Origin of the sequence: Loktanella fryxellensis, from assembly GCF_900110065.1 — a bacterium.
GTDB lineage: Bacteria > Pseudomonadota > Alphaproteobacteria > Rhodobacterales > Rhodobacteraceae > Loktanella > Loktanella fryxellensis.
In genome coordinates this window covers 57,672-171,139 of the sequence record NZ_FOCI01000002.1, presented here as the reverse complement: position 1 = coordinate 171,139, position 113,468 = coordinate 57,672, and the positions used below count along the sequence as shown (strand labels likewise).

The 113,468-nt window shown below is 65.7% G+C and carries 112 protein-coding genes and 1 tRNA gene (1 of these 113 only partly in view); 49 read left to right on the top strand and 64 right to left on the bottom strand.

All coding sequences use genetic code 11. The annotated features are described in order from the left end of the window. The 5 genes from BMX16_RS03205 to BMX16_RS03185 all read right to left on the bottom strand — a co-directional run. Positions 1 to 157 carry the 5' end (the start) of an ATP-binding cassette domain-containing protein gene (locus BMX16_RS03205; RefSeq protein WP_089898637.1) on the bottom strand. Its footprint begins 479 nt before the window's first position, so the window shows 157 of its 636 coding nt (coding positions 1-157); it begins with the start codon at positions 155 to 157; its stop codon lies off the left edge, out of view. Next, complete coding sequence (locus BMX16_RS03200) at positions 150 to 1,835, bottom strand: ABC transporter permease (protein ID WP_089898635.1); 1,686 nt, start codon at positions 1,833 to 1,835, stop codon at positions 150 to 152. Before BMX16_RS03200 ends, BMX16_RS03205 begins: the two co-directional genes overlap by 8 nt. Positions 1,836 to 1,954: 119 nt before the next feature. Next, on the bottom strand, positions 1,955 to 3,151 hold the full coding sequence (locus tag BMX16_RS03195) for an ABC transporter substrate-binding protein (protein ID WP_089898634.1): 1,197 nt from the start codon (positions 3,149 to 3,151) through the stop codon (positions 1,955 to 1,957). Between the two features lie 11 nt (positions 3,152 to 3,162). Continuing rightward, entirely contained in the window at positions 3,163 to 3,765 is a 603-nt protein-coding gene (locus BMX16_RS03190; RefSeq protein ID WP_089898632.1) for a CDP-alcohol phosphatidyltransferase family protein, read from the bottom strand. 246 nt (positions 3,766 to 4,011) lie between these two features. Beyond that, positions 4,012 to 4,470, bottom strand: coding sequence for an NUDIX domain-containing protein (locus BMX16_RS03185; RefSeq protein WP_089898630.1), 459 nt, complete (start codon positions 4,468 to 4,470; stop codon positions 4,012 to 4,014). A 22-nt stretch (positions 4,471 to 4,492) separates the two neighbouring features. On the opposite strand from BMX16_RS03185, the gene BMX16_RS03180 reads away from it, so the two are divergent. Continuing rightward, positions 4,493 to 5,746, top strand: coding sequence for a DNA polymerase IV (locus BMX16_RS03180; protein WP_089898628.1), 1,254 nt, complete (start codon positions 4,493 to 4,495; stop codon positions 5,744 to 5,746). A gap of 98 nt (positions 5,747 to 5,844) precedes the next feature. Here the strand turns inward: BMX16_RS03180 and BMX16_RS03175 are convergent, their stop codons facing one another. Beyond that, a complete protein-coding gene (locus tag BMX16_RS03175) occupies positions 5,845 to 7,638 on the bottom strand; it encodes an SLC13 family permease (RefSeq protein WP_089898626.1) in 1,794 nt (597 codons plus the stop codon). Positions 7,639 to 7,656: 18 nt separating this feature from the next. Then, positions 7,657 to 8,511 (bottom strand): N-formylglutamate amidohydrolase, encoded by an 855-nt coding sequence (locus BMX16_RS03170; RefSeq protein ID WP_089898624.1) that lies wholly within the window; start codon positions 8,509 to 8,511, stop codon positions 7,657 to 7,659. Between the two features lie 154 nt (positions 8,512 to 8,665). Between BMX16_RS03170 and BMX16_RS03165 the strand changes: the two genes are divergently transcribed. The 3 genes from BMX16_RS03165 (at position 8,666) to BMX16_RS03155 (ending at position 10,327) form a co-directional block, all read left to right on the top strand. Beyond that, positions 8,666 to 8,740: transfer RNA gene (locus BMX16_RS03165), tRNA-Val, on the top strand. Between the two features lie 82 nt (positions 8,741 to 8,822). After that, positions 8,823 to 8,948, top strand: a complete 126-nt coding sequence (gene ykgO, locus BMX16_RS03160; RefSeq protein WP_072857948.1) for a type B 50S ribosomal protein L36 — start codon at positions 8,823 to 8,825, stop codon at positions 8,946 to 8,948. 119 nt (positions 8,949 to 9,067) lie between these two features. Next, entirely contained in the window at positions 9,068 to 10,327 is a 1,260-nt protein-coding gene (locus tag BMX16_RS03155; protein ID WP_089898622.1) for a DVUA0089 family protein, read from the top strand. 60 nt (positions 10,328 to 10,387) lie between these two features. Here BMX16_RS03155 and BMX16_RS03150 read toward each other — a convergent pair whose 3' ends face one another. From BMX16_RS03150 to recQ, 12 genes are all read right to left on the bottom strand, one after another. Further along, on the bottom strand, positions 10,388 to 12,055 hold the full coding sequence (locus BMX16_RS03150; protein WP_089898620.1) for a peptidoglycan-binding domain-containing protein: 1,668 nt from the start codon (positions 12,053 to 12,055) through the stop codon (positions 10,388 to 10,390). 18 nt (positions 12,056 to 12,073) lie between these two features. After that, positions 12,074 to 13,270, bottom strand: a complete 1,197-nt coding sequence (locus tag BMX16_RS03145; RefSeq protein ID WP_089898618.1) for a phenylacetate--CoA ligase family protein — start codon at positions 13,268 to 13,270, stop codon at positions 12,074 to 12,076. Positions 13,271 to 13,381: 111 nt separating this feature from the next. Further along, positions 13,382 to 13,780: a hypothetical protein gene (locus BMX16_RS03140; RefSeq protein WP_143057987.1), complete on the bottom strand. Its 399-nt coding sequence runs from the start codon at positions 13,778 to 13,780 to the stop codon at positions 13,382 to 13,384. Positions 13,781 to 13,887: 107 nt separating this feature from the next. Further along, entirely contained in the window at positions 13,888 to 14,709 is an 822-nt protein-coding gene (locus BMX16_RS03135) for an ABC transporter ATP-binding protein (protein WP_089898615.1), read from the bottom strand. Positions 14,710 to 14,783: 74 nt separating this feature from the next. Further along, the gene (locus BMX16_RS03130; protein WP_089898613.1) at positions 14,784 to 16,067 is read right to left on the bottom strand and encodes an ABC transporter substrate-binding protein; all 1,284 of its coding nucleotides are present in this window, start codon (positions 16,065 to 16,067) and stop codon (positions 14,784 to 14,786) included. An 87-nt stretch (positions 16,068 to 16,154) separates the two neighbouring features. After that, positions 16,155 to 17,231 carry a branched-chain amino acid ABC transporter permease gene (locus BMX16_RS03125; RefSeq protein ID WP_089898612.1) on the bottom strand — a complete coding sequence of 359 codons (1,077 nt, stop codon included), beginning with the start codon at positions 17,229 to 17,231 and terminating at the stop codon, positions 16,155 to 16,157. 89 nt (positions 17,232 to 17,320) lie between these two features. Then, a complete protein-coding gene (locus tag BMX16_RS03120) occupies positions 17,321 to 18,316 on the bottom strand; it encodes a branched-chain amino acid ABC transporter permease (protein WP_089898610.1) in 996 nt (331 codons plus the stop codon). Between the two features lie 23 nt (positions 18,317 to 18,339). Further along, entirely contained in the window at positions 18,340 to 19,158 is an 819-nt protein-coding gene (locus BMX16_RS03115) for an ABC transporter ATP-binding protein (RefSeq protein ID WP_089898609.1), read from the bottom strand. A gap of 64 nt (positions 19,159 to 19,222) precedes the next feature. Beyond that, entirely contained in the window at positions 19,223 to 21,181 is a 1,959-nt protein-coding gene (locus BMX16_RS03110; RefSeq protein WP_089898607.1) for an AMP-binding protein, read from the bottom strand. 232 nt (positions 21,182 to 21,413) lie between these two features. Further along, complete coding sequence (locus BMX16_RS03105; RefSeq protein ID WP_177174556.1) at positions 21,414 to 22,292, bottom strand: DUF481 domain-containing protein; 879 nt, start codon at positions 22,290 to 22,292, stop codon at positions 21,414 to 21,416. 352 nt (positions 22,293 to 22,644) lie between these two features. After that, complete coding sequence (gene yaaA / locus BMX16_RS03100) at positions 22,645 to 23,412, bottom strand: peroxide stress protein YaaA (RefSeq protein ID WP_089898604.1); 768 nt, start codon at positions 23,410 to 23,412, stop codon at positions 22,645 to 22,647. A gap of 85 nt (positions 23,413 to 23,497) precedes the next feature. After that, positions 23,498 to 25,531, bottom strand: a complete 2,034-nt coding sequence (gene recQ, locus BMX16_RS03095; protein ID WP_089898602.1) for a DNA helicase RecQ — start codon at positions 25,529 to 25,531, stop codon at positions 23,498 to 23,500. Between the two features lie 205 nt (positions 25,532 to 25,736). On the opposite strand from recQ, the gene BMX16_RS03090 reads away from it, so the two are divergent. The 3 genes from BMX16_RS03090 to BMX16_RS03080 are packed head-to-tail and all read left to right on the top strand — an operon-like array spanning position 25,737 to position 28,060. After that, positions 25,737 to 26,381: a histidine phosphatase family protein gene (locus BMX16_RS03090; protein WP_089898600.1), complete on the top strand. Its 645-nt coding sequence runs from the start codon at positions 25,737 to 25,739 to the stop codon at positions 26,379 to 26,381. A 9-nt stretch (positions 26,382 to 26,390) separates the two neighbouring features. Continuing rightward, positions 26,391 to 27,008 carry a glutathione S-transferase family protein gene (locus BMX16_RS03085; protein WP_245731247.1) on the top strand — a complete coding sequence of 206 codons (618 nt, stop codon included), beginning with the start codon at positions 26,391 to 26,393 and terminating at the stop codon, positions 27,006 to 27,008. After that, positions 27,005 to 28,060 (top strand): saccharopine dehydrogenase, encoded by a 1,056-nt coding sequence (locus BMX16_RS03080; RefSeq protein ID WP_089898599.1) that lies wholly within the window; start codon positions 27,005 to 27,007, stop codon positions 28,058 to 28,060. Before BMX16_RS03085 ends, BMX16_RS03080 begins: the two co-directional genes overlap by 4 nt. Here the strand turns inward: BMX16_RS03080 and BMX16_RS03075 are convergent. The 14 genes from BMX16_RS03075 to BMX16_RS03010 form a co-directional block, all read right to left on the bottom strand. Next, on the bottom strand, positions 28,057 to 28,797 hold the full coding sequence (locus tag BMX16_RS03075) for an SDR family NAD(P)-dependent oxidoreductase (RefSeq protein WP_245731240.1): 741 nt from the start codon (positions 28,795 to 28,797) through the stop codon (positions 28,057 to 28,059). The two genes, BMX16_RS03080 and BMX16_RS03075, sit on opposite strands and share 4 nt — an antisense overlap. A 28-nt stretch (positions 28,798 to 28,825) precedes the next feature. After that, the gene (locus BMX16_RS03070) at positions 28,826 to 30,055 is read right to left on the bottom strand and encodes an MFS transporter (protein WP_089898595.1); all 1,230 of its coding nucleotides are present in this window, start codon (positions 30,053 to 30,055) and stop codon (positions 28,826 to 28,828) included. Beyond that, the gene (locus tag BMX16_RS03065) at positions 30,052 to 30,804 is read right to left on the bottom strand and encodes a DUF1365 domain-containing protein (protein ID WP_089898593.1); all 753 of its coding nucleotides are present in this window, start codon (positions 30,802 to 30,804) and stop codon (positions 30,052 to 30,054) included. Before BMX16_RS03065 ends, BMX16_RS03070 begins: the two co-directional genes overlap by 4 nt. Then, on the bottom strand, positions 30,801 to 32,099 hold the full coding sequence (locus BMX16_RS03060; RefSeq protein ID WP_089898591.1) for an NAD(P)/FAD-dependent oxidoreductase: 1,299 nt from the start codon (positions 32,097 to 32,099) through the stop codon (positions 30,801 to 30,803). The genes BMX16_RS03065 and BMX16_RS03060 overlap by 4 nt, the downstream gene beginning before the upstream one ends. 95 nt (positions 32,100 to 32,194) lie before the next feature. Next, positions 32,195 to 32,584 (bottom strand): hypothetical protein, encoded by a 390-nt coding sequence (locus tag BMX16_RS03055; RefSeq protein ID WP_089898589.1) that lies wholly within the window; start codon positions 32,582 to 32,584, stop codon positions 32,195 to 32,197. A 24-nt stretch (positions 32,585 to 32,608) separates the two neighbouring features. Then, positions 32,609 to 33,760, bottom strand: a complete 1,152-nt coding sequence (locus tag BMX16_RS03050) for a DNA recombination protein RmuC (protein WP_089898587.1) — start codon at positions 33,758 to 33,760, stop codon at positions 32,609 to 32,611. After that, positions 33,757 to 35,580 carry a DNA mismatch repair endonuclease MutL gene (mutL, locus tag BMX16_RS03045; protein WP_425433995.1) on the bottom strand — a complete coding sequence of 608 codons (1,824 nt, stop codon included), beginning with the start codon at positions 35,578 to 35,580 and terminating at the stop codon, positions 33,757 to 33,759. Before mutL ends, BMX16_RS03050 begins: the two co-directional genes overlap by 4 nt. 51 nt (positions 35,581 to 35,631) lie before the next feature. Then, on the bottom strand, positions 35,632 to 37,032 hold the full coding sequence (locus BMX16_RS03040; protein ID WP_089898583.1) for a M16 family metallopeptidase: 1,401 nt from the start codon (positions 37,030 to 37,032) through the stop codon (positions 35,632 to 35,634). Next, positions 37,029 to 38,432, bottom strand: a complete 1,404-nt coding sequence (locus BMX16_RS03035; RefSeq protein WP_089898580.1) for a M16 family metallopeptidase — start codon at positions 38,430 to 38,432, stop codon at positions 37,029 to 37,031. The genes BMX16_RS03040 and BMX16_RS03035 overlap by 4 nt, the downstream gene beginning before the upstream one ends. A gap of 89 nt (positions 38,433 to 38,521) precedes the next feature. After that, positions 38,522 to 38,746, bottom strand: a complete 225-nt coding sequence (locus BMX16_RS03030; RefSeq protein WP_177174554.1) for a DUF3035 domain-containing protein — start codon at positions 38,744 to 38,746, stop codon at positions 38,522 to 38,524. 55 nt (positions 38,747 to 38,801) lie between these two features. After that, entirely contained in the window at positions 38,802 to 39,284 is a 483-nt protein-coding gene (lspA, locus tag BMX16_RS03025; protein ID WP_089898576.1) for a signal peptidase II, read from the bottom strand. A gap of 11 nt (positions 39,285 to 39,295) precedes the next feature. Continuing rightward, on the bottom strand, positions 39,296 to 40,885 hold the full coding sequence (gene purH / locus BMX16_RS03020) for a bifunctional phosphoribosylaminoimidazolecarboxamide formyltransferase/IMP cyclohydrolase (protein ID WP_089898574.1): 1,590 nt from the start codon (positions 40,883 to 40,885) through the stop codon (positions 39,296 to 39,298). After that, positions 40,882 to 42,618, bottom strand: a complete 1,737-nt coding sequence (locus BMX16_RS03015) for a heparinase II/III family protein (protein ID WP_089898715.1) — start codon at positions 42,616 to 42,618, stop codon at positions 40,882 to 40,884. The genes purH and BMX16_RS03015 overlap by 4 nt, the downstream gene beginning before the upstream one ends. Before the next feature lie 110 nt (positions 42,619 to 42,728). Continuing rightward, the gene (locus BMX16_RS03010) at positions 42,729 to 44,027 is read right to left on the bottom strand and encodes an RsmB/NOP family class I SAM-dependent RNA methyltransferase (protein WP_089898573.1); all 1,299 of its coding nucleotides are present in this window, start codon (positions 44,025 to 44,027) and stop codon (positions 42,729 to 42,731) included. 87 nt (positions 44,028 to 44,114) lie between these two features. Between BMX16_RS03010 and BMX16_RS03005 the strand changes: the two genes are divergently transcribed. Continuing rightward, positions 44,115 to 44,303, top strand: a complete 189-nt coding sequence (locus tag BMX16_RS03005; RefSeq protein ID WP_089898571.1) for a DUF1674 domain-containing protein — start codon at positions 44,115 to 44,117, stop codon at positions 44,301 to 44,303. Between the two features lie 18 nt (positions 44,304 to 44,321). Here the strand turns inward: BMX16_RS03005 and BMX16_RS03000 are convergent, their stop codons facing one another. Together BMX16_RS03000 and dapB are read right to left on the bottom strand one after the other, a co-directional pair. Next, positions 44,322 to 44,681: a dihydrodipicolinate reductase gene (locus BMX16_RS03000; protein ID WP_089898569.1), complete on the bottom strand. Its 360-nt coding sequence runs from the start codon at positions 44,679 to 44,681 to the stop codon at positions 44,322 to 44,324. A 64-nt stretch (positions 44,682 to 44,745) separates the two neighbouring features. Then, positions 44,746 to 45,555, bottom strand: coding sequence for a 4-hydroxy-tetrahydrodipicolinate reductase (gene dapB / locus BMX16_RS02995; protein WP_089898567.1), 810 nt, complete (start codon positions 45,553 to 45,555; stop codon positions 44,746 to 44,748). A gap of 101 nt (positions 45,556 to 45,656) precedes the next feature. Between dapB and rbfA the strand changes: the two genes are divergently transcribed. The 6 genes from rbfA to rpsO all read left to right on the top strand — a co-directional run bounded on the left by rbfA (position 45,657) and on the right by rpsO (position 50,275). Continuing rightward, on the top strand, positions 45,657 to 46,097 hold the full coding sequence (gene rbfA, locus BMX16_RS02990) for a 30S ribosome-binding factor RbfA (protein ID WP_089898565.1): 441 nt from the start codon (positions 45,657 to 45,659) through the stop codon (positions 46,095 to 46,097). Further along, on the top strand, positions 46,094 to 46,831 hold the full coding sequence (locus tag BMX16_RS02985) for a phosphodiester glycosidase family protein (protein WP_089898563.1): 738 nt from the start codon (positions 46,094 to 46,096) through the stop codon (positions 46,829 to 46,831). Before rbfA ends, BMX16_RS02985 begins: the two co-directional genes overlap by 4 nt. A gap of 58 nt (positions 46,832 to 46,889) precedes the next feature. Continuing rightward, entirely contained in the window at positions 46,890 to 47,795 is a 906-nt protein-coding gene (gene truB, locus BMX16_RS02980; protein ID WP_089898561.1) for a tRNA pseudouridine(55) synthase TruB, read from the top strand. Positions 47,796 to 47,858: 63 nt separating this feature from the next. Then, on the top strand, positions 47,859 to 48,740 hold the full coding sequence (locus tag BMX16_RS02975) for an alpha/beta hydrolase (RefSeq protein ID WP_089898560.1): 882 nt from the start codon (positions 47,859 to 47,861) through the stop codon (positions 48,738 to 48,740). A gap of 89 nt (positions 48,741 to 48,829) precedes the next feature. Then, the gene (locus BMX16_RS18175) at positions 48,830 to 49,879 is read left to right on the top strand and encodes a calcium-binding protein (RefSeq protein WP_143057985.1); all 1,050 of its coding nucleotides are present in this window, start codon (positions 48,830 to 48,832) and stop codon (positions 49,877 to 49,879) included. Positions 49,880 to 50,005: 126 nt separating this feature from the next. Then, positions 50,006 to 50,275, top strand: a complete 270-nt coding sequence (rpsO, locus tag BMX16_RS02965; RefSeq protein ID WP_089898558.1) for a 30S ribosomal protein S15 — start codon at positions 50,006 to 50,008, stop codon at positions 50,273 to 50,275. Between the two features lie 74 nt (positions 50,276 to 50,349). On the opposite strand, the gene BMX16_RS02960 is transcribed toward rpsO, so the two are convergent. Then, positions 50,350 to 50,844, bottom strand: coding sequence for a GreA/GreB family elongation factor (locus BMX16_RS02960; protein WP_089898557.1), 495 nt, complete (start codon positions 50,842 to 50,844; stop codon positions 50,350 to 50,352). After that, complete coding sequence (locus BMX16_RS17525) at positions 50,841 to 50,999, bottom strand: hypothetical protein (RefSeq protein WP_177174553.1); 159 nt, start codon at positions 50,997 to 50,999, stop codon at positions 50,841 to 50,843. Before BMX16_RS17525 ends, BMX16_RS02960 begins: the two co-directional genes overlap by 4 nt. Before the next feature lie 489 nt (positions 51,000 to 51,488). On the opposite strand from BMX16_RS17525, the gene pnp reads away from it, so the two are divergent. From pnp to BMX16_RS18170, 3 genes are all read left to right on the top strand, one after another. Then, entirely contained in the window at positions 51,489 to 53,621 is a 2,133-nt protein-coding gene (gene pnp / locus BMX16_RS02955) for a polyribonucleotide nucleotidyltransferase (RefSeq protein WP_089898555.1), read from the top strand. 184 nt (positions 53,622 to 53,805) lie between these two features. Beyond that, on the top strand, positions 53,806 to 54,990 hold the full coding sequence (locus tag BMX16_RS02950) for a metallophosphoesterase family protein (protein ID WP_089898553.1): 1,185 nt from the start codon (positions 53,806 to 53,808) through the stop codon (positions 54,988 to 54,990). Next, on the top strand, positions 54,987 to 58,391 hold the full coding sequence (locus BMX16_RS18170) for an AAA family ATPase (RefSeq protein ID WP_089898551.1): 3,405 nt from the start codon (positions 54,987 to 54,989) through the stop codon (positions 58,389 to 58,391). The genes BMX16_RS02950 and BMX16_RS18170 overlap by 4 nt, the downstream gene beginning before the upstream one ends. A gap of 3 nt (positions 58,392 to 58,394) precedes the next feature. On the opposite strand, the gene BMX16_RS02940 is transcribed toward BMX16_RS18170, so the two are convergent. The 10 genes from BMX16_RS02940 to mutM all read right to left on the bottom strand — a co-directional run bounded on the left by BMX16_RS02940 (position 58,395) and on the right by mutM (position 69,459). Next, on the bottom strand, positions 58,395 to 59,264 hold the full coding sequence (locus tag BMX16_RS02940) for a hypothetical protein (protein WP_089898549.1): 870 nt from the start codon (positions 59,262 to 59,264) through the stop codon (positions 58,395 to 58,397). Between the two features lie 3 nt (positions 59,265 to 59,267). Continuing rightward, positions 59,268 to 61,685: a DNA topoisomerase (ATP-hydrolyzing) subunit B gene (gyrB, locus tag BMX16_RS02935; RefSeq protein ID WP_089898547.1), complete on the bottom strand. Its 2,418-nt coding sequence runs from the start codon at positions 61,683 to 61,685 to the stop codon at positions 59,268 to 59,270. A gap of 79 nt (positions 61,686 to 61,764) precedes the next feature. After that, entirely contained in the window at positions 61,765 to 62,385 is a 621-nt protein-coding gene (locus BMX16_RS02930) for a LysE family translocator (protein WP_089898545.1), read from the bottom strand. Then, the gene (locus tag BMX16_RS02925) at positions 62,385 to 62,921 is read right to left on the bottom strand and encodes a GNAT family N-acetyltransferase (RefSeq protein WP_089898543.1); all 537 of its coding nucleotides are present in this window, start codon (positions 62,919 to 62,921) and stop codon (positions 62,385 to 62,387) included. Before BMX16_RS02925 ends, BMX16_RS02930 begins: the two co-directional genes overlap by 1 nt. Continuing rightward, complete coding sequence (gene recF, locus BMX16_RS02920) at positions 62,918 to 64,024, bottom strand: DNA replication/repair protein RecF (RefSeq protein WP_089898541.1); 1,107 nt, start codon at positions 64,022 to 64,024, stop codon at positions 62,918 to 62,920. The genes BMX16_RS02925 and recF overlap by 4 nt, the downstream gene beginning before the upstream one ends. A gap of 71 nt (positions 64,025 to 64,095) precedes the next feature. Continuing rightward, on the bottom strand, positions 64,096 to 65,214 hold the full coding sequence (dnaN, locus tag BMX16_RS02915; RefSeq protein ID WP_089898538.1) for a DNA polymerase III subunit beta: 1,119 nt from the start codon (positions 65,212 to 65,214) through the stop codon (positions 64,096 to 64,098). 128 nt (positions 65,215 to 65,342) lie between these two features. After that, the gene (gene dnaA, locus BMX16_RS02910; protein WP_089898536.1) at positions 65,343 to 66,707 is read right to left on the bottom strand and encodes a chromosomal replication initiator protein DnaA; all 1,365 of its coding nucleotides are present in this window, start codon (positions 66,705 to 66,707) and stop codon (positions 65,343 to 65,345) included. A 628-nt stretch (positions 66,708 to 67,335) separates the two neighbouring features. Continuing rightward, positions 67,336 to 67,614: a 30S ribosomal protein S20 gene (gene rpsT, locus BMX16_RS02905; protein ID WP_089898534.1), complete on the bottom strand. Its 279-nt coding sequence runs from the start codon at positions 67,612 to 67,614 to the stop codon at positions 67,336 to 67,338. A 146-nt stretch (positions 67,615 to 67,760) separates the two neighbouring features. Continuing rightward, positions 67,761 to 68,537, bottom strand: a complete 777-nt coding sequence (locus tag BMX16_RS02900) for an enoyl-CoA hydratase (protein ID WP_089898711.1) — start codon at positions 68,535 to 68,537, stop codon at positions 67,761 to 67,763. A gap of 70 nt (positions 68,538 to 68,607) precedes the next feature. Beyond that, on the bottom strand, positions 68,608 to 69,459 hold the full coding sequence (gene mutM / locus BMX16_RS02895) for a bifunctional DNA-formamidopyrimidine glycosylase/DNA-(apurinic or apyrimidinic site) lyase (protein ID WP_089898531.1): 852 nt from the start codon (positions 69,457 to 69,459) through the stop codon (positions 68,608 to 68,610). A gap of 82 nt (positions 69,460 to 69,541) precedes the next feature. On the opposite strand from mutM, the gene ubiE reads away from it, so the two are divergent. Both ubiE and ubiB read left to right on the top strand, forming a co-directional pair. Further along, positions 69,542 to 70,294, top strand: a complete 753-nt coding sequence (ubiE, locus tag BMX16_RS02890; RefSeq protein WP_089898529.1) for a bifunctional demethylmenaquinone methyltransferase/2-methoxy-6-polyprenyl-1,4-benzoquinol methylase UbiE — start codon at positions 69,542 to 69,544, stop codon at positions 70,292 to 70,294. Beyond that, positions 70,295 to 71,824: a 2-polyprenylphenol 6-hydroxylase gene (ubiB, locus tag BMX16_RS02885; protein WP_089898527.1), complete on the top strand. Its 1,530-nt coding sequence runs from the start codon at positions 70,295 to 70,297 to the stop codon at positions 71,822 to 71,824. Positions 71,825 to 71,850: 26 nt separating this feature from the next. Here ubiB and BMX16_RS02880 read toward each other — a convergent pair whose 3' ends face one another. Further along, entirely contained in the window at positions 71,851 to 72,528 is a 678-nt protein-coding gene (locus tag BMX16_RS02880; RefSeq protein WP_245731238.1) for a flagellar hook capping FlgD N-terminal domain-containing protein, read from the bottom strand. 16 nt (positions 72,529 to 72,544) lie between these two features. Beyond that, positions 72,545 to 73,966 carry a flagellar hook-length control protein FliK gene (gene fliK, locus BMX16_RS17520; RefSeq protein ID WP_177174552.1) on the bottom strand — a complete coding sequence of 474 codons (1,422 nt, stop codon included), beginning with the start codon at positions 73,964 to 73,966 and terminating at the stop codon, positions 72,545 to 72,547. 93 nt (positions 73,967 to 74,059) lie between these two features. Here fliK and BMX16_RS02870 point away from each other — a divergent pair, with 93 nt between their 5' ends. From BMX16_RS02870 to BMX16_RS02845, 6 genes are all read left to right on the top strand, one after another. Beyond that, positions 74,060 to 74,470 carry a chemotaxis protein chel gene (locus BMX16_RS02870; RefSeq protein WP_342707798.1) on the top strand — a complete coding sequence of 137 codons (411 nt, stop codon included), beginning with the start codon at positions 74,060 to 74,062 and terminating at the stop codon, positions 74,468 to 74,470. Positions 74,471 to 74,489: 19 nt separating this feature from the next. Beyond that, the gene (locus BMX16_RS02865) at positions 74,490 to 74,804 is read left to right on the top strand and encodes a hypothetical protein (protein ID WP_089898517.1); all 315 of its coding nucleotides are present in this window, start codon (positions 74,490 to 74,492) and stop codon (positions 74,802 to 74,804) included. A 212-nt stretch (positions 74,805 to 75,016) separates the two neighbouring features. Beyond that, positions 75,017 to 76,282: a flagellin gene (locus tag BMX16_RS02860; RefSeq protein WP_089898515.1), complete on the top strand. Its 1,266-nt coding sequence runs from the start codon at positions 75,017 to 75,019 to the stop codon at positions 76,280 to 76,282. 110 nt (positions 76,283 to 76,392) lie between these two features. Then, complete coding sequence (flaF, locus tag BMX16_RS02855; RefSeq protein ID WP_245731236.1) at positions 76,393 to 76,755, top strand: flagellar biosynthesis regulator FlaF; 363 nt, start codon at positions 76,393 to 76,395, stop codon at positions 76,753 to 76,755. Further along, on the top strand, positions 76,755 to 77,162 hold the full coding sequence (flbT, locus tag BMX16_RS02850; RefSeq protein WP_089898513.1) for a flagellar biosynthesis repressor FlbT: 408 nt from the start codon (positions 76,755 to 76,757) through the stop codon (positions 77,160 to 77,162). Before flaF ends, flbT begins: the two co-directional genes overlap by 1 nt. After that, complete coding sequence (locus BMX16_RS02845) at positions 77,159 to 77,962, top strand: DUF1217 domain-containing protein (RefSeq protein WP_089898511.1); 804 nt, start codon at positions 77,159 to 77,161, stop codon at positions 77,960 to 77,962. Before flbT ends, BMX16_RS02845 begins: the two co-directional genes overlap by 4 nt. Positions 77,963 to 77,986: 24 nt before the next feature. Here the strand turns inward: BMX16_RS02845 and BMX16_RS02840 are convergent, their stop codons facing one another. Further along, positions 77,987 to 79,315 (bottom strand): FliI/YscN family ATPase, encoded by a 1,329-nt coding sequence (locus BMX16_RS02840; protein ID WP_425433997.1) that lies wholly within the window; start codon positions 79,313 to 79,315, stop codon positions 77,987 to 77,989. A gap of 81 nt (positions 79,316 to 79,396) precedes the next feature. On the opposite strand from BMX16_RS02840, the gene BMX16_RS02835 reads away from it, so the two are divergent. The 9 genes from BMX16_RS02835 to BMX16_RS02795 are packed head-to-tail and all read left to right on the top strand — an operon-like array spanning position 79,397 to position 83,978. Continuing rightward, positions 79,397 to 79,777 carry a FlgB family protein gene (locus BMX16_RS02835; protein WP_089898509.1) on the top strand — a complete coding sequence of 127 codons (381 nt, stop codon included), beginning with the start codon at positions 79,397 to 79,399 and terminating at the stop codon, positions 79,775 to 79,777. Positions 79,778 to 79,789: 12 nt separating this feature from the next. After that, positions 79,790 to 80,194, top strand: coding sequence for a flagellar basal body rod protein FlgC (flgC, locus tag BMX16_RS02830; protein WP_089898507.1), 405 nt, complete (start codon positions 79,790 to 79,792; stop codon positions 80,192 to 80,194). An 18-nt stretch (positions 80,195 to 80,212) separates the two neighbouring features. Beyond that, on the top strand, positions 80,213 to 80,494 hold the full coding sequence (gene fliE / locus BMX16_RS02825) for a flagellar hook-basal body complex protein FliE (RefSeq protein WP_089898505.1): 282 nt from the start codon (positions 80,213 to 80,215) through the stop codon (positions 80,492 to 80,494). Between the two features lie 4 nt (positions 80,495 to 80,498). After that, positions 80,499 to 80,765: a flagellar biosynthetic protein FliQ gene (locus tag BMX16_RS02820; RefSeq protein ID WP_089898503.1), complete on the top strand. Its 267-nt coding sequence runs from the start codon at positions 80,499 to 80,501 to the stop codon at positions 80,763 to 80,765. A 3-nt stretch (positions 80,766 to 80,768) separates the two neighbouring features. Next, positions 80,769 to 81,485, top strand: a complete 717-nt coding sequence (locus BMX16_RS02815; RefSeq protein ID WP_089898501.1) for a flagellar hook-basal body complex protein — start codon at positions 80,769 to 80,771, stop codon at positions 81,483 to 81,485. Positions 81,486 to 81,506: 21 nt separating this feature from the next. Continuing rightward, positions 81,507 to 82,292: a flagellar basal-body rod protein FlgG gene (flgG, locus tag BMX16_RS02810; protein WP_089898499.1), complete on the top strand. Its 786-nt coding sequence runs from the start codon at positions 81,507 to 81,509 to the stop codon at positions 82,290 to 82,292. Beyond that, on the top strand, positions 82,289 to 82,705 hold the full coding sequence (flgA, locus tag BMX16_RS02805; protein WP_089898497.1) for a flagellar basal body P-ring formation chaperone FlgA: 417 nt from the start codon (positions 82,289 to 82,291) through the stop codon (positions 82,703 to 82,705). Before flgG ends, flgA begins: the two co-directional genes overlap by 4 nt. A 1-nt stretch (position 82,706) precedes the next feature. Next, positions 82,707 to 83,435: a flagellar basal body L-ring protein FlgH gene (flgH, locus tag BMX16_RS02800; protein ID WP_089898494.1), complete on the top strand. Its 729-nt coding sequence runs from the start codon at positions 82,707 to 82,709 to the stop codon at positions 83,433 to 83,435. An 18-nt stretch (positions 83,436 to 83,453) separates the two neighbouring features. Beyond that, a complete protein-coding gene (locus tag BMX16_RS02795) occupies positions 83,454 to 83,978 on the top strand; it encodes a hypothetical protein (RefSeq protein ID WP_089898493.1) in 525 nt (174 codons plus the stop codon). Between the two features lie 4 nt (positions 83,979 to 83,982). On the opposite strand, the gene BMX16_RS02790 is transcribed toward BMX16_RS02795, so the two are convergent. The 9 genes from BMX16_RS02790 to BMX16_RS02750 all read right to left on the bottom strand — a co-directional run bounded on the left by BMX16_RS02790 (position 83,983) and on the right by BMX16_RS02750 (position 93,135). Then, positions 83,983 to 84,375 carry a hypothetical protein gene (locus BMX16_RS02790; RefSeq protein ID WP_089898491.1) on the bottom strand — a complete coding sequence of 131 codons (393 nt, stop codon included), beginning with the start codon at positions 84,373 to 84,375 and terminating at the stop codon, positions 83,983 to 83,985. Continuing rightward, positions 84,372 to 85,457 carry an EscU/YscU/HrcU family type III secretion system export apparatus switch protein gene (locus BMX16_RS02785; protein ID WP_089898489.1) on the bottom strand — a complete coding sequence of 362 codons (1,086 nt, stop codon included), beginning with the start codon at positions 85,455 to 85,457 and terminating at the stop codon, positions 84,372 to 84,374. The genes BMX16_RS02790 and BMX16_RS02785 overlap by 4 nt, the downstream gene beginning before the upstream one ends. Then, entirely contained in the window at positions 85,454 to 86,236 is a 783-nt protein-coding gene (locus BMX16_RS02780) for a flagellar biosynthetic protein FliR (protein ID WP_089898487.1), read from the bottom strand. The genes BMX16_RS02785 and BMX16_RS02780 overlap by 4 nt, the downstream gene beginning before the upstream one ends. Then, entirely contained in the window at positions 86,233 to 88,317 is a 2,085-nt protein-coding gene (gene flhA, locus BMX16_RS02775; protein WP_089898485.1) for a flagellar biosynthesis protein FlhA, read from the bottom strand. The genes BMX16_RS02780 and flhA overlap by 4 nt, the downstream gene beginning before the upstream one ends. Before the next feature lie 193 nt (positions 88,318 to 88,510). Continuing rightward, the gene (locus tag BMX16_RS02770; RefSeq protein ID WP_089898484.1) at positions 88,511 to 90,739 is read right to left on the bottom strand and encodes a hypothetical protein; all 2,229 of its coding nucleotides are present in this window, start codon (positions 90,737 to 90,739) and stop codon (positions 88,511 to 88,513) included. Beyond that, positions 90,736 to 91,605: a flagellar motor stator protein MotA gene (gene motA / locus BMX16_RS02765; RefSeq protein WP_089898482.1), complete on the bottom strand. Its 870-nt coding sequence runs from the start codon at positions 91,603 to 91,605 to the stop codon at positions 90,736 to 90,738. Before motA ends, BMX16_RS02770 begins: the two co-directional genes overlap by 4 nt. A gap of 81 nt (positions 91,606 to 91,686) precedes the next feature. Continuing rightward, positions 91,687 to 92,262, bottom strand: a complete 576-nt coding sequence (locus BMX16_RS02760) for a MotE family protein (protein WP_342707797.1) — start codon at positions 92,260 to 92,262, stop codon at positions 91,687 to 91,689. Further along, complete coding sequence (locus tag BMX16_RS02755; protein ID WP_089898481.1) at positions 92,259 to 92,615, bottom strand: hypothetical protein; 357 nt, start codon at positions 92,613 to 92,615, stop codon at positions 92,259 to 92,261. The genes BMX16_RS02760 and BMX16_RS02755 overlap by 4 nt, the downstream gene beginning before the upstream one ends. Positions 92,616 to 92,625: 10 nt before the next feature. Then, positions 92,626 to 93,135, bottom strand: a complete 510-nt coding sequence (locus BMX16_RS02750) for a flagellar basal body-associated FliL family protein (protein ID WP_089898478.1) — start codon at positions 93,133 to 93,135, stop codon at positions 92,626 to 92,628. A gap of 86 nt (positions 93,136 to 93,221) precedes the next feature. Between BMX16_RS02750 and fliF the strand changes: the two genes are divergently transcribed. The 4 genes from fliF to fliP all read left to right on the top strand — a co-directional run bounded on the left by fliF (position 93,222) and on the right by fliP (position 96,485). Continuing rightward, entirely contained in the window at positions 93,222 to 94,853 is a 1,632-nt protein-coding gene (fliF, locus tag BMX16_RS02745) for a flagellar basal-body MS-ring/collar protein FliF (protein ID WP_089898476.1), read from the top strand. Position 94,854: 1 nt separating this feature from the next. Beyond that, positions 94,855 to 95,421, top strand: a complete 567-nt coding sequence (locus BMX16_RS02740) for a hypothetical protein (RefSeq protein ID WP_089898474.1) — start codon at positions 94,855 to 94,857, stop codon at positions 95,419 to 95,421. Further along, complete coding sequence (locus tag BMX16_RS02735; RefSeq protein WP_089898473.1) at positions 95,414 to 95,725, top strand: FliM/FliN family flagellar motor switch protein; 312 nt, start codon at positions 95,414 to 95,416, stop codon at positions 95,723 to 95,725. Before BMX16_RS02740 ends, BMX16_RS02735 begins: the two co-directional genes overlap by 8 nt. 61 nt (positions 95,726 to 95,786) lie before the next feature. Further along, positions 95,787 to 96,485: a flagellar type III secretion system pore protein FliP gene (gene fliP, locus BMX16_RS02730; RefSeq protein WP_089898703.1), complete on the top strand. Its 699-nt coding sequence runs from the start codon at positions 95,787 to 95,789 to the stop codon at positions 96,483 to 96,485. A gap of 7 nt (positions 96,486 to 96,492) precedes the next feature. On the opposite strand, the gene BMX16_RS02725 is transcribed toward fliP, so the two are convergent. From BMX16_RS02725 to chlG, 5 genes are all read right to left on the bottom strand, one after another. Further along, entirely contained in the window at positions 96,493 to 97,494 is a 1,002-nt protein-coding gene (locus BMX16_RS02725; RefSeq protein ID WP_281242558.1) for a sensor histidine kinase, read from the bottom strand. A gap of 162 nt (positions 97,495 to 97,656) precedes the next feature. Continuing rightward, the gene (gene idi, locus BMX16_RS02720; RefSeq protein WP_089898468.1) at positions 97,657 to 98,187 is read right to left on the bottom strand and encodes an isopentenyl-diphosphate Delta-isomerase; all 531 of its coding nucleotides are present in this window, start codon (positions 98,185 to 98,187) and stop codon (positions 97,657 to 97,659) included. Next, the gene (locus BMX16_RS02715; protein WP_089898466.1) at positions 98,184 to 99,365 is read right to left on the bottom strand and encodes a geranylgeranyl diphosphate reductase; all 1,182 of its coding nucleotides are present in this window, start codon (positions 99,363 to 99,365) and stop codon (positions 98,184 to 98,186) included. The genes idi and BMX16_RS02715 overlap by 4 nt, the downstream gene beginning before the upstream one ends. Before the next feature lie 2 nt (positions 99,366 to 99,367). Continuing rightward, positions 99,368 to 100,654 carry a BCD family MFS transporter gene (locus tag BMX16_RS02710; protein WP_089898464.1) on the bottom strand — a complete coding sequence of 429 codons (1,287 nt, stop codon included), beginning with the start codon at positions 100,652 to 100,654 and terminating at the stop codon, positions 99,368 to 99,370. Between the two features lies 1 nt (position 100,655). Next, a complete protein-coding gene (chlG, locus tag BMX16_RS02705) occupies positions 100,656 to 101,555 on the bottom strand; it encodes a chlorophyll synthase ChlG (RefSeq protein ID WP_089898462.1) in 900 nt (299 codons plus the stop codon). Positions 101,556 to 101,697: 142 nt separating this feature from the next. Between chlG and BMX16_RS02700 the strand changes: the two genes are divergently transcribed. The 11 genes from BMX16_RS02700 to BMX16_RS02650 all read left to right on the top strand — a co-directional run bounded on the left by BMX16_RS02700 (position 101,698) and on the right by BMX16_RS02650 (position 112,884). Continuing rightward, on the top strand, positions 101,698 to 102,483 hold the full coding sequence (locus BMX16_RS02700; RefSeq protein ID WP_089898701.1) for a ThuA domain-containing protein: 786 nt from the start codon (positions 101,698 to 101,700) through the stop codon (positions 102,481 to 102,483). Further along, positions 102,480 to 103,547 (top strand): Gfo/Idh/MocA family protein, encoded by a 1,068-nt coding sequence (locus BMX16_RS02695; RefSeq protein WP_245731230.1) that lies wholly within the window; start codon positions 102,480 to 102,482, stop codon positions 103,545 to 103,547. The genes BMX16_RS02700 and BMX16_RS02695 overlap by 4 nt, the downstream gene beginning before the upstream one ends. A gap of 178 nt (positions 103,548 to 103,725) precedes the next feature. After that, positions 103,726 to 104,520 (top strand): hypothetical protein, encoded by a 795-nt coding sequence (locus BMX16_RS02690; RefSeq protein ID WP_089898460.1) that lies wholly within the window; start codon positions 103,726 to 103,728, stop codon positions 104,518 to 104,520. Next, complete coding sequence (locus BMX16_RS02685) at positions 104,517 to 105,869, top strand: tetratricopeptide repeat-containing glycosyltransferase family protein (RefSeq protein WP_089898458.1); 1,353 nt, start codon at positions 104,517 to 104,519, stop codon at positions 105,867 to 105,869. Before BMX16_RS02690 ends, BMX16_RS02685 begins: the two co-directional genes overlap by 4 nt. Further along, the gene (locus tag BMX16_RS02680; protein ID WP_089898456.1) at positions 105,866 to 106,267 is read left to right on the top strand and encodes a DUF6165 family protein; all 402 of its coding nucleotides are present in this window, start codon (positions 105,866 to 105,868) and stop codon (positions 106,265 to 106,267) included. The genes BMX16_RS02685 and BMX16_RS02680 overlap by 4 nt, the downstream gene beginning before the upstream one ends. Beyond that, complete coding sequence (locus BMX16_RS02675) at positions 106,264 to 107,040, top strand: FkbM family methyltransferase (RefSeq protein WP_089898454.1); 777 nt, start codon at positions 106,264 to 106,266, stop codon at positions 107,038 to 107,040. The genes BMX16_RS02680 and BMX16_RS02675 overlap by 4 nt, the downstream gene beginning before the upstream one ends. An 86-nt stretch (positions 107,041 to 107,126) precedes the next feature. Then, positions 107,127 to 107,921: a flagellar motor protein MotB gene (locus tag BMX16_RS02670; RefSeq protein WP_089898452.1), complete on the top strand. Its 795-nt coding sequence runs from the start codon at positions 107,127 to 107,129 to the stop codon at positions 107,919 to 107,921. A gap of 77 nt (positions 107,922 to 107,998) precedes the next feature. Beyond that, positions 107,999 to 109,300 carry a flagellar hook protein FlgE gene (locus tag BMX16_RS02665; RefSeq protein ID WP_089898450.1) on the top strand — a complete coding sequence of 434 codons (1,302 nt, stop codon included), beginning with the start codon at positions 107,999 to 108,001 and terminating at the stop codon, positions 109,298 to 109,300. 24 nt (positions 109,301 to 109,324) lie between these two features. Beyond that, the gene (gene flgK / locus BMX16_RS02660; RefSeq protein WP_089898448.1) at positions 109,325 to 110,770 is read left to right on the top strand and encodes a flagellar hook-associated protein FlgK; all 1,446 of its coding nucleotides are present in this window, start codon (positions 109,325 to 109,327) and stop codon (positions 110,768 to 110,770) included. A 3-nt stretch (positions 110,771 to 110,773) separates the two neighbouring features. Further along, on the top strand, positions 110,774 to 111,781 hold the full coding sequence (locus BMX16_RS02655) for a flagellin (protein WP_089898446.1): 1,008 nt from the start codon (positions 110,774 to 110,776) through the stop codon (positions 111,779 to 111,781). Continuing rightward, positions 111,781 to 112,884: a flagellar basal body P-ring protein FlgI gene (locus BMX16_RS02650; protein ID WP_089898444.1), complete on the top strand. Its 1,104-nt coding sequence runs from the start codon at positions 111,781 to 111,783 to the stop codon at positions 112,882 to 112,884. Before BMX16_RS02655 ends, BMX16_RS02650 begins: the two co-directional genes overlap by 1 nt. Positions 112,885 to 113,468 lie beyond the last annotated feature (584 nt).

The window sequence follows — 113,468 nt, the reverse complement described above, 5'->3', positions numbered from 1 at the left end:
GCGTGCCCGTCACGACCGACAGCAGCGTCGATTTGCCGACGCCGGACGGACCCATCACGGTCAGCACCTGTCCCGGCGCGATATGGCGGTCGAGTGCCACCAGCGGGACGCCGCCCTTTGTGATCGCGATGCGGTCCAGCGTCAGACCCTTAACCATGTTGCAGCCCCCTGCGGTTGCGCCAGACCAGCGCGGGTATCATCAGGGCCAGCGCAAAAGGGATCAACGCGGCCCCCGTCTGCATCAGGCCGAAGACAGCGATCGCCTTGCGGTCGCCGCCGGACGACAGGGCCACAGCCTCGGTCGTCAAGGTGGCGACGTGACCGCCACCGATCAGCAGCGTGGCGAGGTATTGCCCGACGCTGACCGAAAGACCGACCGCCGCTGCCGTCAGGACAGGTCGCAGCAGCATCGGCAGCCGCACCCGCCACAGCACGCCGTCGGGGCCGGCCCCCAGTGCCGCCGCCACCGCGCCGTTGCGCGCATCCCATGCCCGGAACGGGTCGGCCAGCGACAGGAACACATAGGGCAGCACGAACACCAGATGCGCCAGCATCACCGGCGCGCGCCCCACATCGGCACCGACGCCCAACAACAGCCCTTGCAATCCCGGCAAGAACGCCGTCTGCGGCACCAGCAGCGGCAGATAAAGCAGCCATAGCCCCCGCTGCGTCAGCCGCCGCCCATGCCTCACCTCGGCCTCCAGACAGCCGATGGTCAGCACCAGCGCTGCGGCGGTGACGACGCCTGCGATCAGCGCCGTCTCTCCGACGGCGGCCAGCACGTCGTCACCCTGCCGCATCCATGTCCGCAGGGTGAACCCCTCGGGCAGCGCATCCGGGAATCCCCAGAAACCGGCCACGCTCCACACCGCGAGCACCGCCAGCCCCAGCAGGATCGACAAGGCGGCCACGCCGGCCCCCGCCAGCGCTGCGCCGCGCACCGCAGCGTCGCGCACGCCCCGGTGGCCGCTGGCGATCCAGCGCAGGCCAAGGTGCGCCACCGCGATTTCGCCCAGCCGCCAAGCCACCAGCGCCCCCACCACCAGCCCCAGCTGCAGCAGGGCCGCCGCCGAAGCGAGCAGGCGCGCCGAAAAATCCGGCTCGCCCATCCAGCGCACGATCTGCACCGACAGCGGCGGCGGCGTTCCGGGGCCGAGGATCAGCGCCACGTCCACCACGCTCATGCCATAGGCGAGCACCACATAGACCGGCAGGCGGATCTGCGCATAGACGCGCGGGAACACGGTCTTGAGCCAGCCGGTCGTGCGCCCATAGCCCAGCGCCGCGGCGACGGCCCCCGCGCGCCGGGTGTCGGCCTGCGCCAGCGCCGCCAGCGTCATGAGCAACAGGAACGGCACCTCCTTGGCTACCAGGCCCGCCATCAGCGCCAACCCGAGGGGATCGTTCACGATCAGCCAATCCGGTGGCTGGTCCCATCCGGTCAACCCCGGCGAGATCAGCCGCGCGATCCAGCCCGACGGCGCGATCAGGAACGCCAGCCCGAACGCCGCCGCCGCATGCGGCACGCTCAGCAGCGGCGACAGCAGGCGTTCCAGCGCGGCGAAGGCGCGCGTGCCGGACCAGCCCGCGACCAGCAGCACGACCAGCGCGAGCGCGATCAGCGTCGTGCCGAAGCCCGTGGTGACCGACAGCATCACGGCGCGCGGCAGGCCCGGCCAGTCGCCCAGCGCCCGGAACGCGTCGAGGTTCGGCCCCGTCAGCCCCGCGCCTGGCAGGTGGCCGAAGGCCGCGCGCACGGTGCCCCACAGTCCTGCGACGACGGGACCGAGCATGACCAGCAGGGTCAGCGCCGGAACGATCGGCAGCAGCCTCATGTCAGGAAGGCCACGTCATGGCACGATGCAGGGATCAAGCTGACACGGTAAATCAGGGTAATCGGCTTCTTTATGGCAAGGCAGGACGCCATATCCGACAGACCGCCTTGCCAAACGGCTTACTGGGCTACACCGTAGCGGGTGTCCCAGTCCGCCGCGATGCGGGTCATCCAGCTGGGGTGTGGTTCGTCCTGCACGGTGCCGAGTTCCTCCGGCGACAGGGTGGCGATGCCCAGATCCAGCGCGTCGAACAGGGCACGCTGGTCGGCATCCAGCGTGTCCAGCGCCAATACCGTGCTATAACCCAGCAGGTTCGGATCCTGCGCGCGGGCCTGCGCCTCTGGCGACAGCAGGGCGTTGGCTATGACCATCGCCCCTTCAACGCTGCCGGAGTTGTAGGGGATCGCCACGAAGCTCGCGTTGCCGATCGTGCCCTTGTCCAGCACGAAGGTGCGCACCGTGTCAGGCAGTTCGTCGTTGGCGATCGCCGCCGTCGCCGCACCGGGGCTGAACGAGATCGACAGGTCGATCTCTCCGTCCGCGATCAGCGGGAACATGGCGGTGCCGGTGGCCGGATAGGCGCGCCCCTCGCGCCACAGGGTCGGCGACAGCGCGTCGAGATAGTCCCACAGCGGGGCGGTGACCTCGGCGTAGGTTTCATCGGTGGCGGGTTCCTGCAGGACGGAAGGGTCGTCCAGCAGATCGACCAGCACCTGTTTCAGGAACGTGGTGCCCAGAAAGTCCGGCGGCTGCGGATACGTGAACCGTCCGGGATTGGCGGTGGACCATTCAAGGATCGCCTGCATCGACCCGAGCGGTTCCAGATCGGCACTGTCGTAGTCGAAAACGACCTGCGCCATGGCCCAGGGACTCTCGTAGCCCACGGTGGGGATGGTGAAGTCGGTCTGCACGGTCTTGCCGGCGGTATCGACGTATTGCCAGTTCGGCAGCGCCTCGGCGAAGGGGCCGAACAGCAGGCCCGCCTCCTTCATCGCGGCAAAGTTCGGGCCGTTGATCCAGATCATGTCGATGGCGCCGTCGGTGTCGGTGCCCGCCTGCTTTTCGGCAACCACGCGGGTGACCGCGTCGGCGGTGTCGGTCAGCTTGACGTGTTCCAGCGTGACGCCGTTCTCTTCGGCCACCTTGTCGGCGATCCATGCGATGAAATCGTTGGTCTGTGTGGACCCGCCCCAGGCGTTCCAATAGACGGTCTGGCCGCGGGCAGCCGCCGTGACGGCATCCCAATCGGTGGGATCGGTCTGGGCCAGCGTGGCGGTGGGCAGCGCGAGCGCTGCGAGCAGGGCGAAGGACCGCATGGGTATACCTTTCATGTGAACAACTTGGACGCACCATAGAGGCGCAGGGTGGCGGTAAGGTAGCAGAGCGCGCCGAAGACCCAGGCCAACGGGGCGAAGGCGGCGGGAAACAGGCAGAGGGCCACGAAGAGGAGGATCGTCTCGGTCCCCTCCAACAGGCCGTTGGAGTAGTAGAGCGATTTGATCCCCTGCGCCTGCGTGGTGATCCCCCGCTTTTCCGCGAGGATTGCATAGCCGAGGAAGGACGTGCCGTTGAAGTAGAACGCGGCCAGCAGAAAGGCGGCTGGCAGGGCGTTGACGGGATCGAGCACGGCAAAGGCCAGCGGCACCGCACCGTAGAAGGCGAAGTCGCACGCGATGTCGAGATAGCCGCCGAAGTCGGTGCCATGGCTCGCGCGCGCCACCGCCCCGTCAAGGCCGTCCGCCAGACGGCTCGCCAGCAGCGGGAGCAGCGCCAGCAGCGGTTGGCCCAGCGCGATGGTCAGTGCGGCGATAAGGCCGAGGGCGAGGCCCAGCAGGGTCACGCCGTTCGCGGTCCAGCCACGCGCCGCGAGGACCGCACCGAGGCGGTTCAACGGCGGGTCGATCAGGCGGCGGGCGGAACGGTCGAGCATGTGGCGATCCTAGCGATGACGTCGTTGTGACCGAGCGGGAGGCACAGCGCAATCCGGGCCACGGCAACGTGAGGCGGTTGCAATGGCCGGCAGTTATCGCATCGAGGGTGCTGGGGGGCCAGCCCCCCCCCCGGCGCAGCACGCGCCGCCCCCCGGAGTATTTGCGGCAAGATGAGGGGCGGGATGGGACGCCCCACGGCGGCGATGGCAGTCCGGGTGCGGCAGGCGGTGCGGTGCAAGGCCGTGTCAGTTGGACAGTCCGGCATACGCGGGGTCGCACGCGGCCTGCCCCGCGATCCACAGGGCGAGGCGCTGTTGCAAAGTGCCGATCAGGTCCGTCATGTGCAGGGCCGTGGTCGTGTCGGTCAGCTGCCAGCCCTGTCCCTCGTCACCGAAGGTCACGCAGGACCCGGCGGGCAGGCGTGCAACGAAGAACCAGACGATCGCACCATCGCCGCGCAGGCTGCGGTGCTGCCAGATCACGTCGGCGGGGGTCAGGGTCAGCCCCACCTCCTCGCGTGTTTCGCGCTGGACGGTCTGGAACGGCGTCTCGGCCCCTTCGCGCCTGCCGCCGGGAAAATCCCACTGGCCGGGCCACGGGATATCGGGGCGATCGTTGCGCTGGATCAGCAACAGCCGCCGACCAAGAAACAGCGCGACCTTGGCCCCGTCGAAACCCGACGGGTCCTGCGTTGCCGTCGTCATGCGCACCCCCTAGATTGATCCCATGCCCAGCCTTTGCCGCGATTGCCTGACAACACACGACACAGGTCGGCGCTGCCCGGCCTGCGGCAGTCCCCGCATGACCAGCCACCCAGAGCTCTTCGATCTGACCATCGCGCACATGGACTGCGACGCATTCTATGCGAGCGTGGAAAAGCGCGACAACCCGGAACTGGCCGACAAGCCAGTCATCATCGGCGGCGGACGGCGCGGGGTCGTATCGACCGCCTGCTACGTCGCCCGCATCCGCGGCGTGAAATCGGCCATGCCGATGTTCCAGGCGCTGAAGCTGTGCCCCGATGCGGTCATCGTGAAGCCGCGGTTCGACGCCTATGTGGCCGCGTCCCGCGCGATCCGGGCGATGATGGACGACCTGACGCCGGTGGTCGAGCCGCTCAGCCTCGACGAGGCGTTCCTCGACATGACCGGCACCGCGCGACTGCACGGCGCGCCGCCCGCCGTCATGCTGGCGCGGCTGGTCAAGCGGATGAAGGACGAGTTGGGGCTGACAGGCTCCATCGGATTGTCCCACAACAAGTTTCTGGCCAAGGTCGCATCCGATCTGGACAAGCCGCGCGGCTTTTCCATCATCGGGCAGGCCGAAACGACGGAATTCCTGCGGCCCCGCTCCGTCCGGTTGATCTGGGGCATCGGCGAAGTCGGTCAGGACAGTCTGGCGCAGGCGGGCATCCGCACCTTCGACGATCTGCTGCGCTGGGACCGGCGCGATCTGAACGACCGTTTCGGCGGCATGGGCGACCGGCTGTGGCAGTTGGCGCGCGGACAGGACGGGCGGCGCATCAGCGCCCACGTGCCTGTGCGCGGATTGTCGAACGAGACGACGTTCCATGCGGACACGGGCGATGTCGACATCCTCGACGGGCATATCTGGCGCATGGCGGAAAAGGTCAGCGCGCGGGCCAAGGCCAAGGATCTGGCGGGGCGCGTCGTGACGCTGAAGCTGAAGCGCAGTGATCACGGGCTGATCACGCGCAGGCACGCCCTGCGGCATCCCACGCAGATCGCCGACACCATCTATCGCACGGCACGCGCCCTGTTCGATGCGGCCGCCCCGCACCCCACCTATCGGTTGCTGGGCGTCGGCATCTCGGAGTTGACGGGTGCGCATCTGGCGGACCCCAGCGGCGACCTCTTGGATCCGCAGGCGGACCGGCGGGTGGCGGCAGAGCGCGCTGCGGACGCGATCCGGCAGCGGTTCGGTGCCGACGCGATCATCAAGGGGCGCGCGCTGCGCTAGGCATCAAGGGGCGCGCGCTGCGCTAGGCATCAAGGGGCGCGCGCTGCGCTAGGCATCAAGGGGCGCGCGCTGCGCTGAGCCGCGCGCCCCAAGTCAGCTTAGAACGGAAAGAACAGCGGGATGGCAAGGACGCTTGCGGCCCCCACGATCACGTTCATCGGGATCCCGATCTTGAGGAAATCGCTGAACCGATAGTCGCCGGCACCGTAGACCAGCGTGTTGGTCTGATAGCCGATCGGCGTCGCAAAGCTGGCGGATGCCCCGAACATCACGGCCACGACGAACGGCCGCGGGTCGAAGCCCGCCTGCGTCGCCAACCCCACCGCGATCGGCGTCAGGATCACCGCCACGGCAGAGTTCGTCACCATCTCGGTCAGGATCGAGGTCACCGCATAGAGCGCCGCCAGCAGCAGGATCGGCGGCAGACCGTCGAGGAACGGTGCAAGCGTTTCCACGATCAGTTGCACCGCGCCGGTTTGTTGCAGACCGATGCCCACGATCAGCATGGCAAAGATCAGCACGATGATCTGCGCGTCGATGGCACCCCACGCCTCGTCGCTGTCGATGCAACGCATCAGCAGGATGAAGGCGACGGCGACCAGAGCCAACACGGCGATGGGGGCCACATTGAAGGCGGCCAGCCCGATGACCGCCAGCAACGACACCAGCGCCAGTGGCGCACGCGCCCGTCGGTAGGCGCGGCCCTGCGACAGGCTGACCGTCATCAGGTCGCCCGCACTCGACAGTTGCTGGAACGCGCTCGGCGTCCCTTCCAGCAGCAGCGAATCGGCGGCGCGCAGAGTCACGGTCCGCAGGTCGGGGCCGATCTGGTGGCCGTGGCGATGCGCGCCAAGGACACGCATCCCGTGGCGCGTGCCCAGCGACATCTGGTCCAGCGTCTGACTGCCGCCGCGCCGCCCGGCGGTCACGACCGCCTCGGCGACCATCAGATCGCCGTCGGACACGCCGGTGGGCGCGGCACCGCGGCGATAGCCCACGACCAGACCCGTCGCCGCATGGAGCGTCAGCAACTCGGACATGGTGGCGCGCAGGATCACCTCGTCGCCCACCTTCAGCACGTGATCGGCCAGGTTGTCGCGGCGCAGGGTGCCGCCCTGCCGGATGCCCGTGACCTGCACGCCCGCATGGCCGAATGTGCCGATCTCGGGCACTGGCTTGTCGATGCCGGTGAACTTGTCCGTCACGCGCACCTCGGTCAGATAGGTGGTGTTGCGTTCATCCTCGCCATCGGTGTCGCCACCGCGCGCGGGCAGCAGCAGCGGCCCCAGCACGAGCAGGGCGACAAGGCCCGTGCCCACGACGACCGCACCGACCGGCGCGATCTCGAAGATCCCGAACGGCTCCAACCCCTGTTGCGTCGCCACGCCCGAAATCAGGATGTTCGTGGACGTGCCGATCAGCGTCAGCGTGCCGCCCATGATCGCCACATAGGACAGCGGAATAAGCAGGCGCGTGGGCGCCATGTCCAGCGACTGCGCCAGCCGGATCACGACGGGAATCAGCACCAGCACCACCGGCGTGTTGTTCACGAAGGCCGACCCGACCACCGTGGCGGTGACGAAGGCTGCGGCGGCCATCATGGGGCGTTTCTCGGCCAGACCCACGATGCCGTTCGACAACGCCTCCAGCAGGCCGGTCCGCACCAGCGCCCCGGACAGCACGAACATCGCGGCGATGGTGATCGGTGCTTCGTTCGAGAACGCGCCCAGCACCTGATCCGTGGGGGTCAGGCCCAGCACGATGAACACACCGGCAGCGACGGCGGCCGTCACCTCCGGCGGGTATTTTTCCCAGATGAAGGCGGCCAGCATCACAACGAGCAGCCCGAGGGCCACGAGCGGGGCCATGTCGGCGGAAATGAAATCGGTCATAGGATCCAGGATAAAGCTTTATTCGGCGGCGTGGGCCATGGCATCGGCACGGCCAGCAGCGGCGATGGTGGCGATCGCGCCATCCAGCACCCGCTGCAGGTCGTCGAAATCGTGTCGCTTGTCCAGCGTCGCCTCGTCCATGTAGAGGCTGCGGTCGATCTCGATCTGGACGGCATGTTGGCGGCGGGCAGGTCGGCCATAGGCCTGCGTGACGTAGGCGCCGGCGAACGGCATGTTGCGCACCACACGCAACCCGGCATCGGTCAGCGCCGCTTCGATCATGGCCACGACGGCGGCGCTGGCGGACGCGCCGAAGCGGTCGCCGATCACCACGTCGGGCCGCCGTCCGCCGACCTGCGACAGCGCCTCGCGCGGCATGGAGTGGCAGTCGATCAGAATCGCCTGACCATGATCCCGCCGCGCGGCGTCCATCAGCGCCTGCAACCGGTCGTGCCACGGCCGCCAGTGCGTCGTCAGGCGGCCATGTGCCTGTGCAAGGGATATCTTGCCACTGTAGATCGCCCGCCCGCCCGCCACGACGCGCGGAATGACGCCAAGGCCGCTGGCGACGCGCGGATTGTGCGGCAGGCGCGCGGCCCCTTCGATCAGGGCGGGGTCCAGCTCGTCCGGGGCGCGGTTGAAATCGACGAAGGCGCGCGGCGTGCGCGCGCTCAGCAAAGGTGCGCCGTGGTCGGGGGCCGTGCGGAACAGCTGGTCCACATACGCATCCTCGGACGACCGGATCGCATGGGGGTCCAGCCGCGCCTGCGCCAGAAACGCCTGCCCGTAATCGCTGCCGCTGTGGGGCGAGGCAAAGACGACACCCGTCGTGACGACGTGAGGCAGCCAGAGATCATAGGCGATATGGGTCATGCACGCTCCTGTCCTCGGTCATAGATAGCGCCTTTGCATTAAACTCCAAAAGCCCTTGATCCCCCCCGGTGATCCTTTTATAGACCGCCTACCCGACGCGGTTCTGCCCGCGCGACCGGCCTTTCCGGGGACGATGGCAGACAGCAAACGGCATGGATGATTAGCTCAGCGGTAGAGCACTTCGTTGACATCGAAGGGGTCACTGGTTCGATCCCAGTATCGTCCACCAGAATTCGCGGGGGCCCAAGGCGGCCCCCATATCGTTAACCCAAGGCGCAACCGCCGCGCCGCGACAAGAGGAGCCTTTCGACATGAAAGTGCGTAACTCCCTCCGCTCGCTCAAGCAGCGCCACCGCGATTGCCGCGTCGTGCGCCGCAAGGGCCGTGTCTATGTGATCAACAAGACGCAACCCCGGTTCAAGGCCCGTCAGGGCTGACACCCGGACTGGTTTCCAGATCAGGGCCGCGTTCCGCAAGGAACGCGGCCTTTTTCGTAGCGTAATGTCGACTGGCCGGGTTAATCTGGATCACATCGGTCACAGAAGGTTCCCCGATCATGCCAGCCTTGCGTCTGAAATCCATTTTCGTCGCCACCACCGCACTGACCCTGTCGGGACTGGCGGCGACCCCGTCGTTTGCGCAGGACATGGACTGCGGCGAAGCTGCATTGGGCGGTCAGTGGATTGGCGGCGATGCCGACGGGTCGGACGTGTCGGCACTGGACACCCATGCGGAACAGATGGCGCTGGTTCTGAACGGCAATGCCTATGTCGGCCTGTTCAGCATCGGTGAAGCCACGGATGTGCGCATCGAAGCCGCAGGGCGCGGTGCGGGCGATCCCACGATGACGCTGCTGGACAGCACCGGCGCGGAAGTGGCCAGCGACGACGATTCGGGCGGCAACGGGGCATCGCGCATCGAAACGGCGCTGGAACCCGGCACCTATTGCGCGGTCGTGCGCAGCTACGACGATTCGCCGATGACCGCCTTCGTCCGTGTCGGTCGCCCAGAGATGGAGGCGCTGACCACCGGCATGAACGACGCCGACGACGGCATGATCGACGATGGTGGGTCCGATGCGTCGCCAGAGGACATCGTCGCAGGCTGCGCCTCAGGCCGCGACCTTGGCGTGTTCACGACCGACGCCCTGACCTATACGGACAGCGCGGACGCGGCCCCCTATGCCCGGTTCAGCGTGACCGAACCGCGCGCGGTGTCGCTGACGGCGACCAATTCCAACGCCGACCCGGTCCTGACCCTGCGCGACATGAACGGGAACGAGATTGCCGCGAACGACGATTTCGACGGTCTCGATTCGCGCATCGATCAGACCATGCCGCTGGAGACGGGCGAATACTGCATCGGTCTGGATGCGATCAGCGACACGACGCTGCCGATCGACGTGGCCGTTCTGGCCTATGATCCGGCGGCGGCGCTCGCTGCACTCTATGACCGCGGCGAGGCGTCGCCGCCGCTGGACGGGTCGGTGGACATCACCGATCTGGGCGATCTGTCAGGTCGGCTGCGGCAGGATGTCGAGGCGACCGGCACGGCCAAGTGGTTCAGCGTGACGCTTGATACCCCCGGCCTGCTGCTGGTCGAGGCGATCGCCATCGGCACCGACGACGACCCCTGGCTGGCGATGTACGACGATCTGGGTCGCGAAGTGGCGTTCAACGACGACACCCCGCCGGGCACGAACGCGCAGATTGCCGAACGGACTCAGCCCGGCACATACCTGATTGCGCTGAAGCAGGTCGGCGACCGGGCCGGCATCGTGCGGCTGGTGATGGAACGCTTCGCCCCGGTCCCGTAACCTGCGCGTGTCACCAGTGCGAGCGTCCCCGCCCGGTCAGTCATCCGGACGGGGACGCCATTACCGGAAGGCGTCCGTCAGCATCCGCGACACGACCGACTGATCGAGATAGCCCGTGTCAGTCAGCCCGTTGTCGCGCTGATACCGGCTGATCGCCCGCCGCGTATCGCGGGTGATGCGCCCGTCGATGGTGCCCGGATCAAGGCCGATCTGCGCAAGGCGCGCCTCGACCAGCCGCATCGCGATCGGATCGAGTCCGAGGGCATTCTCGCGCGCCACGGCTGCGGCGGTGGCATCGTCGACCTCCGCATCCTGTTCCAGACGGCGCAGCCGCTCTTCGGCGTCCGCCCGGAACCGTCCATCCGGTTGCTGGGCCAGATAGTCGCGGTATGCCGATCCGTCATTGGCCTCCTGAACGCGGTCCCACAGCGCACGGTCCGCCTCCTCGGCGTTCCGGCGCGCAACCCGCGCGCTCCTGTCCAAGGCCTCCCGCGCGCGATCGGCATTCTCGCCATCGGGATACCGGTCCAGATAGGCCTGCAGACCCGCCGCAGTGCCCAGATCGCTCATCTCGGCCCAGTATGCGCGGTCGGCCTGCAGTTGCGTGGCGCGCTGCGCCTCTTGCTCGGCAGCCAGTTGCGCAGACCGGGTGGCGGTCTGCTGGCCGATCAGCGCGATCTGCGACGCATCGACATAGCCGTTCTGCGCCACACCGTTGGCGGCCTGCCAACGCCGGATCGCGTCGCGCGTGCCTGACCCCCAGATCCCGTCCACACCCCGCGTGTCATATCCCAGCACCTGCAAATTGCGCTGCACGGCGCGGCGCGCCTCCAGCGACAGGTTCAGCGCCTGTTCGATGCCGGACACGGCGCGGTTCGGATCGCGCAATTCACGCAACCGGGTGACGGCACCGTCCGCCTGCGCACCCTGCGGAAACCGGTCAAGGTAGCGGGTATAGGCCGCTTCGGTATCGGCAGCCCGCGCTTCGGTCCAGGCCGTCGAATCTGCATCGGCGACCGCGACGGGCGGGACGACCACGGGTGGCGCGACGACGGGCGGCGTCGCGGTGGCCGGCTGCGTGTCCGCTGCCACGAGGACGAGAGATGCGGGCAAGAACCCGGCCCCGGTGAGGTCGTCGATATCGTCGAGGCCCGCGATGACATCGCCGCCCGGCACCGCGATCACGCGGCGCAACAGGGTCGCCGCCGCGTCGACCGGCCCTTCGATCACGGTCACGCCACTGGGTATGTCCAGCGCCCCGATGCCGCTGCGCAATCCGGCCCCCAGATCGCCGTCGTCGCGCCCATCGCGCCCCAGCACGAGGATTGCAGCCCCCGGAGCGGCAGCGAGCGTCTGCAACGCTGTCTCGACCGAAATGGCACCATCCGCCACGCTGAACGGCGCAGGCGTCCGGGCATCCGCGGGCATCAGCCATGTGCGCGCGCCGTCCGTGACGAACCGCCCCGCCAGCACGACCACCAGACGCTCCGCCCCGGCTGCGGTCTCGGCGAAGCGGTTGGCCTCGCTCTGAAGGTCGGGCGCCGCCGCCGTGCCGTGCAGCACGAATCCCAGATCGCGCAGGGTCCGGCCTGCATCGACCACGTCACCCACGCCGCGCAGCGTGCGCAGTGTCTGGTAATCCGGGACGCCCACCACCAGCGCCGCATCCTCGGCACGTGGCAGGGTGGCCGCACAGATCAGTGCGGTGGTCATCAAAAGGTGTCTCATCGGTCGTTGTCCCTTACGTCAGGTCGCATAGGTGCGCCGGTCCTCGATCACGAGGCCGTCGCGCGGCAGCGTGCCGGGCGCCACGAACATGACCGCGCCGCGCAGTTTCAGGATCTCGCTCGCGGCAGTCATCACCGCCTCTTGGTCGAGGGCGGTGCCCTCGCACATCACCGTCATCACATCGGCGTCGCCGGCACGGTCCGCCACGATACGGATCCGATCCGCCCCGGTCCGCGCCACGAGGGCCGCGACCTGTTCGGGGCGCACGAACATGCCCTTGATCTTGGTGGTCTGGTCGGCGCGCCCCATCCAGCCCTTGATCCGCATGTTGGTGCGTCCGCAGGGCGACTGTCCCGGCAGGACCGCGCTCAGATCGCCCGTGGCGAAGCGGACCAACGGATAATCGGGGTTCAGCGTGGTGACGACGATCTCGCCCACCTCACCCTCCGCCACGGGATCGCCCGTGCCCGGTGTGCAGATCTCGACGATCACGCCCTCGTCCACGATCAACCCGCTGTCTGGCGCACTTTCATACGCGATGAGGCCCAGATCAGCGGTGGCATAGCATTGCAGACACGCGATGCCACGATCGGCGTAATACTGGCGAAGTTGCGGGAACAGCGCGCCGCCCGACACGGCGGCCTTGGTGATCTTCAGAGCGACACCCATCTCGTCCGCCTTCTGAAGGATCACCTTCAGGTAATCCGGCGTGCCCGCATAGGCCGTGACGCCGGCCGCTGCGGCGGCCTGCACCTGCAATTCGGTCTGACCGGTACCGGCGGGCAGAACGACGGCCCCCACGGCGCGGGCGCCGTTTTCGAACATCGTGCCTGCAGGCGTCAGGTGATAGCCAAAGCAATTCTGCACCACGTCGCCCGCACCGATGCCGCAGGCATGCAGGAACCGACCGAACCGCCACCAGTCGTGGCCGCTGCCACCGGGTTCATAGATCGGGCCGGGCGACTGGAAGATATGGCTGATGTTGGCGACAGGAATGCCACCGAATGGCGGGTCCGCCTTTTGCCGTGCAGCAAGGTCGGCCTTGCGCAGAACCGGCAGACGGCTCAGGTCGGACCACCGCGCGATAGGCCCGCCCACAGTCGACACGCCGTCGGAACCGCCCACCTGCGCGACCTGTGATTGAAGGGCCGCAAGCTGCGCCGCAACGCGCGTCGCGGCAGCGCGTCTCTCCAGATCGTCGTATCGGGTGGTCATGGCGGTCATCCTTGCATCCGGGCACATGGCGGCACTGTGCCGCCCCGGATGGGCACAAGCTAGGGGTGCGACCGCCCGCTATCCAATAGCGGCGGTCGCACGGCGACGTTCTCAGGACGGCTCAATCGAATTGTTGCAGATGTTCGTGACCAGCCGCACCATGTCCTCCGACACATCGCCCGCCACGCCGGCATTGTCGGCCCCGGTGTCGGCATTGTCGCGTGCCGTCGCCGCGCCATCCGCCGCGGCCGCGGCGTCAGAGGACGTCATGCTGCCCACGTCGCCGCTGTCCATGCCCGCGTCCGCTGGCGGAAGCTCGGACGATCCGACGGTCAGCAGGGTCGCCAGCGCGTCGAACCGTGCATCCTCCTCCAGATCAAGGAACTGCGTGCAGGACAGCATCGGGTTGCCCGCGCCGGTTTCCAACCCGGTCGTCGTGTCTTGTGCCAGCACAGGGCTGGCGGCGAGGATCGCAAACGTGCCGCACAGGGCCGTCATTCGAAGGGTCATTGGTATCACTCCCGTAAGATGCGCCGCACGATGCCTGCGCCTGGGGATGAACGCCGCGAACGGGTGGGCCGGGTCATATGCGCGACACAATGTCGCACGTCCGGCTGTCAGGCCAGCCAGCGTTTGCGCCTGCGGTAACTGCGCACGTCACGGAACGACTTACGGCCCGCGTCCGACACGCCAAGGTAGAATTCCTTCACGTCCGGGTTCTCGCGCAATTCGGCGGCGGGCCCCTCCATCACCACGCGCCCGCTTTCAAGGATGTAGCCGTGGTGGGCGAACCGCAGGGCGACGTTGGTGTTCTGTTCGGCCAGCAGGAAACTGACACCCTCGCGCTCGTTCAGATCCTTGACGATGCCAAAGATCTCCTCGACCAGCTGCGGGGCCAGACCCATCGACGGCTCGTCCAGCAGGATCGTCTCGGGCTTGCTCATCAGCGCCCGCCCGATGGCACACATCTGCTGCTCACCACCCGAGGTATAGCCCGCCTGCGATTTCCGCCGCTCGCGCAGACGCGGGAAATAGGTATAGACCATCTCCAGATCCGCCGCGACCGCAGCTTTGCCGGCGCTGCGGGTATAGGCGCCGGTCATCAGGTTCTCCTCGATGGTCAGATGCTCGAAGCAATGCCGCCCCTCCATCACCTGAATGACGCCGCGCCTGACCAGCGCTTCCGGCGACAGCTCCTGCACCCGCTCGCCGCGATAGATGATGCTGCCCTTGGTCACGGCACCCCGCTCGGAATGCAGCAGGTTGGAAATCGCCTTCAGCGTGGTGGTCTTGCCGGCGCCGTTGCCGCCCAGCAGGGCGGTGATGCCGCCTTTGGGCACCTTCAGGCTGACCCCCTTCAGCACGAGGATCACGTGGTTGTAGATCACCTCGATGTTGCTGACCTCCAGCAAGGTCTCGGTCTGTGCCTCGTCCAGCATGATGCGGCCCTGCCCTCGCTTTTTCATAAATACTCGAAAAAATCGGGTGGCCCCATGGGGCCACCCGACGCGCCTTACAGGCAGCCCGGCGTGATGCCGTTCTCGGCCGCATAGGCCGCCGCATCCTCGGCGATCAGCGGATCGATGACGCTCTTGTCGGGCGCGATGAAGTCGGTCAGCGGCACCCAGACCTGCTCGGCCGCATTCCACTGCTGCACCAGACCCTCGCCGGACCCGGAGTGGTTCTCGCAGCTCACGGTGAACTCCGGCCCGATCCCTTCCATGCCCAGTTCGGCCATGCGGGCGTTGGTGATCTCCAGCGCCTCCATCCCGTCGCGCATCTGCGCGGCGGTGATCTGCGGGCTGCCGGCCAGTTCCTGCGCCTTGGCGATGGCCTCGGCGGCCAGCATGGCGGTGTACATGCCACGAATGTACAGCACCGTGCCCACGTTGGACCCGTCGCCCGCGCCGTTGCCTGCGTCGATGACCTGCGCGCGAATCTCGTCCAGCACCGGATAGTTCTGGATGCGGTTCATGTTCAGCGACTTGTAACCGTCGGCGGCCATGCCTGCGGCCATCACGTCAGGCTCGGCACCCGCCCACCAGTTGCCGATGAACTGGTCCATCGGATAGCCGACGTTCGCCGCCTCCTGAATGGCGACCTGGTTCTGCACGCCCCAGCCCCACATGATGACATAGTCGGGACGGTCCCGGCGGATTTGCAGCCACTGGGATTTCTGCTCCTGCCCCGGCGGATCGACGGGCAGCTGCGTCAGCGTGAACCCGTGCTTCTCGGACAGCTCCTCCAGCGTGCGGATCGGCTCCTTGCCGTAGGCCGAGTTGTGGTAGATCAGCGCGATGGTCTTGCCGGACAGATCGTCGCCGTTCTCGCTCAGCAGATAGTTCACCGCGACGGATGCTGCGTCCCAGTAGGTCGCAGGATAGTTGAACACCCAGGGGAACGTCTCGCCCGCTGCAGCGGACGTGCGGCCATACCCCAGCGTGTGCATCGGGATCTGGTCCGCCGCAACCTTGGGGATCAACTGATAGGTGATGCCGGTGGACAGCGGCTGATAGACCAGCGGCGCATCGCCCTTGGTCGCCTCGTAGCACTCGACGCCCTTTTCAGTGTTGTAGGCCGTCTCGCATTCGTTGATGCGGATCGTCTCGCCGCCGATGCCGCCGTCGCGGGCGTTCAGCAGGGCGAAGTAATCCTGATAGCCGTCCGAAAACGGCGTGCCGTTGGCCCCGTAGGGCCCCGTGCGATAGCTCAGATCGGGGATCACCAGTTCCGCCAGCGCAGGCCCGCTGGCCAGCAGGCCCGCCAAGGCTGCGGTGGCAAGGGTCTTCATCGTCATCTCAACTCTCCTCCCAAAGATTGAACCGTGAACCGGGGCGTGCCGCCCCGTCGTGTGCCCCGCGGCGCCTCCTCGCGCCGCGGGTATTCAGTAGGGGAACGGCCACAGGCGCAGCTTTTCCTTGGTCACGCGCCACAGTTGCGCCAGACCGTGTGGTTCCTTGATCAGAAAGAACATGATCAGCGCACCCACGGCGACCAATTGCAGATGCGCCACCGTCGAACTGGGCCAGCCCAGCAGATCGACGCCCAGCACCTTCAGCGCCACAGGCAACAGCACCAGGAACGCGGCCCCCGCGAAACTGCCGAAGATGCTGCCAAGTCCGCCGATGATGCACATGAACAGCACAAGGAAAGACTTCTGGATGCCGAACGCCTCGCCGACTTCGACCGCGCCGAGATAGACTGCAAAGAACAGCGCCCCCGATATCCCGATGAAGAAGCTGCTGACCGCGAAGGCCGACAGTTTCGCCGTCAGGGGGTTCACGCCGATGATCTCTGCGGCGATGTCCATATCGCGGATCGCCATCCATTTGCGCCCCACGCTGCCCCGCGTCAGGTTGCGCGCCACGATGGCGCAGACCGTGACGAAAGCGAGGCAGATCAGATACTGCGCCCAAGGGGCCGTGTTGGCCCCGGTCACGGCGACCCCCGCCACGAACCGCTCCGGCGCCGAAATCTGGCCGGAGGCGGAGTAGTTGTAGAACCACCCCACCTTGTTGAAGAGCCACACGAGGAAGAACTGCGCCGCCAGCGTCGCCACCGCCAGATAGAACCCCTTGATCCGCAAGGACGGAAGGCCGAACGCCGTGCCGACCAGCGCGGTGATCCCGCCGGCCAGGATCACATGCACGACGATGCTGACCTCGGGGAACATCGTCATCAGCTTGTAGACGCTGTAGGCCCCCACGGCCATGAACCCGCCGGTGCCAAGGCTGACCTGCCCGCAATAGCCCGTCAGGATATTCAGCCCGATCGCCGCGATGCTGTAGATCAGGAACGGCACGAGGATCGCATTTGCCCAGTAGTCGTCGATGACGAAAGGGATCACGCCCCACGCGATGGCCAGCACCGCGAAATAGCGCCAGCGATCCGACCGGATCGGAAAGGTCTGGCTGTCCGCCGCATAGGTCGTCTTGAAATCGCCCGCCTCACGATAGAGCATGGTGCGTCCCCTTCATGATGTTGGACAAGCCCCGCGTGGCCGGGCGGGCGGGCGTCATGAGGCGCAGCCTCATGCGGGCGCACGACAGGTCACACACGCTCGATGATCCTCTCGCCGAACAGCCCCTGCGGGCGGAACACCAGAAACAGCAGCGCCAGCACATAGGCGAACCAGTTTTCGGTCGCACCGCCGATCATCGGGCCGATGGTGTATTCGAACAGCTTTTCGCCCACGCCGATGATCAGCCCGCCGACGATGGCACCGGGGATGGATGTGAAGCCGCCCAGCATCAGCACCGGCAGCGCCTTCAGCGCGATCAGCGACAGCGAGAATTGCACGCCGGACTTCGCCCCCCACATGATGCCCGCGACCAGCGCCACCATGCCCGCCAGCGACCACACCAGTACCCAGATGAAGTTCAAGGAGATGCCGACCGACAGCGCCGCCTGATGGTCGTCCGCCACGGCGCGCATGGCGCGGCCCTGCTTGGTGTATTGCGCAAAGGCGATCAGCCCCGCCACCAGCAGGATCGCCACGACGCTGGCGGTGATGTCCAGCTTGTCGATGAAGAAGCCGTAGAAATCCTCGCCGCCCAGACCCGACGACAGGTTTTCCACCCACAGCGACCCGCCCTGCGGGATGCCCACGTCCAGGGTCTTGATGTCGGACCCCCACATCAGGTCGCCGATCCCTTCCAGGAAATAGGCCAGACCGATGGTCGCCATGAACAGGATGATCGGCTCCTGCCCCACCAGATGCCGAAAGACGAAGGTGTGCACCATCCACGCCAACAGGATCATCACCCCGACGGTCAGCAAGATCGCGAGCAGCGCTGGCACGGTCCAGCCGAATTGGTGCAGGTCGGTCCCGAAGGTCGCGTTGATGATATGGGCGAAGGGCACCTGCCCCTCCATGATCCCCACCAGCGTCAGCGCCCCGAACAGCGCCATGACCCCCTGGGCATAGTTGAAGATGCCGCTGGCCTTGTAGATCAGCACGAACCCGAGGGCGACGAGCGCATAGAGCACCCCCGCCATCAGCCCGTTGATGACCACCTCGATCATGTAGAGGAAATCAGCGGACATGGTGGCCTCCCGTCGCGTTGCGCTCAGTCATGGGCGACCCCCAGATAGGCGTCGATCACCTCTTGGTTGGCGCGGATCTCGGCGGGTGTGCCGTCGCCGATCTTGCGGCCGTAATCCATCACCACCACCCGGTCGGACAGGTCCATCACCACGCCCATGTCATGCTCGATCAGCGCGATGGTCGTCCCGAATTCGTCGTTCACATCAAGGATGAAGCGGCTCATGTCCTCCTTCTCCTCGACGTTCATGCCCGCCATCGGCTCGTCCAGCAGCAGCAGCTTCGGTTCCGCCGCCAGCGCGCGCGCCAGTTCCACCCGCTTCTTCAACCCGTAGGGCAACCGCCCCACCGGCGTCTTGCGGATCGCCTGAATTTCCAGAAAGTCGATGATGCGTTCCACCACGGCGCGGTTCTCGGCCTCTTCGCGCGCAGCGGGTCCGGCCCAGACCATCTGCGACAGCAGACCCGTCTTCATGTGGGTCAGGCGGCCCGTCATGATGTTGTCCAGCACGCTCATGCCGTCGAAAAGCGCGATGTTCTGGAACGTCCGCGCGATCCCCAGCCGCGCCACCTGAAAGGGCTTCATCGCCGGCCGCTTCGCGCCGCGGAACCAGACCTCGCCGTCCTGCGGGTGGTAGAAGCCGGAAATCACATTCAGCATCGACGACTTGCCAGCCCCGTTCGGGCCGATGATCGCACGGATCTCGCCTTCTCGGATGTCGAAGCTGATGTTCTTGATCGCCTCGACCCCGCCGAACCGCAGCGTGATCCCGCGCAGGTCCATAAGCACGCCGCCGATCCTGCGGCCATCCGCCGTGACATGAGGTTCCACCTGATCCTTCATGCGCGGTCCCCCCGTTCATCCGACCGAAAAAACTCTCGCCGAAGGCTGATGGGCGGCACGCCCGTCATTCCGCAGCCATCCGCGCAGGCGTCACGACCACCGCGTCGCGGATCGCCAATGTGGCCTTGATCGCGCCCTTGCGGCCATCCTCATAGGTCACTTCCGTCTCGGTATAGACCTGATCCGCACCGCCGTAGAGGGCGGCGATCAGGTCGGCGAACTTGTCGCCCACCACGGCGCGGCGGACCTTGCGCGACCGCGTCATCTCTCCGTCGTCGGCGTCGAGCTCCTTGTGCAGCACGAGGAAGCGGTGGATCTGGCAGCCCGCCAGCATCGGGTCGGTCGCCACGCTGGCATTGACCGCATTCACGTGCCCCGCCACCAGATCCAGCACGCGGGGGTGCTGCGACAGTTCCTGATAGCTGGAATAGGCGATGTTGTTGCGCTCGGCCCAGTTGCCGACCGCCGTCAGGTCGATGTTGATGAACGCGACACAGGACGCCCGGCCTGCGCCGAACACCACCGCCTCGAGGATGTCGGGATAGAACTTCAGCTTGTTCTCGACATACTTGGGCGCGAACATCGCGCCGTCAGCCATGCGGCCCACGTCCTTGGCCCGGTCGATGATCCGCAGATGGCCCGACCCTTCCTCGATGAAACCGGCGTCGCCCGTCGCCACCCAGCCGTCCGCGTCCTTGGTCGATGCGGTGCTGTCGGGGTTCTTGTAGTATTCGACGAAGGTCCCGGCAGAGCGGTAGAACACCTCGCCATTCTCTGCGATCCGCAATTCCACCCCCGGCGACGGCACGCCCACCGTGTCGGACCGGACCTGCCCGTCGGGCTGCTGCGTGATGAACACCGTCGCCTCGGTCTGACCGTAAAGCTGTTTCAGGTTGATCCCGAGGCTGCGGTAGAAATCGAAGATCTCCGGCCCGATCGCCTCGCCCGCCGTGTAGCCGACGCGCACGCGCGACAGGCCCAGCGTATTCTTCAGCGGGCCATAGACCAGCAGGTCGCCGATCCGGTAGCGCAGCCGGTCCAGCAGGCCCACGGGCCGCCCGTCCAGCAGCGCGGGCCCGACCCGGCGGGCGACGGCCATGTAGTGATCGAAGAGCCATTTCTTGACCCGTCCCGCATCCTCCATCCGGATCATCACAGTGGTCAACTGCCCCTCGAACACGCGGGGCGGGGCAAAGAAATAGGTGGGCCCGATCTCCCTCAGGTCGGTCAGCATGGTGTCGGGGCTTTCGGGGCAGTTCACGCAGAACCCCGTCCACATCGCCTGCCCCACGGAAAAGATGAAATCCCCCACCCACGCCATCGGGAGGTAGGCCAGCACCTCGTCGCCCGCGCGCAGACTGTCGAAGATGGCAGAGTTCTTCGATGTCTCGATCACGTTGCGGTTCGACAGCACCACGCCCTTGGGCCGCCCCGTGGTGCCAGAGGTGTAGAGCATCACACAGGTGTCGTCATAGGTGCGCGCATCGGTGCGGGCCTGCATCTCGGCCCGCCGGCCGGACGCGCGGCCCATCGCCTGCACGTCGGCATAGGACGTCAGCGTCGCATGGTCGTAACGGCGCAACCCGCGCCCGTCGAGGTAGATGATCCGCTCCAACCCCGGCAGGCTGGCTCGCGCCTCAGTCAGCTTGTCGACCTGTTCCTGATCGCCGGCGATGGCGAACCGCGCCCCGCTGTGTTCCAGCGCATAGGCGATCTCTTCGACCGCAGCTTCTTGGTACAGGGGCACCGGGACACACCCCAGCTTCTGCGCCGCTACCATCGCCCAGTACAGGGCGGGACGATTGCGTCCCGAAATGGCGATGTGATCGCCGGGGGCAGCCCCCATTTCCAGCAGGCCAAGTGCCAGGGCGTCGATCTGCTCTGCCGCCTGCGCCCAGGTCCAGCTTTGCCAGATCCCGAATTCCTTTTCGCGGTAGGCCGCCTTGCTGCCATGACGGGCCACGTTATGGGCCAGCAGATGTGGAACACTGACGGGCGCGGCGCCCGGCGCAGCTGATGACATGCAGACCCCCCCTACGCACCACGGGACCGGACCGGCCGGACCCGCCACGACCACGCCTCCTCGCGCGTTCGCTTGGGTCGAGTGTGGAACGACTGGACCGCTTGCGTCAAATATTTTTATGAACGACCGTTCAATTAATTTCGCCCCACTGCGCGAGGCCTTTAATTGCAATCGGGCGGTGGCTTTCGCCACCGCCCGTCTTCAGCGATATCCGGGAATGCAATCCGAAGTATCAGTTGAAGTTGTACACGACTGCCACGCCAAGGGTGTTGGACGCGTCGCCGAAATCGCTATCCAGATCGTCGTTGAACGCGGTCGTCAGCGACGTGCGCAGCGACAGGGCGTTCGACACGGAAACGTTCAGCGCCAGGTCGTTGTTCACCAGGGTCGACGCGTCAGAGAAGATCACGTCGGTATCGTTGGTGATGTAGGACGTCGCGCTGAGCGAGCGGTAGTAGTTGGACGACACCGAACCGGCGACTTCCGAGGTTTCGCCGTTGGTCACGGACTCTGTGTAGCGATAGCCCGGACCAGCCTGAACCGACCACTGGCTGATCTCGTCGTTCAGGATACGGTAACCGACACCGGCACCCACGAATGCGTCGGTGAAGTTCTCGGAGTTGTCGGCGACGTCGTCGAACTTGGCGTCCAGCTTGCCGTAGCCGAAGTAGCGCGGGCCGAAGTCACGACGGTAATCCGCACCCAGGAACAGTTCCTTCGTGTCGACGTTGCCGTTCACTTCGCTGTAGTTGTAGGTCGCGGTGGTGTCGATGCCGTTCACGCCGTCGAACGAACCGTAACGCAGGCCGACACCGACGTCATAGGACTCGTCGCTGATCAGCGCATCGGGGTCGGTCGGGTCGGTGCGGCCATTGTCGTCGCTGACGGACGATGCGCGCAACGCAACCGAACCATACGTGCCAACGGTGCGGCCTTCGTTGCCGAAACGGTTCACGTCACGCTCTGCATCGTCCGAGATCTGCTCTTGCAGGTCATCGAACTGGTCAGCGGCGGCGGATTCGGTGCGGAACGTGGTTTCCTGTGCGGACACGGCACCGGCGATGGTTGCGGCGGCGGCGGCGGCCACGAAGACGTTGACGATCTTGGTCATGGTGAAATCCTTTTCGACTGCCCGCAGCAGTGCGGGTTCTGGCTGGTAAATGCGCGTCACCGCCCAAAAGTTCGAGACTCTCCGGCGTCTTTCGGCGCCCGTTGCAGCAACTGTATACTTTTTGCGACATGGGCTAAGATCGGCTTGCCCCAAACCTTTGATATATATGTAATTTACCATTATCACGGCGGCGTGTGCAGAATAATGCACACTTGGCCTTGAATGTGATGGAACTTTTCAGGGGCGTTTACGTGTCATCCGCCATCGCAGGATGCCACTACTCAACCATGTGAATATAGACATATTTTTGAGCATTTCGTGACTGCGGACGGCCTTGGATCCGATGTGCAGGCTATGCCGCCGTGCGGGTAAAGGCCCATGTGGCATCATCCGACAAATCCGGGTCGTAGGCATACCCACCCGCCGTGAACCCGCGGATCGCGTCGGGATCGGTCAGTCGTTCCGTCACGATATAGCGCGCCATCGCGCCGCGGGCCCGTTTGGCAAAGAACGACACGATCTTGGGACGGCCGTCCTTCACCTCCAGGAACTGGGGTGTGATGACCCGCAATTTCAAGGCCGACCGGTTGGCGGCCGCGAAGTATTCCTGACTGGCGCAGTTGATCAGCGTCTGTGTGCCGGTCACGGCAGCCTGCGCATTCAGCGCCTGTGCAATCGCATCGCCCCAATAGGCATAGAGCGTGCTACCCCGCCGCGTCTTCAACCGGCTGCCCATCTCCAACCGGTAGGGCTGGATCGCATCGAGGGGGCGCAGCAGACCGTATAGACCCGACAGGATGCACAGGTGGTCCTGCGCAAAGGCGATGTCGTCGGGCTGCAGCGACCGCGCATCGAGTCCGGTATAGGTGTCGCCGTCGAACATCCATGCGGCGGGCTTCACCGCCTCCGCCTCGGGCATGTCGGAGAAGGCCCGGAACCGGTCGCGGTTCAGCCGCGCCAGGTCGTCCGAAATCGCCATCAGGCTGCGCAGTTGTGTCAGGGTCTGGCCCCGCATCGTACGGGCCAGCCGCGCCGCATCCTGCGCGAACTGCGGCTGCGTCGGCGTCAGGTCCACGGGCGACAGGTCCAACGATTTTGCGGGCGACAGGGTGACGAGCATCGGCTTCTCCTTGTGACGTGACAGCCTTCTAGCAGCCCGCCCCCCGGATTCCAGCCGCGTGACTGTCGCAGGATCAGTCGCCCGATCAGCCGTCGGTCAGAACCGCCAGGAACGCATCGCCGAACCGTTCCGCGTGCCGCTCTCCGATCACGCGCGCCACCGCATCCGCATCCGCCTGACGCAGTTGCGCGACCTTGGCCAGTTGCGCCGCGGAACAGCTCATCGGTTTGTCATGGCCGTCCGGCCCTCGCGCCAGATCCGCCTGTGCGGCCAGCAGCCGGTCATAGACGGCCCCTTCGGTGCGCCCCGCCAGCTTCATCCGGGCGGGGTGCACCTGATCCACGGCACCCGCGATCACCTCAAGGAACGCGCGACCATAACTCTCCAGCTTCTTGGCCCCCACGCCGCCGATCCGCGCCATCTGGTCGAGCGTGGCGGGCTTGGCCTCCGCCATCTCGATCAGCGTCTTGTCGTTGAAGATGATATAGGCGGGCCCACCCGCAGCCTCGGCCAGCGCGCGACGCTTGGCCTTCAATGCGGACAGCAGCGGCGCATCCTCCTCGCTGACCATGGCGCGGACGGCGGGGCTGAACTTGGCGTTCGTCACCGTGTCGCGGCGCAGGATCACCACAGCCTCGCCGCGCAGGATGGGGCGCGCCGCCTCTGTCATCCGCAGGGCACCGTGGCGTTCGGGATCGGGGCGGAACAGGTCGCGCCCCATCATCTGACGAAAGATCGCCTGCCACTGGCGCTTGTTCCATTCGCGCCCCACGCCATAGGTGGGCAGGGCGTCGTGGCCGCGCTCGCGGATCTTGGGCGTGTCGGCCCCCATCACGATGTCGATCAGATGCCCCGCCCCGAACCATTCGTCGGTGCGCAGCGCCGCCGACAGCGCCATGCGCACAGCCTGCGTCGCGTCGAAGGTTTCGGCAGGGGTATCGCACAGGTCGCAGTTGCCGCAGGGCTGCGGGTCCTCTCCGAAGTATCGCAGCAGGTTCACACGCCTGCAGGTCAACGCCTCGGCCAGCCCCAGCAGCGCATTCAGCCGCCCGTGATCCGCGTCGCGCCGCTCCGGCGGGGCCAGCCCCTCGTCGATCTGGGTCCGGCGATAGCGGATGTCATCGGGCCCATAGAGTGTCATCGTCTCCGCCGGTTCGCCGTCGCGGCCCGCGCGGCCGATCTCCTGATAATAGCCCTCGATCGACTTGGGCAGATCCGCATGGGCGACCCAGCGGATGTCGGGCTTGTCGATCCCCATGCCAAAGGCGACGGTCGCCGTCACGATCAACCCGTCCTCCTGCTGGAACCGCCGTTCCACGTCGCGTCGCGCCTGCGCGTCCATGCCGCCGTGGTAATGACAGGCGCTGTGTCCAGCCTGCCCCAGTGCCGCGCTCAGCGTCTCGGTCTTAGCGCGCGTGCCGCAATAGACGATGCCGGACTGCCCCTTGCGGGCGGCGGCGAACCCGAGGATCTGGGTGCGCGGATTGTCCTTCACCGCAAAGGCGAGGTGGATGTTCGGCCGGTCGAAGCCGCGCAGGAACGTCGCGGGAGAGACCCCGCCGAACAGCTTTTCCACGATTTCGACCTGCGTTTCCGCGTCCGCCGTCGCGGTAAAGGCCGCCAGCGGCACGTCCAGCATCCCCCGCAATTCGCCGATGCGCAGGTAATCGGGGCGGAAATCATGGCCCCACTGGCTGACGCAATGCGCCTCGTCCACCGCGATCAGCGTCACGTTCGCCTCGCGCAGCATCCGCTGCGTGCCGAACGACGCCAGCCGTTCCGGCGCCATGTAGAGCAGCTTCAGCGTGCCAGCCGCCAGTTGCGCCCAGACCGCCTCCGTCTCCTCCTCGGTGTTGCCGGATGTCAGCGCGCCCGCAGCGACCCCTGCCGCCTGCAATCCCCGCACTTGATCGCGCATCAGCGCGATGAGCGGCGAAATCACGACCGTTACCCCCGGCCGCACCAGTGCCGGCAACTGGAAGCACAGCGATTTGCCGCCGCCCGTCGGCATGATCGCCAGCGTGTTGCGCCCCGCCACGACGGCATCGACGATCTCTTCCTGACCGGGGCGGAACCCGTCGAATCCAAAGATGTCGCGCAGCAGCGTCGCAGCCTGCATCGTCCGTCCGTCCCTTGCCTGTGGGGGCTACAATTTCATGCCCCGAATCGGTAAACAAGGGCTGAACGCCCACCTGTACCGCTGACGCCGTGTCCTCGCTTTTTGCCAAGTACTCCCCCCGGAGGGTTCGACCCCACCCCCATCCGCGCCGTTGCCATCGGACACCCGACGCCTTACCCAGACCGCAGACAAGGGGAGACGCCGCATGGGTGAAATCACGCTGGTCCGCCACGGGCAGGCCAATTCCGCCGCCACGACAGAGGCAGACTATGACCGCCTGTCGGACCTCGGTCACGCACAGGCAACCCTGCTGGGTGAGTGGATGCGCGACCATGACCGGCCCTTCGACCTCGTGCTGTCCGGCACCCTGCGGCGGCAGCGTGAAACGGTGTCGCGCATGGGATACGCCGACGCGGCCACCGACGCCCGCCTGAACGAGATCGCCTACTACGACCTCACACACGAGATGACGGCGCTGAACGGCACGGAACGCACCAGCCCGGAAGATTTCGTCACCCACTTTCCCGCCACCCTGACCGCGTGGCGGCAGGGTCAGATCGGCAGCGCGGAAACCTACGATACGTTCCGCAGCCGCGTGGCGGAGGTCATGGCGATGGCGGCCCAGCCGGGGCGGCGCGTGCTGTGCGTCACCTCTGGCGGGATCATCGCGCAGGCGATCTCGGACGTGCTCGGCCTCGATATCCCGCAGATGGCGCGGATCGCGCTGCCGATCATGAACACCTCCGTGCATCGCATCCAGATCGCCGATCACGGCCCGCTGCTGACGTGCTACAACGGCGCCCCGCACCTCGACACCGCCGCGCGCGCCGACCAGCGCACCTATTACTGAAGGCCACTCATGCTGACGCTGCATTACAACCCGCTGACCGTCGCCCCCACCATCGCCATCGTGCTGGAGGAGCTGGGGCTGGACTACACCGCCGTCCTCGTCGATTTCGTAACCAAGGCGCAGGCCGCCCCGGCGCATCTGGCGCTGAACCCGAAGGGGCGCGTGCCGGTGCTGGTGACGGACGCGGGCGTGCTGACGGAAACGGGAGCGATCCTCTACTGGCTGGCGGCGGTTCATGGGCCGCATCTGGTGCCAGCCGATGCGTTCCAGGCCGCACGGATGCGCGAGACGATGTATTATCTGGCCGCCACCCTGCACGTAAACTTTGCCCACGCCCTGCGCGGCGCGCGCTGGGCCGACAGACAGGCATCGTGGGACGACATGACCGCGAAGGCGCCGGAAACCTTCGCCGCCTCGCTCGCATATCTCGAAGGCCACCTCGACCTCGCCCCCTTCGTGGTGGGCGACGGCTATACCCTGGCCGATCCGTGGCTGTTCGTGCTGACCGCCTTTGCGTCGCGGCTGAAGATCGACGTGGCGGATTACCCGAAACTCGCCGCCCATCAGGCGATGATGAACGACCGCGCGTCCGTGCAGGCGGCGCGCGCAAAAGGGGTGCTGGCATGACGCATCTGTGGGTCCGCGCTGAATCCCGCGATCACGAGGCACGTGTGGGGATCATGCCGGAAGGCGTGGCCGCGCTCGTCAAGGCGGGGCTGACCGTGACGGTCGAGGACAGCCGCCAGCGTTGCGTGCCCATCGCGGACTACGCCGCCGCCGGCGCGACGGTCGCGGCCGAGGGCGCGTGGGTCGATGCGCCGCTGGACGCGCTAATCTTCGGGTTGAAGGAATTGCCGGCCGACGGCACGCCGCTGCGCCACACCCACATCATGTTCGGTCACGCCTACAAGGGGCAGCCCGACGGGCGCGTGCTGCTGGACCGCTTCCGCGCGGGCGGCGGGCGGTTGCTGGACCTCGAGTATCTTGTCGACGACAGCGGTCGCCGCGTCGCCGCCTTCGGCTATTGGGCCGGCTATGCGGGGGCGGCGGTCAGCCTGATGGCGTGGATGGCGCAGCAGCGCGGCAGCCCGATGGGGCCGGTGCGCGCGGTCGCCAGTCAGACGCATCTGCTGGCGGACCTGCAGGGCGATCTGGTGCAACTGGGCACCGAGCGGCCCACCGCGCTGATCATCGGGGCGCTGGGCCGGGTCGGCACGGGTGCCGCCGACCTGTGCCGCGACATGGGCGTCGCCACGACCCTGTGGGACATGGCCGACACCGCCAGCGGCGGGCCGTTCCCGCAGATCCTGACCCACGAGCTGTTTCTGAACTGCATCCTCGCACGGCCCGGCACGCCGGTCTTCGTGCCTGCCAGCGCCAAGGTCGCCCCCCGCCGCCTGAGCGTGATCGGAGATATCGCCTGCGATCCCGACAGCGACTTTTCACCGATCAAGGTCTATGACCGCGTGACGACATGGGACGCCCCTGCGCTGCGGGTGCACGATGCACCGGTGCTGGACGTGACGGCGATCGACAACCTGCCCTCGCTCATGCCGCGCGAATCCTCGCAGGATTTCGCGGACCAGCTGTTGCCGCATCTGGCGACACCCGCGTCCGACGTCTGGGCGCGGGCCAGCCACCTGTTCGACCGTGCCATGAGGCCCGGCGACCTGACTTAGGTCTTGGGGCGGAAGATGCCGTAATAGGCCCAGTCGGGCAGGAACTGCGACAGGCGGAACACCCACGAAAACAGCGTGGGAAAGCTCTTCTTGAACCGCGTGGGGTCGTTCATGTGGTCGAACACCGCCGTCGCCGCCTCTTCAGGCTCCATGATGAATGGCATGTCGAAATCGTTCTTGGCGGTCAGCTGCGTCTTGATGAAGCCGGGGTTGACCACCTGCACGTGCACGCCCGTCTTGCGCAGGTCGGCATACATGCACTCGGCCAAGGACATGATTGCGGCCTTGGATGCGGTATAACCGATGGTCCCCGGCAGGCCACGGAACGCAGTGAGGCTGGAGGTGACGACGATGTGGCCCCGGTCACGCGACGTGAAATCCTTCATCACGCTGCCGATGACGCGACTGGCGCCCAGATAGTTGATGTTGGCCATCGCCTCGGCCTGACCGTTGTCCCATGCGGACGACAGCATCGGCCAGTAGACACCCGCCAGATAGACGACGCCGTCGATCTCGCCCACCTCGGCGCGGGCCTTTTCGACGGAGTCCAGATCCGACACGTCGACGGTCACATAGCGCCCCTTGCCCGGCAACTCATCGACCAGCGATTTCAGGCGATCCTCCGACCGGGCGGAGACGATCACCTCGACACCCACGCGGCTGAGTTTCAGCGCCAGTGCGCGACCCAACCCTTCGCTTGCGCCGACGATCCAGTATCTCTTGCCTTGCCAATCCACGGTGTCTTCTCCTGTCAAGCTGTCGCTCTCAGGTAGGGCGGGACACGTCATCCTCAAGCGATGTGGCGGTCAAGAGGGCGATGGCGATCAGCTTCAGCCCGATGGGCACCCCGGCATAGAGCCATGTCAGCAGCGTCAGCGCCTGCGGTGGGTTGTCGCCGCCCGACACGAACCCCGCGCGTTCCAGCAGCGGCAGCAGAAGGGCGGCGGCAAAGGCCAGCGTCAGCTTGTTGACGAGGCTCCATACCCCGAACCCCATGCCCCCGTTGGGCGACACCTTTGCCATGCGGCGGGCGAACATGGCGGGCAGCAGCGTCAGGTCCGCGCCGATGCTGGCCCCCGACAGCACGCAGACCACGGCGAAGGCCACCTGATCCCCCGCCCCCAGCCGCAAGGTGTAGCCGAAGGACGCGACGGCCAGCACCATGGCGCACAGTAGCACCGGTTTCGCCCCGAACCGCTGGGCCAGCGCGGACCAGACCGGCGACGACACCGCGGCGGAGAGGAAGAACAAGACCAGAAGCGGCCCCTCCCATCCCGGTGCGGCCAGACGGCTGTCGACGTAGAAGAGGAACAGGGTGGACGACACAGCCAGCGGAATGGCGTTGACCAGCGCCAGCAGCAGCAGGCGGCGGGTCAGGCGGTCAGACAGGATGGTGCGGATGGGCGTGGCTTCGGCCACCGTGCGGCCCTGCCACTCGGGCCACATCACCACGGCGGCGACTAGTGCCAGCACGGCAAAACCCCACGCGAAGACGGCAAAGGGGGACGCCACCATGCCCATCAGCAGCGTGGGTGCAATGGCCGCGGCACAGATGCCCAGCAGTGATCCGGTTTCGCGCCACGCGGCCAGACGCACGTGGCCATCGTCGCCCGCACCCGCCTTGGCGATGCCTTGGGCATAGAAGTTGATGGTCAGAAAGGAGAACGCACTGAAGAGGGCCGTGATCGTCAGGCCGAACCACCAGATCGGGGCAATCGGTGGCGGCAAGGCGAACAGGCCGATCATGGACAGAGCCAGCGCCACGGTCCCGAGGGTCACAGCCAGCGCCTTGCGCCGGTCCAGCCGTTCGCTGATCCAGCCCAGAACCGGGTCCTGCACCACGTCGACCAGCCGCAGCAGCGCCAGCAACCCGCCCAGCGCCGTCAGGCTGACGCCATAGGTGTCGGCGTAATACTTTGGCGCATAGATGTAGATCGGCAGCCCCGCCGCGTTGATGATCGCCGCGAACAGCGCAAAGGCGGGCAGACGGGTCAACTGACCTCGTCCCGTGGCGGCTTCGACCAGGGGCGGAACGTGGCGCCTTTCCACCACAGGCGGACCGCCTGCCAGTGGATCAGCGCCAGCACCCGGCGCGACCCGAAGGGGCGGCGCAGCAACGCGCCGACGATGCCCGTATTGGTCAACGGGCGGCGCGGGCCGGTCAGGGTGGCGATCAGACCGCCCTCGCCCCGGGTATAGTCGATGCGGATGTCGATGGCGTCGGCCGCGATGTCGAAGTGGAACACGTAGCCGCCCGCGATCGGCTGAAACGGCGAGACGTGAAAGATCTTGTCTGCCGCAAGCGGCGTGTCACGGGTGATCGGCGCAAGATCCGGCAGGCGGCACAGATAGGAATGACGGTCGCCAAAGGTGTTGCCCACCTCGGCGATCACGCAGCGCATCACGCCCGCCTCATCGTGGATCAACCAGAAGCTGACGGGGTTGAACACATGTCCCAGCACGCGCGGTTGCGCCAGCAGGTCGATACGGCCCGAAAGCCGGATGTCATGCGCGGCCAGCACGGCACGCACCCACGCGGCCCCCTGCCCGCCCCTGATCGCGCCACCGTGGTCGCTGTCGTGCAGCGACATCAGCCCCCGCCGGTTGCGCCCGAAAAGAGCGGGGCCGCTTTCGTCAGCCTCTGCGTTGCACAGCACATAGTCGATGCCATAGCGGAACGCGTTCTTCACGGCGCCCTTGCGCCCGTGGAACGTCTGCCCCGCGATGTGCTCGATCCCGCTCATGCGGCGCAGGCATCCCGCCGCTCGGCGGCGTTCAGCGCCGTCACCACGTCATAGGCCGACGACAGGCCATCCTCGTGGAAGCCGTTCTTCATCCATGCGCCGCAGAACCATGTCCGGTTTTGCCCGTTCATCGCCCGCGCCTGCGTCTGTGCCGCCAGCGCCGCCGTATCATAGACCGGATGGCGCAGGTTCGTCTCGTCCCAGATCAACTCCTCGCGGATGGTGCGCGTCGTGTTCAGCGTCACCATGTAGTCGGGCCCGGTCAGCCACGGCTGCAGCGAGTTCATCCAATAGGTCAGGTCGATCTGTTCCGTCGCCTTGGCCGCCGCCTCGGTATAGATCCAGCTGGCCCAGACCTTGCGCCGCAGCGGCATGATCGACGTGTCGGAATGCAGCACGACGCGGTTGGGCTGGTAACGAACGGCGCCCAGAACCGCTCGCTCCTCTGGCGTGGCGTCGGCCAGCAGGGCCAGCGTGTCGTCGGAATGGCTGGCGAAGACGACCTCGTCGAAATCCTCCCACTCCGCCCCGGTGGCACGCACCTGCACGCCCGTCGTGGTGCGGCGCACGCCGGCCACGGGCGCGTTCAGGCGCACATCGACGCCGCGCGCATCAAGGTCCGCGCCCAGCCGACGCACATACTGAATGCTCCCGCCGTCGACCGTCCACCACTGGTGCTGCCCCGTCGCCCCCAGCAGCGCGTGGTTGTCGAAGAACGACAGCAGCGCGTGGGCCGGAAAATCGAGGATCCGTTCCTTGGGCGTGGACCAGATCGCGCCCGAGAATGGCAGCAGGTAGTGATCGCGGAAATAGTCCGACAGACCGAGTTGCTGCAACAGACCGCCTATCGTCAGGCTGGTATCGCGGCTGGCAGCCAGACCGTGCTTGTTGAAATGCAGGATGTCGCGGACCATCCGCAGGAACCGCGGGTTCACCGCATTGCGCCGCTGCGCGAACAGCGCGTCGAGCGATGTCAGCGCGTATTCCAGCCGCCCGCCGTCGAAGGACGCCCCGAAGCTCATGTTGCTTTTGACGACCGGCACCGACAGGTGGTCGAACAGCGCCGTCAGGTGCGGATAGTTGGCATAGTTGAACACGATGAAGCCGGTATCGACCGCCGTGTCGCCCTGCGGACCTGCCATCCGGGTGCGGGCATGGCCGCCCAGCCGACCGCATGCCTCGAACAGCACGACGCGGTGATCGCGGGCCAGCGCATGGGCGGCCCCCATGCCGGAAATGCCGGCACCGATCACCGCCACCTTGCGGGGCAGGTTGGTCGAGGTTTCAAATGGCATGGGAAGTCTCCGTCACGGGCACTGCATCAACCTAAAGCCACGCGGGCGCGGGGGAAATGGTTGCAGACAGCCTGCGTGCGGATCTGTCGCAGAGATCAGTTCCACGCCAGCGGCGTCAGCACCTGTTGTGCGCCGGTCTGCACGCCCATGAACCCGTCGCCGTTCCTGTCCAGATAGAAGACGCGCCCCGGATAGCTCTCGCGCACCACGTACTGCCCGTTTTCCAGCGTCAGCGTTCCGGCAAAGCGCGGATCGCCCGCCGCACAGACCGCCCGTCCATCCTGACACGGGACAAGGCGATAGGTCTGGATCACGCGCAGGGGATCGGGGTCCTTCACCAGCACCGCCACGGACTGACCATCGGCGAAGGGCGTGTCGAAGAACGCATCCGCGATCGCCCGCCCGGTCACGGGCACGCCCGGCGCGATATCCGCGGCACAGGCCGACAGGGCGATCAGGGCGGCTGCGATCAGGGGCTTGTGCATGGGTCGGTCCTTCGGCTGATGGCGTCAGTCTTGGCCGCTGGCCCGCTGCGGCGCAAGGGGCAATGGCGCGGCAGGATCGGGCGCCACATCGGCGAAGTCGAAGTTGTCGAGCCGGTCCGCCCGCTTGCCCGCACGGCTCGCCGCCGTCAGTACGCCTGCCACATCCTCGCCCGCCTGCCGCAGGTGGGTCTCCAGCTTGCCCGCCTTTTCGGTGATGATCTCCACGTCGCGGTGCAACTGGCGCAGGGCGGTGCGGATCGCGCCCGCCTGTTCGCGCATTCGCGCATCTTTCAGGATCGCACGCATGGTGTTCAGCGTCGCCATGCAGGTCGTGGGCGACACGATCCACACACGGGCGTCGAAACCTGCGCGCACCACCTCCGGCAGGCGGGCGTGGAGTTCGGCATAGACCGCCTCCGACGGCAGGAACATGATCGCGCCGTCAGCCGTCTCGCCCTCGATGATATACCGCTCCGAGATGTCGCGGATGTGCTTGCGCACGGCATAGGCCAAGGCCCGCAGCGCCTGTGTCTGCGCCTCCCGCGTCTCGGCGGCGGCGAGGGCTTCGTAGGCCTCCAGCGGGAACTTGGCGTCGATGACGATGGGGCCCGGCGGGTTCGGCAGATGCACGAGGCAGTCGGCGCGTTTGCCGTTCGACAGGGTATGCTGCAGGGTGAAGCTGTCGGCGGGCAGCGCCTTGGCCACGATGTCGGTCAGCTGGATCTCACCGAACAGACCGCGGCGCTGCTTGTTCGACAGGATGTCCTGCAGGGACAGCACGTCGCCGGACAGCTTCTCGATATTGGTCTGTGCCCGGTCGATGGTGGCCAGGCGTTCCTGTAACTGGATCAGTTGTTTGGACGCCTTCTCGGCGGTCCCCGTGAGAGTTTCGGTCATGCCGGCCTGCACTTCGGCCAGACGGCGTTCCATCGTCGCCAGCACCTGCACCTGCGCGGTCGTCTGCGCATCGGCCACTGTGCGGATGTTGGCGGCCAGCTGCGTCTGCCCCGCGCCCAATGCCTGCATGTAATCGGCCAGTTGCGCCATCTGCGGGGTCAGGTCCGGCTGTCCGCGACCGGCTCGCCACAGCAGGACCAGCATCAGCAGGACAAACGCCGCCACACCCAACACCAGCGGATCGGTCAGCGACAGGGTCACGTCGCCCAACCGGATCATGTGCGGCCGAACAGCCGGTCGATGTCGGCCAGCGACAGCGTGACCGATGTGGGTCGCCCGTGGTTGCACTGGCCGGACAGGGGCGTGGCCTCCATCCGGCGCAGCAGCGCGTTCATTTCCGGCCCCGACATGCGGCGGCCCGTGCGGACCGACCCGTGGCAGGCGACCCGGCTGAGCACTGCGTCGATGCGGGCGCGCAAGGGTGCCGTGTCGCCGCCATCCGTCAGCGCGTCCAGCACGTCCAGGATCAGCCGCCGCGCATCCACGGTGCCGAGGATCGCCGGCGTCTCGCGCACCGCGATGGCCCCGCCGCCGAATGGTTCGATGGTCAGCCCAAGCAGCGCCAGATCGTCCGCCACGCCCAGCAGCAGGTCGGCGTCGGTGGGCGACAGGGTGACGATCTCGGGGATCAGCAGCGCCTGCCCCGCGATGCGGCCAGCAGCCATCTGGTCTTTCAATGCCTCGTAGACCAGCCGTTCGTGGGCCGCGTGGGCGTCCACGATCACCAGACCCGTAGCGGTCTGCGACAGGATGTAGTTCTCGTGAAGTTGCGCGCGGGCCGCACCGAGGGGGAGCGCCTCATCCTCTGGTGCCGCAGGCGCCTCGATCCGGGCCGCGTGGGTTTCGGCAAAGCCGGACTGGAACGTCATCGACGCGGCTGTGAACCGCTGCGGTCGCGCCGTGTGGTCCATCTGATAGACGCGCGGTGCGTCGGCCGGGACCATGGCCGCAAGCGTGGCGTGACCCACGGTCGTGGCGCTGCGGTGCCCCGCACCCGCCAGCGCGTGACGGATGCCGGACACGATCAGGCCGCGCACACAGGCAGGATCGCGAAAGCGCACCTCGGACTTCGCCGGATGCACGTTCACGTCCACCAGCGTGGGGTCGCAATCGACGAACAGGCAGGCGACCGGGTGGCGGTCGCGCGACATCACGTCCATATAGGCGGCCCGCAGCGCGCCCAGCAGCATCCGGTCGCGCACGGGCCGCCCGTTGACGTTCAGGTATTGCGCGACGGCGGCCCCCTTGGAAAAGGTCGGCAGGGCGGCAAAGCCCGTCAGGTGGAACCCGTCCCGTTCAGCGTCCAGCGCCAGCGCGTTGTCGGCGAAATCGCGGCCCAGCACCGTGCGCAACCGGCCGCCCAGCGCGTCGAACATGTGGCCGGTTTCCGCATCGGCGCGGAACAGGGTCCGTTCATCCCCGCCCGTCGTGTCGCGCAGGATCATGGTGACGAAGGGTTCGGCCATCGCCAGCCTGCGGACCACATCGACGACCGCCTGCGTCTCTGCCCGGTCGGTGCGCAGGAATTTCAGCCGTGCGGGCGTGGCATAGAACAGGTCCGCAAGATCGACCTGCGTGCCCCGCGCAAGGGCTGCGGGTTTCACCGGCCCCATCGTGCCGCCCGTCACCTGAATGGTCTCAGCCGTATCGCCCGCCGCCCGGCTGGTGATCGTCAGACGACCGACAGCACCAAGCGACGGCAACGCTTCGCCCCGGAAGCCGAAGGAGTGGATGTTCAGCAGATCGGTGCCGTCGATCTTGGACGTGGCGTGCCGCGACAGGGCCAGCGGCAGGTCGGTGGCGGCGATGCCGCAGCCGTCGTCCACCACGCGGATCAGGGTCTTGCCGCCGTCGGCGATGGTCACCTCGATCCGGGTCGCCCCGGCGTCGATGCTGTTTTCCACCAGCTCTTTCACCGCGGATGCGGGGCGTTCGACCACCTCGCCCGCCGCGATGCGGTTGATCGCCGCCTCGTCCAGCTGGCGGATCACCGGGCGCTGCGTCGAATCGCGGCCTATCTGGGGAGCGGTCATCGTCATGCCACTAGGGATAGCATATCCACCCGCCGCGATACGAGGGGATATGCGGAGTCAGTCGGCGGCAGGTGCCGCCTCGGTCGGCGCCGCATCCGCAGGTGCGGTTTCGGGCGCTGGCGCAGCGTCCTGTGGCAGCACGCCCCCCGGCGCGGGATCGCCGGTCAGCCCCTCGGGCTGGCCCACTACCACGAACCGCAGATCGTCGGGACGCAGCAACTCACGGGCGACGCGGTTCACGTCGTCCAGCGTCACGGCGTTCAGCTGCGCATTGCGGTCCACGACATAGCTGGGCGGCAGGTCGATCACCTGCATCCCCACGAGGATCGTGGCGATGGACGCATTCCCGTCGAAGCGCAGCGGATAGGCCCCGGTGAGGTAGGTCTTCACCCGGTCCAGCTCCTCCTGCGTCATGCCGTCGGTCGCCATGCGGGCCCATTCGGCGCGGATCACGTCGATCGCCTCGGCCATCGTGGAATTGCTCGACCCCAGCTGCCCCAGAATCAGCTCTCCATAGAACTGCGGGACGAGGAACGTGCTGATGCCATAGGTCAGACCGCGTTCCTCGCGCACCTCCTGCATCAGGCGCGATTCGAACCCGCCTGCGCCCAGCGCTTCGTTCAGGATATAGGCGGCCATGTAGTCGGGGTCGTCGCGGGTGATGCCGCGATGCCCGAACAACGCCACCGACTGCGGCGTGTCATAGGGGATCACCGTGACACCCCCCGTCAGGGCGTAATCCGCATCATCCGGCAGCGGCACGGTCGCGGCGGGCAGGTCGCCCAGCAGATCGTCCAGCAGCGCGCCCAGATCCTCGGGCGTGATGTCGCCCACAGCACCCACGTAAACGCGGTCGCGGGTCAGCGTCGCCCGATGCGCCACAACGATGTCGTCGCGGGTCAGGGCGGTCACACTCTCGACCGTGCCCGACAGCGACGCGCCATAGGGATGATCGCCGAAGGCCGCAGCATCCAGCGCGCGGCTGGCAATATCGCCGGGGGATTTTTCGTCGCTGGCGATATTGGCCAGCACCTGCGCACGCACCCGGTCGACGGCGTCCTGATCAAACCGGGGTGCCACCAGCGCGGAGCGCAGCAGCGCCACCGCCTCGTCACGGTTCTCGGTCAGCATCTGGGCGCTGATCGCCACCATGTCGTCGTCGGCATCGAACCCGTAACTCGCCGCCAACTCCTCGCGCCGCGTCTGAAAGGCCTGTGCCGTCAGGTCGTCGGCGCCTTCCTCCAGCAGAGCCATCATCAGGTTGGTGGCCCCGCGCTTGCCCGGCGCATCCAGTGCCGCGCCACCGACGATGCGGATTTCCAGCGCGGTGAAGGGGATGTTGTGATCCTCCACCAGCCACGCCTCGATCCCGCCGGGCGAGGTGACTTCCTCGATTTCGACGGCGGCATGGGCGGTGCCTGCGACCAGTGTCAGGCAAAGGGTGAGGATACGGATCATTGCGCTTGCTCCGGGTTGGCCACGACCCAGCCGGTCACGGATTGGTTCAGGTCGAACACCAGTTCGGCCGCCGCTTTCACGTCCTCGGCTGTCACCTCCTGCAGGACCTGCGGCCATGCCTCCACGTCCGCGATGGTCAGACCTTGGGTCAGGGCCGCGCCATAGCGTTGCGCACGGCCCTGCACGTCGTCGAGGGCGTAGATTTCCTGCGCGTTCAACTGCGTGCGAATCCGCTCCATCGCGGCGGGGTCGATGTCGGCGGCCATGAAATCGGCGATCACCTTGTCCATCGCGGCCTCCCCCTCGGACAGGGTGACACCGGCAGCAGGCACGATCGACACGCCAAAGGTCGTGGAATCAAGGCTGTCGCCACTGTAACCCGCACTGGTGTAAACCGCGGTCTGCGTGTCGAACTGCAATGCCTGCCCGAGGGCGGAGGTGAAGGACGACCCGCCCAGCAGTTCCGCCAGATAGACCAGCGCCGCCGCCGTATCCTGATCGCCCGCATCGCGTTCGGGCGCGAGGTAGCTGCGCACCACATACGGCTGGCTGACGCGCGGGTCGGTATAGGTAATGCGGCGCGGCGCGATCTGCGGCGGCTCTGCCGGGCGCAGGCGTTCGGGCAGATCCTCCTCGCGCGGGATCGTGCCATAGTATTCGGCAGCCAGCGCCATCACGGCATCGGGCTGCACGTCGCCCGCCACGATCAGGACGGCGTTGTTCGGAGAGTAATGGATGTCGTAGAACGACAGCGCATCCTGCAGGCTAAGCTCCTCCATCTCGTGCTTCCAGCCGATGATCGGCACGCCGTAACGGTGGTTCTGGTATTGCGCGGCCATGAACTGTTCGCGGGCCAACGCGCCGGGATTGTTCTCGGTCCGCTGGTTGCGTTCTTCGAGGATCACGTTGCGCTCGGTCGCGATGTCGCCTTCGCCGATCGCGAGGTTTTCCATCCGGTCGCTTTCCATCTGCATCATCAGCGGCAGACGGTCGGCGGCGACGCGCTGGAAATAGGCGGTGTAGTCATAGCTGGTAAAGGCGTTGTCGGACCCGCCGTTGGCCGCCACGGTGGAAGAGAACTCTCCCGGTGCCAGCGTGTCGGTGCCCTTGAACAGCAGGTGTTCGAGGAAGTGCGCCACGCCCGACTGTCCCACGGGTTCGTCGGCGGACCCGGCGCGATACCAGACCATCTGCACGGCGACGGCGGCGCGATGATCCTCGATCACCACGACCTCCATCCCGTTGTCGAGGGTGAAGGTCGTCACATCCTCGCCGATGGTCTGCGGGGCCGACACGGTGACGGTGGTGTCGTCAAAGATGAAGGTCTGTTCACCCGACGATTGCGCGGACAGGGGGTGGGCGGCCAGCAGCAGGGCTGGGACGGCGAGGATGCGTATCATGGAAACCCTGTAGCTGGTGCGCGTTGCCGGAAACCTAGAGGTTCACCGCACGACTGCAATCGGCCATACGGGCTTGTGACCGCGACGGATCAGCCGCCCGTGCCGTTCAGGGCGGCGATGGCCTGTGCGCGGGGATTGGGGTCGGCCGGGTTGGTGCCGCCGGGCGTCGGCACCGGCAGCGCATTGGTGGCCGGATAGATCAGGGGCCGGGCGGTCTGCACCGCGAATTCGTCGGGTCCGCTGTCGCCGGCGGACCGGTTGCCACACCCTGCAAGGGCCGCACAGGCCGCAAGGCCGATCATAATCCGCTGCATCGTAGCCCCTTTTCGCATCATGTTCGCGCCGTTCTAGCGCAGGTGGCGCACCGCGTCACGCCCGCTTGGGTTTCGATGCCGGCGGGCGGCCGTCTGGCAGGAACGCAAGGCCCAGGGCGCCGGCAAAGATCGCCACGTCGGCCACGTTGAACGCATAGGGATTGTCGAACCCGTACCACGACATGTTGATGAAGTCCGCGACCGCACCATACAGCACCCGGTCCACCACATTGCCCAGCGCCCCGCCGATCAGCAACCCCGCCGCGATGTGGATCTTGGGTGTGCCGCCCGTCCGCTGCAGCCAGACCAGCACGGCGACCGAAATCGCGAGTGCGATGCCGATCAGGACCCAGCGCATGTCGAACCCAGCACCGAGGCCGAAGTTCACACCCCGGTTCCATGCCATCTGGAACGTCAGGAACGGCGGCACCACGTCGATCTGCTGGCGCGTGATCAGGTCCAACTGATGAACGACGATGTATTTCGTCGCCTGATCCAGCAGGAACGTCCAGAATCCCGCCCAGAAGATCAACCGCATCCCCGTTCCCCTCAATGCCGAAAGTGGCGCATGCCGGTAAAGACCATCGCGATGCCCGCGTCATCGGCTGCGGCGATCACTTCGGCGTCACGCATCGACCCACCGGGCTGGATGACACAGGTGGCCCCTGCGGCCGCCGCCTCCATCAAGCCGTCGGCAAAGGGAAAGAACGCATCCGACGCGACCGCCGAACCGATGGTCAGCGGCTGCGGCAATCCCGTGGCATCGGCCATGCGCTCGGCCTTCTTCGCGGCGATCAGGGCGCTGTCGAGGCGGCTCATCTGGCCCGCGCCGACGCCCACGGTGGCCCCGTCGCGGACATAGACGATGGCGTTCGATTTCACGTGCTTGGCCACGGTCCATGCGAACCGCAGATCGGCCATCTGCGCGTCCGTGGGCTGCACCTTCGTCACCACGCGCAGGTCGGCGGCGGGGACGTGGCCGGTGTCCTTGTCCTGCACCAGCATGCCCCCTGCGACCTGACGGTAGGTCAGTTGGGCAGCTTGCGGATCGGGCAGGCCGTCGGTGGTCAGCAGGCGCAGGTTCTTCTTGGCCGCGAACACCGCGCGGGCGGCGTCGGAGGCACCGGGCGCGATTACGACCTCGGTAAAGATCTCGGCGATGGCCTGCGCGGTTTCCTCGTCCAACGCGACATTCATCGCCACGATTCCGCCGAAGGCCGACGTGCGGTCGCAGTCGAAGGCTTTGCGGTAAGCCTCCAGCAGGGTGGCGCCACGGGCCACGCCGCAGGGGTTGGCGTGCTTGATGATCGCCACGGCGGGGCCGTCGGCGGGATCGAACTCGGCCACCAGCTCGAACGCGGCGTCAGTGTCGTTGATGTTGTTGTAGGACAATTCCTTGCCCTGATGCTGCACGGCGGTTGCCACGCCGGGCCGCCCGCTGCCGTCCGCATAGAAGCTGGCGGTCTGATGCGGGTTTTCGCCATAGCGCATGGTCTGCCGCAGCTCTCCGGCAAAGGCGCGGCGGCGTGGCGTCGCCTGACCGATGGCCTGCGCCATCCACGTGCTGACGGCAGCGTCGTAGGCGGCGGTGCGCCCGTAGGCCGCCTGCGCCAGCCGCTGCCGGAAGGCGAGCGTGGTCTGGCCGTCGTGGGCGTCGAGTTCTGCCAGCAGGGCGTCGTAATCCCCCACGTCGACGATGGTGCTGACATAGGCGTGATTCTTGGACGCGGCGCGGATCATCGCGGGGCCGCCGATGTCGATGTTCTCGATGCAGGTGTCGTAATCGCCGCCCGCCGCCACCGTCGCCTCGAACGGATAGAGGTTCACGACCAGCAGGTCGATGCCTGCGATCCCGTGATCCTGCATCGCCTGTCGGTGGCCCGCATCGTCGCGCAGGGCCAGCAAGCCACCATGGACCATCGGGTGCAGGGTCTTGACGCGACCGTCCATCATCTCGGGGAATCCCGTGACCTCGGCCACGTCCGTCACCGGCAGGCCCGCGTCGCGCAGCGCCTTTGCGGTGCCGCCCGTGGACAGCAGGACAACGTCGCGGGCGACCAGCGCGCGGCCAAGGTCGATCAGGCCGGTCTTGTCGGAAACGCTCAGAAGCGCGCGGCGCAGCGGTTGCAGGTCGGTCATGTTGGGTCCCCGGTCACAGTGTCATCGTCGTCCGCCTCTCGGACCGGGCTCAGGTCACGCACCACGTCGGGGGTGTCCTGCGCCTTGGCCAGCGACCAGCGGATGCGCGTCGCATAGGCCATCGCGACACCGGATAAAACCACCTGTCGTGCGGCACGCGGCTTCAACCGCCCGGATTCGAGGTAAACCGACGGCTCCAGCGTCAGATCGGCGTGCCCGTCGTGGCGCAGCACCCAGATTTCGCCCGATTGCAGCGCCATCGACACCGCGGACCCGCCCAGATCAACGGTGGCGTCCACATCGGGGTGCAGATGGAACCGGATCGCATAGGGCACGCCCTGCCGAAACGTCGCCTCGAACGCCGCGTCGAACAGCGCCTTGTCGCCCACATCCAGCGTGGTCAGCAGATCTTCACCGCTGAGGCCCCGCCCGTCGAGGGTCAGTTCCAGCGTGCGCGCATGGGTCAGACCGTGGGTCGGGCGAAAGCCGTCGTGCGACAGCTCGGCCCGGCGGCCATCGTCCAGATGCGTGACGATGCCGTTCACCACGTCGGGCAGATCGACCAGCAATTCCTGTGCGATACCACCCGTGGTCACGGCAGGGGCCAGGCGCGACGACGAATAGCCGCCGATTCCCAGCGTCGAGTGGCTCGGCGTGGCCCGCCCCGCCCTGCGCCAGTCGGCACCGAAGGTGACGCCGGACCCGCAGTTCACGATCAGCGGGCGGCGACCCGACGTCATCTCGAACGCGAGGGTCGACGCGTGGGCGTGGGCGGCGGCGGCCCCTTCCGGCGGGCGGGCGGCGTCGGCGATCAGCGTGGTGCGCCCTGCGCTCAACCGCGCGAACCCCATGCACAGCGTGTCGGTGACGCTGCGGCGGGGCGTGGGACCGCCCAGCGACAGGGCGTGGTCCAGCCGCCCGTCGGCACCGCGCCCGCCACCGTGGAACCGCGCCAGCCCGCCGTCCGCATGGCGCAGCGCCCGCAGGGTCGGGCCGATGCGCGCGATCGCAGCGGTCAGCGCGGGCGGCACCGGGCGGTCGCTGGCGGCGATGGCCCCGCGCGCCCAGTGCAGCAGGGTCAGGATGTCCAGCAACTCCTCCGGGTTGCGGGTCGGGATACCGCCGTCCGGGCCGATCTGGCGGGCGCAATCGGCGGCAAGCGCGGCGATGGCGGGGGCGGTCATGCGGTCCATCCCCTGCAGCGACAGCCCCGCATAGATCAGGCCGGCCAGCGCCTCGAACCGGGCAAGGCCCGGTCCGGTCGCCCGCCAGCGGCGCGACAGGAACAGGGTCTGCTGCGCCAATGAGCGGAACAGGCGTTCCTGTGCCGCCTTGTCCTGACCGCGCAGCAAGAAGATCCCGTGCGAGATCCAGCGGATCAGCCGCCGCCCCGTCAGATCCGGCGTCCAGCCCGGCCCGTGGCCCGCACCGAAGGCGTCGATCCATTCGCCGACCCACGCCTGCGCCGCATGCCGTGCGCGCGTGTCGCCCACGGCGGCCAGATCGTCGAGCCAGCCGAAGCCGTGCAGTTCGAAGTCCACCTGCGCCCGGTCGCCCAAAGCCTGCCAGATCGACCCGCCGGGCGCGGTGGTCAGGACGCCTGCGAACAGGAAGTTGCCCGCCAGCAATTGCCGCCCGCGGGCGAAATGACCGATGCCGCGCGGTTCGGGCTGCGACACGAATCCGGTTGCCAAGGCCTTCCGCGCCGCCCAGCGCGCATGCACGCGGTGCATGAAGGCCCGGTTGCGGGCACGCCATGGGACGGTCTCGGCCAAACTGCTGCCTCTGCGTTGCGGTGTCGCATTCTTGTTGGGCCGCAGGGTAACGCGGTGCAGCGGGCCTGTCACGCGGGCTTTGTCAGTACCGCCATGTAGAAGCCATCCATGCCGCCGATGTCGGCCCAGTAATCCGGGCGCAGGCGCAGTCCGCCTTCGGGCGTGATCCAGTCCGGGTCGATGCCGGGACGGTCGAGCGCCGCACGGTCGACGGTCAGGTCCGGATGGCGGGCCAGCGCTTCCTCGATCTGCACCTCGCCCTCGTCCGGCAGCAAGGAGCAGGTGCAGAACACCAGCCGCCCGCCGGGATGCAGCAGCGTCAGCGCATGGTCGATCAGCGCGCCCTGCTGGTCGATCAGACCGCCGAACTCGGCCCCGTCCTTGCCATAGGGCAGGTCCGGGTGGCGGCGCATGGTACCGGTGGCACTGCAGGGCGCGTCAAGCAGCACGGCGTCCCATGCGCCGGTGACGTCGAAGGCATCGGCAACCTCTGTGATCGCATTCAGCCCGATGCGGGTCAGGTTCTGCGCCACCCGCGCCATGCGGGAGGGGGAGGAATCCACGGCCGTGACCTCTGCCCCCCGCGCCGCGAGTTGCATCGTCTTGCCACCCGGTGCGGCGCACAGGTCCAGCACGCGCAGGCCCGTCACATCGCCCAGCAGTTGCACCGGCAGCGCCGCCGCCGCGTCCTGCACCCACCAGTCGCCGGCCTCGTACCCCGGCAGCGCCGTCACCTGCCCCGCGTCCCCGATGCGCACCGAACCGGTCGGCAGGACGGTGCCGCCAACGGCGGCGGCGACAGCCTGCGCATCACCCTTGGGTGTCAGGTCCAGCGGCGGGGTGGTGGCCTGCACGGCCTCCATCGCCGCGACGTCGGCGCGGCCCCAGGCGGCCACCAGCGGCTGGCGCAGCCAGCCCGGCAGCAGCGGCGCAGGCATCTTGTCCCAAGCCTCGGGGCCAAGGTCGGCCACATTGCGCAGCACCGCGTTCACGAGGCCCTTCAGCCGCGCGGTATGGTGGTTGCGCCCGACGATCTCGACATAGGAATTCACCACGCCGTAGGCGGCAGCGCCCTGCACGATCTCCAGCGTACCAAGGCGCAGGGCGTTGCGGACGTAGAGCGGCGGTTCCTTGGCCAGAAACGGCTTCAGCATCCGGTCGGCCCGGTCGAGCATGCGCAACGTCTCGGTCGCCAGACGCTGGGCGCGGGCGCGGTCGTCGGGGGCCAGATGGTCCAGCGCACCGCCGCCCAGCAGTTCCGACATCAGGCGGCCGTCGTCGATCACCTCTTGCAGCAGGTGATGCGCGGCGCGGCGCGGGGCAAGGCCCATCTGGTCGCCATTCTTGCTGTCGCCGGTCTGATTCATGACGAAACCCTTTGCGGTGGCGGCCCCTTGTTCAGGGTCTGGTGCGGCGTATATCACAGCCACACCCCCGGCAAGGAGGACAGACCCATGACCGATGACAGGGCCACACAGGTGGCAGACCTGCCCGCCGCCGCCCAGCGCGCGCTGGCCGAGGCGGAAGCCCGCCGCAACGCCGCCAAGCGGCCCGATCTGCCACCCGAACTGGGCGGGCGCGACGGGCCGGAACCGGTGCGCTATGGCGACTGGGAAAACAAGGGGCTGGCCATCGACTTCTGACCGTGCCGCGGCGCGTGGTCAGCGCAGGCGCAGCGCCGCCGACCGGCCCGCGCCCTGATCGGTGGTAAAGCGCACCAGATCGCCGTTCTGTTCGACAAGCTGGCAGTTGTAGGGAATCTCGTCCCCGCCCCAGTCCATCGTGCGGCAAAAGAAACCGTCCTGCCACGCCCACGTGCCGGTGACGGGCCAGCCGACCGCATCGCCATTGATCTGGCCGTCGGGCGTCACGCTCAGCGCGATGTCGAATACCGCGTGGGTCAGCGTGCCCTGCGCCATCAGCGCCAGAAACGCATCCTGATCGGTGACGCGGGCGTAACCCTGCGCGGTGGCCGCGACGGGCAGCAGGCCCAGCGCAATGGCAAGAACGACGTGACGCATGATCCGCACCTCCCTGGATGGGAGGGGAGTTAAGTGCGCACCGCCCAGCGTCAAGTCAGGGAGTTCAGATCCCCAGCACGTCCAGCATGTCGTATTCGCCCGGATCGCGGTCCTGCCCCCACAACGCAGCGCGCAGCGCCCCGCGCACGAAGACGCTGCGGTCGGTGGCGACATGTCGCAGGGTGATCCGCTCGCCATCGGCGGCGAAGATCACGTCGTGTTCGCCGACGATGTCGCCGCCACGGATCGCGGCAAAGCCGATGTCGCCGCGCCGCCGTGCGCCCGTCATACCGTCGCGGCCCGCGTCGCGCACCTCGTTCAACACCACGCCACGCCCCGCCGCCGCCGCCTCGCCCAGCATCAAGGCGGTGCCGGAGGGGGCGTCCACCTTGTGGCGGTGGTGCGCCTCGACGATCTCGATGTCGTAATCCGCATCCAGCGCCGCCGCGACACGCTGGGTCATCTGCATCAGCAGGTTCAGGCCGAGGCTCATGTTGCCGGCGCGCACGATCACCGCATGGTGGGCGGCGCGGGAAATTGCCGCCAAATCCACCTCCGACAGGCCCGTGGTGCCGATCACATGCACCGCGCGGGCCTGTGCGGCCAGCGCCGCGAAACCCACCGTGGCGGCGGGGGCGGTGAAATCGACGACAGCCTGCGCCCGGGCAAAGGCCGCGACGGGGTCGTCGGTGACGGTCACGCCGATGGCGGCACCGCCCATCGCCGTGCCCACGTCCTGCCCGACCCAAGGGTGGCCCTCACGTTCCAGCGCCGCCACAAGATGGCAGACCTCCGACGCGTGGATCGCCCGCACCAGCATCTGCCCCATGCGACCGGATGCCCCCGTCACAACGATTCCCGGTCCTGCCGCCATATCCGCCCCCACACTCGTGTTGCCGCCATCGTGATACTGCCCGCAGGGGCCTTGCGAAACCCCATGCTTGGAAATGCCGCCCCGCGGGGGTAAGGGGGGGCATGGCAAAGACATCATCCTCCGGGGGCGGCGCCCCCAACCAACGCCAGCTGCGGCTGGGCGAACTGATCCGCCGGCGGTTGTCGGAACTGCTGCAACGGGGCGAGATCCACGATCCCGACCTGTCGCGCATGATGATCACAGTGGGCGAAGTGCGCTGTTCCCCGGACCTGAGCGTGGCGACCGCGTTCATCCTGCCGCTGGGCGGCAACGACAAGGACGCCGCCTTGCTGGCCCTGCGCAAATCCCGCCACGAGATCCGGCGCGAGGTCGCCAAGGTGCTGACCATCAAGTTCGCCCCCGAAATCCGCTTCGAGCTCGATGACACCTTCGATCGCATGGACGCGACCCGCGCCCTGTTCGAGAAACCCGACGTCAAGGCCGATCTGGCCGCACCGGACCGCAGCGACGACGACGAGGTCGCGCGGGACGAACAGGCATGAGGCGGCTTGCGGCGCAGTGCGCGCCTCTGCTGCTGGCGCTGGGCGTGGCCGGTCCCGCCGGGGCCGTGACCTGCCAGAACGTGACGTTCGATGGCGCGCGGTTCACCGCCTGCACCGTCGATGCCACGACGGAGGATCTGCGACTGTTCCACCGCGACGCCACCGGCACCGTGCTGGGCGGCTGGAATACCCTGCAACGCACGGTGGCTCCGAACACACTCGCCTTCGCGATGAACGCCGGCATGTATCACGAGGATCGCCGCGCCGTCGGCCTCTATATCGAAGACGGTGTGGAGGCGGCACCGCTGGTGACGCGCGAAGGGCCGGGCAACTTCGGCCTGCTGCCCAACGGCGTGTTCTGCCTGACCGACACCACCGCCCGCGTGATCGAGACGCTGAGCTATGCCGACACCCGCCCCGCCTGCCGGGACGCCACGCAGTCGGGGCCGATGCTGGTGATCGGCGGGCAGCTGCACCCCCGCTTTCTGCCCGACAGCGACTCGCTTTACGTCCGCAACGGCGTCGGCACGAGCGCGGACGGGACCACGGCGGTCTTCGTCATCTCGGACGATCCGGTGAACTTCCATCTGTTCGCGCGGTTCTTTCGGGACGGGCTGGGGCTGCCGGATGCGCTGTTCCTCGACGGGTCGATCAGCCGCCTCTATGCGCCCACTTTGAACCGGGCGGATTTCGGGTTCGCGCCGCTGGGGCCACTGGTGGGCGTCGTCCAATAGCTTGACGCGCGGCACCGCACCCCCTAGCAGGCGCGTTCACCTTTCGACGGAGAGCCTCATGGGTCGGCGCAAATCGGGACGCAACATTTCGGGCTGGCTGATCGTGGACAAACCCGCGGGCCTGACCAGCACGACCGTCGTCAACAAGGTGCGCTGGGCGCTGGGCGCCAACAAGGCGGGTCATGCGGGCACGCTCGATCCCGACGCGACCGGCGTGCTGGCGATTGCGCTGGGCGAGGCGACGAAGACCGTCCCCTTCATCACCGATGCGCTGAAGGCCTATACCTTCACCATACGCTTCGGTCAGGCGACCAACACCGACGATGCGGAAGGCGAGGTGATCGCCACCAGCGACACGCGCCCCACCGACGATCAGATCAAGGCCGCGCTGGGTCGGTTCGTCGGCAACATCCAGCAGGTGCCGCCGCAGTTTTCCGCAGTCAAGATCGACGGAGAGCGCGCCTACAAACGCGCCCGCGACGGCGAGACGATGGACATCGCCGCCCGACCGCTGTGGGTCGAAAGCCTGCTGCTGGACGACCGCCCCGACGCCGACCATGCGGTGCTGGAGATGGTCTGCGGCAAGGGCGGCTACGTGCGGTCCATCGCCCGCGACTTGGGGGCGGCGCTGGGCTGCCACGCCCATGTGCGGCAGTTGCGGCGGATCTGGTCCGGCCCCTTCCGGGCCGAGGATGCGCTGACGCTGGACGCGATCGAGGCCATCGCGCGGACGCCCGCGCTCGACGACCATCTGCAGCCGCTGGAGGTGGGTCTGGCCGACCTGCCGATGGTCACCTGCCCCACCGCCAGCCTGACACCCCTGCGCCACGGCAACGCGGCGACGGTGATCGCCAGCGGCATCGACTATGGGTCCGAGGTGTGGGCCGCCCATCAGGGCCGCGCCGTCGCCGTCGGCCGCCTGATGGGCAGCGAATTGCATCCCAGCCGCGTGTTCGTGGACTGAACTTCCGCGTGACAGAGGACCTGCCGTCGCTAGGGTAAGGGCGTCGCCACGGGGGATCGATCGATGATCGCAGGCTTTACCCGATCCTTCGTCCCGATCGGCGAGGTCACGCTGTCGGTGCACCGCGCCGGGCGCGGCGTGCCGCTGATCCTGCTGCATGGCTATCCGCAGAACCACCATTGCTGGGCGCGTGTGGCACCGCGGTTCGCGCAGGATTTCGACGTGATCGTGCCGGACCTGCGCGGCTATGGCGACAGCGACGCGCCGGCGGACGATGCGGACCACACGACCTATGCCAAGCGCACGATGGCCCGTGACATCGTGGGGCTGATGGATGCGCTGGGACTGGACCGCGCTCATGTGCTGGGTCACGACCGGGGCGCGCGGGTGGCCTATCGTCTGGCGCTGGATCACCCGGAAAGGGTGCGCCGCCTCGGCATCATCGAGATCGTGCCGACGGGCGATTTCTGGGCAGGCTGGACCGCCGATCTGGCGATGAAGGCCTATCACTGGACCTTCCTCGCGCAGCCCGCGCCCCTGCCGGAACGGATGATCGCGGCGGATGCGGCGGGTTACACGGACTGGACACTGACCGCCTGGACACGTGCGAAATCCCTGGATGTCTTTGCCCCGGACGCGCTGGACAGCTACCGCGCACAGATGGCGGGACGGGCGGCGGCGATGTGCGCCGACTACCGCGCAGGGGCCACGACCGACCGGCGGATCGACGACACCGACCGCGCGACGGGTGCGCGGATCTCGGCCCCGTTGCATTTCCTGTGGGCCGAGGCGGGATTCCCCGCCCAGACCGGTGATCCGCTGGCGATCTGGCAAAGGTGGGCGTGGCAGGTGACGGGCAACGCCTGCCGGTCCGGCCACTTCGCGATGGAGGAGAACCCGCAGGCGGTGCTGGATGCCTTCGTGCCGCATTTCAGACAAGATTAACCGTTTGTGCACGAACCCCATGCAAATATCCCGTGGGAATGGTAGAGAGGTCGACAACGGGTCGGGGGCGATCCATGTGAGGCGCCAACATGCTTGCGATCATCGGTTTACTCGGACTTGCGATGTCGTCCTTCGTCATGGTGGGGGATGTCGCGGCCAGCGACGACACCGATCCGGCGAACGATCCGCAGCGGCCAACGGACGACGCGGGTCAGACCACTGATCTGGTGACGATGGTGTCGGACATGGACGGCGATGCGGGCGCCGGCGGCGTCCTGACGGATGATTCCGACGATGGTGCCGGTGCAGGCGCCATTCTGGCCGACGATGGCAGCGCGACGACCGATCCGGACGTCGATTTCGGCGACGACCTGTTGTCCGATGCAGGCAGCGAACCGGACACGTCGGATGACATCGGTACGGACATTGACACGGTGCCGGGCGTGACCGACGACCTTTTCCCCCTGCCCGGGGTCGAACCGCTGCCAGTGGTGGAGCCGTCCATCCGCACCGGCACGATGGACGCTGATGAAATTGCGGGCGACATGCAGGACGACGACATCTTTGCGGATGCGGGGGACGACACCGTCTTCGGCAATCTGGGGGACGACCGGGTGGACGCCGGGGCGGGCCACGATCAGGTCCATGGCGGCGACGGCGACGACTTGCTGCTGGGCGCGGATGGCGACGATGTCCTGATGGGCGGCTGGGGCGATGACACGCTGGTCGGCGGCGCGGGCGCGGACACCATGATGGGCGGCGGCGGCAATGACCTGCTGGACGGACGCACAGATGACGATGCGGCAGGCCGCGATGGGGCGGACGATCCGTCGGTCGTGACCGCCGATTATCTGAATGGCGGTGCCGGCAACGACCGGATCGTGGCCGGCCATGGCGATCACCTGAACGGCGGCGACGGCGCGGACACGTTCGACCTTTTGCAAGGGGGCAATGCCGTCATCGACGACTTCGACGCCACGCAGGATGTGATCGAGGTGAGTTACACGGGCGACGTGCCGACCCTGTCCACCATCACCGATGCGGATGGCCTGACCCTCTTGGCCGACGACGCGGTGGTGGCACGCCTGTCCGGCGTCGCGACCCTCGATCTGTCGCGGGTCGTGCTGACCGCGATCTGACGCAGCCCCAAGGCAAAGACGCTTTCCTTTCGCGGATGATGCGCCTATAGGCGCGTATCCACCCTCCAAGGGCCTTTCTGGACGACATCCCGGATTGCGCCATCACCTTTAACCAAGGAGACCCCGATGTCGATTACCGCCGAAGAAAAAGCCCGCGTCATGAAGGACTATGCGACCAAGGAAGGCGACACCGGTTCGCCCGAAGTCCAGGTCGCCATCCTGTCGTCGCGCATCGCGACGCTGACCGAGCATTTCAAGATGCACAAGAAAGACAACCACGGCCGCCGTGGTCTGCTGAAGATGGTCGCCCTGCGCCGCAAGCTGCTGGACTATACCCGCAGCAAGGACGAGGCCCGCTATCAGGACCTGATCAAGCGTCTGGGTCTGCGCCGCTAACGCGGACAGGCCACGACGACGAAGGCCCGCCAGACATGGCGGGCCTTTTGCGTTTCCGGACAGTGGCCTCTGCATCAGGTCGAATAGCGGATTGCCACGATCTTCAATTCCGCCACGCCACCAGGTTTGCGCCAGTCCACCACGTCACCCACCCGCGCGCCCATCAGTGCCTGCGCGAGGGGCGAGAAGGGCGCGATGCGGTGCTGCGCGGGATCGGCTTCGTCCTCTCCCACGATACGCCATTCCGTTTGCCGGTCCTCGTCGTCCAGGACGGTCACGCTGGCCCCGAAGGCCACGGCATCTGCGTCCTGGGCTGCCGGATCGACCGGGATCGCGCGGTTGATGCGCCCCTCCAGAAACCGGATGTCGCGTTCCGCCATGGCGCGGGGTACCTTGGCCGCCAGACTGTCGCGCGGCAGGGCTGACAGATCTGCGTGCCGGTCGCGCAACTGTTGCTGCAATCTGACCAAACCCGCTGGCGTCACATAATTTGGATGCGGGCTTTGCGGCAGATCGTCCAGCCGGTCGGCCTGCGGTCCTTCGTCTTCTTTGGTGAATGCCTTGTTCATGCGATGGGAACGTGCGGTCCGTCCCGTTGTTCCACCCGATGCAGGCACAGGCGGGTCATGACCATGGCTATGATCATCCCTCGTAAGCCGATCAACAGGGCCATCATCGGGATATTCAGCGTGAACCATCCCACACCGTAGATCGTGAGGATCATCAGTACGGACCATCGCCGCCATCAGCACAGCCGGACCGACCGCCATCCCGTATGATGCCTGTGCGTTTGCGACCGAGAATGTCGTCGCGACACCGAATCCCTCCGATAACGGACCGTCGCGGATGAACCCGCCCAGCAAGAGCGCGGGGTTCGACGGGCCAAAGGTCATGAACAGGGCCACTTTCCACACCCGCGCAGGGCTGCGCCACGCGAGCGGTCGTGGGTGTGGACTGTTTCCTCGCATCGGCGGTGCGCTTCGAGCTGGCTGTGTCATGACGCCTGCATCGCAGTTGCGATGGGCGGACTTGCGGCGCGGGTGCGCCCCGCGACAGTCCGCTTTCTTTTGCGCCGCTTTTCCTGTAAGGCCCCGCCATCTGTGACGTAACGCATCAGACCCCGGCGTTAGGCAAAGGACAGGGGTCGGCGGCAATGGGGCCGCCAGTCAACGGGCGACCCGGACCGCCGGGCGCCCTACATGAAAGACGATAGATGTTTAATGAAGTGAAGAAATCCATGCAGTGGGGTCAGGAGACCCTGACGCTCGAGACGGGCAAGGTTGCCCGTCAGGCCGATGGATCGGTCATTGCGACGCTGGGCGAGACCTCGGTCATGGCGAACGTGACCTTTGCCCGCAAGCAAAAGCCCGGTCAGGACTTTTTCCCGCTGACCGTTCACTACCAGGAAAAATACTACGCAGCCGGCAAGGTGCCCGGCGGCTTCTTCAAGCGTGAAGCCCGCCCGACCGAGAAGGAGACGCTGACCGCGCGCCTGATCGACCGGCCGATCCGCCCGCTGTTCGTCCCCGGCTTCAAGAACGAAGTGCTGGTGATGTGCACCGTGCTGTCGCACGACATGGTCAACGATCCCGACATGGTCGCGATGATCGCAGCCTCCGCCGCGCTGACGATCTCCGGCGCGCCGTTCCGTGGTCCGATCGCGGCCTGCCGCGTCGGTTTCGTCGATGGCGAATACATCCTGAACCCCGAAATCGACGACATGATGAACCTGCGGTCCAAGGCCAACCAGCGGTTGGATCTGGTCGTCGCGGGCACGCAGGACGCGGTCATGATGGTCGAGTCGGAAGCCTACGAGCTGACCGAAGACGAGATGCTGGGCGCCGTGAGCTTTGCGCACGAGCAGATCCAGCCGGTGATCGACCTGATCATCGATCTGGCCGAAGACGCGGCGAAGGAGCCCTTCGACTTCACCCCCGCCGACTACTCTGCCCTGTCCGCCGCCGTGAAGGCCGCTGGCGAGGACAAGATGCGCGCCGCCTATGCGATCATCGACAAGCAGGAACGCACCGCCGCCGTGCAGCAGGCCAAGGACGACATCGTCGCCTCCCTGTCCGCAGAGCAGCAGGAAGACGGCAACCTCGGCCCCGCGCTGAAAAAGCTGGAATCCGCCGTGCTGCGCGGTGACGTCGTCAAGAACGGTCGCCGCATCGACGGTCGCCGTCTGGACGAGATCCGTCCGATCGTGTCCGAAGTCGGCATCCTGCCCCGCACCCACGGGTCGGCGCTGTTCACCCGTGGCGAGACGCAAGGCCTGGTCGTGACCACGCTGGGCACCGGCGACGACGAGCAGATGATCGACGCACTGACCGGCATGACCAAGACCAACTTCATGCTGCACTACAACTTCCCCCCGTATTCGGTGGGTGAAGTGGGCCGCGTCGGCTCCCCCGGCCGCCGCGAGATCGGTCATGGCAAGCTGGCATGGCGTGCGCTGCAGGCCGTGCTGCCCGCCGCGACCGACTTCCCCTACACCATCCGCATCGTGTCCGAGATCACCGAATCGAACGGCTCGTCGTCGATGGCTTCGGTCTGTGGCGGTTCGCTGTCCATGATGGACGCTGGCGTGCCGCTGAAGGCCGCCGTGGCCGGTGTGGCCATGGGTCTGGTGATGGAAGAGGACGGCAGCTATGCCGTGCTGTCCGACATCCTGGGTGACGAAGACCACCTCGGCGACATGGACTTCAAGGTCGCAGGGACCGAGAACGGCATCACGTCGCTGCAGATGGACATCAAGATCGCAGGCATCACGCCCGAGATCATGAAGAAGGCGCTGGAGCAGGCGCGCGCAGGTCGTCTGCACATCCTGGGCGAAATGGGCAAGGCGCTGACCGGCGCCGGCAAGTTCAGCGTCCACGCGCCCAAGATCGAGACGATGCAGATCGCCACCGACAAGATCCGTGAAGTCATCGGATCCGGCGGCAAGGTGATCCGCGAGATCGTCGAAGTCTCCGGTGCCAAGGTCGACATCAACGACGATGGCGTGATCAAGATCGCATCCAACGACGCGGACAAGATCAAAAAGGCCTACGACATGATCTGGTCGATCGTGGCAGAGCCGGAAGAGGGCAAGGTCTACAAGGGCACCGTCGTCAAGCTGGTCGATTTCGGCGCCTTCGTGAACTTCTTCGGCAAGAAGGACGGTCTGGTGCATGTCTCGCAGATCGAGAACCGCCGCCTGAACCATCCGTCGGATGTGCTGAAGGAAGGCCAGGACGTGTGGGTCAAGCTCTTGGGCTTCGACGACCGCGGCAAGGTGCGTCTGTCGATGAAGATGATCGACCAGACCACCGGCGTGGAAATGGCCGAGGCCCCCGCAGAGGCCTGAGCCTTGCGGATGTGAGACTGGACGGCCCCGGCAGCGATGCCGGGGCCGTTCGCATGTGGGGCCAGCGGTCCGATGGGGGCCCCGCCTGATCCGTGCCGCGCGGATACTTGCAGCCGGACGACGCAGGGCGCTTGCGCATGGGCAAGGCGCAGCGGATGGTGACGCTCTGACGGAGTGTCTGCCGATGCGTTTCCTCCATGCCGCCGACCTGCACCTCGATTCGCCGCTGCGGGCGCAGGCGCTGAAAAACCCGCTGCTGGCGGGCGCGCTGCGCCATGCGTCGCGCAGCGTGCTGGCGCGGATCGTGGATCTGGCCATCGCAGAAGAGGTGATGGCGCTGCTGCTGGCGGGCGACGTGTTTGACGGCGGTGTGGTTGATGTGACCAGCCGCGCGGCGCTGGTGGTGGAACTTGCGCGGTTGGGGCGGGCCGGTATCCCTGCGGTGATGATCCGTGGCAACCACGATGCGCTGCTGGATCTGGAACGCTACGGCCCGATCGGACCGTCGGTCACCGTCCTGACGGCGGCCCGACCGACGCTGGATCTGCCCGGTGTCGCGATCCACGGGATCGGGTTCGAGACGCGGCACGTGCAGGACAGCCTTCTGCCACGCTATCCGCGCGCCACGCCGGGTGTCGTGAACTTGGGTTTGATGCACACGTCGCTGGGCGGCTCGCCCGACCACGATCCCTATGCTCCCTGCGCCGAGGCGGATCTGCTGGGCCACGGCTATGACTATTGGGCGTTGGGGCATATCCATCAGCGGTTCGAGCGGCGCAGCGACTCCTGTCTTGCGGTGATGCCGGGCATTCCGCAGGGACGCAGCATCCGCGAAACGGCCGGCGGGTCCGTGACGCTGGTCGACATCGGACTGGACGGGATCAGGGCCACACCGCTGGCCGTCGACCTGATGCGGTTTGCCACCGTCACCGTCGATCTGGCGGGCGCAGGCGACGCGGCGCGGGCCATTTCGGACGCCTTGCTGGCTGCACGGCCCGCCGATGCCGCGCTTGCGGCACGGGTGGTGTTGACGGGGGCGGCAGCGCTGGCCGGCGACCGCGCCTATGCCCGCGCGCTGGTCGAGCAGGCGGCGGAGGCCCTGCCGGATGTGCACATCGAAACCGTCCAGCTGTGCGAGGTCGGACCGCACACCGCGCCCGGTGTGCTGGCCGATCTGGCGGCGATGATGCAACAGGATGCCGCATCGCCCGGCGTCCGCGACGAGGCGGCGGCGGCCCTCGACGACTGGCGTCGCGCCCTGCCCCGCGACGTGGCCCATGTGCTGAGCGATGCCGTCCTCGACGAACTGATGGCGGAGGGGCGCGATGCCGTGGTGCATCGCCTCGCGCGGGCGGCGGGCCGCGGATGAGGCTGCGACGGCTCGACCTGATCCGTTACGGGCGGTTTGCGGATGTCGCGCTCGATTTCGGGGCGCGGCCTGCCGGACCCGATGTCACGGTCGTGTATGGACCGAACGAGGCGGGCAAGAGCACCGCGTTTGCCGGATGGCTCGATTTCCTGTTCGGATTGCCGAAGGGGGAGCATCCCCACGCCTTTCGCTTCGACCGCAAGGAGCTGATGGTGGGTGCCGTGATCGAGACACAGGATCAGATGCTGACCCTGCGCCGCACGGGGGCCACCAAGGAACCGCTGACCGACGAACAGGGCCGCATGGTCGAGGAAAACCGGCTGACGGCGCTGTTGTGGGGCCTTGACCGGGCGGCCTATCGCACGCGGTTTTCGCTAAACGATCAAATCTTGCGCGACGGTGGCGCAGAGATTGCGGCGGCGCAGGGCGACCTTGGGCAGTTGCTGCATGCGGGCACATCCGGCCTGTCGGGCATCACCGCAGAGCTGGACGCGATCGAAGAAGAGATCGACAAGTTTCACAAGAAGCGCGCCAGTTCCAGCATCCTCGCGAAAGCCAAGAAGGATCTGGCCGAGATCGAGGCGCAGATCGCGGACGCACGGCTGGACCCCCGGCTCTGGGACAAGCTGCAGGCGGACGTCGCGGCGGCGGCGGATGCAGAGGTCGCGGCGCGGGCAGACAGGACTGCGGCGCAACAGGCCTGCGCCCTGCGCCGGGCCGCGGATGGGGGGCGCGACCTGACCCGGCGGATGGCAGAGATCGACAGCGCACTGGCGGATCTGCCCTCCGGCCCGACCCTCCCCCACGGGGCAGAGGCGCGGCTGACAGAGGCATTGACCCGGCGCGCGACGGCCGCACAGGCGATTGCAGCCGCGCGGCAGGCCGGCGACGCCGCCACCGCCGCGCTGGCCGACCTGCCGGCGGACCCCGACGGGGCGACCGTCGCGGCGCTGTTCGATACGGTCATGGATGCCACGTTCGAGGACGGCCAGAAGCTGGAGGCGCGTGCGCAGACGGCGGCGGCGGACATCGACGGATTGCGCGGCAGACGCGATGCGCTGGATGCACGCATCGCAGCCCTTGCGACGCGGATCGCCGGCCCGGACGCCCGGGCCGACGACGTGTCGATGCCGCGGGACAGGATGGCCCGGCTGGTGACATCGGCGCAGGCGGCGCGGGATGCGGACCGGGAACGGGCCAGCCTGGCAGCGCAATGCGACCGCATGGCCAGCCTGCTGGGCCCCGAACCGGTCGTCCCTGACGCGGCACCTGCCCTGGCGGCCATCCTTGCGGCAGCGGATCGCGGAACCGACGATCTTGCGGCCCTGCAGGCGCAGGCGGCAGTGCTGGCCCTGACGGCCCGGACGGCGGCCCTTGGATTGGGGCCGGACTGGGCCACGGCGGTGGCCACGGGCCTGCCGCCCGATGCGGCGCTGGTGGCACTGGCCGTGACCGATGACCGGCTGCAGCAGGCCTATGATGCGACGGCGCGCGCATGGCACGAGGCGGCAGAGCTGTTGGCGAGCCTGCGGGCCCGCGACGACGCGATGGCCGACGCGGACACCGTGGTCACCGATGCGGCGCTGGAGCAGGCCTTGGCCGCGCGCGACGGGGCGTGGCAAGTGCACCGCGATACGCTGGACCCTGTGACGGCTGACGATTTCGCCCTGACGCTGCGGACCCATGACGATCTGCGGGATCGTCATGCGACCATGGCCGAGGCACGGGTCCAGCTGGCGCAACGCCGGATCGAACTGGCACGGGCAGAAGCCACCGAAACCCACCGCAAGGCGGCGCTGGATCTGGCTGCGGCGGCACTGGCAGATGGTCGCACGGATGTGGCGCAGATGGCGGACCGGTTGGGTCTGGCCCCCGACAGTCCGGTGGTGTCCCTGCGCGACAGGCGGGCGGCGCTGTTGGCCGCGGCACAGGCGGCAGAGGCATTGCAGACCGCGGATGCGGCGGTCGCACAGGCCGTCACGCGGCAGGCCGGCCGCGATGCGCAGCTGGTAGCGGTTCTGCACGATCTCGGCCACACGGTGGGTGCGGACCGGATGCTGTGGCACACGGCCCGCCGTGTCGCCGCCGAACTGGCCCAATCGGGCGAACAGGCGCGCGCGCGCGCCGCTGCGGCCCAGACACTGAACGGCCTGATCCGGGACCAGATCGAGGCGGCGGACAAGGCCAAGGCTGCCAACGACGCCTATCGGACCGCCACGACCGACCTGTGGTGCCGTGAGCTGAGCGCCGATGCCTTTCTGGCGCTGCGCGGCGAACTGGACGATCTGGCGGCGCGCACGCAGGAACGTGCGGATCTGGATCAGCGGATCGGTCGCCTTGCCACGGCCCTTGATCATTTTCACCGGCTGACGGCGCCTTTGGTGGCGGTGCTGGCACTGGCGCAGGATGCGGACCCGACCGCCATTGTCGGTGCGGCGCGCCTGCGCGCGGACGCCGCCAAGGACATCGACCGGCGACGCCGGTCGCTGGAGGACGACGTCCGCACTGCGACGGCGGCGGTCGCACAGCACAGCGCCACCCGGGACGGCTGCGACGCCGTGATTGCGCAGGTGCTGAATGGACAGGACACCACGGATGCGCCGCCGCAGGATGCAATCGCGCTGCTGGTCCGACGCGACGCGCTACGCGCCAGCCGCGATGCGGTGGCCAGCGAACAGGCGCGCAACGCAGAAGGCTTCGATCCCGCCGGTCTGTCACGCGAGATTGCGGATGCAGACCCGCTGCGCAGCGGGCTGCTGATCGAGGCGTTGGACCTTGCCGATGCCGCGCACGAGGCCGCGATGGCGCGCCTGACGACGGCGCGTCTGTTGCTGGATCAGGCCCTGTCGCGCGACGGGGCGGCGGCGTTGCAGCAGGACCGCGCCACGATGCTGGAAACGCTTGGCGATGCAGCACGCGCGCAAGCGACCCAGATGCTGGGATTGATGATCGCTCGCGGTGCCTTGCGGCGGTTCCGGCGTGACCGGCGCGGAACGCTGCTGCAGGCCTCGGAAGCGGCCTTTACCGCGATGACCGGTGGCGAATGGTCCGGGCTGGATACGCAGCAGATGGGCCGGACGGAGCGCCTGATCGGCGTACGCGGCGGCCATGGTGCGCATGTGGCGGTCGACGCCATGTCCACGGGCACGCGCGGGCAGTTGTATCTGGCGCTGCGGATCGCAGGGCATGCGGATTTCATCGCCCGCAACGGCCCGTTGCCGTTCGTGACCGACGACATCCATGAGACCTTCGACGACGACCGTGCACAGGCCGCGATCCGTCTGGCGGGTGAAATGGGGCAGCGCGGTCAGGTGATCCTGTTCACGCACCACCGGCATCTGGTCGATCTGGCGCGCGACGCCATCGCCGGTCTGCGCGTCATCGATATCCCGGCGGCATAGTCGTCAGGACAGGCTGTCGTCGAACGGAATGCCAAGGTCGAGCAGGGCCGAGACGGGCGATGCGCAGCGCAGCCCCATGTCCGCATTACGCGCCACGTCACGGGCTAGTGCGAAACCCGCAAGGATGCGGTCCAGCCCGGCGATGATGCCGGATGACGCGGTGTCGCCAGCAGTTTCGTAGAACCGCGGGGTCGCCGCGTTGGTCAGGTCGATCCCCGCCAACAGGATGTGGTGGGGTCGCGCGGCCAGCGCGATCTGCAGCGCCGAGAATGCGACCGTGCCCACGATGACCACACCGCGATCCGGGTCGCGACTGAGGGCCGCCTGTCCGTCCCTGCACAGGACACCGTCCAACACGCGGTCATCCAGCCTGCGTCGCGGTGCGTTCACAGGCTTTGCGAGGTTGTCGATCAGCGCAACGGCACGCCTGCGCAGCAGGTTCGGGTCGCGCTCTGCCACCGCCCGCAGGGCAGCCGGCGACAGCATCCACGGCAGGGTGGACGGCAGCCGGGCCAGCATGGCGATGTGGCGAAAGACGAAACGCTCGTCCTCGACCGCGACGGCCAATGGCGACACTTGGTCTGACAGACTGGCAGCGCCGTTCACGAGGATCGCCGTCCGGGGTGGCAAACGCTCCGGGTGCTGGGCGGCCAGCGACGGACCGCTGCCGACGATTGCAAGCTGACCGGCCTGCTGTGGCATCAGTGCGGACGGCGGCACGAGCGTCAGCAACGGCTTGCCCCGCCAGCGTACCTCCCCGCTGTCGCGGGCGATCGCCAAGTACGGCCACAGGTCCTGCCGGTGCGCCCGCGACGGCCCGGCCAGCAGGGCGGCCAGCCGGACCATACGGCGGCTGAATGGCCGGTCGCCCATCGCCTAGAAGTCGAGGTTTTCGACGTTCAGCGCGTTGTCCTGAATGAAGATCCGGCGCGGTTCGACCACGTCGCCCATCAGCTTGGTGAACAAATCATCCGCCTCGGCCAGATCATCTACCTTGACCTGCAGCAGCGTGCGGGCGTCCGGGTCCAGCGTGGTTTCCCACAGCTGTTCGGGGTTCATCTCGCCCAGACCCTTGTAGCGCTGATAGGACAGGCCACGCTCGCCCTCCTCCAGGATCGCGGCGAGCAGGTCGAGCGGGCCGTGGATCAGCTGGTTGCGGTCGCGACGCACCAGTGTCGCTGGCAGGTCGTAGACGTCCTGCAGGGCCTGCGTGAACGTGCCCGTGCGGCGCGCCTCGCCCGACCGCAACAGGCCGCCGTCCAGTGTGCGGACCTCTTCGACGCCGCGCAGGATACGGGCCAGACGGATGCCATGGTCCTGCGTGATGCGCCCCTGCCAGCCACGTTCCCATTCCAGCGCGATCAGGTTCAGACGCGTCGCCACCTTGTCGGCGACACCCTGCAGGTCGTCGGTCACGGCCCCGGCGGCGAAGGCCCCGGCAATCGCCGCCTGTTCGAGGATATGGCGCGGGTAATGCGTGGGGAACGCGTCCAGCACCCGCTTCAGCTGACGGGCATCCTCGATCACGCGGCGCAGGTCGGCACCGCTGATTTCCTCGCCGTTGCCTTGGCGCAGCATGGCGCCGTCGATGCCCTGTTCGATCAGGTAATCGTCCATCGCCGCCTGATCCTTGAGGTAGACCTCGGACTTGCCGCGCACGACCTTATACAGCGGCGGTTGCGCGATGTAGAGGTAGCCCCCCTCGATCAGTTGCGGCATCTGGCGGAAGAAGAACGTCAGCAGCAGCGTGCGGATATGCGCGCCGTCCACGTCGGCGTCGGTCATGATGATGACCTTGTGATAGCGCAGCTTCTTGATGTTGAACTCGTCTCGGCCGATGCCGGTGCCCAGCGCCATGACAAGGTTGCCGATCTCCTGGCTGCCCAGCATCCGGTCGAACCGCGCGCGTTCCACGTTCAGGATCTTGCCCTTCAGCGGCAGGATCGCCTGCGTGCCACGGTCGCGGCCCGTCTGGGCGGACCCACCGGCGGAGTCACCTTCGACGAGGAACACCTCGGTCTTCGACGGGTCCTTTTCGGAACAATCCTTCAGCTTGCCTGCAAGGAAGTTCACGTCCATCGCCGTCTTGCGCCGTGTCAGATCGCGGGCCTTGCGGGCCGCTTCGCGGGCCAGGGCGGCCTCCACGATCTTGCCGACGACGACCTTGGCGATCTGTGGGTTTTCCTCGAACCACTCGGCCAGCTTCTCGCCCACGAGGTTCTCGACGGCGGGCCGCACCTCGGAGCTGACCAGCTTGTCCTTGGTCTGGCTGGAGAATTTCGGGTCTGGCACCTTGACCGACAGCACGCAGGTCAGCCCTTCGCGGGCGTCGTCGCCGGTAAAGCTGACCTTTTCCTTCTTCGCGATGCCGCTGGACTGCGCATAGTTGTTGATCGTGCGCGTCAGGGCGGCGCGGAACCCGGCCATGTGGGTGCCCCCGTCGCGCTGCGGGATGTTGTTGGTGAACGGCAGCACCATCTCATTATAGCTGTCGTTCCACCACATCGCGACTTCGACCCCGATGTCGTCACGCTCGCCGCGCACATAGATCGGCTCTGGCAGGATCGACGCCTTGGACCGGTCGAGGTATTTCACGAATTCCTTGACGCCGCCCTCGTAGAAGAGCTCGGTCTTCAACGCCTCGGCCGGGCGCAGATCCTCCAGGATGATGCGCACGCCGGAGTTCAGGAAGGCCAGCTCGCGCAGGCGTTTCTCGAGGATGTGATAGTCGAAGTCGCGGTTGCTGAAGGTGGCCAGTGACGCAAGGAACGTCACCTCGGTCCCCTTGCGGCCATTGGCGTCGCCGACGACGCGCAGGGATTCGACCGTATTGCCGCCCTCGAACCGGGCGAAGTGTTCCTTGCCGTTGCGCCAGATGCGCAACTCGAGGAAATCCGACAGCGCGTTCACGACGGAAATGCCGACGCCGTGCAGGCCGCCCGACACCTTGTAGGAATTCTGGTCGAATTTGCCGCCAGCATGCAGCTGGGTCATGATGACCTCGGCGGCGCTGACTCCTTCCTCCTTGTGCATGTCCACGGGAATGCCGCGCCCGTTGTCACCGACCGAGACCGATGAATCCGCGTTGATCCGCACGTAGACATGGTCCGCATGACCGGCCAACGCCTCGTCCACGCCGTTGTCCACGACCTCGTAGACCATGTGGTGCAGACCTGACCCGTCGTCGGTGTCGCCGATATACATGCCGGGCCGCTTGCGGACGGCATCCAACCCCTTGAGGACCTTGATGGAATCGGCACCATAGGCGGCGTTTTCGGCGGCATCGTCTGACATGGGGGCGCGTCCTTGTTCTTGCCCATGGAACATATGCTTTTTTGCAGGGAGTGTCACGCGGAACGCCCCAGATTTCGTGTCAGAGCAGAGGGATGGCGCAACCTAAGGCAATCAGCAAACCGCCCGCGATCCGGTTGGTCCTGCGCACGGCGGCGGGCGAGCGCAGGAGCGCCCGCGCCCGGCCCAGAAACCACGCCAGCGCAAGGTTCCCGGACAGCGGGATCGCCGCCGAGATGCCGCAGATCGCAGCGACGTCGACCCACGTCAGCCGCGTCAGATCGAAGAACCCCGGCAGGACGCCCATGTAGAACAGGATCGCCTTGGGGTTGCCGAGGATCACCGCGAGCCCCGCAAGGAACCCCGCCCAGCGCCCCGGTCGGGTCAGGCGGCTGTTGCTGCCGATGGCGCGTCCTGCGTTGCGGATGATGAGGATGCCCATGACGATGAATGTGGCACTGGCGACCCAGCGCAGGACGGTCATCACCTCGCCATAGACGGACACGACCCACGACACGCCGAGGATCGCCAGAACCGGCCACAGCAGATCGCCGATCACGACGCCGACGGCCAGGGGCCATGCGGCACTGAACCCGCCCGACATGGTCCGCGCCAACAACGCGACCCAGACCGGACCGGGGGTCAGGAACAGCGCAAACTGCGCCGCCGCATAAAGTGCCAGATCCGCGGCAGAGACGGTCATCAGAAGATATGCCCCACCAGATCGACGGGGGCGTCGTCGGGCCAGACCACGTCACCCAGCGGCAGGATCATCAGGGTGTCGTCCCTGCGCTGCACCACGCCGCCGCTGCGCGCGCCGTCAAGTTGCAGGTAGGTCAACGGATTGGCCGCACGCCGGAACCCGTGCCCCGCATAGATCGGGCGATGGCCGAACAGCACCATGAACTCCGCCAGCGATGACCGCGCGTCCACGATGGCGCGGGTCAGCATCGCGCCGGCGATGCCCTGTCCCCGGTTGTCGGGATGCGTCGCCACCTCGGCCACGCCGACGATCGGGGTCAGGCGGTCGCCCACCCGGATCACCCGCAGCAACAGCGCGATATGGCCCACGATGCCACCGGCGCCGTCCTGCGCCACAATCCGCAGATGGTGGTGCTGCTTGTGAAACGACCGCCCGCCGAAACCCGCATCCACGAACGCCACGTCCAGCAGCGCGCCGATCGCCCGGTCCTGCGCCGGGGTCAGACGCATCTCGGTGATCGCGTCGATGCGGATCATGGGACCTCCTCCGCCGTGACGGTCGAGGTGCCGCCCGCGTCGGTCACGCTCAGATACTGCGCACGATTGCCCAGCGTGTCGAACAATGCCCGCTCGGTCCCCGTCATCCAGGCCTGTGCCCCAAGCGCACAGATCTCGTCATAGAGCGCCGCCCGCCGCGCCGTGTCGAGATGCGCCGCCACCTCGTCCAGCAAAAGCACCGGCGCGCGCCCCGTCGCTGCTGCCAGCGCGCGCGCATTGGCCAGGATCAGGCTGATCAGCAACGCCTTCTGCTCTCCCGTCGAACAATCGCGGGCGGCCACGCCCTTGTCCGCATAGATCGCCTCCAGATCGCTGCGGTGCGGCCCCGACAGGGTCCGCCCCGCCGCCAGATCGCGGGCGCGGCCCCTGGCATAGGCATCGCGCAGCGCATCGGCCCCCTCGGCATCGGCAGGGTCCACCAGCGTCAGCGTCGCGGTGGGAAACACCGTCGCCGCCCCCGCCTGCGCCGCCGTCAGCGCCGCCACCGCCGTGCGCCGGTTGCCCTGCACCACGGCCCCCGCCACCGCCATCGCGTCCTCCAGCGCCGCATACCAATGCGGATCGCGCACACCGTCCTTCAACAGCCGGTTGCGTTCGCGCATCGCCTTGTCATAGCGCAAGGTGGCCTCGGCATGGTCCGGCACGAAACTCAGCGTCGCTCGGTCAAGGAACCGCCTGCGCCCATCGGCCCCTTCGATCCATAGCCGGTCCATGGCGGGCACAAGCCACAGCACCCGCAGGATGGACGCCAGCGCCGTCTGCGTCGCCGCCTTGCCGTCGATCTGCACGCTGCGCGCCGCCCCCGCCTCGGCCCCGGTGACGATCTCGGTCAGGGCCCGGCCGTCCGTCACCTCGGCAAAGACGCGCCAGCCCAGCGCCTCTGGCCGGCGCACCAGATCGTCCGGCCCGGCCCGCCTGAATCCGCGCCCCGGCGACAGCAGCGACACCGCTTCCAGCAGATTGGTCTTGCCGGCCCCGTTCGGCCCGTGGATCGCCACAGGCCGACCGTCGGCCACGACAACCGCCCCCAGATGGGAACGGAAGTGCGACACCTGCAGCCGCGCAACGGTCAGTCCGGTCACGGCGCGTCAGCCCTTCTTCTGGTCAAAAATATCCCCGCGCGGCGCGCTTCGGCTCCGCAGGAGGCGAAATCTCAGACCCGCATCGGCATGACGACATAGACGGCGGACATGTCGTTGCCCTCGCGCATCAAGGTTGGGTCGGCAGAGCCGTTGAACATGAAGACCGCATTCTCGCGGTCGACCTGATTGGCGATTTCCAGCAGATACTTGGCGTTGAAGCCGATCTCCAGCCGCTCGTCGGAATAGGCGACGGCCAGTTCCTCTTCGGCGGCACCGGAATCGGGGGCGTTGACCGACAGGACCAGGCGATCCTCGTCCAGTTGCAGCTTGACCGCGCGGCTGCGTTCGCTGCTGACGGTCGCCACCCGGTCCACGGCGCGGGCGAAGGCGGCGGCGTCGACCTCCAGCCTCCGCGTGTTGCCCTGCGGAATGACGCGGGTGTAGTCGGGGAACGTGCCGTCGATCACCTTGGACGTCAGCGTGATGCTGGGCGTGGCGAATCGCACCTTGGTGTCGGACACGCTGACCTCGACCTGCAGATCGTCGTCGTCCAGCAACTTGCGCAATTCGCCCACCGTCTTGCGCGGCACGATCACGCCGGCCATGCCGGCAGCCCCATCGGGCAGGGGCGCGTCGATGCGCGCCAGACGGTGGCCGTCGGTGGCGACACAGCGCAATACCGGACCGCTGTCGCCCTCTGCCACGTGCATGTAGACGCCGTTCAGGTAATACCGCGTCTCTTCGGTCGAGATCGCGAATTTCGCCTTGTCGAACAGCCGCCGCAGCACGGGTGCCGCCGCGGTGAAAGTGGTGGCATAGTCTGAGGTCGCCATCACGGGGAAATCCTCGCGCGGCAACGTGGCGAGGCTGAAGGTCGAACGCCCGGCCTGTATCGTGACGCGGCCAGCGGCACCATCCTCGGTCAGAGTCACGAGCGCGCCGTCCGGCAGCTTGCGCACGATCTCGTTCAGGGTCACGGCGGCGATGGTAGTCGATCCGGCGCGGTCCACCTTGGCGGGGGCGCGGTCCACCACCTCGATGTCGAGGTCGGTGGCGCGGAACTGCACGGTGTCGCCCTCGGCCTCGATCAGTACGTTGGCCAGGATCGGAATCGTGTTGCGCCGCTCGACGACGGACTGGGCCTGGGCGACGGCCTTCATCAGGCTTGCGCGTTCGATGCTGAATTTCATGGGTCTCGCTCCGCCGTTGCACCCGATGTCCGGGACCGCGACGCTACCTCTTTTCGCGCCGCGCTCAAGCCATAACCCGGCGATTTCCGCCGGGTGTGGCCCAGTTACCGGGTGCGTTTACCGGGGGATTACTGCTCCAGCGCGCGGCGCAGGATTTCCAGATCGTCGGCGATCTGGCTGTCGGTCTGGCGCAACTCGTCGATCCGCTTGACGCCGTGCATGACCGTGGTGTGGTCCCGCTTGCCGAACCGGCGCCCGATGTCGGGCAGCGACCGGCTGGTCAGCGTCTTGGACAGATACATCGCCATCTGCCGCGGACGGGCAAAGTTGCGCACCCGCTTGGGCCCGACCATGTCGGACAGGCGGATGTTGTAATATTCGCTGACCTTGCGCTGGATCTCCTCGACGCTGACCTTGCGGTCGTTGGCCCGCAGGATGTCCGACAGGCAGTCCTGCGCCTGCTCCAGATCGATGTCGCGCCCCACGAGGCTCGCATGGGCAAAGAGCCGGACCAGCGCCCCTTCCAGCACGCGGATGTTGCTGGTGATCTTGTGCGCGAGGTATTCCAGCACGCCGGGCGCGATGGTCAGCCCCGGATAGATCTCCTGCTGGCGCGCGACCTTGGATTGCAGCACGCCCAGACGCAGCTCGAAGTCGGTGGGGTGCAGATCGACGATCAGGCCGCATTGCAGGCGGGACCGCATCCGGTCCTCCATGTCCTTGATCTCTCCGGGCGCGCGGTCACCGGACAGGATCACCTGCTTGCGCGCGTCGACCAGCGCGTTGAACGTGTGAAAGAATTCTTCCTGTGTCGAATCCTTGCCGCCCATGAACTGCACGTCGTCGACCATCAGGATGTCGACGGACCGCAGGGCATGCTTGAATTCCATCATCTTGCGCTCGCGCAGGGCGGTGATGAAGCGGTACATGAACCGTTCCGCCGACATGTAGAGGACGCGCAATTCGGGCTGCCGGCGGGCCAGCTCGTTGGCGATGGCGTGCATCAGGTGCGTCTTGCCGAGGCCGACGCCTGAATACAAGAACAGGGGATTGAACGTGACCGGGCCGCCTTCGGCGACGCGGCGGGCGGCGGCGTGGGCCAACTCGTTCGGCTTGCCCACGACGAAGCTGTCAAAGGTCAGGTTGGGGTCGATGGGCAGTCCGAGCGGGTCCATGTCCGCACCGAAATCGGCGGTTGCGGTGCGGGCGGTCGTCGCAGCAGGCGGCACCGGCACGGGTCCATCGCGCCGGATCGCGTTCACGTCGAACCGCAGCCTGTCCACGGCGCGGCCCGCGCGGTTGAACCCATAGATGATCTGATCGCTGAAATGCTGATCGACGTAGTTGCCGATGAACGTCGTCGGCACGTCGAAGCGCGCCACGCGGTCCTGGATCTCGGTAAAGCTCAGCGAGGCAATCCAGCTTTGAAATTTCGCCTTGCTCATGTCCTTTTCCAGGTCCGCCAGCACATGCCCCCACACGTCGTCGCTCATCTGATCCCGATCCGTTTCTTCTGCCTGCCCGACGGACCGGCAGGTCCGCCACGTTCACATCGCCCAACGCCCCTGTCCGCACCGCCGCAGCAGCGGTCGCAGGCAAGGAACACGGTCGCCGCCCACGATGGGCGAACGAACGTGCCGTTCAGGGACAGGGCAACACACCAACCGGGCAGGCGCAGCACAAGGCTACTCCTGCCGGTCGGTCCGACCGGTCATCCCATGACGGTGTCATGGTCAACAGTCTGGTTGCATGGACTGCAGCGTCTGATACGGCCGCGCGCCTTTGGCCATTCCACGGCCATGGTGCATTCTGCCTGCGCCGCAATCCCCATGTCCCCCCCCGGAACGATGTGAATCGCAGGCTCATTTAGCAACGCGATCAGGGCGGCCACAACACAACAACGCGCTTGACTCATATCCCGCAGGCGGAGAATCCCGGACGTCTTTGAAACGTCACAGAACTTTCTCCACAGGCTGTGCGGCGAAAAAAAACGCCCCCCGAAAGGTGCGTTTGGAACCCATGCAAACCGGCAACAGCGTGCCGGTTCACCGGCATGCAAAGGGGGCGGATCCTTGCGGATCGCCCCCCATGTCGGCGTGGAATGTCGTTTCCGGTCCGCGATCAGGCGGTGGTCGTCTCGCCCAGCGCCTTCACGCGGCTGGACAGGCGGGACATCTTGCGGGCCGCGGTGTTCTTGTGGACGACGCCCTTGGTGACGCCGCGCATCAGTTCCGGCTGTGCGGCCTTCAGTGCGGCAGCAGCGGCGGCCTGATCGCCGGATGCGATCGCCTCTTCGACGCCGCGCAGGAAGGTGCGGATGCGCGAACGGCGCATCTTGTTGACGGCAAAACGCGCTTCGCTTTGCTTGGCGCGCTTTTTAGCCTGTGGGGTATTTGCCATGATCCGGGCCCTTGTGTTGTCAGGTCGATGAAATACGAATTCGCGCCTGAGGGGCCCACCGGGTTCAAGACCGGACTGATCTGCCTAAGCGGGCATCACGCGCATGTAGGGCGGCGGTTAGCGCGCGCCCGCCCGAAAGGCAAGCCTTACTTGTCGCGGAACTGCGCCTCGCGCTTGTCGCGGAATGCGGCCATGCCTTCCTTCTGGTCCTGCGTCGCAAAGAGACCATAGAAGGTGCGGCGTTCGTAATTCAGACCTTCGGCCAAGGGCGTCTCAAAGGCGCGGTTCACGGTGTCCTTGACGGCCATCGCGGCCAGCATGGATTTCGCCGCGATCTTCTGTGCCGCCCCCTGTGCCTCTTCCATCAGCTTCTTGGCAGGCACGACCCGGCTGACGAGGCCGGACGACAGCGCCTCTTCGGCGTCCATGAAGCGCCCGGTCAGGTTCATGTCCATCGCCTTGGACTTGCCCACATAGCGGGCCAGACGCTGGGTGCCGCCCATGCCGGGAATGACGCCGAGGTTGATTTCCGGCTGGCCGAACTTGGCGGTGTCGGCGGCGATGATGAAGTCGCACATCATCGCAAGCTCGCACCCGCCGCCCAGCGCATAACCCGAGACGGCGGCGATGATCGGCTTGCGGATCGCCTCGATCCGGCGGGACTGGGACTGGAAATAGGCCTGCGTGGTCATGTCCACATAGGTCTTGTCAGCCATCTCGGTGATGTCGGCCCCGGCGGCGAACGCCTTTTCGGACCCGGTCAGCACGATGCAGCGGACCTTGTCGGAGGCATCCGCCTCCTCCAGCGCCGTGCAGACTTCGTTCAGCAGCTTCTGGTTGAGGGCGTTCAGCGCGTCGGGCCGGTTCAGGCGGATGGTGGCTATGTCGTCGGCGATCTCGACGATGATGGTCTCGTAGGCCATGCGGCCCTCCTCGTGACAGGTCAGACCCCATGTGATGCGCAAAACCGCACCTGCGATCAAGCGGTTCTTGTCAGCGCTGGCAGAGCGGGCAGAAGAACGACGAACGACCCGACTGCACGATTCGGGCCACGGTCCCTGCACAGCCGGGTGTGATGCAGGGCTGCCCCTCGCGGCCATAGACGGCGAACCCATGCTGGAAATAGCCCAGCTCGCCATCCGCCTGCCGGTAGTCGCGCAGCGACGATCCACCGGCGGCGATCGCCTCCTCCAGCACCTGACGGATCAGCGGCACCAGCCCTGCCACACGCCGGGCGGCAATGCGTCCCGCCTTGCGGGCCGGGTTGATACCTGCGCGGTGCAGCACCTCGCACACATAGATGTTGCCGAGGCCAGCGACGATGCGCTGATCCAGCAGCGCGGACTTGATCGGCATGCTGCGCCCCGCAAGACGCCCGATCAGATAATCCTCGTTGAAATCGTTGGCAAAGGGTTCGGGCCCCAGATCGCGCATCAGCCAGTGATCGGGGGCCGAATCCGTCGCCATCAGGTCCATCGCCCCGAACCGGCGCGCGTCGTTGAAGGTGATCCGTGCCCCCTGCCCCATGTGCAGCACGACGTGATCATGCTTGGCCGGGGCGGCGTGGGCATGGACGAAATCGCCGACGATGCCGCCGGAAATCAGCATCCGCCCCGACATGCCCAGATGGATCAGCAGCGTTTCCCCCCGGTCGAGGTCGGCGAGGATATACTTCGACCTGCGCCGCAACCGTTCGATCCGCGCACCCGTCAGCCGATCTGCCATCCGGTCGGGAAACGGCCAGCGCAGGTCGGGGCGGTTCACGTCCGCCTGCACGATCACCTGACCCTCCAACACGGGGGCCAGACCGCGACGGACTGTCTCGACCTCCGGCAATTCTGGCATGGGGTGTTCCTTGGGCGGGTGCGACGTTGTAGGACCGGGCTGGCACCCTACATCTGGTGCGACACAGACAGGACCGCAAGCCATGACCGACCGCGACGACCAGACCACCCACTTCGGTTTCGAGACCGTCCGCGAAGAGGACAAGGCCGGGCGGGTGCGCGGCGTCTTCTCCTCGGTCGCCAGCAAGTACGACATCATGAACGACGTGATGTCCGGCGGGGTCCACCGGCTGTGGAAGGACGCGATGATGGATTGGCTGGCGCCGCGTGCGGGCCAACGCCTGCTTGACGTGGCGGGCGGCACCGGCGACATCGCGTTCCGCTTTCTGAAGCGCGCCGGTGCGGGCCATGCCACGGTCCTCGATCTGACCGAACCCATGCTGATCGAGGGTCGCAAGCGGGCCGATGCGGAACGGATGCACGACCAGCTCGACTGGGTGGTGGGCGACGCGATGGCGCTGCCGTTCCCGGATGCGACCTTCGACGTCTATACGATCAGCTTCGGCATCCGGAACGTCACCCGCCCGCAGGAAGCGCTGAACGAGGCGTTCCGCGTGCTGCGTCCCGGTGGCCGCCTGATGGTGCTGGAGTTCAGCCAGCTTCCCAACCCGCTGATGCAAAAGGCCTATGACGCCTATTCGTTCAACGTCATTCCCCGCATGGGGCAGTTGATCGCGAACGACCGCGACAGCTATCAGTATCTCGTCGAATCGATCCGCAAGTTTCCCGACCAGGACACGTTCCTCGGCATGGTGCGGGCTGCGGGGTTCGAGAATGCGAAATATCGCAACCTCACGCTGGGTGTCGCGGCGCTGCATTCGGGCTGGAAGCTCTAGGTGCGCGGACCCCACAACATCATCCGCCTGATCCGGACCGGCGCGACGCTGGAACGGACGGGTGCCATGGCGGTCGTCATGGACGCCTTCGACGTGGGGCCACTGCTGCGCGGCGTGATCCGCACCGTCGTCTGGCCATTCCAGTGGCTGGGCTATGCCGGCGACCCGATGATGCCACCCGCACCCCGGGCGCTGACGGCGCTTGGCCCGGCCTACATCAAGTTCGGCCAGGTCCTGTCCACCCGCCCCGACGTGGTCGGTGACGAGTTGGCCGTGCAGCTGCGTGTCCTGCAGGACAAACTGCCGCCCTTTTCCATCGCAGAGGCCAAGGCCGAGGTCCTGCGCGAGTTGGGCGTGCCGGTGGAACAGATCTTTTCCAGCTTTTCGGAGCCGGTCGCCGCCGCCTCCCTCGCGCAGGTGCACAAGGCGCATCTGGCCGACACCGGTGAAGCGGTCGCTGTCAAGATCCTGCGCCCCGGCATCGAACGGGCGTTCCGGCAGGACATCGACGCCTTCTATTTTGCCGCCCGCGTGATCGAGGCGCTCTCGCCATCGTCCCGCCGCCTGCGCCCGATGGAGGTCGTGACGCATTTCGAAGGCGTCGTGATGGGCGAACTCGATCTGCGGCTGGAAAGTGCTGCCGCGGCAGAGTTCAAGGCGAACACGGCCAAGGATGCCGGGTTTCAGGTGCCGTCGATCCGCTGGGACCTGTCGAGGCGCCGCGTGATGACGCTGGACTGGGTCGAGGGGATCGGCGCGGGCGACAACGCCGCCCTGGATGCGGCGGGTCTGGACCGGTCCGCGTTGGCCGCGCGCGTTTTGCAGCTGTTCCTGTCCCACGCTCTGCGCGACGGCTACTTCCACGGCGACATGCATCAGGGCAACCTGAAGATCGGTGCCAACGGCGACATCATCGCCTTCGACTTCGGCATCATGGGTCGGATCGACGAATACACCCGCCGCGTCTATGCCGAGATTCTGTTCGGCTTCATCCGCCGCGATTATCAGCGCGTGGCCGAAGTGCATTTCGAGGCCGGCTACGTGCCAGCCGACCGCAGCGTGGACGATTTCGCGCGTGCGCTGCGCGCCGTGGGCGAGCCGATCTTCGGGATGGACGCGAGCCGGATCTCGATGGCGCGGCTCTTGTCCTATCTGTTCGAGGTGACCGAGCGCTTCGGCATGGAGACACGGACCGAACTGATCCTGCTGCAACGCACCATGGTCGTTGTCGAAGGCGTCGCGCGGTCGATGGACCCACGCATGAATATCTGGCAGGTCGCGCAACCCATCGTCACCGACTACGTCGCCAAAAGCATCGGGCCCAAGGCGCTGCTGAACGATCTGCGAAGGACCGCACTCGTGCTGGCCCGCTTTGGTCCCCAACTGCCGCGACTGGCGGAAGAGGCGCTGATACGCCTGAACAATCCACCGCCACAGCAACGCCTGCGGGACGGTCGCGATCAACTGGCGTGGATGGCCTTCGGCGGTGCCGTCGTCGGCGGTGCTTGGGTCATCGCGGCCCTGTTCTGAAGCGGGTAGCATGACGGGGCAGTCTCCTACGACGTGGACCCGCCCCTGACGGCCGTGATCTGGGTCACAGGGACGTTCCGCCCGCCGGCGAGGACGACCGTATTCACGCCGCCTGCCACCTGAACCTCGATCACACGGGCATAGATTTCCGCGGGCCGGTCAGAAATGACTTCTTCCCCTGACAGGCTGACAGTCGAAAAGCTGTAGTAACCTTTTGGGAACGGCGTCCCATTCGACGCCACGCCGGCCCAACTCATGGGGCCACCGGCGACCGGAACATCGATCCGCTGGACTTCATTCCCGGCCGCGTTCCGCACGAGGATTTCCGCTGCGTCCGCCCCCCCTTCGACCTTTGGCACCACCGTGACCGGTGCGCCGTCGAAGTAGGCCGGCACGGCCGCGCGGGCCTGCATCCCCACCCAGCCGGCCAGCTGCGCCAGCCCGCCGGTTCCCATCTGACCGGACAGCGTGCGCAGCAGATCGTTCGTCTGCACTTGTTGTTCGACACCCGAGAACGTCGCCAGTTGCGTGGCATAGTCCGACGAATCGACCGGATTCAGCGGATCCTGATTTTGCATCTGCACCGTCAGCATCTTGAGGAACGTCTCGAAATCGGCGCTGATTTCCGTGCCGGATCCTGTGGCGGGGGCTGGTATGGTTGCGGTTCGCGTCGCGGATGTGGTCGGTGAGGTGATGACGGTCATAATGGGTTCCTGTTGCTCAGAGGCGAAGGTCGAGGCTGCCATCGGCAGACTGATTTGCCGGGGATGCTATTGTCGCCGCCGCGATCTCACCGTCTTGGCGCGGCTCGGTATCCGACGACACCTCGCCCGGTCCGACGCCAGTCCCACCATGCGGTCCGGTGCCGTTGTCACCGCCCGCGAAGGACAGGTTGACGGTCGTGAAACCCAGATTTCGAAACTCCTGTTGAAGGAGCTCACCGTGACGGCGCATCAGATCCGCTGTTTCGGGACGCTCTGCCATCAGGACGAGTGTCAGCGTCTGATCCGTCGTCGTGACCGTCATCCGCACCCGTCCCAGCTCGACGGGATCGAGCGCCAGTTCGGTCACGCCGTCGACCCGCTGACGAATTTCGACTGCAAGCTGACCGGACAGATGCTGTGCGAGCAAGGGCGTCTGCGGTCGCATCGTGTGCCGCACGAAGGCCGCTTCCGTCGACAAAGGCCCTGCCGTATCGGGTCCGAACGGAGCGAGGAAACCTGACATGCCACCAATCAGAAGATCATCGCCTGTGGCAGCGGCCGGGGTCGGCAGGTCAACACGTTTTGGCACCTCTTGAGGCATCTGCAGCGTTGCGTTCGCATAGGACACGTCGCGTCCAGGTGAGGTCGCAGACTGGGCGGATTCGGCAAAGGGGGGGGGAGCCTGTTGACCTTGGTCCACCGAAGCCAGATTTGGCAATGTGTCTGTCGATCCGACTGCCGTCCTGTCGATCCCGACCGCGTCGGAACCTTTTGCAGTGAAGGGTCGAGCGACTGCGGACAGCAACTGGGCCACAGGCATGGCGCGGGTGACCGTCGTAGCCGGATCGACTGGTAATTCGTCCGATCGGCGCGGCAGCGACGCGACCTCGTCGCCATTTCCGCCAGGCGGAACCACGCCTTTGCGCGTCATGTCGACTGCCACGTCCGGTACATCCCGTGGCCGCAGATCGACCCTTTCGGTCGTATCAGTCGTCGCCGATGTGGCGGCGGGCGAGGTCTGCAATGACGGTCGCTGCGCGTCGGGCCGTGAAGGCGGCACAACGACCCCCGACGACGTCAATGCGACTGAGACTGTACCGTCGGCATCGCGACCGAAAGCGCTCGCAGCCTCGGTATGGCCAGACGATCCGCCGGACAAGATGGTCATGGAAGACCATGATGAGATCGCTCCACCCGGCGCAAATTGGCTGTCGATCTGCGCAAGTTCTGCTGGCGGCTGTCCTTCGACCAGCCCGTCACAGCCGGTCGACGCGGCGCAGTTGCCATCGGACACCTCGGCCTCGTTTCCATTCGCTTTCGACATCTCGGACCCGGATGCAACGACCTCCGTCTCGATCCCAGTTGCTTCGGCGGGATTCGCGGTGGGTGCCGCCGTTTGCCCGGCAGGACCAGTGGTCAGCGCTGCCAGGATGTCCAAGAATGCATCTGCTGCTCGTGGCGGGGATGCTGGATTCGAGGGAACCATCCGTTCTGGCACGACCGATGGAACGGACGCGGCCAACTGGCCGTGATGAACGATCTGCATGCTGTCCCTTTCGGTCTGTTGCGACCCTTGTCGGGCAGAGAGGTTACGAAAATTTTCACGGATCTGCGTCAAGACGGAAAAAACATCTGCCTGGAGGCCTCGATGATACCGATCCCCGTGATGCCCGCCGCCGTGGCGCCGCACCATTCCCCACGGATGCAAGGCGACGACGTGCGCCTGCGCGACGCCGCCCGGCAGATGGAAGCCACCTTCCTGTCCGAAATGCTGAAATACGCCGGATTCGACACGGCGCGTGGCGGTTTCGACGGGGGCGACATGACCGATGGCTTCGCATCGTTCCTCCGCGAAGCGCAGGCCGGGGACATGGTCGACGCGGGGGGGATCGGGCTCGCCGAAACGCTTTTCAACGCCATGAAGGCTCGGGCGGATGCGTAGGCCCCCGGCCGCGGCTCTCTTGTCCGTCCTGCAGGACGAACGAATCGCGCTGTTGTCCGGGCGCCTGGACGCGTTGCCCGATCTTGCACAACGCAAGCTGGACCTCCTCCCCTCGCTGCTTTCCGCGACACACGACGCCGCGACGATTGCGCGAATCGATCAGGCACTGAGGCGGAACGCACGATTGCTGGCCGCCGCACGCGACGGCATCGCAGCGGCGCGGGATCGGTTGACGGCGGTGAAGGCAGTCCGCGATGGCCTCGACGTCTACGGTGCCGATGGAAGCCGCACGTCGATCCTGCGTCGCAACGACATGCTCGAACGCAAGGCCTGACGACAGATCGATCGAATTGTCCGGAAGTGGCGACCGGCCATTAACCCGGCATTGAGATTGAAAGATGCATCACTCTGTCATCCAGAAGGGATGCCATCATCGTCAAAGTTGCGGTGTCGGACGTCAGAACGGCGTGTCATGGCCCCCAACCGATCGGGGGCAGTCCATCCATCCAGCGGCCGGCAAAACGCCGCCCCGAAAGGAACCCACCCATGTCCAGCATTCTGACCAACAACAGCGCCATGGTCGCGCTGCAAACACTGAAGACGATTAACAAAGGTCTGGCCGACACACAGTCGATGATCTCGACCGGCAAGGCCGTGAGCAGCGCCAAGGACAACTCGGCCGTCTGGGCCATTTCCAAGGTCATGGAATCCGACGTCAAGGGCTTCAAGGCCATTTCGGAAAGCCTGTCGCTGGGCCAATCGACCGTCGCCGTCGCCCGCAACGGTGCAGAGAAGATCACCGATCTGCTCAACGACATCAAAGGCAAGATTATCGCGGCGAACGAAGAGAATTTCGACGGTGACAAGCTGCAAGCGGATCTCGGCGCGTTGCGCGACCAGATCTCCAGCATCACCGGGGCCGCGCAGCTCAACGGTCTGAACCTGCTGGACAACAAGGCCGTGGGTGCCAACACCGCCGCCACGGTCAAGGCCAAGGGCAGCGGCGACGTGTCGATCACCTCTTCGCTGGACCGTAAGGCGGATGGGTCGGTGTCCACCTCGACGATCAAGGCGGCCAAGCAGGATCTGGGACTGCAGGCGGCGGTGCTGGGCACCGGGACCGATATCGCCGCCAGTGCAATGGTCGCAACGGCCGCAACCGCGACCATGGGCTCCACCGGTACGATTACCATCGCAGGCGATTCGACAACAGCGGCCCGCGTGGGCAACCGTGTCCTGGCCGGCGACAGCTACCGGCTGACAGGTTCGGCGTTCGGTCTGAGCGCCGACATCAGCTATGTCGCGCGCGACGGCGACACGGTCACCGACATCGCGAAAGCTATGGAGGCAAGCCTGTCCTTCCAGGCCAAGAAGGACAACGTGGCGATCACCACGTCGCGCAACGGTGCCGTCGTCACCTTCACCAACAACACGGGTGCCGCGATCACCGCACCGACCGTGACCAACACCACCGGCGGAACGGCGGGCGGTGGCCTTGAACTGATGAGCAAGGTCGACGTCTCGACCCTCGACGGCGCGAAAGCGGCGCTGGCTGCCTTCGAAAGCATGGCGCAGACCGCCATCGACGCCGCCGCGTCATTCGGTTCGACCGAGGGTCGTATCGAGATCCAGAGCAACTTCATCTCGTCGCTGTCCGACAGCCTGAAATCCGGCATCGGCGCCCTGGTGGATGCGAACATGGAAGAGGCGTCCGCGCGGCTTCAGGCCCTGCAGGTGCAACAGCAGCTCGGTGTCCAGTCGCTCTCGATCGCGAACCAGGCACCGCAATCGATCCTGTCGCTCTTCCGCTGATCATCGTGATGGCAAAGACCGGAGGGGGGCAACCGCCTCCGGTCGATGCACGAGATCGATCCGCGCGGTAAAACCGTGCGCCGTTCCACTTCGTCCCGAAAGGACACAACGTGAACGCCATCCTGAAAGCACAAAATGCCTATGCACCTGCAGTGCCGTCGATCCAGACGCCCCGCGCGATCGAACTCCGGATCTTGACCAGCATCACCGCAAGGCTTTCGCGCACCACAGACTCCTATGCGCATTTTGCGCAGGCAATCCACGACAACCGCTGCATGTGGACAGCCTTGGCCGTCGATGTTGCAGATTCAGAAAACGGCCTTTCAGCCAGCTTGCGCGCACAGATCTTCTATCTGGCGGAATTCGTCAGTCATCACAGCGCACGCGTCCTGCGCGGCGAGGCCAGTGCCGCAGCATTGATCGACGTCAACACGTCCATCATTCGCGGCCTTCACGCCACGGGACGGGTCTGATGGCTGGCCTTGTCCTGAAATTGAATCCGCATGAGCGCGTCCTGGTGAACGGCGCCGTCATCGAGAATGGCGACAGGCGCAGCAGACTGTCGATCCTGACCCCGAGCGCGAACATCCTTCGCCTGCGCGACGCGATCCGACCCGATGAGGTCAACACCCCTGTCAGACGGGTCTGCTACATCGCACAGCTCGTCCTCTCTGGCGATGCCGTCGAAGACGAGGCTCAGCGTCAATTGCTGCGTGGTATCGAACAGCTCGCACAGGTTCTGGTCGACGCAGACAGCCGGATGCATCTGGAGGCCGCCCGCGATGCTGTCGCACAAGGCGACTTCTATCGCAGCCTGAAATGTCTTCGCGTACTTCTGCCGCGTGAGGAAGCGCTCATGGCAGCAGGCGGTGCGTCGTGAACTTTCAACCGGTTCTGCCGCTGGCTGGCTATGGGGGGTGGCGTTTTCTGCAACGGACACTTGAAAGTCAGCAAGCGACGTTCGCAGAGAGCGCACCGGTCAAACGGGCCACGGATCAGTTCCGCGAACGGATCGGCGCCATTCAGACGGCAGATGACCTCGTAGCCGATCGCCAGTTGCTACAGGTCGCACTCGGCGCATTTGGCCTAGACGACGATATCAACAACCGCTTTTTCATCGCGAAGGTCTTGTCAGAAGGCACAGGTTCCAACGCAGCGTTGTCCGCGCGGCTTGCCGACAAGCGTTATGCAGCTTTTTCGGCAGAGTTCGGACTGGGCGAAGGTCAGACGCCTCGGACAGCCCTTCCAGGCTTTGCAGAGCGCATCATCAATCGATACGAAAGCCGACAATTCGAAAGAGCCGTTGGAGATCAGGACAACGATTTGCGGTCTGCACTCAACCTTACCAACGGGTTGCGCGATATCGTGAGCGGTAGTGGATCCAACACCGCGCGTTGGTTTTCGATCATGGGCGACCCTCCGGTCAGGGCGGTCATCGAAACCGCACTCGGGCTCCCGGCATCGATCGGGCGGTTGGACATCGACCGACAGCTGGACATGTTCAAGGATCGGGCGCGTGCCACATTCGGGACCGATGCGGTCGCCGACTTGACAGACCCCGCGTCGCAGGAAAAACTGATCCGGCTGTTCCTGATCCGATCGGAAGCTTCCGCCTCTGCAGCGACTTCGAATGGCGCAATTGCCCTGACACTGCTTCAGAACACGCTGCGACCGGCCTGAGCGGGGACTTGCGCATCGCGTCCGTCATCGTGTGGTCCGGGCGGCCGACAGTGCCTGACGCAGAACGGCAAAATGGGCAGCTGGTGTACCGCGGTCCCTGACTGCAAGGAATTCTTCCAGACTGGCATGACAGGCGATGGCCGCGTCGATCTCCGGATCGGACCCTGCTTCGTAAAGGCCCGCCCTTATCATGAGCGCGGCCTGATCATAGGTCGCCAGCCGCTTGCGCGCCTCCGCAATGATGGCATTCTCTGCCCTGTCCGCTGCACCAGGCAGCGACCGCGAAACGGATCTCAGCACATCGATCGCGGGAAACCGACCGCGTTCCGCGATCTTTCGGTCCAGAACAATGTGACCGTCGAGGACGCCGCGCAGCATGTCTGCAACCGGTTCGTCCATATCCGATCCAGCCACAAGGACGCTGTAGACTGCCGTGATGTCGCCGGCGTCGTCGCATCCGGGCCCGGCACGTTCGCACAATGCCGCAATGGCGCCGGCCGTCGACGGTGGGTAACCCCTCAAATTGGCCAATTCACCACCAACGACAGAGATTTCCCGGTGCGCCTCGCAGTATCGTGTCACCGAATCGACCAGCAGCAGGACCTGCTCTCCTTGATCCCGGAAATGTTCCGCGATGGCGGTCGCGGCCCAGGCACAGCGGCGCCGCACCTGCGGTGCACGGTCGGACGTTGCGGCCACGACGATCGTCTTGCGCATACCCTCCGGTCCCAGGACATCCTGAATGAAATGACGGACTTCGCGTCCCCGCTCACCGACGAGGGCGATGACGGTCACATCGGACGACATGCCCCGCGCCAGATCGGCAAGCAGGGTCGATTTGCCAACGCCGGAACCTGCGAAAAGACCGATCCGTTGTCCCCTGACCAAAGGCAGCAGGGTGTTCATGACAGCCAGTCCCGTTTCCTGGCGGGCCCCCATCCCCCGGCGGCGATGCGCCGGGGGCGGGGCACATTGCAGCTCTGCCGCCTGCAAGCCCGGCAGCAAAGGCCGACCGTCGAGCGGCAGACCGTCCGGATCGATCAGGCGCCCGATCCAGCTTTGATCGGGGGCGAACCGTGGCTGCGGCAGGCACTGGACCGCATCGCCGATGGCGATTCCATCTGCAGGTCCGTCGATGACGGCGTGCGCCAAGCGGTCCTGCAGACGGACGACGTCGGCCCGCACGCAACCGTCGCGCGCCACAATCGATAGCCGGTCACCCTGCCGCAAGGTCTGGGTCAACCCCGCGACATGCACCCCTGACCCGGTGACCGCATGCACGCGGCCGACCGCACGCTCTGCCGTAGCGGCGTCGATGACGGCAGCCATCCGATCGAATAATGCGGCGTTCATCGCGACTCCCTGGGGCAACTCACTTTCTTTTAAGGAATCACCCTTAATGATCCGTGCATTGGTCTCGTGGGAGAAACCCCGATGTTCGAAAAACTCAGCCTGTTTGACACGTCTGCTGCCATGGCACGTCATGCCGGATCGGCGCAGGCGCAGATCGCACGCAATATCGCGCATGCCGATACACCGGACTTTCGGGCCAGCCGTCTCGCCGATTTCGCCAGCACAGTGAACGTTCCGGCAGCACCCGGGATGAAGGCCACCCGCGCCCTGCATGTCCTGGGGCACCCCGACCAGCCCACCGCACGGCTGCGCGACACCGGCAACGAGGCGTCGCCCAATGGCAACACCGTTTCGGTGGAGGAGGAACTCTTTGCATCGGCGCGGGCGGGATCGGACCACCGCCGGGCCCTCGCGATCTATCGTCATGCCATGACGGTCATCCGCAGCAGCCTCGGCCGATAGGAGGGCGATGCGGTGACAGACTTTTCCGACGCGCTTTCGATTAGCACCAGCGGGATGCGGGCGCAGGCCACGCGACTGCGACACGTGTCCGAGAACATCGCCAATGCGGATACCCCCGGCTACCGGCGCAAAACCGTCAGTTTCGGCGAGACGATGCAAAGCACGGCCCGATCAGGGGGAACGATCGGCACGATCCGCGTCGGCCCGATGCGGCTCGACCCGTCGCCACTGACCAGCATCCACGACCCGGCCAATCCGCTGGCCGACGCCGCCGGGAACTACGATGGATCCAACGTGGATCTGTTGATGGAAATCGCCGACGCCCGCGAGGCGCAGCGCAGCTACGAAGCCAATCTCAAGATGTTCGACCAGATCAGGCAAATGGGCCAGGGCCTGCTCGACCTCTTGCGCAACTGACCATCAAAGGAGACCAGAATGGACATCCGTAACGCGCTCATTGCGCAGAACTACGCCAGCAACCTTGCGGCGACAAAGGCGCAACCCACCGCCGGAGCGGCGCTGACCGGGGCGGCGCAGGACTTCATGGCCACCCTCCGACAGAGCGAGCAGGCCGCGATGACCGCGATGACCCAAGGTGGCGATCCGCATACGCTGGTGCAGGCCCTCGCGCAGACGGAACTTGCGGTGCAAACCGCTGTCACAGTTCGCGACAAGGTCGTGGAAGCGTATCAGGAAATTCTGCGCATGCCGGTCTGAGGCGGTGAGCGAGGCCGTCTTCTACGACACGTTGAGGCAGGGCCTGTGGATCGCCCTTCAGATCTCGATCCCCGTCCTGACCGCCGCCCTCGTCGTCGGTCTGGCGATCGGATTGCTGCAGGCGCTGACCTCGATCCAGGAAATGACGCTGACCTTCGTGCCGAAACTGGCCGCCATTGCCGCCGTCTTCTGGATATCGATGGCCTTCATGACAGAAACCCTGGTGAGCTTCTTTCAGGCCGCCATCATTCCCCTGATCGCCGGAGGCTGATCCATGGACAACGCAGGCTATGCAACCCTGACGCGGCAATCGGGCCTGATGCAGGAACTGCAGCTCGTGGCGAACAACATCGCCAACGCCAACACGACCGGTTTCCGCGCCGAGGGCGTGATGTTCTCGGAGTTCGTGGCTGACCTGGGGCGTGATACATCATCGCTGTCGATGGCAGCCGCACGGATCAAGCTGACGGACATGACCCAAGGCACGCTGGCACAGACCGGTGGGTCCTTCGACCTCGCGATCGAAGGGGACGGCTACTTTCTGGTCGGCACCCCCGATGGGCCGCGCCTGACACGCGCAGGAAGCTTTACGCCCAATGCGGACGGCGAACTGGCGACGATGGACGGCAATCCCGTCCTGGATGCGGGGGGTGCGCCGGTCTTCGTGCCCGCCGGCGATGGTCCCGTCGGCATCGCCGCCGATGGTACGCTGAGTGCGGGTGGTGTGGCCGTCGGACAGATCGGGATCGTGGTTCCGACCGACCCGACCGCCATGCGCCGGCAGTCGGGCACGCTGTTTGCCGCCGATGCCGGGTTCGAACCCGCACCCAGCGGTCGCGTCCTGCAGGGCTTTCTGGAGGACAGCAACGTCAATCCGATCGTCCAGATCAGCCGGATGATCGAACTGCAGCGCGCCTATGAACTGGGTGCGAGTTTTCTTGAAACCGAAGACACGCGGATCCGCGGCGTCATTCAGGCCATCGGCCGCTAACCCAATCCAAGGACGATCCCCATGCGCGCCTTACAGATCGCCGCCGCAGGCATGAGTGCCCAACAGATGCGGGTCGAAGTGATTTCCAACAACCTCGCGAACATGTCCACGACAGGCTACAACACGCGGCGTGCCGAATTCGCCGACCTGTCCTATCAACAGGTCGCCCGGCCAGGCACGATCAATTCGGCCAGCGGCACGATCCTTCCGACCGGCATCCAGCTGGGCCTCGGCGTCAGGGCCACGGCGGTCAGCATGATGATCGACCAAGGGTCGCTGGCGGCGACGGGTGGGGATCTGGACGTGGCGATCGAGGGGTTGGGATATCTCGAGGTGACGCTGCCGGACGGCACACCCGCCTATACCCGCGACGGTGCCCTCAAGCTCACCGGAGAAGGTCAGGTCGTCACTTCGGACGGTCATCCCGTCGTGCCGGACATCACCGTGCCGGAAGATGCGCGCTCGATCTCGATCAACGCGAACGGAGAGGTTTACGCTTATTTCCTTGGCGACACGCAACCGGCGCTGCTGGGGCAGATGACGCTGGCGAATTTCACCAACCCGAAGGGATTGGAAGCGATCGGTTCCAACCTGTTCCTCGAAACAGCGGCATCGGGTCCATCTGCGGTCGGCGTGCCGGGCGAAGATGGCCTTGGCACCGTGCGGCAGGGCTATCTGGAGGACAGCTCCGTCGATCCGGTGAGGGAGGTCACGAATCTGATCGCCGCCCAACGCGGCTACGAGTTGAACTCCAAGGTCATCACGGCCAGCGACCAGATGCTCGGGTCCATGGTGCAGATCCGATGAAACATCTGGTGCTGTTTGCCATCGTGGCGGCGCAGGCCGCCGCTGCCGACACGCTCGTTGCCGCGCGCACGATCCCGGCGCAATCGATCATCGGCGCTTCCGATCTGCTGCTGCAGGATGGCGACACCACGGGTGGCACCGACGATCCGCTGCTGCTGGTCGGGATGGAGGCGCGAACCGCCCTCTATGCCGGGCGGCCCGTCCTTCCAGCCGACGTCGGCTTTCCCGCGATCGTCGATCGCAACCAGATCGTGCCCATCATCTATGACATGGGCGGCCTGACGATCACGACCGACGGCCGCGCCCTTGGACGTGCCGGTGCGGGCGAGACGATTCTCGTCATGAACCTGACCTCCCGCACCACAGTGACCGCGCAGATCCGCGCCGATGGAGCCGCTTATGTGTCCCGCTAACATGCTCCGTCTGTGGAAGCTGTCGCCCTGCGTCCTCGTGGTCGCCTGTTCCAGCGCGGATGTCGGCCGCGCGCCGGAATTGACACCCATCGCTGCGACGGCGGACAGGATCGCCATGATGAACCAGGCATTGCCGCAGACGCTGGACCAGGGGCCGCAGACGCCGGGTGCCCAAGCCTCGCTCTGGACCGGAGACCGCGGGTCGTTGCTGGGCGATCGCCGGGCGATGGAGCAAGGCGACATCCTGACCGTCGTGATCGAGATTGACGACAGCGCCGAAATATCGAATTCGTCCGAACGTGGCAGATCCGCAGGGCAAACCCTTGGCGTACCGTCGCTGTTCGGCCTGCCACAGAAGATCGACGAGAGGTTGCCGGACGGCGCGACCCTCGGCAGCGCGGTCGGCGTGAACTCCACCTCGACGGCGGAAGGCAACGGATCCGTCCAGCGCAACGAGAAGCTGACATTGCGGATTGCGGCCACGATCACCGACATGTTGCCGAACGGCGTCCTCGCGATCGAAGGCCAGCAGGAAGTGCGGGTGAACTTCGAACTGCGCGAACTGACCATTACGGGCTTCGTCCGGCCTGCGGATATCTCGCGGCAGAACGAGATCACATACGACAAGATCGCCTCGGCCCGCATTTCGTATGGTGGCCGCGGACAGATCAGCGACATGCAGCAACCGCGATACGGTCAGCAGGCGCTCGAAGCGATCTTGCCCTTCTGACCCCAAGGAGATCTTCCGATGAAGAAATTTCTGCTGCCCATCGTGATGCTTCTGGCCGGGACCGGAGCCGGTGTCGGGGCCGCGATCATCCTGAAACCGGACCCGGTGCCGGACACCGGCGACGATATCGTAGCCGCAGCCCCCTGCGGCGACCCGGTCGCAGCGGATGCGACGACGCCCGACGACCCGGTCGATGTCGCACCGATCGCTGCATCCGAAGGCAGCGAATTCGCCCCCTTGGAAAACCCCTTCGTCATCCCGGTCATGGATGGCGAGGATCTGGTCTCGATGATGGCGATTACCGTCAGCATCGAGGTGCCTACGGGACAGGTGTCAGCCGTTTACGACATCGAACCGCGCCTGCGTGACAGCCTGCTCCAGGATATGTTCCAGCATGCCAACATCGGTGGCTTTACGGGCAACTACACGGCGACGGACAAATTGCGGATCCTTCGCCAGGACCTGTTGCGGACGGCGCGCGACATCCTTGGCGATACGGCGCTGGACATCCTGTTGATCGACATCAAACGCCAGGACGTCTGATCGCTCAGCCGTCTCGTGCCATCCGCCTTTCCACTTGCCGCCGCCGCGCCACATGCGCATCTGCCTCGAGCGCGGCGAGCGCGCTGGCACGCCCGAAGGCATCGCGAACCACGATGATCTGCAGACGTTTCAGCTCCAGCACTTGAAGAAGTTCGGTATTCAGGTGGGTCTGACGCATGGCGATCCATTGCAGCCAGCGGCCATCCGCGCCGGCAGCCAGGGCTGCATCGTCTGGTCCTTGCAGCCGCGTGGCGATCTCCGCGCGATCCTGTCCGATCTTTGCAATCTTCGCGCGCAAATCGGTCTCCCGCTGCTGGATGCGGGATAGTCGGGCCTGCGCACCGTGCAGCACCATGTCTGCAAGCCCGGTCAGACCGGACAGACCGTCGTGCGTCATGTCGACCGCCGCATCTTGGACCGCATGGTCTGCGAAAACCGGATTGCCACGGCGACGGCGCGATACTGATCCGGCGCAATCTCCTGCCCGATCGCGACGGCGGCATGAAGAGCGCGGGCGGTTGGGGGATCCGGATGGATGGGCACTCCGTGTTCGGCCGCAACTTCACGGATCCGTGCAGCAATCTCATCCACACCCTTGGCCACACAAACGGGAGCATGCCCTGCGTCACCGGGCCAGTGCAGCGCCACAGCATAATGCAATGGATTGACGATGACGACGCTGGCTGTGGGCACATCGGCCAGCATCTTGTTCATAGCCAGATCGATCGCGCGCTGTCGACGTTGCTGTTTCACCATCGGATCACCATCCTGCTGTTTTTGTTCGTCCAACAATTCCTGACGGGTCATCCTATGTTTGCGCGCATGTTGGGAACGCTGCCAAAGCAGATCGACGACTCCGAGAGCCAAGGATATTCCGACAACGGTCAACAGTAATGACAATGTCAGGCGTCCGATCTCGACGACTATCATTCCTGGCGAGAGCGAAATCGTCGCAACGATATCGTCCAGCCGCGACATCAGGAAGTATCCGAGTAGGACCGAATATATCGCCAGTTTGACGAAGCTCTTTGCAAATTCGAACAATCCCTCGCGACCGAATTTTGTCTTGGCCCCTTGCAAAAGCGAAAGGCGTGACAATTTGGGTGAAATCTTTTGTGGGGCGACCACGAAAGCCTGCTGGCCAAGGGTCGACAGGATCGCACCCACCGCAGGAAATACGACCCACGGCAACGCGGCGACCGCGACCGCCCCTACGATGCCCCCAAGGAGAGGTTGTGCCGACGATGTCAGTATTACCGCGGCCAGTACATCCGATTGATCGAGCAGATAGGCGAGCGTTTGTCCGATGCCCGACAAGGACTGGCCCGCCATCGCAGCGAGCGCGATCGCGAAACCACCATATGCGGCGGCTGTCGTCAGGTCCGCAGACTTGGGAAATTCACCTTTCTCACGGGCGTCATCCAGCTTCTTTTGCGACGGCTCGAACGGTTTGTCGTCATCGTCGCTTTGATCGCTCACGGCATCTGCCCTCCTGGCAAGGCCAAGGTCGCCGCGAATGCGTTGAGCCAAATCGGCAGCAGGATTGGCGCGCAGACCCACAACAGAACCAAACCGCCACCTGCGATGGCGGGGGCGCCGACGAAACTGACCATGAGCTGCGGCATCGCGCGGTTCATGATTCCCAGCATCACGTTATAGAGTAGCGATGCCACGACGAAGGGCACAGCAAGCGTAAATCCAAGGACAAAGGTCTGGGCCACGCTGCGGACACCGATCTCGGCCACCAGAGCAGCACTGATGGGCGCACCGACCGGCACCATCGCGTAGGTCTGAAGCATGTAGGCCGCAAACGTCGTGTGCAATCCCGTCAGAGCAACCAGCGCTAGAGCTGTCACGGTGAGGATCTGACCGACCGCCGCTTGCGGATCGGCACCTGCAGTTCCGCCGAACAGTTGCGAAAGCGACGTCGATTGAGCGATGATCGCACCGGCAATTTGAAGTGCGAAGATCATGAAGCGAAGAAGGAGACCGAAGAATATCCCTGCGAGGACCTCGGGTCCGGTTAGACCGATCGCACCTCGAAAACTGGTGGGCATGGCGAAACCGGCAGGAATTGCAGCCGGCGCCACGATCAACGTAAAGGCCAGTGAAATAGCGATCCGGACACGCATCGGGATGACTTGCTCGCCGAATAGCGGAACCAGGGCAAGAGTGGCCCCGACACGCAAGAAGACGATCAAGCCCAGCCAGAGCGCCTCTTGCGAGCGGCTTGTTAAAAGGCCGATCGTGTCGATCATAACGTGACCAGACCCACGAGCGCCGGCCGCGCGTCGATACCGATCTCTTCGAACGACAGGACCGGATTCAGGATGCCCTTGGCTGCCAGCACCGTCCGCAAGAAACGCCGTCTCCGCACCGAGGTCACGAGAGCCGCGTAGGTGCCTTGCGCCGCGGCCTGATCGAGCTTGGCGGCAATGCCATCGGCAAGTCGATTGAATTCCTCGGGTGGCAATGCGACGTCACCGCCCGGATTGCCGCGTTCGGCACGAATTTCATATGTTGCGAAAGCGTCCTCCCACTCCGGTGCCAATTGAACGAGCGGGATCGTCCCATCGGTTCGCCGCACCGATGCGACGAGCTGGAAGCCCAGCCTGCGACGAACATGTTCGGTCATCCCATCTACCGTCGGCTGCAACTGCCGCGCCTCGGCGATTGCCTCGAGGATCAGTGGCAGGTTGCGAATCGAAACACGTTCTTCCAGCAGCAGGCGCAGCACCCCGAGCAGCAGGTCCATCGGCACCTTGTCAGGCATCAACTCGTCAAGCAGTCGGCGGTTTGCATCGGCACGTGCCCGATCCGTCAGCCCGACCATCTCGTCGAGGCGCTTGCGAAGCGCCTTGTGGGTCAGCAACCTTGGAAAGTTCCGCTTCACGATCTCGAGAAGGTGGGTCGCCAGAACTTCCGCAGGCTGTATGACGGTCAACCCTGACAGCGCCGCTGTTTCCTGCATGTCACGTGCGATCCAGCGCGCGGGCGCCCCATAGACGGGTTCTGCAACTGAATCTCCCGGAATATCCGGAGCCTGCCCATCCGGCAAAAGCGCCAGTGCCCGGTCTGCCTGCAGACGATCGCGGACCTGCTCGACACCCTGAATGTGCACAACATAGCTGCCAGTCGGCAAGGCCGCGTTATCCGTCAATCGTATCTCTGGAAGTACGACACCATATGCGGTCGCGACGTGATTGCGCATATTGACGATCCGCGCATCAAGCCCCGTTCCGGGATCGAGGACCATTTCCACAAGGTCAGGCGCAAACTCCACATGGATATCGTCAAGATCGAGCATGTCGCCGAGCGATCGTTCCTGAGGGATGGCCACATCCTGTGATTCGGGTATCGCCTTGATCGCATTGCGTCGCGCTGCCGATCGCGAAATGACATATGCGCATCCGCCCAGACCAAGCGCTCCCGCCATGAAAGGAACGAATGGCATACCGGGGACGATGGCGAACAACGCCATCAGGCCACCGACAGTTCCAAGGGCAGCGGGATGTCGCCCCAGTTGATCTACAAGCGCAAGATCGGTCGCCCCTACAGCCCCACCGCGCGCCAGAAGCAAGGCCGTGGCGATCGAGATGATGACAGCTGGAATCTGACTGACGAGACCATCACCAACCGTCAGAATCGCGTAAGTCTCGAATGCTTTGCCGAAAGGCATGTCCATCATTGCGACACCGACGCCCAAACCAACCACCATGTTCAGGCAGGTAATCAGCAGTCCAGCAATCGCATCGCCTTTCACGAACTTTGACGCACCATCGAGGGAGCCGAAGAAAGTCGTCTCGGCCTGCTCCCGCTCGCGACGCATGCGCGCCTCCGCATGGTTGATCGCACCCGCCGCCATGTCGGCATCGATCGCCAACTGCTTCCCCGGCATGGCATCAAGAGCGAACCGGGCTCCAACCTCTGCCATCCGCGTCGCACCCTTGTTGATCACGATGAAATTCACGATCAGGATCACGCAGAAGACGACGATACCGAGCAGGACATTTCCAGACATCACGAACATCGCGAAGCCTTCGATGACATGACCAGCCGCGTCCGTTCCGGTATGACCCTGCCCAATGATCAACTTTGTCGAGGACACGTTAAGGGAAAGTCGAAGCATCAAAGACGCCAGCAGCACGGTCGGAAAAGCCGCGAAGTCCAACGGTCGTTCAATGAACAGCGTGATGGTGAACATGAGGATCGCGAGTGCGAAGGACGCTGCGAGGCCCAGATCCAGAACCCATGATGGCATGGGGAGGATCATCATGACGATAACGGCCATCAAGCCAATCGTCAGAATGATGGTTGGATTGAATAGTCTTGCAATCATGGATTTCGGCGTTGCCCTGCTTCAAATTTGTGGCATTACATGCCAGATCCAACCCGGACGGTCGTCGCTTCGGGCAGGGACGAGTGACGTCAACAGGCCAATGCACGCATTAAAAGGATGCTTTTGGTACATAGGCACAAGAGTGCGAACTGATCGGTCAATCTTGTATTGAATGGGTTTAAAAATCATGAACTCACTCATCGACAGGCAATGCGAAACGTTCGACCAAGGTATCTAAAGTCGCCCTGGTCTGACTGGCGTCTTCAATTAGTGCACGACCACTCGCTAATGGTGCCGCCACATCAGGTGTTGGATCGATCTCTGTCTGCACCAAATTTGCCGTGTCCTGCAGAAGCTGGTCACCCGATTCCATTAGTGATGACCAGTCTTCTGTCATGAACGCCCTATCAGCTTGAGAAACGTCATCAGCCGATCCGGGTTCAATCGCCGTGGACAAGATGGCTTCGGCCCGGGCAGTGGAAATGCCGGACAAGATTTGACGTGCTGAGGCACTGTCACCTTTTGCTATGGCGGCAGTTGCGCGCAAATAGCGTCGCTCGGCCATGGCGCCGCCTACTGCATTCGACTCAAGAATCTCTGACGCCCGGTCTGGAAAGCCGAGATCGAGCAATCGGAAGGCCACGCCGTTCTGTGTATCCGACGATGTCTCTTCGACATCCGAGCTGAATGCAAAGTCCAAGAAAAGCATATCGTCTGGATGCGCCACCGCACCCTTGATTATTGCTTCACTCAGCGGCGCCTCAGTCTGATCTGACAGCGTAGGAACACCCTCATTCAATAAGCGAAACGCTGCTCGGAGATCACCCCGTGAGGTAAGCGCTGAAGTGCGCGCACGTTTTATATCGGGTGCCACTTCTTGCTTTCGGTACTCGAAAGCAAACGTCTCCAGCAAAGCAAGCTGATCGTCGGCCACGACTTCACCTGCCTCGATTTGCAGATCAACGAGTCGAACAAAGGCTTCTGGTGTCATCCGCGGGCTGCGTAATGCAAGAGCTTCAAGCGGTTTGGCCGCCTCGGAGATCTGGCCTCGTGACGATGCCAGTTCAGAGCTTACAACTGCGCTCGCTATAGGTGGTTCAGCCAACTTCATGGCAGGCATCAGCAAGCCTTCACTGAACTCTGTATGACCACTGCGGTTCATGACGTCGGCAAGCCTCGGCCCCAAGTGAGTTTGCAGAGGCAAAGGCAACAATTTAAATTCGCGCGCGATTTGACCGATGTCCACACTCGGTGGCAGCGTGGATACCTCAGCCGCGAGGACAGCCCACAAGGCAGTCGACCCGCTACAACCGGTCTGGGATATCAAGTCCGGTTGGGATTGCGGCATGCCATCCACAACTTCGGCCATGGCGCGCAAAGCACGTCGGCTCCGGTCATTGACGCCGTCGATCAAAAGTGTCTGCAGGGCTTCTTCACCAAATCCAAAGGATAGATACCCCTTTGCCAGCGCGGCCACCGCCACTGCATCAGAACGATCTCGCGCATCGGTCAAGGCAATTCGTAACTCTGAAATTGATGTGGCAAAGTCCGGTTGAATGTCATTACTCGTTTCGAAGTCTGTCAAAGTGGTCGCCCAACACTCCGAACTTAACGGGCTTTGCTTCGACTGTTCGGAAAGCAAACTCTGCAACTGGTCGTAACTCGTCCGATACGTGATACCAGGCGTCGCCGATAAAGAGAGACTCGCCTGTGCCGGCCCGGCAGGCGGATCTTGATCTGTCGAGGTATCGGTCAGGGGCAGTTGCACCTGTTGATCCCATCTACCCTCTGCTTCGCGTTCGACGCCGTCGTCGACGGGCTCCGCAAGTTCCACCAGACCTTGCGATGCTGCACGCGCCAGACTGTCGATGACGCCGCGCTCCAGTTCAACGATTTCACTCGCTGCTGCTTCCCTGGATTCAGGCGAAGAAACGGCCAGGCTGTTTGCCAGAGGTATTGGCAAAGAGCCGGGCGCAAGGGGCAACCGCATCAACCGTGGTCCTGCGATCGATAACCGCTGCGACGTGTCTTCTTCGGCTTTGACAATTACGTCTTCGAATCGACTTATGGCGTCTGGCGGACCATCAATGATGTCAATGACAATGAAGCGGTCCATATAGATGTAAGTTTCTGCATGACAATTGCACGACATATCCAAGTTTAGTCGGCCCGCATCAACACTGACATCAACAATGCGATCGCGACCAATGCGATCATAGATACCCGACAGGTCCAAGGTATCGGCAGATGAAATTTCCAAAGCATAGCCTACAGGAGATCGGCCAAACCGCCACGCCTCGCCTTTCTCTATAGGAATTGCCAAGCGCGTGAAGTTTGAATGCGCCCCTGATCGCACCAACCGTTCTTGCGCCATTGCCGCGGAGCCAACGAGAAGCATGACAATGAGAAGCCCGATTCTCATGCCGCCTCCTGCTTCAGGCCCTTCAACGCCGCTTCCAGGACGCCGAATTCGGGCCGTAGATGCGTGGGTGCATTCTGACGACCCACCTCGATGCAGATATTCGGGGCATGGCGATGAAGGTTTGCAACAAGAATTTCGCGAATCATTCTTTGGAAATGGCCATCCTCGTTAATGACGGCATTGACCCGGGCCGAGAACGGGCCGACCAGTCCGTAAGCGAGGAAGACACCGAGAAACGTGCCCACCAATGCGCCGCCGATCATCTTTCCTAGAACTTCTGGCGGTTGGTCGATTGATGCCATGGTCTTGATGACGCCGAGAACGGCCGCGACGATACCCAATGCAGGAAGGCCATCTGCAACCGATTGAAGAGCGTGGGTCGAATGAAGATTGTGCTCCATCGTCGCCTCGATCCGCTTTTCGAGAACCTCTTCCACTTGATGCGGATCATCGTAGTTCATCGATGCGGAACGCAGTGTGTCACATATCAGTGCTATCGTCTCGGTATCGGCCGCAATACGCGGATATTTCCCGAAGATAGTCGAAGTGCTCGGTGACTCGATATGTTCTTCGAGCGCGACGGGATTGCTCCGGGCTACACGAATCAGCTCGAACAAAAGGCACATGCCGTCTGTATAGTCCTGCGGTTTCCATTTCGGTCCCTTGAAGACCTTACCGATATCTTTCAGCGTGTGTTTGATCGTCGTCATGTCGTTGCTGATGACGAAAGCGCCCACGGCCGCACCGCCGATCATGACCATTTCGAACGGCAACGCCTTGAGAATGATGCCCATCTTTCCGCCCGCCAGCACATAACCACCGAAAACCATGACGAAGACGAGAGCGACACCGATGAATCCGACCATAGCATTGTCCCTTACCAAGTTCCGCATGCCAGAGATGCGCCATAGTCAGCGTGGACTACGAAAATGAAGAAATTGACGACGTTACTCCGTCGGGACGTCGGCGTTGCGTCCTGCCAGGACAACGCTGATCGAGTAGGCAGTCTCGGGGCTGACCTGCGCCAAGATCTGCGCAGCAATGGGCGGCTGCATCAGCGCGAGAAACCCGGCAGCAAAATCCGGCGTCATCTGTGAAAATAGCGAAGCCGCCTCTTTCGGCTTCATGTTCTCATAGACGGCTACCAGTTTCTGGATATCTGTTTCGGCGGCAACGTCGGCGAGTGCAATTGTGGAGGCAAGTGATACTTCGGCGGCGGTCAATGCCGCCACCCGCTCGGCAGCCTCCTCTTCGGCGACCCGAAGAGCAATCATCCGCTCCTCGATTTGCCGCTCGCGATCCGCGATCCGCGACTCACGGGCCTGAATGGCTGCAAGCAGTGCAGGATTGTCCGGTAGAGAGGCATCTCCGTCGGTTGCCGTATCCTCGGAAACCTGCGCATCCAGAACGGCCGGTTCGGCGAACGCCTGCCCGGCAATTCCGGCCCTCAATAGGCCGGACAGAATCAGAAGAGCGCCGATAACGTGCAGCGCACCTTTCCGTCGACTTCTTTGGCCGATCACTGATGCACCTCTGCCATTTGGGGTTTGCGGGCAAAGAATGGGTTCACGGGCACCGCTGCCGCAGGTTCCTGCGGCAAGTCATGAAGGGATGCGACCAGCAATTCCAAGCGGCGTGACGCCGCTTCTGCACGCGAACTGACCCCCGAAAGCGTCTCGACCGAACTGTTTGCCGTCGCTTGCGCCCGTACAACTGATCGCGACAGTTCATCGACCTGTGCACTCAGCATGGCGACGGCTCCACCCACGCCCTTTTCCAGATCGGTGAACCGTCGGAGGCGACGCGACAGGACATAGCAATACAGCCCGGCACCCAGCGCACCTGCGATCAGCAGAACGTCGGCGATGAACGTCATATCATTTCCCTCAATTCAGGACGAATTCCATGATCAGCAGGTCGCGGACATTTTCCGGCCCCGCCACGACTTGAATGCGCCGAAGCATCTGCGAGCGCAGCCGCATCAGTGCTGCCGGGTCGGCGAGTTCGGCCGCGTCGACCGCGCGGAGATACCCGTTCAGGACGTCCACGATTCGCGGCAATATGGCAGTCACGGCCCCTTGCGCCTCTTGCGGCACTTCGATCTGGGCGGTGAAGCGCAGATACTGTTGAGGGCCCTGCAAAGATATTACTAGCGGTTCCAACGGGATGAACGCGACTGCGCTGGCATCCGCCGCGGAATGGCCGTCGTCACTGGCGTGGTCGGACACGGCTTCTTCACCCTGCCCTTCGTCCGTTGCCGGACCGCCCAGCAAACCGGCACCGACGGCGACGAACCCCCCGCCCGCACCTGCGATGGCAAGGACAAGGCCCACGATCAGAGGCAGCTTCGACGTCTTGCGCGGGACCTCTGGGCCCGCATCGGCGATGGCTGTCATGGCAGCTCCTCAAAGTTTCGACTCTGAGGACTGCATAAACCTGCAAGCCCTAACCGATTGTTAAGTCTGTTCCTCCAAACCTCACGATGACGGGCAGAAGCCCGGATGATCGGAGAATCCCCGTGCAAGGCCTTCAATCCGTCTGGATGACTTTGACCGTACGCCGACGCATGGCCGTGATCGGCGCGACATGCCTCATGTTCCTCGCCGTGATGCTGCTCACGCGTAGCGTGGGTCAACGCGACATGACGCTTCTGTTCGGCGGGCTCGAAGCGGCAGCGGCCGGCGATGTGATCACGGCGTTGGATGCGCGTGGCGCGGTGTACGAGGTACGCGGCGGCGCGATCTATGTCGACGCGACGGAGCGCGATGTGCTGCGCATGGCGTTGGCCGGCGAAGGGTTGCCGGCCATGACGGGCCAGGGTTACGAGCTGCTCGATACGCTGTCGGGGTTCGGCACGACCAGCCAGATGTTCGATGCCGCCTATGGTCGTGCGCGCGAAGGCGAGCTGGCCCGCACGATCATGGCGAGTCCTGCGATCAGCGCCGCGCGCGTTCATATTGCGACACCTGCTGGCTCTCCGTTCCGGCGCGCGGCCGTGCCGACAGCCGCGATAACGGTCACGACCACGGGCGCGGCCCTGACTGCCCCGCAGGTCAGAGCGTTCCAGCACCTCGTCGCCGCGGCGGTCAGCGGCCTGCGGCCCGAGGATGTCTCGGTCATCGACGACAAGGGCGGGCTTCTGTCGGATCCCGGGGGTGCGCCGACGGCTGCGGCCGGCGACGACAGGGCCGCCTTGCTGCGCGAACGGGCAGAGCGGTTGCTGGCCGCACGGGTCGGGCCTGGCAATGCCGTGGTCGAACTGACCATCGACACGGTCACCGACAGTGAACAGATCATGGAACGCACCTTCGATCCCGAAGGTCGAATCGCGGTCAGTACCGACATCACTGAAAACAGCTCCAACGCGCAGGACAGCCGGAACGCCGATGTGACCATCGCATCGAATGTGCCCGACGGCGACGCGGCCGGCGGCAACGCCGGGTCCAGCACCGATCAGACCAACGAAACGCGCAGCCTGACGAATTACGAATTGTCGCAGACCGAACGTCAGATCACCAGAATCCCCGGTGCCGTCAAACGGCTGACCATCGCAGTCCTTGTCAACGATCCCGTCACGACCGCACCCGACGGCACCACGACGACCACGCCCCGCAGTCCAGAGGAACTTGCCGATCTGACGGAGCTCGTGTCCTCAGCCGTCGGCCTCGATGCGGAGCGTGGCGACGTGATCACGTTGCGGGCCATGGCCTTCGAGCCGCTGCCGCAGGAAGGCACGGTCGGCGAAGCGCCCGGACTTCTCGCGGGTCCGCTCGATGTCATGCGCCTGATCCAGATCGCCGCCGCGGCGATCGTCGCGCTGGTGCTGGGGCTTTTCGTCGTGCGGCCGATCCTGACCAGACCCGCCGCACTGGCGGCCCTGCCCGCGCCATCCGATCCCGGCTTCCAAGGCTTCGACGTGCCACTTGCAATCGGCGGCGGCACCGGGGGCTTTCCGTTGGTCACAGGCGATCCGGCAGCGGACAGCGCACGCAACGGTGGTCTGAGCCAGGCCGACGCCGTTGCGCGCCTGCGGGAGCTGATCGCGGAGCGCGAAAGCGAAACCGTGCAGATCCTGCAGGACTGGATCGAAACACCGCAAAAGGAAACCACCTGACATGCCGCTGGCCCTCATGCTCGAAGACTTTGCGCAGGCTGCCGCCGATCCCGACGGCGACACGCGGCCGGCGTCCGCGGCGGCGTTCGACGCAGGCTACGCACAGGCGACGGACGACATGGCCGCCCGGCAGGCGCAATTGTCGCAGGATCTTGTGCAGGGGATCAGCGACATCGGTTTCGGCTTTGCCGAAGCGCGTCTGCACGTCATGGCCGGGCTGGAACCGCTGTTCCGCGCGCTCGTCGCAAAGGTATTGCCGACGATCCTGCCAGACAGCTTCAGAAGCCATCTCACGGCCCATCTCGTGCACGTCGCAAAGGCGGACATGGCAACGCCATTTCGCCTGAAGGTGCATCCATCGCAACTGACGGCTGTCGGCGATTGCCTGCCTGACGCGATCGCCCGCCTCCTTGTGCTGTCGGGCGACGCGACACTCGGGCCGCATGTGGCCCTGATCACACGGTCGGAGTCAGAAACCCTTCTGGATCACGATGCGCTGAACCGCGACATCACCGCCGCCCTGTCGGCCCTTTTCGACGACATCACAGAAAGCAGAGCCCATGGATGACAACACCGCACCGACAGTGCCCGCTACGCCCGATCTGACGGCGCGGGGGGCGCGTCTGCTGCAGCAGATTCCCATCGAGGTGACCGTATCGGTCGGTCGTGCGCGGCCGCTCGTGCAGGATCTGTTGAACCTGTCGGAAAGCGCCATCCTGCGGCTGGACCGGCGGATCGACGACCCGGTCGAGATCTATGTGGGGGACAAGCTGATCGCACGGGGCGAATTGCAGGAGATGGAAGGTGCGGACGCGGGTCAACTGGCCGTGAGACTGACCGAAGTCGTCGGCGATGCCCGTGATCTGGGCTGATCTCGGGCAGCGACGTGGGACCGGCGGCTGGATCACTCTGGTAACGCTGGTGACTGCCCTGATGGTGGCCGGCCCGGTGGATGCGCAGGAATTGACGCTCGATCTGGGCAGCGACAGCGCGCTGGCCACCCGGTCGGCGCAGCTGATCGCATTGGTCACGGTACTGAGTCTCGTGCCCGGCATCGCGATCATGGTGACCTGTTTTCCGTTCATCGTCACCGTTCTCGCCATCCTGCGGCAGGCCATCGGCCTGCAACAATCGCCGCCCAACATGCTGATGGTCGCGCTGGCGCTGTTTCTGACCTATTTCGTCATGGAGCCTGTCTTTGCCACCGCCTACACCGACGGCATCGCGCCACTGATGGACGGCAGCATCGGCATCGAAGAAGGGTTTGCCCGGACGATGGCGCCGCTGCGGACCTTCATGATCGCGCGCATCGACCCCAATACCCTTGCCGAACTCGCCAGTCTGCGCCCCGGCATGGATCCCGCGATCGCCCCGACCGATGCGCCTCTGTCGGTCGTGGTGCCGTCGTTCCTGCTGTCAGAGATGGCACGCGCCTTCCAGGTGGGCTTCCTGATCTTTCTGCCGTTCCTGATCATCGACCTCGTGGTCGCCGCGATCCTGATGTCGATGGGCATGATGATGGTGCCGCCCGCCATCGTCTCGCTTCCGTTCAAGCTTTCGTTTTTTGTCGTGGCCGACGGCTGGTCGCTGGTCGCCGCCAGCCTCGTGCGCGGCTATGGCGGACCGGGGTAAGGCCGCCCTATCCGTGCGCGGTTGCCCGGGCGCGCACGTCGAGCGTGTAGACGAATGCATCGCCGGTGAACCGCCGCTCTGCCGTCGCGCGAAGTTGTGCCGGAACCACCGTGTCGAGGATGAAGGAGCCAAAGCCCGTTCGGGCAGGCGCGACAGGCCGCGCGACGCCGTCCTCGTGCCATTCGAACGTGAAACCGGCATCACCCGCCGCATGCCACGTAATCGAGAGGCGCCCCTCCGGCGACCGGAGCGCGCCGTACTTGACCGAGTTGGTCGTCAGCTCGTGCACGGCGAGCGTCAGGATCTGCGCTTCGGTCGCGTTCACGATGATGTTGTCACCGCTTTGGGTGACCCGGGCACCGCCGGTGTCGTCATGATCGGCCAGTTCGCGGCCAACGATCCGCGCGATGGTGATTCCGTCCCAGTTGTCGCCGGTCAGATAGGTATGGGTCCGGGCCAGCGCCTTGAGACGGCCGTCGAACTTGGTCAGGAAATCGGACAGCGTGTCCGCATTCGCCGCCGTCTTGCACGCGGTCGAGGCGACGAGCGCGAAGATGTTGCCGACCCTGTGCTGCAGCTCGTTCACCACGGCGTCCTTCAGACGCTCGGCCATCACCTGCTGGGTCACGTCCTTGGCATTCTGGACCATGAACTTGACCGTGCCGTCATGCTCGAAGATCGGGCTGTGCTGGCACGTCCACCAGATCTCGTTCATCTGCCCGGTCGGTACGCCGTCGTCGCCGACGACGGGAATCGCATAGGGCACTTCGACCAACGTATTGGCCTCTCCCGACAGGGCACGCCGGAAGGCGCTCTCGAACATCGCCAACCGCTCGCCTGTCTCGGGAAACGCCTCGAAGATGTAGCGCCCGCGGATTTCTTCGATCCTGCGACCAACGGTCTGCAGGTAGAGATCGGTTGCGGCGACGATCCGCATGTCCCAATCCATGACGAGACAAGGCGCCGGCATTGCGCGAAAGGCTGATTCCCATTCGATCTGTCGGTACATCATCCCGCGTCCATGTCGTAATAGAACCGCCTGCACAACAACCCGGGTAGGTCTGCGACCGCTCTCTGACGGTGGCATCACGGTTTCGCAGGACGGGCACCTGCGCCGTCCTTCCTCCTACATTCATAAGGCCGTTGTCCGGTGCCGCACAATCGCGAAACCTTAACCGGCTGTGACCGGGCCAAAGATCGCATCTGCATGTTCGGCCAGATAGATGCGCAACCAAGGGGTAAACGTGTCGGGCGTCTCCCGCGCCTCCCGCATGAGTTGGGCGACATCGACCCACCGCGTCGCCATGACCTCGGTCAGATCGGGACTGATCGTCAGATCATCCGCCGCCTGCGCGACAAAGACCTCGACCACTTCATGCTCGATCAGACCGTTGCCGACGGACGCGCGATATTCGATCCTGTCGCGATGGGTCAGCGGCAGGCCGGTGATGCCCAACTCTTCGCGCAGACGACGCGTGGCGCAGACGGCCGGATCCTCGTCCCAGTGCGGGTGGGTGCAACAGGTGTTCGCCCACAGGCCCGGCGTATGATACTTGCCCATCGCCCGCTGCTGGATCAGCACCGCATCGCCCCGCATGACGAACACGCTGACCGCCTTGTGGCGCAGGCCGCGCCGATGCGCGTCCAGCTTGTCCACGGGCGTCAGCGTGCCGTCGATCCAGGCGGGGATCAGCGTGGTCATGTCCGCGTCACCGCCACGAGGCCGGTCAGGTGAGCCAGATTCTTGATGCCGATCTTCAGATGCGCCATGGGCCGGGCCTTTACGAGTGATTTGTTCATATAGGCCTCGAACGTCAGCTTTTGAACATCCACGTCGTGACACAACGACACGAAGCGTTCGCGCCGCTCGTCGCTGCGATAGTAGGCCTTTTGCATCGCGCCCAGCACCCGGAACACCTGCTTGTGCTCCTTCATGAACAGGCGGCGGGCCAGTTGCAGGTCCTTGATGCGCCCGGTGCGCAGCTTTGCGGCAGCGGCGGTGGCGGCGACGCGGCCACCGACCATGGCGTAATAGATCCCCTCGCCGGACGAAGGGGCGACGACACCTGCGGCGTCACCGGCCAGCACCACGTCGCGGCCGTTGTCCCAACGATCCAGCGGCTTCAGCGGGATCGGCGCGCCTTCGCGGCGGATCGTGACGCAATCTGTCAGCCCGTGGGCCGCGCGCAGGTCGGCGGTCGCCTGTTTCACGTCGACGGATTTCACCAGCGATCCCATGCCGATGCTGGCCTGCCCACCATGCGGAAAGATCCAGCCGTAGAAGTCAGGAGAGATCCGGCCATCGTAGATCACGTCGCAACGCGTCGGATCGTAGCTTGCGGTCGCAACCGGGGCCTCCACGATCTCATGGTATGCGATGACGTAGGGAATAGTGTCGCCACCGGGCACGCATTGCGCCGCGACCCGCGACCGGGCGCCATCGGCGCCGATCACAAGACGGGTGGACAGGACGCTTTCCTCACCCGTCGCCTTGTCACGATAGATAACATGGGTGCCAGCATCGTCGCGGTCGATCCGCACGAAGGTGCCGGCGACCAGCGTGGCCCCCGCCGCCACCGCGCGGTTGCGCAGGAAGACGTCGAAATGTTCGCGGTCCACCATACCGACGAAGCCGTCGTCGATGGGAATGTCGACGTGACGGCCAGAGGGGGAGACCATCCGCGCGGTCGTGATTTTGGCCACGATCTGGTCGTCGGGAATGAAGAAATCGGCGATCAGGCGTGGCGGAATGGCACCGCCGCAGGGCTTGATCCGCCCCAGACGGTCCAGCAGGGCGACCCGGTGGCCCGAGCGCACCAGATCCTCGGCTGCGGTGGCACCGGACGGGCCACCACCCACGACGACGACATCATACTGCATGGCTATTCTCCCGGAACGAGGGTTGAGGGGTGGGCGACCGGATTGCGGTCCATGATGCGGGCCGCCATCGCAGCTGCGGCAAGGAACAGGATCGCCTCGCCGATGAAAACGGTGCCGTAGGCGGTGGCGTCGGTGGTCGTCAGACGCAGCAGATCGACGAAGGTCGCCCCTGCCAGCCCGCCGAAGCCTGCGGCGACGGCCTGTGCCGCACCCCACAGGCCCATGCGCGTCCCCTCCCGCCGGTCGCGACCGCTGCCGGCCAGCGCCATCATCGATCCGATGGCCGCGACGGCGAACATGCCGTTGAAGAAACCAAGGCCCATGACGACGGGCACCAATGGCGCACCCGCGCCCAGCGGTCCGATGAACGCCAACGCGCCGAGTGACGCCGCCGATCCGACGCAACCCGCCATGACCCAGGCCCGCAGGTTGCCGATGCCGAATCCCGTGGCCAGCACGCCGACCAGCAGCATGCCGATGAACGTGCCGCCGTTCTGCGCACCCGACAGCGACGTGGACTGCCCGGGGGTAAAGGCAAAAACGAGGCCCGCGTAAGGTTCCAGGATCAGTTCCTGCATGAAATAGGCGGTCATCGACAGGAACACGAAGAGGGTGAAGTTGCGCGCGCGGCGCTCCTGCCAGACCTCTGCCAGACCCTGTCGGAACGGCGTGGGGTCGGGTTCGGTCACTGCGATCAGGTGGCGTTCCACGCCCCAGACGGCGAGGACGGTCAACGCCACGGCGGTGACGGTGACGCCAAGCACGACCTCGAACAGCACGGCGGGGGTATATGGGTCGATCAGCGCGCCGACCGTGATCGCGGTGACGGTGATGCCGAGGATCATCATCAGCCACGTGATCGTCGCTGCCGCTGCCCGGCGGCGCGGTGCCGTCGTCGTGGCAATCAGCGCCAGCAGGGACGTGCCCGATGCGCCGACGCCGAGGCCGATCAGCGCATAGGCCACGACGGACACGGCCATGCCCAACGCGAAGGATGCCTCGAACAGCAGGATCGCCGCCGTCGCCAGCAATGCGCCGGCGCCCAGCGCCGCCATGCCGCCGATGATCCAGCCCGTCCGCCGCCCACCCGCGTCCGACGCGAAACCCCACTTGGGCCGCGACATCTGGATGCCGTAATGCAGCGCGACCAGCAGCCCCGGCACCACCGCGGCGAGCGACAGCTCGACCACCATCAACCGGTTCAGCGTCGAGGTGGTCAGCACGACGATCGCGCCAAGGCACATCTGCACAAGGCCGAGACGCACGATCTGGAACCAGCTGAGGGTCATGTCACACTCCGATCCCACGCAGGGCGAAGGCGGCGATCATCATGCCGCCGATGTAGAACAGGATGCCCATGCCCTGATACCAGCGCGCCCGCCCCAGCGGGTCGCGCAGCAGCGTCCGCATGGCTGCGACCTGCACCAGTGTCAGCGCGGCGATGGCGGCGGCATGCAGCGGCTTGTCCCACAAAGCCAGCAAAGCCACGACGCCGACCTGCGCCAGCAGCATCACCGCGCAGGCGACCTGTGCGGCGCGCACGGGGCCAAGCGTCACGGGCAGTGAACGAAGCCCCATCTGGGCATCGCCCTCCACCGCTTTGAAATCGTTGAGCGTCATGATGCCGAACGCGCCGAGGCCATAGAGTGCGGCCACCGCCATCACTGGCAGGGACGGCGCAGCCGTCGCCAGCACAGCAGCTCCCGTGATCCACGGCAGGGTTTCATACGACAGGCCGCACAGCAGCGGCCCCCACACGCCGGAGCGTTTCGCGCGGACGGGTTCGGCGGAATAGGCCCATGCCGCGACGCAGGCCAGCACCGTCGCGCCGAACACGAACGGGCCGAGCTGCCAGCCGACGGCCAGCGACAGCACGGTCATGCCCTGCGCGATCCACAGGCCCCAGCGGCCCGGGATGCGGCCCGACGGGATCGGGCGGTCGGGTTCGTTGATGGCATCCACGTGGCGGTCGCACCAGTCGTTCGCGGCCTGGCTCATGCCGCAGGTGATCGGCCCGGCCAGCAGCACGCCCAGCGCGACCAGCCCCCAATCGGCGATGGCGGCGACCGACACGGCCCCGCACAGGAACGCCCACATGGGCGGAAACCACGTCCACGGCTTCAGCAGACGCAGCACCGCGCGCGGGTCTGGCAGGCGACGGACGCCGGGTGATGTGATGCCGATACTCATGAGTGTCAGTCTAGCTAGACAGCACCCGGTGCGGCAAGTGTAAACTGAAACTTACAGCCAATACGTGATGGAACATGACCATTGCACGGCCCTCCGGCCCTATGCAATGTGGCGTCCGAAACGATTTGGAAAGGCGTTTGCGATGACAATTCGCGCTGTGGTCTGGAACGAGAACGTGCACGAGACCGAGAATGCGACGGTGGCCAAGGTGTATCCCGACGGGATCCACGGCGCCATTGCCGCCGCCTTGAACGCAAACGATGGAATCACCGCCACGACGGCCACGCTGCAAGAGCCGGAGCATGGCCTGACGGCTGCGCGGCTGGCCGAAACCGACGTGCTGCTGTGGTGGGGGCATGCGGCGCATGGCGACGTCTCTGACGAGGTCGTCGAGCGTGTGGCAGAGGCGGTCTGGGGCGGCATGGGTCTGATCCTGCTGCACTCCGCGCATTTCGCCAAGATCTTCAAGCGGTTGATGGGCACGCCCTGCAACCTGACCTGGCGCGAGGCCGGAGAGCGCGAGCGGCTGTGGGTCACGTCCCGCAACCACCCCATCGCGGCGGGCATCGGCGACTTCTTCGAGCTTGAGAACGAGGAGATGTACGGCGAGCCCTTCGGCGTGCCCGAACCGCTGGAGACGGTCTTCGTCAGCTGGTTCCAGGGCGGCGAGGTGTTCCGGTCCGGCCTGACCTACAAGCGCGGCGCGGGCAACGTGTTCTACTTCCGCCCGGGGCACGAGACCTATCCCACCTATTTCGACGACAACGTGAAGCGGGTGCTGACCAACGCGGTCAAGTGGGCGCACAACCCCGCCGCCCGTGTGGCCGACGTCACCGACGCCCCCAACGTGCCGGTCGATACGGCGCTGGAGCCGCTGACCGCACGCGGCGGCAGCCTGCATGCCCGTGGCGAAGAGGGGTTCCGGTGAGCGTCGCAGCCCCCGTGCGCGTCCTGATCGTCGGCACCGGCGGCATGGCAGCGGCGCATGCCGAGGCCTATGCCGCGATGGAAGGCGTCACGGTCGTCGGCGGCGTCGACCGCAATCCCGACACCCTCGCGGCCTTTGCCGCGACGCATGGCGTCGCCCGGACCTTCGACAGCGTCGAGGCCGCCATTGCCTGGGGCGCGTTCGACGCCGTATCGAACGTGACGCCGGATCAGGTGCACCACGCCACGACCATGCCCCTGCTGGCCGCTGGCAAGCATGTACTGTGCGAGAAACCGCTGGCCGTGAACCACGCCGAGGCGCAGGCGATGGCGGACGCGGCACAGGGGGCGGGCGTCGTGAACATGGTCAACCTGACCTATCGCAACGTCCCCGCCGTGATGGAGGCTGCACGTCTGGTGGCCAGCGGCGCCATCGGCGAGATCCGTCACTTCGAGGCGTCCTATCTGCAAAGCTGGCTGACCCAGCCCGCCTGGGGCCAGTGGAACACCGAGGCGCAGTGGTTGTGGCGGCTGAGCACCAAGCACGGCAGCCTTGGCGTGCTGGGCGATGTGGGCGTGCATATCCTCGACTTCACGACGTTCATTGCCGGGGCGGACGTGGCACGGATGTCGTGCCGTTTGCACACCTTCGACAAGGCGCCCGGCGGCGTGATCGGCAACTATACGCTGGATGCGAACGACAGCGCGTCCATGCAGGTGCAGCTGACCGACGGCGCGGTCGGCGTGGTCCATGCCTCGCGCATGGCCAGCGGTCACCTGAACGATCTGCGCCTGCGGATCTTCGGGACCACCGGCGGGCTGGACGTGCGGTGGGAAAACAACGTCAGCAGGCTGCAGGCCTGCCTGCAACCGGACCTGCAGGTCGGGACGTGGCGGGATCTGGACGTGCCGCCGGTCCGGACCAACTACGTCCGCTTCATCGATGCGGTGCGGTCTGGGACGATGGTGCGGCCCGACTTCGCCCGCGGCGCCACGCTGCAACTGGCGCTGGATGCGGCCGTCGCGTCTGACAAGGACGCCTGCCGGGATGTCGTCGTCGGCTGACGGCAAGCGCCCCACCGGACTGTCGCGGCGCATGCGGATCCGTGCGCCGCGACGGCCCTGACCTTACTAACGCACCACGCGCAACAAACTCAGGCCCCATTTAACCGCATATTGACCATGGACGGGTCAGTTCGGAGACTGCGCTCTCGCGCACACCGACTGACAAAGGATATGGGCAATGCAGTTATCGGTCACATTCGAGAATACGGCAGGTACGGAAGCGGGCCGCGGCCCGGTCCAGGTCGGCTGGTTTCTGAACGAACGCAAGGCCGGGATCGTCTATTTCCCGCCCGAACGCGTCCGCTCTGCCGACATGAACAAGTCGCACGCCAAGAGCGCGAGTCGCTGCCCCGCGGTCATCAACATGGAAAGCCGCTATTTCATGGTGCGCTGCCCGTTCGACCTGAACCTGCAGTTCGTGCGCGACAAGGATAGCAAGCCCGCCATGCGCAACCTGAACGGCGACATGTCCGGCATCCGCGCCAACAAGCTGCGCGACAAGATCCACATGACGCCGGAGCATGAATGGCGCTATCCGGGCGTGCCGACGATCCAGCTCATGCTGCCCTATGTCTTCATCGCGGACGAGCCGGTCTACATGAGCCAGGTCGCACCGTTCCTGCATTATGCAAGGACACCGCTGCCGGGCACGATCTTTGGCGGTCGTTTCCCGATCAACGTGTGGCCGCGTCCGCTGATGTGGGCCTTCGAGTGGGCCGACACCGAAAAGCCGCTGGTCGTGAACCGCGGTGATCCGCTGTTCTACTGCACCTTCGAGGTCGCGCCGCAGGATCGCGCCGTCACCATTGCCGAGGTCGAGGTGACGCAGGACCTGACGGACTACATGGACCTGATCTCGGGCGCCGTGAACTACGTGAACCAGACCTTTTCACTGTTCGAGGCGGCAGAGGCCCGTCGTCCTACGAAACTGGTGCAGCCGATCCGCCGCACGCGCGGCGACCCCGCGTCATGACGGCGGCCACCCTGCGGGCATCGGCGGCGGACGCGCATCGCGAGGGGCGGCTCGACGCAGCGATGCTCGATTATGCCCGCTATCTGGCGCTGGTGCCCGACGATGCCGGGATGTGGTCCAACCTGGGCGCGCTGCACCGCAAGGCGGGTCGCCACACGATGGCATTGCGGGCGCACCGCCGGGCGCTGGCCCTGGATCCCGACGGCATCGGCACGATGAACAATGCCGCAAACGTGCTGTCCGACACCGGCGACTATGCGGCCAGCCTTGCCTTGCGGCACCGGATCCTTGACCGGCACCCCGACGATCTGACGCAACTGCCGATGGTGGCGCGCTGCCTGCGCGGCATGGGCGACTATGGTGCCGCCATCGCCTGGGCGACGGCGGCGCTGGACCGGTTTCCCGGCGATGCGGAACTGCGGATGCAACTGGCCTTTGCACAGCTGGGCGCCGGCCACTACGCCGCCGGGCTGGAAAACTACAAGGTGCGCTGGCGCGCCGGCGAACTGCAGCCCCGCGACCTGCCGTTCCCCGAATGGCAGGGCGAGCCGTTGGAGGGCAGGACGATCGCCGTGCTGACGGAACAGGGGTTCGGCGACGCGGTGCTGTTCGCCCGCTTTCTGACCGTGCTGCGCGGGCGCGGCGCGCAGGTGGTGATGACGGTCAAGTCGCCGCTGCAGCGCCTGCTGCAGGACCTGCCCGGCGTCGATCGCATCGTCGCGCACCTGACCAGATCCGATCAGGTCGATTACTGGGTCAACATGATGGACCTTGCGGCCATGCACTTTGCGTCTGGCGGCGACGTGCCCCCCCCTGCCCCCCTGCACGTGCCCCACGACAGCGTGACACGCGCAACCGCGCTGGTCGCACCGCATGCCGCCGCGTTCAGGGTCGGCGTGGTCTGGACCGGGTCCGTGACCTATCGCGGCAACGCCTTCCGCTCGTTCAGCCACCGCGATCTGCTGCCCTTGACCGACATCCCCGGCGTGCAGCTGATCTCGCTCTACAAGGGGCCGGAGCTGGCCGCCTATCATGCGGATGGGACCGATGCGTTCATCATGGACACCGGCAGCACGGAACGCGACTTCGCCGACACCGCCGCAATGATGCAAGCCTGCGATCTGGTCATCACATCCGACACCGCAACCGCCCACATCGCGGGCTCGCTCGGGGTGCCCGTCTGGTGCGTCCTGCACTGGGATGCGTTCTGGGTCTATCGCCACACAGGAGACGACACGCCATGGTATCCACAGATGCGTCTTTTCCGCCAGCACAGCCCGATGGACTGGGATGGCGTCATGTCGGACGTCGCTGGCGTGCTGCGCGCCCGCGTGGAGGGGTTGGCATGAACGAGATCATGGTGCCCACATCGCCCGGCGAGCTGATCGACAAGCTGACGATCCTGCGCCTGAAGGCCGAGCAGATGACCGACAGGGACAAGCTGGCGAACGTGCAACACGAACAGGCGGTACTGACGCGCATCGCGCAGGCCGCATTGCCCGACAGCGACGATCTTCAGGCGCTCTGGGACGCCCTTTACGAGATCAATGCCGACCTCTGGGCGGTCGAGGACGACATCCGCGCCTGTGAGGCGCGCGGCGATTTCGGCGCAGGTTTCGTGGCGCTGGCCCGCGCGGTCTATGTCACGAACGACGAGCGGGCCGCGATCAAGAAGCGGATCAACCAGCTACTGGGCTCTGCCATCGTCGAGGAGAAATCCTATCATCCGCGCAGCCGCGACGCATGACGACCCCCGGCGCCGCCGACCGGATCGCCACGGCCCGCAGCGATCTGAACGCCATCCGCGACGATCTGATCGGCCAACTGCGTCAGGAGCGGTCCCGCGCCCGGGGCCCGCTGATGCGGATGCTGCACGACGTGGACGGCATGCTGACGCCGGGCTATCCCTTTGCCTCGCAGGCGGGGCAGGACCGGGTCGTGGCGCGCATCCTCGGCGGTCGCCGGAACGGAATCTTCCTCGACGTGGGCGCCTACGACGGACGAACTGGTTCGAATTCGCTCTATTTCGAGACGCATCTGGGCTGGACCGGCGTGCTGGTCGAGCCTGTGAAACAGCACCGCGAGATGGCGGAATTGTGGCGCCGTGCACCGTGTCTGCCCTACGCCGTGTCAGACAGGGACGGCGAGGCGTCCTTCATCGCCGTGACCCAGGGCTATACACAGATGAGCGGTCTGGCGGGTCCCTACGACGCAGGTCTGCTCGACCGGGTCCGTGCCGATCCCCGTCACGTCGAAGACCGGATCACGGTGCCCACGCGGACATTGAACAGCATATGTCACGAGGCCGGTCTGTCCCGGATCGATTTCGTGTCGCTGGACATCGAAGGTGGAGAGCAGGCCGCCATCACCGCCTTCGATCACGAACGGATCCGCGTGGACGTGTGGGCGATCGAGAACAATGCAGGCTCGTCGCTGATCCCCGCACTGATGCGCGATCGTGGCTACAATCTGGCGGAATTCTGCGGGGTCGACGACATCTACGTGCGCAACGATCTGTAAACCGGATTGCCGGTGATTCCCCGTTTAACACACCTTTCACAACGTGCCCGCCATTCCCGTGATCAGCCAACACGAGGACATGCACGATGAGCGCCCCGCCCAACCGACCGATCATCATCAAGCGCAAGAAGGTCGTCGCCGGCGGTGGCCACCATGGCGGCGCATGGAAGGTCGCCTACGCCGACTTCGTGACGGCCATGATGGCGTTCTTCCTGCTGATGTGGCTGCTCAGCTCCGCCTCCGAAGAACAGAAGCTCGGCATCGCCGACTATTTCGCGCCGACCATTCCCTTCGTCGATGCGACCTCGGGGGGCGATGGCGCGCTGCACGGCGATTCGTTGCACACCAAGGACACCAACGCCCAGAACGGGACCGGCGGAATTGCCGAAATGGACGGTGGCGTCAGCGCGGGGGCCGCCGAGGTGCAGGCCCTGCGCGACCTCGAAACGGCCCTGCTGGGGGTCGGCGGCGAATCCTTCCTGACCGAGAACGCGATGCGCCACGTCATCACGCGTCTGACCGACGAAGGGCTGGTCATCGAGATCTTCGATCTGCCGGGCGCGCCCCTGTTCACCGCCGGGACGGCGGACCCGTTGCCCGTCACCGTCCAGATCGCTGACATGCTGGCCAACATCCTGCGCATCGTGGCCAATCCCGTCGCCGTGACCAGTCATGTCGCAGGTGGCGTGCCGGAATCCCGCGTCTGGTCCTTGTCGTCGGACCGGGCCGCGCGGATGCAGATGCTGCTGCACGCCGGCGACCTCGATCCGCTCCGCATGGTCCGCGTCACCGCAAAGGCGGATCGCGACCCCGTCACCGATGACGTGACGGCGGTGCGCAACAACAGGATCGAGATCATCGTGGTGCGATCCGATCTGTAGGATCGCATTAGGCGGCTGTTAAGCGCGCGGCGCTATGCAGGTCGCAGAACCAGGTTCATGCGAAAGGCCAGCAACCGATGACCATCTCCTCCTCGCTCAATGCCGGTGTGGCAGGCCTGTCGGCCAATGCCACGCGACTGGCCACGATTTCGGACAACATCTCGAATTCGTCCACCTTCGGCTACAAGCGGGCAGAGACGGATTTCCACTCGATGGTCATCGCGAATTCGCGCGGCAGCTATTCTGCGGGCGGCGTCCGGGCCACGACGCTCAGGTTAATCGACCAGCGCGGATCGCTCGTCGCCACCGAAAATTCCACCGACATCGCCGTCCGCGGTCGCGGCATGTTCCCTGTCACACCGGAATCCGCTGTGCAGGTGGCCAACGGGCCGACACCGATGCTGCTGCAGACGACAGGATCCTTCCGCCCCGACTCCGATGGCTATCTGCGCAGTTCGTCGGGCCTCGTGCTGATGGGGTGGCCCGCCAATGCCGACGGCACCGTTCCAAACTTTCCACGCGATTCGACAGTGGGGCTGAAGCCGGTGCGGATCAACGCGAACCAGTTCGCAGGCGAACCCACGACGGAAATGACCCTTGCGGTCAATCTACCTGCGACCGGCACGGAAGCCGGATCGACCTCCGGCAACGAACCCCTGTCGATTGAATATTTCGACAACCTCGGAAAATCGGCGAACCTCGCCGTCACATTCTCGCCGACGGTCCCCGCGACAGGGTCGTCGAACACCTGGACGATGCAGATCGCCGACAGCGCCTCCGGCGGCGCGGTCATCGGGGAATACACGCTGACCTTCAGCGATGCGACCATCGGTGGCGGCACGTTGGCGTCGGTCACGACCGTGTCGGGTGGTGCCTACAACGCGGCAACCGGCACGTTCAGCGTCCCGGCGGATCGCGGCCCGATCCAGATCACGATCGGCACGATCGGCAGTCCGCAGGGCATCACGCAGCTTGGCGACAGCTTCGCCCCCGTGAACATCGCCAAGAACGGAACCCAGGTCGGCAGCCTCACGTCGGTCGAGATCGACCAGAACGGCTTCTTCCGGGCGTCCTTCGATATCGGGATCAATCGCATCCTGTATCAGATACCCCTCATCGACGTGCCCAACGTCAATGGCCTCGAGGTGCGGGACCAGCAATCCTACCGGGTCACGCCCGAATCCGGCAGCTTCTTCATGTGGGATGCGGGCGATGGCCCGACCGGCGACATCGTGTCCTTCGCGCGCGAGGAATCGACGACCGATGTCGCCGGTGAACTGACCGAACTGATCCAGACCCAACGCGCTTACTCGTCGAATGCCAAGGTGATCCAGACCGTGGACGAGATGTTGCAGGAAACGACCAACATCAAGCGTTGAGACGTCGCATAGGAGCCACCGCCCATGAGCATCACCCAATCTCTGACGAACGCCCTCAGCGGACTGACGGCGAATGCGCGCATGGCAGAGACGGTATCAGCCAACCTGTCGAATGCGCTGACGGACGGCTATGGGCGCCGGACGGTGGAAACGTCGGCGCAGACCGTCGGCGGTCGCAGCGCAGGCGTGCGGGTGGACGGGATCGTGCGTCACACGGACCGTGTCCTGATCGGCGAACGACGCAATGCCGATGCGGGTCTTGCACGCGCCGAAACGCTGGGGCGCGCATTGGCCACGGTAGAGGCATCGTTCAGCCCCGCCGACGACCCCGCAGGACTGGGCGCACGCCTGTCGGCATTTGAGACCGCCCTGACAATGGCCGCTGCGGACCCGGCCTCCGACCAGCGGCTCGGTCTGGCCGTCACGCGACTGACGGACGTGACGACCGCGCTGTCGCAGACCTCCCGGACTGTCCAGTCGCTGCGCGGGCAGGCCGATGCGGCGATCGCGCAGGATGTCACCGCATTGAATGCGGGTCTGCAGCAGGTCCAGAAACTCAATGTCGACATCGCGCGGATGGGTCAGCAGGGGCTGGATCCGTCCGCCCTGATGGATCAGCGGCAGGTTGCAATCGACGCAATCAGCCGCATCGTGCCGCTGCGTGAAATCACGCAGCCGAATGGCAAGGTTGCACTGTGGACCATGGGGGGTGCGCAGCTTCTCGACGGGCGGGCGGCGGTCATCGGCTTCGTCGCAACCCCAACGATCACAGCGGAAATGAGCTTTGCGAACGGTGTTATCCAGGGTCTCACACTCAACGGAGTGTCTGCCGGACCCGACGGCATCGGACGGCTTGCGGGCGGCTCCATCGGGGCCGCCATGGATCTGCGCGATCGGCAGTTGGTGTCGGCGCAGGACGGTCTGGACCTGATTGCGGCCGAGCTGATCACGCGCATGTCGAGCCCCCTCGTCGATCCGACGCTAACCCCTGCCGCCGCCGGCCTCCTGACGGATGACGGAAGCGCCTATGATCCAGCCGACATCGTCGGTCTGGCACGACGGATCGAAATCAATGCCACAGTGGATCCGTCACAGGGCGGAGTCGCCTCCCGGCTTCGCGACGGTGTGCTGGCGGCGTCGCCCGGGCCGGTTGGACAGACAGCGCAACTCCTGCGCTTTGCCGACAGTCTGACGGCACGCTCGTCCATCGACCCCGCCGCCCCCGCGGCCTCGGCTGCGGGGCACATTGGGCGGGTGGCCGATCAGTTCGCCACCCTGCGGCTGCTGGCCGACGAGGCCAAGAGTTTTGCCGCCGCACGCCAAGACGGCCTGAAGGCTGCCGAACTCGCCACCGGCGTCGATAGCGACGCGGAACTGCAGATGCTGCTGCGGATCGAACAATCCTATGCTGCGAACGCCAAGGTCATGGAAACGATCCAATCCCTGATCCAACGCCTGATGGAGATTTGAACCATGACCTCACCGATCCACGGCGACATGTCCCGACACTTCCAAAGCCTCGCCCAGTCTGCGACGATCAAGACACGGCTCGCGACCCTGACGCAAGAGCTGTCCAGCGGACGGATTGCCGATCTGGCAACTCATCTGCGCGGCAACGTGTCGTCGCTCGCCACCATCGACCGCGAGATTGAAACGATCGACGCACGCGACCGGGCGGGGCAGACCCTGAGTCAAACTTTGGATCACAAGCAATCGGTCCTTACCGCCATCGGCGACGGCCAGACAACGCTTGCGGGTCGGCTGATTGCCCTGAGCACGTTTGCCAGTCCGGCAGACATCGCACGGACCGAAGATGCGGGGCGCGACGGCTTCGATCGGGTCGTCGGCCTGCTGAACACGCGCTTCGCGGACCTTGCCCTGTTCGCCGGCAGCGCCGTGGACGCACCTGCCGTTGCCAGTGCCGACAACATGCTGGCAGATCTGCTTACCGCAATCGGCGGTGCAAGCGATGCCGCTGTGATCGCTGCGACGATCAATGACTGGTTCGATGTCCCCACGGGCGGCTATGCCATGACGGGCTATCTCGGGGACACCGGCAATGCCGTGACGCAGCGTGTGACCGAGACGGAGACGATCACCCTCACGGGGCGCGCCGATGACGCAGATCTGCGAGACATGCTCAAGGCCAGTGCCTACGCGGCAGTCAGCCACGCTATGTCCGGCACATTGGACCAGATCACCCGCCTGGCCCTTTTGCGTCAGGGGGGAGAGATGATCTTCGACGCGGCCGACGGAATCCGCGGGCTTGCCGCTCGGATCGGCGACGACCAGCAGCGCCTCGAAGAGCTTTCGGCGCGCAGATCGGCCCAACGCACGACGTTCGCCACCGCGCGCAACAACCTCGTGAACGCCGATCCTTATGATACGGCCTCCGCCCTTCAAAGCGTGCAGCAACAACTGGAGCTGCACTATACGGCCACGGCGCGCCTATCGCGCCTCAGCCTTGCGAATTACCTGTGATGCTGCGCCTGATCGGCGTGATCCTCTGCGCCATGCTCGGTCCGCAGATCGTGCAGGCCTCACCGATCCGATTGAAGGATCTGGTGGAGTTCGACGGGGTCAGGACCAACGACCTTGTCGGTTACGGTCTTGTCGTCGGGCTGAGCGGGACGGGCGACGGCCTGCGGAACGCACCATTCACCGAGGAGATCATGGTGAATGTCCTCGAACGGCTCGGGGTCAACGTGACCGGCGAACAGTTCCGCCCCAAAAACGTCGCTGCCGTTATCGTCACTGCCAGCCTGCCGCCCTTTGCGCGGGCTGGCAGCCCGATCGACGTCACCGTGTCGGCGATCGGCGATGCCAGCAGCCTGCTCGGCGGCACATTGATCATGACTCCGCTGAACGCGGCCGATGGCGAAATTTATGCCGTCGCCCAAGGGACCATCATCGCCGGCGGCGTGACGGCGCAGGGCGACGCCGCCGAAGTGACGCAGGGTGTTCCAACGGCTGGCGTCATCCCGTCCGGTGCCACGGTCGAGCGAGAGGTGGCGTTCGACCTGAATGCGCTGACGTCGCTGCGATTGGCGCTTCGCACACCGGATTTCACCACCGCAAGCCGGATCGAGGCCGTGATCAACGCGGATTTTGGACGGCATGTCGCAATGATGCTGGATTCGGGAACGGTGCAACTGGACATCGGCGCAACCCACATGCCATCGCCGGCACATGCCCTCGGTCGGATCGAAAACCTGCTGGTCGAACCGGAACGCAAGGCGCGCGTCGTGGTCGATCAGGCGTCCGGTACGATCGTTATGGGCGAGGATGTCCGGATCAGCCGCGTGGCCGTCAGTCAGGGCAATCTGACCTTGCGCATCGAGGAAGCGCCGCTCGTCTCGCAGCCCAATCCTTTCTCGCCCGGGCAGACCGTCGTGGTGCCGCGCACGGATGTGGGGATCGAACAGGAACCTGGGATCGGCCTGGCGGAAGTGTCCGGTGGCACCTCTCTGAGCGAGGTCGTGGCAGGGTTAAATGCCTTGGGCGTGGCACCACGGGACATGATCGACATCCTCAAGAGCATCAAGGCGAGCGGGGCGTTGCATGCGGAATTCATCGTGCGATGACGCAAGAGTGCCGAGAGGCCCATCGGAAAGGTGCGGGCGGCAAGACACACTTGCGAGCCGGTGTCGCAATGATGCCCGACCAGTCGGCAGACGCGGGGCCGACGGCGCGGGCCGCAGACAGCCTTGCGCTGCATCGGTGGATGGAACCGGCCAAGGTCCAACGCCGGGCACCGTGCATCCCGTCAGGTACCGCGCCATGCGGCACCGGATCGTGGCCGACGGGCGATGTCCGACACTGGCATGATGAACCGCTTGATCGGGTCGTCCAACGTAGTGAGGCGAAGCCAATGCGCGCGGCAAGGGTGGCACCGACGAGCCTTTCGGGTGGATGAGCAGACGCAGACGGCACCCCTTGGCGCAGACCCTCGCCAGCGGCGGCGATCCAGCGGGCGAGCGCCGTTCGACCATGCCGCTTTCCATGGTGCGCCAAGCTTTTCGCATGAATAGTCGGTCCCATGTGCACCGACCCCGTCGCGGAAGCGTCATGGATCTTTCGATGCTGGTAGAGGGCCTAAAGCAAGCGGCCTGTATCGCCGTTTGTCGCAGCGCAGGGTTTGTCCAGTCTACAGCGCTTGCCGACCGAT

Bases quoted from the DNA above. Each gene is read 5' to 3' on its own strand.
- BMX16_RS02790 (WP_089898491.1), bottom strand. From the start codon at position 84,375: ATGACGCACGACGGTCTGTCCGGTCTGACCGGGCTTGCAGACATGGTG.
- mutM (WP_089898531.1), bottom strand. From the start codon at position 69,459: ATGCCAGAATTGCCGGAGGTCGAGACAGTCCGTCGCGGTCTGGCCCCC.
- BMX16_RS03065 (WP_089898593.1), bottom strand. From the start codon at position 30,804: ATGAGCGGGATCGAGCACATCGCGGGGCAGACGTTCCACGGGCGCAAG.
- yaaA (WP_089898604.1), bottom strand. From the start codon at position 23,412: ATGCTCGTCACCCTGTCGCCCGCAAAATCGTTGGACCTGTCGCCCGTG.
- BMX16_RS02880 (WP_245731238.1), bottom strand. From the start codon at position 72,528: ATGACCGTCATCACCTCACCGACCACATCCGCGACGCGAACCGCAACC.
- BMX16_RS03055 (WP_089898589.1), bottom strand. From the start codon at position 32,584: ATGCACAAGCCCCTGATCGCAGCCGCCCTGATCGCCCTGTCGGCCTGT.
- motA (WP_089898482.1), bottom strand. From the start codon at position 91,605: ATGGTCGGATTCATCGGTGTCGCTCTCGTCTTCGTCATGGTTTTCGGT.
- BMX16_RS03085 (WP_245731247.1), top strand. From the start codon at position 26,391: ATGCTGACGCTGCATTACAACCCGCTGACCGTCGCCCCCACCATCGCC.
- BMX16_RS03125 (WP_089898612.1), bottom strand. From the start codon at position 17,231: ATGCTCTATCGTGAGGCGGGCGATTTCAAGACGACCTATGCGGCGGAC.
- BMX16_RS03145 (WP_089898618.1), bottom strand. From the start codon at position 13,270: ATGACCACCCGATACGACGATCTGGAGAGACGCGCTGCCGCGACGCGC.
- gyrB (WP_089898547.1), bottom strand. From the start codon at position 61,685: ATGTCAGACGATGCCGCCGAAAACGCCGCCTATGGTGCCGATTCCATC.
- fliP (WP_089898703.1), top strand. From the start codon at position 95,787: ATGGTGGCCGGCCCGGTGGATGCGCAGGAATTGACGCTCGATCTGGGC.
- BMX16_RS02755 (WP_089898481.1), bottom strand. From the start codon at position 92,615: ATGACGTTCATCGCCGACGTTCTGCTGATCGCAGGTGCGCTGGGTGCC.
- lspA (WP_089898576.1), bottom strand. From the start codon at position 39,284: ATGCGGTTGATCTTCTGGGCGGGATTCTGGACGTTCCTGCTGGATCAG.
- BMX16_RS02925 (WP_089898543.1), bottom strand. From the start codon at position 62,921: ATGATCCGCATCGACGCGATCACCGAGATGCGTCTGACCCCGGCGCAG.
- BMX16_RS03030 (WP_177174554.1), bottom strand. From the start codon at position 38,746: ATGCAGCGGATTATGATCGGCCTTGCGGCCTGTGCGGCCCTTGCAGGG.
- BMX16_RS03130 (WP_089898613.1), bottom strand. From the start codon at position 16,067: ATGACGATGAAGACCCTTGCCACCGCAGCCTTGGCGGGCCTGCTGGCC.
- rpsO (WP_089898558.1), top strand. From the start codon at position 50,006: ATGTCGATTACCGCCGAAGAAAAAGCCCGCGTCATGAAGGACTATGCG.
- BMX16_RS03140 (WP_143057987.1), bottom strand. From the start codon at position 13,780: ATGACCCTTCGAATGACGGCCCTGTGCGGCACGTTTGCGATCCTCGCC.
- BMX16_RS03050 (WP_089898587.1), bottom strand. From the start codon at position 33,760: ATGATCCGGTTGGGCGACGTGACCCTGTCGCTGACCGATCCGCTGGTG.
- flgA (WP_089898497.1), top strand. From the start codon at position 82,289: ATGAAACATCTGGTGCTGTTTGCCATCGTGGCGGCGCAGGCCGCCGCT.
- BMX16_RS02860 (WP_089898515.1), top strand. From the start codon at position 75,017: ATGTCCAGCATTCTGACCAACAACAGCGCCATGGTCGCGCTGCAAACA.
- BMX16_RS02685 (WP_089898458.1), top strand. From the start codon at position 104,517: ATGACGGCGGCCACCCTGCGGGCATCGGCGGCGGACGCGCATCGCGAG.
- flbT (WP_089898513.1), top strand. From the start codon at position 76,755: ATGGCTGGCCTTGTCCTGAAATTGAATCCGCATGAGCGCGTCCTGGTG.
- BMX16_RS03195 (WP_089898634.1), bottom strand. From the start codon at position 3,151: ATGCGGTCCTTCGCCCTGCTCGCAGCGCTCGCGCTGCCCACCGCCACG.
- BMX16_RS02750 (WP_089898478.1), bottom strand. From the start codon at position 93,135: ATGACAGCCATCGCCGATGCGGGCCCAGAGGTCCCGCGCAAGACGTCG.
- BMX16_RS02675 (WP_089898454.1), top strand. From the start codon at position 106,264: ATGACGACCCCCGGCGCCGCCGACCGGATCGCCACGGCCCGCAGCGAT.
- fliF (WP_089898476.1), top strand. From the start codon at position 93,222: ATGACGGGCAGAAGCCCGGATGATCGGAGAATCCCCGTGCAAGGCCTT.
- BMX16_RS03185 (WP_089898630.1), bottom strand. From the start codon at position 4,470: ATGACGACGGCAACGCAGGACCCGTCGGGTTTCGACGGGGCCAAGGTC.
- dnaN (WP_089898538.1), bottom strand. From the start codon at position 65,214: ATGAAATTCAGCATCGAACGCGCAAGCCTGATGAAGGCCGTCGCCCAG.
- BMX16_RS03170 (WP_089898624.1), bottom strand. From the start codon at position 8,511: ATGACCCATATCGCCTATGATCTCTGGCTGCCTCACGTCGTCACGACG.
- BMX16_RS02870 (WP_342707798.1), top strand. From the start codon at position 74,060: ATGAACGATCTGCATGCTGTCCCTTTCGGTCTGTTGCGACCCTTGTCG.
- BMX16_RS02900 (WP_089898711.1), bottom strand. From the start codon at position 68,537: ATGGCCTACGAGACCATCATCGTCGAGATCGCCGACGACATAGCCACC.
- BMX16_RS02715 (WP_089898466.1), bottom strand. From the start codon at position 99,365: ATGCAGTATGATGTCGTCGTCGTGGGTGGTGGCCCGTCCGGTGCCACC.
- BMX16_RS02650 (WP_089898444.1), top strand. From the start codon at position 111,781: ATGCTGCGCCTGATCGGCGTGATCCTCTGCGCCATGCTCGGTCCGCAG.
- BMX16_RS02835 (WP_089898509.1), top strand. From the start codon at position 79,397: ATGTTCGAAAAACTCAGCCTGTTTGACACGTCTGCTGCCATGGCACGT.
- BMX16_RS03080 (WP_089898599.1), top strand. From the start codon at position 27,005: ATGACGCATCTGTGGGTCCGCGCTGAATCCCGCGATCACGAGGCACGT.
- BMX16_RS02735 (WP_089898473.1), top strand. From the start codon at position 95,414: ATGGATGACAACACCGCACCGACAGTGCCCGCTACGCCCGATCTGACG.
- BMX16_RS02710 (WP_089898464.1), bottom strand. From the start codon at position 100,654: ATGACCCTCAGCTGGTTCCAGATCGTGCGTCTCGGCCTTGTGCAGATG.
- BMX16_RS02770 (WP_089898484.1), bottom strand. From the start codon at position 90,739: ATGAGAATCGGGCTTCTCATTGTCATGCTTCTCGTTGGCTCCGCGGCA.
- BMX16_RS03060 (WP_089898591.1), bottom strand. From the start codon at position 32,099: ATGCCATTTGAAACCTCGACCAACCTGCCCCGCAAGGTGGCGGTGATC.
- BMX16_RS03110 (WP_089898607.1), bottom strand. From the start codon at position 21,181: ATGTCATCAGCTGCGCCGGGCGCCGCGCCCGTCAGTGTTCCACATCTG.
- fliE (WP_089898505.1), top strand. From the start codon at position 80,213: ATGGACATCCGTAACGCGCTCATTGCGCAGAACTACGCCAGCAACCTT.
- BMX16_RS02700 (WP_089898701.1), top strand. From the start codon at position 101,698: ATGACAATTCGCGCTGTGGTCTGGAACGAGAACGTGCACGAGACCGAG.
- BMX16_RS03090 (WP_089898600.1), top strand. From the start codon at position 25,737: ATGGGTGAAATCACGCTGGTCCGCCACGGGCAGGCCAATTCCGCCGCC.
- BMX16_RS03035 (WP_089898580.1), bottom strand. From the start codon at position 38,432: ATGATACGCATCCTCGCCGTCCCAGCCCTGCTGCTGGCCGCCCACCCC.
- BMX16_RS02960 (WP_089898557.1), bottom strand. From the start codon at position 50,844: ATGAACAAGGCATTCACCAAAGAAGACGAAGGACCGCAGGCCGACCGG.
- BMX16_RS03105 (WP_177174556.1), bottom strand. From the start codon at position 22,292: ATGACCAAGATCGTCAACGTCTTCGTGGCCGCCGCCGCCGCCGCAACC.
- rbfA (WP_089898565.1), top strand. From the start codon at position 45,657: ATGGCAAAGACATCATCCTCCGGGGGCGGCGCCCCCAACCAACGCCAG.
- BMX16_RS02940 (WP_089898549.1), bottom strand. From the start codon at position 59,264: ATGGGCGACCGGCCATTCAGCCGCCGTATGGTCCGGCTGGCCGCCCTG.
- BMX16_RS03005 (WP_089898571.1), top strand. From the start codon at position 44,115: ATGACCGATGACAGGGCCACACAGGTGGCAGACCTGCCCGCCGCCGCC.
- mutL (WP_425433995.1), bottom strand. From the start codon at position 35,580: ATGACGATGACCGCTCCCCAGATAGGCCGCGATTCGACGCAGCGCCCG.
- BMX16_RS03135 (WP_089898615.1), bottom strand. From the start codon at position 14,709: ATGCTGGACGAGGCACAGACCGAGACCTTGCTGGAGGTCAGCAACATC.
- BMX16_RS03120 (WP_089898610.1), bottom strand. From the start codon at position 18,316: ATGTCCGCTGATTTCCTCTACATGATCGAGGTGGTCATCAACGGGCTG.
- BMX16_RS02985 (WP_089898563.1), top strand. From the start codon at position 46,094: ATGAGGCGGCTTGCGGCGCAGTGCGCGCCTCTGCTGCTGGCGCTGGGC.
- rpsT (WP_089898534.1), bottom strand. From the start codon at position 67,614: ATGGCAAATACCCCACAGGCTAAAAAGCGCGCCAAGCAAAGCGAAGCG.
- BMX16_RS03115 (WP_089898609.1), bottom strand. From the start codon at position 19,158: ATGAAGGATCAGGTGGAACCTCATGTCACGGCGGATGGCCGCAGGATC.
- BMX16_RS03010 (WP_089898573.1), bottom strand. From the start codon at position 44,027: ATGAATCAGACCGGCGACAGCAAGAATGGCGACCAGATGGGCCTTGCC.
- BMX16_RS02795 (WP_089898493.1), top strand. From the start codon at position 83,454: ATGAAGAAATTTCTGCTGCCCATCGTGATGCTTCTGGCCGGGACCGGA.
- BMX16_RS03200 (WP_089898635.1), bottom strand. From the start codon at position 1,835: ATGAGGCTGCTGCCGATCGTTCCGGCGCTGACCCTGCTGGTCATGCTC.
- BMX16_RS03040 (WP_089898583.1), bottom strand. From the start codon at position 37,032: ATGATCCGTATCCTCACCCTTTGCCTGACACTGGTCGCAGGCACCGCC.
- BMX16_RS02690 (WP_089898460.1), top strand. From the start codon at position 103,726: ATGCAGTTATCGGTCACATTCGAGAATACGGCAGGTACGGAAGCGGGC.
- BMX16_RS03015 (WP_089898715.1), bottom strand. From the start codon at position 42,618: ATGCACCGCGTGCATGCGCGCTGGGCGGCGCGGAAGGCCTTGGCAACC.
- chlG (WP_089898462.1), bottom strand. From the start codon at position 101,555: ATGAGTATCGGCATCACATCACCCGGCGTCCGTCGCCTGCCAGACCCG.
- BMX16_RS02930 (WP_089898545.1), bottom strand. From the start codon at position 62,385: ATGACCGTCTCTGCCGCGGATCTGGCACTTTATGCGGCGGCGCAGTTT.
- BMX16_RS03150 (WP_089898620.1), bottom strand. From the start codon at position 12,055: ATGAGACACCTTTTGATGACCACCGCACTGATCTGTGCGGCCACCCTG.
- BMX16_RS02975 (WP_089898560.1), top strand. From the start codon at position 47,859: ATGATCGCAGGCTTTACCCGATCCTTCGTCCCGATCGGCGAGGTCACG.
- ykgO (WP_072857948.1), top strand. From the start codon at position 8,823: ATGAAAGTGCGTAACTCCCTCCGCTCGCTCAAGCAGCGCCACCGCGAT.
- dapB (WP_089898567.1), bottom strand. From the start codon at position 45,555: ATGGCGGCAGGACCGGGAATCGTTGTGACGGGGGCATCCGGTCGCATG.
- ubiE (WP_089898529.1), top strand. From the start codon at position 69,542: ATGACCGACCGCGACGACCAGACCACCCACTTCGGTTTCGAGACCGTC.
- BMX16_RS02950 (WP_089898553.1), top strand. From the start codon at position 53,806: ATGCGTTTCCTCCATGCCGCCGACCTGCACCTCGATTCGCCGCTGCGG.
- BMX16_RS02815 (WP_089898501.1), top strand. From the start codon at position 80,769: ATGGACAACGCAGGCTATGCAACCCTGACGCGGCAATCGGGCCTGATG.
- pnp (WP_089898555.1), top strand. From the start codon at position 51,489: ATGTTTAATGAAGTGAAGAAATCCATGCAGTGGGGTCAGGAGACCCTG.
- flhA (WP_089898485.1), bottom strand. From the start codon at position 88,317: ATGATTGCAAGACTATTCAATCCAACCATCATTCTGACGATTGGCTTG.
- BMX16_RS03180 (WP_089898628.1), top strand. From the start codon at position 4,493: ATGCCCAGCCTTTGCCGCGATTGCCTGACAACACACGACACAGGTCGG.
- BMX16_RS18175 (WP_143057985.1), top strand. From the start codon at position 48,830: ATGCTTGCGATCATCGGTTTACTCGGACTTGCGATGTCGTCCTTCGTC.
- BMX16_RS02655 (WP_089898446.1), top strand. From the start codon at position 110,774: ATGACCTCACCGATCCACGGCGACATGTCCCGACACTTCCAAAGCCTC.
- BMX16_RS02780 (WP_089898487.1), bottom strand. From the start codon at position 86,236: ATGATCGACACGATCGGCCTTTTAACAAGCCGCTCGCAAGAGGCGCTC.
- BMX16_RS02840 (WP_425433997.1), bottom strand. From the start codon at position 79,315: ATGAACGCCGCATTATTCGATCGGATGGCTGCCGTCATCGACGCCGCT.
- flgH (WP_089898494.1), top strand. From the start codon at position 82,707: ATGCTCCGTCTGTGGAAGCTGTCGCCCTGCGTCCTCGTGGTCGCCTGT.
- purH (WP_089898574.1), bottom strand. From the start codon at position 40,885: ATGACCGACCTGCAACCGCTGCGCCGCGCGCTTCTGAGCGTTTCCGAC.
- BMX16_RS02725 (WP_281242558.1), bottom strand. From the start codon at position 97,494: ATGTACCGACAGATCGAATGGGAATCAGCCTTTCGCGCAATGCCGGCG.
- flgK (WP_089898448.1), top strand. From the start codon at position 109,325: ATGAGCATCACCCAATCTCTGACGAACGCCCTCAGCGGACTGACGGCG.
- recQ (WP_089898602.1), bottom strand. From the start codon at position 25,531: ATGCAGGCTGCGACGCTGCTGCGCGACATCTTTGGATTCGACGGGTTC.
- BMX16_RS03155 (WP_089898622.1), top strand. From the start codon at position 9,068: ATGCCAGCCTTGCGTCTGAAATCCATTTTCGTCGCCACCACCGCACTG.
- truB (WP_089898561.1), top strand. From the start codon at position 46,890: ATGGGTCGGCGCAAATCGGGACGCAACATTTCGGGCTGGCTGATCGTG.
- BMX16_RS02740 (WP_089898474.1), top strand. From the start codon at position 94,855: ATGCCGCTGGCCCTCATGCTCGAAGACTTTGCGCAGGCTGCCGCCGAT.
- BMX16_RS02680 (WP_089898456.1), top strand. From the start codon at position 105,866: ATGAACGAGATCATGGTGCCCACATCGCCCGGCGAGCTGATCGACAAG.
- BMX16_RS02670 (WP_089898452.1), top strand. From the start codon at position 107,127: ATGAGCGCCCCGCCCAACCGACCGATCATCATCAAGCGCAAGAAGGTC.
- BMX16_RS17525 (WP_177174553.1), bottom strand. From the start codon at position 50,999: ATGATCCTCACGATCTACGGTGTGGGATGGTTCACGCTGAATATCCCG.
- BMX16_RS03000 (WP_089898569.1), bottom strand. From the start codon at position 44,681: ATGCGTCACGTCGTTCTTGCCATTGCGCTGGGCCTGCTGCCCGTCGCG.
- BMX16_RS18170 (WP_089898551.1), top strand. From the start codon at position 54,987: ATGAGGCTGCGACGGCTCGACCTGATCCGTTACGGGCGGTTTGCGGAT.
- flgG (WP_089898499.1), top strand. From the start codon at position 81,507: ATGCGCGCCTTACAGATCGCCGCCGCAGGCATGAGTGCCCAACAGATG.
- dnaA (WP_089898536.1), bottom strand. From the start codon at position 66,707: ATGAGCGACGACGTGTGGGGGCATGTGCTGGCGGACCTGGAAAAGGAC.
- idi (WP_089898468.1), bottom strand. From the start codon at position 98,187: ATGACCACGCTGATCCCCGCCTGGATCGACGGCACGCTGACGCCCGTG.
- BMX16_RS03175 (WP_089898626.1), bottom strand. From the start codon at position 7,638: ATGACCGATTTCATTTCCGCCGACATGGCCCCGCTCGTGGCCCTCGGG.
- BMX16_RS02665 (WP_089898450.1), top strand. From the start codon at position 107,999: ATGACCATCTCCTCCTCGCTCAATGCCGGTGTGGCAGGCCTGTCGGCC.
- BMX16_RS03190 (WP_089898632.1), bottom strand. From the start codon at position 3,765: ATGCTCGACCGTTCCGCCCGCCGCCTGATCGACCCGCCGTTGAACCGC.